Source organism: Enterobacter sp. WP_7_1 (assembly GCF_003688535.1).
Lineage (GTDB): Bacteria > Pseudomonadota > Gammaproteobacteria > Enterobacterales > Enterobacteriaceae > Enterobacter > Enterobacter asburiae.
The window spans coordinates 1-115,343 of sequence record NZ_REFK01000005.1 but is presented as its reverse complement, the minus strand read 5'-3'; the positions used below and the strand labels follow the sequence as shown (position 1 = coordinate 115,343).

Genomic DNA, 115,343 nt, shown 5'->3' with positions numbered 1-115,343 from the left:
AGAAAGAGAAAGAATAAAGTGTATTGACCCGCTGTTTAACCAGTTTAAGTTGCAGGTCACTCAGATGCTGCCGATGGTTTCTGTAGATATCAAACCAGTGACAATTAACAAGATGTTTAAAAGAATGAGGGAATGTTTTTTCCATTTGCAATGTGCAATCAACCAGCGTAGCGATTTTACTGGCGTCGAGTCGGCTCGACAAACTATCGTTACGTTTGATGTAATAATAGTGTCCCTGACGCTGATAGACTATTTTACTCGCCTGCATCAGCATGCCGGGAAATACGGCGAAATCTTCATAGCAAACCATCGAAGGAATCGGGTTATTTACATACAATTTCCGATGAATAAATTGCCCGATGAGATGTGCCTGAAAATCTTTGTGCTGCAGGAATCGCTTTATTGCCTCATATTGCGACAAAGCAACCGGAGAGAATCCCTGCCAGTCGGCTGTAATTTTTTTAGTGTCGCGAATTTCCAGCAGGCGCGTCAGTAACATATCAGGGCGCTCTGTTTTGAGAAACGCCACAGCGTCCCTTATGCTGCCCGGTTTCATCCGATCATCGCTATCCAGCATGGTAATGTATTCACCTGAGGCCAGCGAGAGGGCACTGTTTCGAACATGACCTACGTTACGGTACTCAACGTATCGGGATTGCGCATTCGGAAGTGTTGGTAGCCACGCCTCAATAATATCCTGTGTTGAGTCATTGGAACTGTCGTTAAAGATAATGATCTCTATATCATCGCCCGCACCTTCAATCGCGTTTTGCAGGCTTTCTAACGTAGTGTGAAGCGTATCTTTGGCGTTATGCGCGGCAATAATGATGCTAAGAAAAGCCATAATAATCAGTTTTCCTGAGCATCAAAGGAGTATGCAGTTGCGTTAATTGTTGGTAACTCGCAAATAAAATTTTTGAGGTCACGTAGCGCTTCGTCTGTTACAGCGAAGAGTTCTTCCCGGCTCTGTGAGAAGTAATATCGTGTTTCAAAAACATATGAGCAAATGTTGTCATCATTACCAATCAGCAATACGTTGCCCAGGGGACGTTGTTCATAATGACAACAAGGCCCAAACAGCAATACCACTGGTACATCAACAGCATCAGCAATATAGACATTCCCCGAGTCAGACGCGATGTAGCAATCCATTTTGGAAATGGCCCACGGCAGCTCTTCAAGCGAGATTTTGCCAATCAGATTAATAAAGTTGGGCAGTTCACCATAAGCGCGGGTGATATCATCCATCCACGATTGTTCATTCGGGGCGCCAAACACATAAAATTCGCAGGGCAGGTCGGCGAGACGATCGGCAATTTGCTTCCAGATAACTGGCGGAACGGTTTTTGCTTTATTCCCGGCGGCAACGCTAATGCCAATGCGGATCACGCCGGGTTTATCGAGGATTGCCGGATAGGTCGCGGGTTTGAAAAGCGGCTTTGTGGCGTGCTTTGGCGAGTCTTGCCAGCTCAGAGCGCGATCGGCCAGTTTGAGATAGTTCGTGATAGACAGCGTCTTTCGGCCGTGTTCAACAGTGCCGTCTGCCGTTGCATAGAAAATACCGTGATACCATCTGCGCGTGTATGTGCTTAAAAAATGTTTGTTTTTAGCGTTACATACGGAGGCGAAAAAGAGGTTCACGCTGTTGGGTTGCAGGAGATAGACATTGTCATAGCGGTTCATTATCCGGCAGGCAAAGACCAGCTTTCGCCACAGGTTACGCTTATGCTGCTCGATAAAAAAAATATTATCGATCGTCTCATCATGCTTTGCCAGCGCACTCACGCTACGACTGATCAGCACGTCGCTTTTTTGCAGGTATGCCAGGAGGGGAGTGGCATTAATAAAATCGCCGATTTTTGCTGTCTGAATGACCAGGTTTTTACCTGTCTCTTTGCGGAACAGCTTCCGGATAAGCTTCACCGGAAAGAGTAAAATCAGCAGAAATACGTAACTCATGCGTTAGATATCCCTGTTGGAAAGCCAACGGCTGCCCTGTAAAAATGAAAAAATAGCATCTGCGCTGATATCCTTCGTTTGCTGGGTCGGGCTGACCATCTGATGCTGGTTTTTGCCGTAACCCCCGATCAATCCAGGATCGGTCGGACCAAAAATCGTAATATTCGGACGATCCAGCGCCGCGGTTAAATGGCTTAAACCTGTATCAACGGAAACAACAGCATTCGCTCCCGCCAGCTGCGCTGCAACCTGCGCCAGCGTGAGTTTCGGCAATACCTCGACGTGTGAAAAGCCTGCTGCCAGACGCTCTGCACGCTGCCGCTCATGTTCAGCGCCCCAGGGCAGTTTAATATGGATGCCGGTGGGTTGCATTAGTTCAATCAGGCTTCTCCAGTGCGATTCCGGCCAGTGTTTATCGTCGCGCGTTGTGGCATGCAGGAAGACAAGATAAGGCTGAGCACAGGGATCTGTATTGCGCAAAAAGTGCTGCGCAATGGCGTAGTCGCCCTGGGTTTCCGGTTTCGCGTAGCCGAGGCTTTTTGCAAACAGCTCGCGGGTACGTTCGACGGCATGCTGCTGCTTTGCGATGTGGTGGCGGCGGTTATAGAACAGGCTCGCCAGCGGTTCGCGGGCGGTATGCCAGTCCATGCCGTGCTTTACGCCGTGTGCCAGACGCGTGACCAGCGCGGCGCTTTTCACCAGCCCCTGGGCGTCGATGATAGCGTCGTAACGCTGCGCCTGCACCGCCTCACGGAAGGCTTTGCGTTCGGCTTTAATCGGCGCGGAGAACCACGCTTTGCGCCAGCGGCGAATCGCCACCGGGATCACGCGGTCAACCGCTTCATGCCAGGTGGGGATCTGCGCGAAGCCTTCCTCCACCACCCAGTCAAAACGAATGCCGGGAACGGCCCGCATCGCGTCCGTCAGCGACGGCAGCGTATGCAGAACATCGCCCATCGAAGAAGTTTTAACGATCAGTACCCGCATTCGTTATCCTTCTTCGCTCAACAGCAGTTCGTTAAGCTCTTCGAGAACGCGCTCTGGCGTAATGTCGATCAGGCTCTGATGGTAGCCTTCTGCGGCATCGCCCTTGCGAACTTTATGGTAGCCGGTGATCAGGCGGATGACGCGCGCTTTATGAGAAAGCGGGGGCGTGAAGTCCGGGCTGCTTGGGCCATACAGCGCCACCAGCGGGCGGTTGAGCGCGGCAGCGACGTGCATCAGGCCCGAATCGTTACTGACCACGGCCTTACAGGCGGCAATCAGAATAACCGCCTGTTCAAGCTGCGTTTCTCCCGCCAGGTTGCGGCACCAGGCCTGCTGTTCATTACTGAGCGTCGCGAGAATTTCGTTGCCTGCCTCGTGGTCCTTTGCCGAACCGAACAGGACAATCTGGTAGCCTTCGTCAATCAGCTGTTTCGCCAGCTCCGCATAGTGGTAGTGCGGCCAGCGTTTTGCCGGGCCGAACTCGGCGCCGGGGCAGAAGCCAATCATCGGGCGTTCAGACGAAAGACCAAACGCGCTGCAGGTCTGGGATTTTTCACCGTCGTTAACCTGAAGCTGTGGCCAGAGCAGGGGCTGCGGCAGGTCTTGCGCACTGCGCATCACGCCTTTGTCGTAGGCCAGCGCCACATAGCGCTCCACCATCAGCGGCCAGGCCTCTTTATCCAGCACCCGCGCATCGTTCAGCAGGCCGTAGCGCATTTCACCGCGCCAGCCGGTGCGATGTGGAATGCCCGCAAAAAAGGGCACCAGGGCGGATTTAAAGGAGTTTGGCAGGACATACGCCCGATCGTAGCGCTTCTCGCGCAGGCTATGGCCGAGTTTACGGCGTTCGCCAATTTCCAGCGCCCCGTGTCCAAGCGGCATCGGGATCGCCTCGTTCACTTCCGGCATACGCGACAACAGCGGACGGCACCACGCGGGTGCCATCACGTCGATTATCGCCTGGGGATAACGCGCCTTGAGCGTGCGATAGAGACTTTGCGACATCATCATGTCGCCCACCCATGACGGGCCGATCACCAGAATCTTCATACTTATGCGTCGCGGTTCAGCCAGGCCATATATTCCGTTACGCCTTCGGCAACGGTCTTGAACGGCTTGTCGTAGCCTGCGGCGCGCAGGTTGGTCAGATCGGCCTGGGTGAACGCCTGATAACGGCCTTTCAGCTTATCAGGGAACGGAATGTACTCGATGCTGCCTTTTTTGTGATACGCCAGCGTTGCGTCAGCCACCGCCTGGAAGGACTCCGCGCGGCCGGTACCCAGGTTGAAGATGCCGGATACGCCGTTTTCCCAGAACCACAGGTTCACTGCGGCAACGTCGCCCACGTAAACGAAGTCGCGCTTAAAGCCGTCGCTGCCTTCGAACAGTTTCGGGCTTTCGCCGTTATTCAGCTGGGTGTTCAGGTGGAACGCCACGCTCGCCATGCTGCCTTTGTGGCCTTCGCGCGGTCCGTAGACGTTGAAGTAACGGAAGCCGACAATCTGCGAGTTCGCTTCTGGCAGCACCTGACGCACGTACTCGTCGAACAGGAATTTGGAGTAACCGTAGACGTTCAGCGGCTGCTCGTACTCGCGGGACTCGATGAAGTCAGAGGTGCGACCGCCGTAGGTTGCCGCGGAAGAGGCATACAGGAACGGAATTTCACGCTCCAGGCAGTAGTGCAGGATCTCTTTGGAGTACTGATAGTTGTTGTCCATCATGTACTTACCGTCCCACTCGGTGGTGGAAGAGCACGCACCTTCGTGGAAGATGGCTTCGATCTCGCCGAACTCTTCGCCTGCCATAATCTGGATAAGGAAGTCTTCTTTATCCATGTAGTCAGCGATGTTCAGATCCACCAGGTTGACGAACTTGGTGCCGTCTTTCAGGTTGTCAACCACCAGGATGTCGGTGATGCCTTTGTCATTGAGAGCCTTAACAATATTGCTGCCGATAAAGCCCGCGCCGCCGGTAACGATGATCATAACTGTAACCTTTGAAGTGTGGAGCCCGGGGACAATCCCGGACGCTAATGTCTCTATCATATCATTAGTATGGCTGCCCTTCAGCCATTCACCTTCACAGCGCAGGGGTACGCGTGATTTATGCTGCAAAAACGACAAGAGATGACGTGTCATCTCGTCATGAACTATAGGTTTGGGTAATATGTCCCGAAATTTGCCGAGTCTGGAGAATTGCAATGCGTGGTGATTTTTACAAACAGTTAAACAGCGACCTCGACACCGCACGTGCGGAAGGGTTGTTCAAGGAAGAGCGTATTATCACGTCTGCCCAGCAGGCGGACATCACCGTTGCCGACGGCAGCCATGTGATCAACTTTTGTGCGAACAACTATTTAGGTCTTGCGAATCACCCTGAGCTGATTGCCGCTGCAAAAAACGGCATGGACACCCACGGTTTCGGCATGGCCTCCGTACGCTTTATCTGCGGTACGCAGGACAGCCACAAGCAGCTTGAGCAAAAGCTGGCGAGCTTCCTCGGAATGGAAGACGCGATTCTGTACTCCTCCTGCTTTGACGCCAACGGCGGTCTGTTTGAGACCCTGCTTGGCGCAGAAGATGCGATTATCTCCGATGCCCTGAACCACGCCTCCATCATCGACGGCGTACGCCTGTGTAAAGCGAAGCGTTTCCGCTACGCCAACAACGACATGGTCGAGCTGGAAGCGCGCCTGAAAGAGGCGCGTGAAGCGGGGGCTCGCCACGTGCTGATCGCCACCGACGGCGTGTTCTCCATGGACGGCGTGATCGCCAACCTGAAGGGCGTTTGCGACCTGGCGGATAAATACGACGCGCTGGTGATGGTCGATGACTCTCACGCGGTTGGTTTTGTCGGCGAAAACGGCCGCGGTTCCCACGAATACTGTGACGTGATGGGTCGCGTGGACATCATCACCGGTACGCTGGGCAAAGCGCTCGGCGGCGCGTCCGGCGGCTATACCGCCGCGCGTAAAGAGGTGGTCGAGTGGCTGCGTCAGCGCTCCCGCCCGTATCTGTTCTCCAACTCCCTGGCACCGGCGATTGTTGCCGCCTCCATCAAGGTACTGGAGATGGTGGAGTCCGGCGCTGAGCTTCGCGACCGCCTGTGGTCCAACGCCCGTCTGTTCCGTGAAAAAATGAGCGCCGCAGGGTTTACCCTGGCCGGTGCTGACCACGCGATCATTCCGGTGATGCTGGGCGATGCGGTCGTCGCGCAGCAATTTGCCCGCGAGCTGCAGAAAGAAGGGATTTACGTCACCGGGTTCTTCTTCCCGGTGGTGCCAAAAGGTCAGGCGCGTATCCGCACCCAGATGTCTGCGGCGCATTCGCCTGAACAAATTGAGCGTGCGGTGGAAGCCTTTACCCGCATCGGCAAACAGCTGGGCGTAATTGCCTGAGGACGTGTGATGAAAGCGTTATCCAAACTGAAAGCGGAAGAAGGGATTTGGATGACCGACGTGCCGGAGCCGGAAGTCGGTCATAACGATCTGCTGATCAAAATTCGTAAAACCGCCATCTGCGGTACTGACGTTCACATCTACAACTGGGACCAGTGGTCGCAGAAAACCATTCCGGTACCGATGGTTGTCGGTCACGAATATGTCGGTGAAGTGGTGGGTATCGGCCAGGAAGTGAAAGGCTTCCAAATTGGCGACCGCGTCTCCGGTGAAGGCCATATCACCTGCGGCCACTGCCGTAACTGCCGCGGCGGACGTACGCACCTGTGCCGTAATACCATTGGCGTGGGCGTAAACCGTCCGGGCTGCTTCGCGGAATACCTGGTGATCCCGGCGTTTAACGCGTTCAAAATCCCGGACAATATCTCTGACGATCTGGCCTCCATCTTCGACCCGTTCGGCAACGCGGTGCACACGGCGCTCTCCTTCGACCTGGTCGGTGAAGACGTGCTGGTCTCCGGTGCGGGCCCAATCGGCATTATGGCGGCAGCCGTAGCGAAGCACGTGGGCGCGCGCAACGTTGTGATCACCGACGTGAACGAATACCGTCTGTCGCTGGCGCGCAAAATGGGCGTCACCCGCGCGGTAGATGTTTCGAAAGAGAGCCTGACCGACGTGATGGAAGAGCTGGGCATGACCGAAGGCTTTGACGTTGGCCTGGAGATGTCCGGTGCGCCGCCGGCATTTCGCACCATGCTCGACACCATGAACCACGGTGGCCGTATCGCGATGCTGGGTATTCCGCCGTCAGATATGTCTATCGACTGGAACAAAGTCATCTTCAAGGGGCTGTTCATCAAGGGCATCTATGGCCGCGAGATGTTCGAGACCTGGTACAAGATGGCGGCGCTGATCCAGTCCGGTCTGGATCTGTCCCCGATTATTACTCACCGTTTCTCCATCGATGAGTTCCAGCAGGGCTTCGACGCGATGCGTTCCGGCCAGTCAGGGAAAGTGATCCTGAGCTGGGATAAGTAATCAAAAAGGGGCCTGAGGCCCCTTTTTTCACTGATTCTTTTTCTCTTCGTCCGTCAGGTAACGCACCTTGCGGGTGTAGTCCTGACCTTTGAACAGCAGTTTGTTATCCGGCGATTCAAGATACTTCTGCCATTCGGAGAGAGGGAAACCGCCGTGCGCGCCAATCACCTCTTTCGGTACAACGGCTTCCTGACCGCCGATTTTCTTGGAGACTGGCCAGTTCATCCAGTCGCCCAGGTTAACCGTTTTTAAATCCAGCATGTCCAGCAGCGCGGCGAGCGGCAGCTGATCGGTCGGCGGCTGCGTGTCGTCCATCAGCTCCCAGGTATCCTGGAACAGCGTCAGCCACAGCGGGCAGATACGGCGCCAGGTTTTTTTAGTTGCCGCAAGAAACGCGCCGTTAACGTGATCGACCAGATATGGGCGCACCGTCTCCTTGTAATACGCCGGCACTTTCTCCGCTGGCGCACCGTCCAGCTTGGCAATCATTTTGCCCTGACGGAAGCTGGAGTAGATGTGCATGTCGGCCATGTTGATCTCGGGCATTTTCAGCAGGTTGAGATCGGAATCGATCATCAATACGCCTTCACCGCGCGCCTGCAGCGGGGCGTTAAGCTTCACCAGACGGCTGAGGTAGATCTGCTTATAGCGGTAACCTTCCTCACGTACGGGAAGGTTAAGGGTCACTACGCGTGTTTTCGGTGGCAGTACCCCAAAGGCGGATTCAGGCTGATCGCTGACGATGACGATTTCGCTCACCCCGGTGGCGTAGCGTTCCGCGAAGGTGGCAGAGAGTAATGCTTCTTCGACGAAATCTGCGCCGGTACACGGAATCACAATAGAATCCACCGCAGCAAGCGCGCCCGTCACGGGCAGAGAGCTGTAAGGAATGTTGTGTCGCCCGGTGATATGACGATAGCGAGCATTAAGAAATTTAAACATAGTTATCTCGTTTGGTTAGTGCGCGCCAAGCACGGCTTCGACACCGCTGACATAGTTTTCGATGGCATAGGTATGACAGACGTTCTGGTATGCAGCCGCAGCCAGTCGAGCCCGCAGCTCCGCGTCTGCCCAGATATTGTCCAGATGCTGTGCAAGCTGTGAAACATCGCTCCAGGGGAAGAGCAGCCCTGTCGAATCATGATCAATCAATTCCGCCGTGCCGGTCACCTGAGAGCCAATCACAGGGATATTGAGAAGCATCGCTTCCAGCACCACGCGCGGCAGCCCTTCACTTTTTGAGGCGAGAATAAAGGCGTCAAACGTAGCGAGGTAATCAAAGGGGGTATTCTGAAAACCGGTGAAGATGACGCGGGATTCAATTCCCAGCGCTCGGGCCTGTTCTGTTAAAGCGCGGCGTTCGGCACCTTCTCCGACCAGCACCATTTTCCATTTCGCCTGGGGATGCTTCTGGCTGAACTGTGCCAGCGCCTCCAGCGTGTGGTGGTTGGCTTTGCGAGGGATTAACGACCCGATACTGCCGAACACAAACGTGTCGTCATCAATGTTCAGGCGCTGGCGCATCGCGCGTCGGTCAGGTAAGGGCTGGTGGATGTCGATGGCATTATTGACCGTCGTACACAGTTCGGGCCGGACGCCATGCTCAAGCAACACGCGTTCAACGCCGTGCGAGACCGCGATGATTTTTGTGGCATGGGCATTAACCAGCTTTACCAGCGGCGGGGTTAAAACAGGCTCAATGCGGCAGTGCTGGATCACCCGCGCCTTCAGGTTCGCCGCCGCCAGATAGCCTTCCTCATTTGAGCCCGGCTGGTTATTCATATAGAGCGTATCGAAACCGCCCTGCGTGAAAAGGGTTTCGATTTTGCTGACGTTAGGCCTGATGCGCCACATGATATCCACATGACGCGTAAATGCCTTGCGGGCGCCGCGTGAGAAAAACAGCAGGCTACGTCCCGCTTCCTTCAGCAATTTGGCCCAGACCGGCTGCGGACGTTGAGGGATCACGATGAGCGGGATGCCGATGCCGTTGAGCACCTGGCCAATTGTCTCACCTTCAGCACGACTATAATCACTGTAAAAACAACAGGTAATATCGAATTTATCGCGATTAATTCGCTTCAGGAGCTCAAGCATACTGTTGGTGCCTCCCCCCCATTCTTTACCCGTATCCAGGAGGAGAATTTTACTTTTGTGCGGCATGTCTGAATCCGTGTGCTACCCTTCATCTGACTGCATTATAAAGAATCTGTTGAAATAAAATAGATTTTTCTATTTTATTGCGCTTCAGGATTAGACAACATTTCAAGCGTGCTTATTTGAAAAGTGTGATTCAGGACTTTAATCGTCTCTACTCATTTATATAGTATTAATAATATTAATTTAGGCTGCTATTGAGAGTGGGTAAATGTTTAAAATAACGGTCTGCTTATTAACGTTTAATTCTGAAAGATTATTGCACGATGTTATCCCGCCTCTTTTGAAAATAGCGGATGAAGTTGTCGTGGTCGATTCTGGCAGTACGGACAAAACACGATATATTTGTGAAAGCTTTGGACTGCAACCCGTCTATAAAAAATTTGGCTGGCATGGCGAGCAGATGAACTATGCCATATCCTTAGCCAGCAATGACTGGGTCCTGTGCATCGACAGCGACGAAATTCTTGACCAGGAAACGGTTAATGCCGTTTTAACGTTAAAAGCAGGCGATGAGCCAGACCCGGGAATGGCATGGCAAATATGCCGCTACTGGTTTGTTCTGGGTGAGGAAGTCCGGACGATTTATCCTGTTTCATCCCCTGATTATCCTGTGCGTCTTTTTAACCGTAACCAGTCTCGGTTTAATAACCGACCGGTAGACGATCAGGTCGAAGGCTTTCTCCGTTGTGAACGTATTCCGGGTTATGTAAAACATGATACGTTTCCCACGCTGCATGAGCTTTTTAACAAATTAAATTGTTATACAACCCGCCTGGTTCAATACCAAAAAATACGGCCCTCAATTGGGCGCGGCGTAATCAGCGCCATCGGGGCTTTTTTCAAATGGTATCTGTTTAGCGGCGCCTGGCGTAAGGGCAAAGTGGGGGTGGCGACGGGACTGTACGCCACAGCCTATAGCTTTTTGAAGTATTTCAAATCCTGGTATCAGTATCAGGAAAAAAAAGAGCCCGTTGCTAACGAGCAGACGGACTCTCAGATTGCGAAATAAGCGTCAGGCTTTCTTACCCCATCCCTGCCACTGCTGCTGGACGTAATTCACCAGCGTACTGTTACTGATGCTGTCTCCGATGACGGAGAAGAAGCGGGTTGCATAGACCGGTTCAAGCGGTTGCTTAGGTACACAGCGTTTCACGCCGCGGAACGGATTACGCGGCGCTGTCGGGGCAGGCTGCGCAGAATTTGGTGTAGAGGTATCCACCTGCGGCTCGTTCAGCAGATCGCTCGGACGCACCAGCGTGATATCGGCAGGCAAGGTCGGCAGCATCTGCTGCAGAACGCGAACGGTAGACGGGTGCGGATGACCGATGGCGATGGCTGAGCCATTGCGGCGTGCCAGCTGTACCGCGCGATTAAACTGCATGCGGATATCGGCGTCGTTCTGGGTATCATCCAGGAACACCTTACGCTTAATCACCTTTACGCCCGTTCCCTGAGCGGCACGCATTGCCTGGCTGTTGCCGATGGTCATGCTGTCGAGGAAGTAGAGGTTGTAGCGTTCCAGCGCCTGCATCACTTTGAGCATCCCGTACAGGCTTGATGTCATCGCGCTGCCCATATGGTTGTTCAGCCCTACGGCATGCGGCACTTTGTTGTAGGCGTCGCGGATGATGCGCTCGATCTCCTCGCTGCTCATGTCCGGGCGCAGAGTGTCTTTTTCCAGCGGCTGCTTGCTGAGCGGGGCCATGGGCAGATGGATCAGCACCTGATGACCGCTGTTATGGGCTTTGGTCGCCATCTCACGCGCGTGGGGCGCATTTGGAAGAACGGCGACAGAAATGGCCGACGGCATCGCCAGCACCTGATTTTCATAGTGTGGACGATAACCGAAGTCATCAATCACGATAGCGAGTTTACCTGCATATACCGGTGCAGCCAGCGCCAGCGCGCTGACGACGGAGAAAACCATTCGACGAAATTGAAGCAAAACTTATCTTCCCAACCACGGCTGTGGATTGACCGCCTGACCCTGGCGACGAATTTCGAAATAGAGTGACGGGCGGCCCTGACCGCCACTGCTGCCCACAAGGGCGATGGGTTGGCCTGCGCGCACCTGCGTGCCGACGCTGACCAGCGCGCTCTGGTTGTAGCCGTAAAGGCTCATGTCACCTTTACCGTGTTCGACCACCACCACCAGTCCGTAACCCTGCAGCCAGTCGGCCAGAATTACGCGGCCATCGGCGATGGCTTTCACTTCGCTACCTTCAGACGCACCGATAACGATCCCTTTCCAACGTAGCTCACCCTGCAGCTGTTCGCCATAGCGATGCAGAATTGAACCGCGAACGGGCCAGAAAGCCTGACCGCGAGGAGAGCCCAAACCGCCGGTACGCGACATCAGGGAACGTTCGCTCTCGCTTGGCTTGTAGGTCGTGCCTTTACGGGACGCTTCCTGCTGTTTGTCGCGAACGGCCTGCGCCTCGCGAGCCTCTTTTTCGGCGCGCGCTTTCGCCGCCGCTTCCGCACGGGCGATGCTGTTACGCAGTTTTGATTCGTTGGCGCGCATTTCGCTGAGCTGGCTCTGACCTTCCTGAATGGAGGATTCAAGGCCGGAAAGGGTTTTCTTACGCTCGTTGCGAGCCTGCTCAAGCTTCGCCTGCTGGGCTTGCTGATCGTAGAGCAATGTCTGCTGCTGGCTCTGCTTCTCTTCCAGCTCGGCTTTTTGCGTGGAGACCTCTTCGCGCGTCTGCTTCAGCTGCGCGATCGTCTCCTGACGCGCCTGGTTGAGATAGCCAAAGTAGGCCTGCAGGCGCTGACCGCGCTGGCTCTCTTCGCCGCTGAGGATCAGCTGGAGTCCGGTATGTTCACCCTGACGGAATGCGGCATCAAGCTGTGCGGCAAGATTGCGCTCCTGCGCGTCACGCTGGCGCTCGAGTTTGGCAATCGACGCGTTCATCTCGTCGATCTGTTTATTCAACTGGGCGAGGGTGTTTTGCGTTTCACGGAGTTTACGCGTGGCGGCGGAGATCGCCTCTTCCTGCTGCTTAAGCTGGGCGAGCAGGGCGGAGCGTTGCTGCTGCTGCTGGCGTACCGCACGCTCTTTGGCGGCGATATCGGCCTGAATGGATTTCAGCTGGTCGCGGTCATCCGCGTGGGCGGATGCGGCGCACAGCAATACGCCAGCGCTGAGTGCGCTGGCGTAAAACAGAGGTCTGACTGATAACCTAAGCGGCTTCACGACCCATGTGATTGAAAAAATCGCCTTTCCCCTCATGGGGAGCGATTATTCCACGATGAACAGCGGCTTACCAGTCATCTCTTCAGGGATCGGCATACCCATCAGCGACAGCATGGTTGGCGCGATGTCAGAAAGCTTGCCGCCTTCCACTGCTTTCAGTGATTTATCACCCACATAAATCAGCGGAACAGGCAGGTTGGTATGGGCCGTGTGCGCCTGGCCGGTCGCCGGGTCGCGCATCTGTTCAGCGTTACCGTGGTCAGCGGTGATCAGCAGCTGGCCGCCAACGGATTCAACCGCTTTCGCTACCTGCTCAACGCAGTGGTCCAGCGCTTCAACCGCTTTCACTGCCGCTTCCATCACCCCGGTATGCCCAACCATGTCGCCGTTCGGGTAGTTACAGATGATGGTGTCGTACTTACCGCTCTTGATGGCCGCAACCAGTTTTTCAGTCAATTCTGCAGAGCTCATTTCTGGCTGCAGATCGTAGGTAGCGACTTTCGGGGAGTTGATCAGAATGCGGTCTTCGCCTTTGAACGGCTCTTCAACGCCGCCGTTAAAGAAGAAGGTGACGTGCGCGTATTTTTCAGTTTCGGAAATACGCAGCTGCGTTTTGTCGTTCTTCGCCATCCACTCGCCAAAGGTGTTTGCCAGAGATGCTGGCGGATACGCGCAAGGCGCTTTGATGTCTGCGGCGTATTCGGTCAGCTGGATGAAATCGAGGTTTACCACTTTTTTGCGGGCAAAACCGTCGAAGTCGCTGTTAACGAACGCACGGGTGATTTCACGCGCGCGGTCAGCGCGGAAGTTCATGAAGATCAGTGCGTCACCATCTTCCATGGCGGCGTCGGCCTGGCCTTCAGCGCGGATCACTGACGCTTTCACGAATTCGTCGTTTTCATCACGTGCATAGGCCGCTTCCAGCGCTTCAACGGCGGTCGCGAACTGGAATTCACCTTTGGCCAGAGTCATCAGGTCATAGGCCTGTTCAACGCGATCCCAGCGGTTGTCGCGGTCCATAGCGTAGTAACGGCCAATGATGGACGCTACGCGGCCTTTGCCCAGCGCGGCGAATTTCTCTTCGAAGGCTTGCAGAGAGCCTTTTGCACTGCGTGGTGGCGTATCGCGACCGTCCAGGAAGGCGTGCAGATAGATTTTTTCCGCACCGCGCTCGGCGGCCAGTTCAACCATCGCCATGATGTGATCTTCGTGGCTGTGCACGCCGCCCGCAGAGAGCAGGCCCATGATGTGTACGGCCTTGCCAGCGGCAACGGCTTTATCGACCGCGCCAGACAGCGTTGGGTTGGAGAAGAAGGTGCGTTCTTTGATTTCAACGTCCAGACGCGTCAGATCCTGATACACAATACGCCCGGCGCCCAGGTTTACGTGACCGACTTCGGAGTTGCCCATCTGGCGGTCCGGCAGGCCCACTTCCAGGCCAGACGCGTCAATCAGCGTATGCGGACGTTTCGCCCACAGGGCATCCATGACCGGGGTTTTGGCGTTGAAAATAGCGTTATCCTGGCTATCTTCACGGTAGCCATAGCCATCCAGAATCACCAGTACCATAGGTTTTTTAGAAACCGACATTGCGACAACCTCATGCTCAAGAGTCAAAATTTGCGTAATTTTACTACAGCTGAATCGATCAAATAGCCGCAGAAGATCAAAGAAAGCGCAGGGGCAAGATGTTCACCAGACCATTTTGAGGCATTTTTTTAGGTGGCATGCCGCAGAAAATGGATTAGGTTATGGTCGCTGGCTGTATTTGCCAGAACGCACAGGTATACTCCTGTCCTGGTTTTTTTTATCACTTAGTCGGGAGTAGTTACCCTCCATGCAAGAAATTATGCAATTCGTTAGCCGCCATCCGGTTCTGAGCATCGCGTGGATTGGCCTGCTGGCTGCTGTGCTGTTCACCACATTTAAGAGCCTGACGTCTAAAATTAAGGTTATCACCCGTGGTGAAGCGACGCGTCTGATCAACAAAGAAGATGCCGTCGTGGTCGATCTGCGTCAGCGTGACGATTTCCGTAAAGGTCACATTGCGGGCGCAATCAACCTGCTGCCAGCTGAAATCAAAGCGAACAACGTCGGTGAGCTTGAGAAACACAAAGCCCAGCCGATTATCGTTGTCGATGCGACCGGCATGCAGGCACAGGAATCTGCCAGCGCGCTTCATAAAGCAGGCTTCGAAAACGTAACGGTACTGAAAGAAGGTATTTCCGGCTGGAGCGGGGAAAATCTTCCTTTGGTTCGCGGTAAATAAGGAGTTCAGTCATGGCCAATATTGAGATCTATACCAAAGCGACGTGCCCGTTCTGTCATCGTGCGAAAGCGCTGCTGAACAGCAAAGGCGTCACGTTCCAGGAACTGCCGATCGACGGTGACGCGATTAAACGCGAAGAGATGATCAAACGTAGTGGTCGCACGACGGTTCCGCAGATTTTTATTGATGCGCAGCACATTGGCGGCTGTGATGACTTGTATGCGCTCGACGCCCGTGGTGGACTCGATCCGCTGCTGAGCTAAGAGACTTTAGGACAATTAAAAAGGGTATTTCCATGTCAGAACAAAACAACACCGAAATGACTTTCCAGATCCAGCGTATCTACACCAAGGACGTCTCTTTCGAAGCGCCAAATGCGCCACATGTTTTCCAGAAAGATTGGCAGCCAGAGGTTAAACTTGATCTGGATACCGCATCTACCCAACTGGCAGATGACGTGTATGAAGTCGTGCTGCGTGTTACCGTTACCGCGTCTCTGGGCGAAGAAACTGCATTCCTGTGTGAAGTACAGCAGGGCGGCATCTTCTCTATCGGCGGTATCGAAGGCAACCAGATGGCGCATTGCCTGGGTGCGTACTGCCCGAACATTCTGTTCCCGTATGCGCGTGAATGCATCACCAGCCTGGTTTCCCGCGGTACATTCCCGCAACTGAACCTTGCGCCAGTTAACTTTGATGCGCTGTTCATGAACTATCTGCAGCAGCAAGCTGGCGAAGGTGCTGAACAACATCAGGATGCCTGATGAGCACTGTTAATGCGTCAATGACTGTGATCGGTGCCGGCTCATACGGCACCGCTCTTGCCATCACGCTGGCAAGAAATGGTCACGAAGTGGTTCTCTGGGGCCACGACCCAAAACATATCGCCACGCTGCAGCGCGACCGTTGCAACGTCGCGTTTCTTCCGGACGTTCCGTTCCCCGACTCCCTGCATCTTGAAAGCGACCTTGCGACCGCGCTGGCGGCCAGCCGCAACATTCTGATTGTGGTTCCGAGCCATGTATTTGGCGACGTGCTCCGTCAGATTAAGCCGCTGATGCGCCCGGATGCGCGCATTGTCTGGGCGACAAAAGGACTGGAAGCCGAAACCGGACGCCTGCTGCAGGACGTTGCCCGCGAAGCGCTGGGTGATGAGATCCCGCTGGCGGTCATCTCCGGCCCGACCTTTGCCAAAGAGCTGGCCGCTGGCCTGCCGACGGCGATTTCGCTGGCCTCCACCGATCAGGCTTTCTCCGACGATCTTCAACAGCTGCTGCACTGCGGCAAGAGCTTCCGCGTCTACAGCAACCCCGATTTTATCGGCGTGCAGCTGGGCGGTGCGGTGAAGAACGTGATTGCGATTGGTGCCGGGATGTCAGACGGCATTGGCTTTGGTGCCAATGCGCGTACGGCGCTGATCACCCGAGGGCTGACCGAAATGTCCCGCCTGGGCGAAGCGCTGGGTGCCGATCCGGCCACCTTTATGGGGATGGCTGGCCTGGGCGACCTGGTGCTGACTTGTACCGACAACCAGTCTCGTAACCGCCGCTTTGGCATGATGCTCGGACAGGGCAGCGATGTTAAAGGCGCGCAGGAGAAGATTGGTCAGGTGGTTGAAGGCTACCGCAATACCAAAGAAGTCCGCGAGTTGGCGCACCGTTTCGGTGTCGAAATGCCAATAACCGAGGAAATTTATCAGGTATTGTATTGCGGAAAAAATGCGCGCGAGGCAGCATTGACCTTATTAGGTCGTGCGCGCAAGGACGAGCGCAGCAGTAACTAGTCGGAACCGTTGTCACCTGAATGACCCAGCCAGCGCAGAACTGGCTGGTCATTAACTATCGTCTGGAGTAAGCAATGCCGTGTGAAGAACTGGATATCGTCTGGAACAATATTAAAGCCGAAGCCCGGGCGCTGGCCGACTGCGAGCCTATGCTGGCCAGTTTCTACCACGCGACGCTACTCAAGCACGAAAATCTCGGCAGCGCGCTGAGCTATATGCTCGCTAACAAGCTGGCTTCCTCGATCATGCCAGCTATCGCCATTCGTGAAGTGGTGGAAGAGGCTTACGCTGCAGACCCGGAAATGATCGCCTCTGCCGCCTGCGATATTCAGGCCGTGCGCACGCGTGACCCGGCGGTCGATAAATATTCTACGCCGCTGCTGTACCTGAAAGGCTTCCACGCCCTGCAGGCTTACCGCATCGGCCACTGGCTATGGAATGAAGGCCGCCGCGCGCTGGCGATCTTCCTGCAAAACCAGGTTTCCGTGACGTTTCAGGTCGATATTCACCCGGCGGCAAAGATTGGCCGCGGGATCATGCTCGACCACGCCACCGGGATTGTCGTCGGGGAAACGGCGGTGATTGAAGATGACGTCTCGATCCTGCAGTCGGTTACCCTGGGCGGTACCGGTAAAACCAGCGGCGATCGCCATCCGAAAATCCGTGAAGGGGTGATGATTGGCGCGGGTGCCAAAATCCTCGGCAATATTGAAGTCGGGCGCGGCGCGAAGATCGGCGCAGGCTCCGTAGTGCTCCAGCCCGTGCCACCGCATACCACCGCCGCTGGCGTACCGGCGCGCATCGTCGGTAAACCAGACAGCGATAAGCCGTCCATGGACATGGATCAGCACTTCAACGGCATTCACCATACCTTCGAGTATGGTGACGGCATTTAACTTCTGAGAATGGCGCCCGGGTAACCCAGCTGGCGCCAGGCCTCATACACCACCACCGACACCGCGTTCGACAGGTTCATGCTGCGGCTGTCCGGCATCATTGGAATACGGATTTTCTGCTCGGCGGGCAGGGCATCCAGGATCGTGGCCGGCAGGCCGCGGGTTTCCGGGCCAAACATCAGATAGTCACCTGCCTGATAGCTCACGGCGCTATGCGCTGGCGTGCCTTTGGTTGTCAGGGCGAACATGCGCTGCGGCTTCTCTGCTTCCAGAAACGCGGCGTAATCGTGATGGCGAACGACGGCGGTAAATTCATGATAATCCAGCCCTGCACGACGCAGACGTTTGTCGTCCCACGTAAAGCCCATCGGCTCAATGATATGCAGACGAAAACCGGTGTTCGCACACAGGCGGATGATATTGCCGGTATTCGGCGGAATTTCTGGTTCGAATAAAACGATGTTAAGCATGCTGCCCCCTTAATTGCGGGGGGCAGAATAGCAGAAAAGAGAGGAACTACGCGACGCCGGGTTCCTGCGAGCGGCTGTACAGCATTTTGTAGACGATTGCCGCAGCGGCCACCAGAGCGGGCACGCTGAGGATCATTAAAATACTGTCTGCCTGCCACTGCATAGAGAGAAGCTGGGCGCTGGTCATGGTTCCCGCCACGCCGCCAAAGCGGCCGATCCCCTGCATCCAGGCGATGCCCGTCGCGCGGCACTCGGTAGGGTAAAAGGTGGCGGCCAGGGTTTGCATCCCCGACTGCGCGCCGTTCATCGCGATCCCCATCAGGAAAATCAACCCGCCAAACAGGGCGATATGGTTATGCTCAATGCCAAGCAAAAGAATAAGGCCCATTGTCAGCACGAAACCACACGCAACCACCCGGTGCGCTTCCCAGCGGTCCATCATCCAGCCCGCGAGCAGAATGCCTGCGGTGCCGCCGAAGGTGAACAGCGAGGTGAGCCAGGCGGATTCCGCCAGAGCATAGCCCATCCCCTGCATCAGCGTTGGCATCCAGCTTAGCAGAACGTAGTAAATGACCAGCCCCATAAAGTAGGTCACCCACAGCATCAGGGTGCCGGGCAGCCAGGGCATGGAAAACAGCTGCGACACGCTCCCTTTTTTAGAGGCGACTTTCTCCTCCGCCAGGAAAAAGCCCGTGACGCTATCCAGCGTGCTGCGGGCAAACCGGCTGGCGATGCGGCGGACCTGCATGACGTCTTTCCCGCGCTGCACCAGAAACTTCACGGACTCCGGTAAAAACAGTGCCAGCAGCAGCGTTAAAATCAGCGGCGCAATCGCGCCGGTCAGCAGCACGCTTCGCCAGCCGCGGTGGGGGATAAGCCAGGAAGAGATCGCGCCGCCGCCCGCCGCACCCAAAGGGAAGCCGCAGTACATGGTATTAATCGCCATGGCGCGACAGCGCTGGGGGGCAAACTCGGAGATCAGCGTGATGGCGTTAGGCATTGCGGCGCCCAGCCCCAGGCCCGTCAGAAAGCGCCACAGCGTCAGGGTATTCAGACTTTGCGCCCAGGCCGTCCCCAGGCTCGCAAGGCCGAAGAACAGACACGAAAAGACCAGCACGCGCTTGCGGCCCATCCGGTCCGAGACCGGACCGGCAATCAGCGCGCCCAGCGACAGCCCCAGCAGCGCTGCGCTCAGCACCGGCCCCAGATCCTGTTTGTGTATCCCCCATTCTGCCGACAGCGTAGGCGCGATGTAACCCATCGCTGCCGTATCAAAACCATCGATCGCCAGAACCAGAAAGCCCAGCACAATGAGCAGCCAGTGAAACCCTGAAAAGGGACTCTCATCGATCACCTGCTGAATATCCACCTTACCTGAATACGCCATACGCTCCACTCCGATCTGATGTTGTTTTTGTGTTCTTGTATTTGCTTGTCTATACAATTGCGGACGGCGGGTGGATGTCAAATTTTCTTATCTAATATGTTATCTGGATGTTATTTTTGGCATAAAAAAGCGCCCGAGGGGGAAATCGGGCGCGTGAGAAAGGGGGATTAACCGGAGAAGGTCAGGCCGCGTTTCCCTGAGCAAGGGGAGCCAGCGCCGCCGGTAATTTGCTTAACTCCTGCACCAGAGAATCCTTACTGATTTCGCTAATCGTTCTTGCACCTGTCAGCGTCATCGCCACCTTCATCTCTTTTTCGATCAGGTTGAGCAGATTCGCCACGCCCGCCTGGCCCGCCGTCGCCAGCGCATACAGATACGCGCGCCCCAGCAGCACGCTGTCGGCGCCCAGCGCAATCATGCGCACCACGTCAAGCCCGTTGCGGATGCCGCTGTCGGCCAGGATGGCAATATCGCCTTTCACCGCATCGGCGATGGCCGGCAGGGCGCGTGCGGAGGAGAGCACCCCGTCGAGCTGGCGTCCGCCGTGGTTAGAGACCACAATCCCGTCTGCGCCAAAGCGTACCGCATCGCGGGCATCCTCCGGATCGAGGATCCCTTTGATCACCATCGGGCCGTCCCAGAACTCGCGGATCCACTCCAGGTCCTTCCACGAGATCGACGGATCGAAGTTGTTCGCCAGCCAGCCGATGTAATCCTCCAGCCCGGTCGGTTTACCGAGGTAAGCCGAAATATTGCCCAGGTCGTGCGGACGACCGTTCAGGCCGACATCCCACGCCCACTGCGGGTGAGTAACCGCCTGCCAGTAGCGGCGTAACGCAGCATTCGGGCCGCTCATGCCGGAGTGGGCATCACGATAGCGCGCCCCGGGGGTCGGCATATCGACGGTAAAGACCAGCGTCGAGCAGCCCGCCGCTTTGGCGCGCTCCAGCGCGTTGCGCATAAAACCGCGATCGCGCAGGACGTACAGCTGGAACCACATCGGGCGCTTGATGGTCGGGGCGACCTCTTCGATCGGGCAGACGGACACGGTGGAAAGCGTAAACGGAATGCCTTTGGCATCCGCCGCCGCGGCGGCCTGCACTTCGCCACGGCGGGCATACATGCCGCATAAGCCTACAGGCGCGAGCGCCACGGGCATGGAGAGCGTTTCGTCGAACAGCTTTGTCTCCAGGCTCAGGTCAGACATATTCTTCAGCACGCGCTGGCGCAGAGCCACTTCCGACAGATCTTCCACGTTGCGGCGCAGGGTGTATTCGGCATACGCCCCGCCGTCGATGTAGTGGAACAGGAACGGGGGCAAAATGCGCTGCGCCGCGGCGCGATAGTCACTGGCTGCTGAAATAATCATGCTTTGTTCTCCCTGGAAATATCACTGTCGCCAGGCAGACGGGTAATACGCGCCTGTCGGGCCTGGTCTTCATCGAATCGTTTAATGGTGGTGTGCACGAAGCCGAGATGCGCCATCATCGCTTTGCGTGCGGCCTCGGCATCACCGGCCAGAATGGCGTTGAGCACCGCCTCGTGCTGTTCGGTAAGCTGGGCAAACACCGGCGGAACCAGATACATGCGCTGGCGGCTCTGTTTAACGGAGGATTGCAGCAGGTCGAAGAACCCGCGCATGGTCTGGAGCAGCACCACGTTGTGCGACGCCTCGGCAATCGCCAGGTGAAAACGGACGTCCGCCTGGGAGGCGATATCCGGGTCGCTGCTTTGCGTGGCCTCAAAGCAGGCGATGAGTTTCTCTTTGTCGGCGTCGGTCGCCCGCATGGCCGCGTGCCAGGCGGTACTGGTTTCGATGGCGTGACGCGCTTCAAGGATGTCGAAGCTGTAGTCCGGGTCGTTCTCCATCAGCGTCTTCAGCGGCTGCACGATGTTTTGCTCGGACCAGTCGTCATGCTGCCAGCGCACAAAGGTGCCGCCGCCGCGACGGCTCACCAGCACCCCTTCGCTGACCAGCGTCGCCAGCGCCTCGCGCAGTGAGTTGCGCGACACGCCAAGCTGGGCGGCAAGCTGGCGTTCGGCGGGCAGCTTCATGCCCGCTTCCAGCTGTTGTTCTTCAATCAGCGCCCGCACGCGAGAGGCAATCTCGTCGGACAGGCGTCTGGGCATCACTATCATGGGATCATCCAGGTTAAGACATAGGCCTGCAGGGTGGTGATCACCCCGACCATGCAGGTGAATATCAGGCTGTGTTTCACGGTAAAGCGGAACAGATCCGACTCTTTACCGACCAGTCCCACCGCCGCACAGGCAATGGCGATGGATTGTGGAGAGATCATTTTCCCGGTCACGCCGCCGGTGGTATTCGCGGCCACCAGCAGGACGTCCGACACGCCAATCTGCTGGGCTGCCGTTGCCTGCAGCGCGGCAAACAGGGCGTTAGACGAGGTATCGGAACCGGTCAGGAACACCCCCAGCCAGCCGAGGAACGGCGAGAAGAAGGTGAAGGCATGGCTGGTATGTGCCAGGGCCAGTGCCAGCGTTGATGACAGGCCGGAGTAGTTCGAGATAAACGCGAACGCCAGCACCATGCCGATGGAGTAAATCGGCAGCATCAGCTCTTTAATGGTCGCCGCAAAGGTCTGCACCGCGGCCGCAGGCTTCATGCGCAGCCACACCACGGAAAGGAGTGCGGCAAACAGGATGGCGGTACCGGTGGCGGAGAACCAGTCGAATTTATAGACCGCGGCATACGGCGTGGCGGCGTGCACCACCGGCGGCATACGGGCGACCATTTTGTCGAGGAACGGTACGGAAATATTAATCACCATGTCGTACAGCGCCCCGCCCGGCGCGAACAGGGCTTTAAACGGCGGAATGCTCCACAGGGTCACCGTTGCGGTCAGGAACAGGAACGGCGACCAGGCGCGGATCACCTGTCCTGCCGTATAGCCCGTGCGGGCCAGGGTTTGATCAACCTGCGAGGCGCCCATGTCGGCGAAGCGGAAAATACGTACCGGCTGCCAGCGTTTCAGGAACAGCGTCAGACAGACCAGCGATACCAGCGAAGAGATGATGTCCGGCAGCTCCGGGCCGAGGAAGTTCGAGCTGAGGTACTGGGCAATCGCGAACGAACCACCCGCCACCATCACCGCAGGCCAGGTCTCCTTCACGCCGCGCCAGCCGTCCATAATCGCCATGATCCAGAACAGGACGATAATGGTCAGGAAGGGCAGCTGGCGGCCAACCATCTGGCCGATCTCGAAGCTGTCCAGCCCGGTGACCTGTCCGGCCACCAGAATCGGAATACCCATCGCGCCAAACGCAACCGGCGCGGTGTTCACAATCAGGCACAGGCCCGCGGCATAGAGCGGGTTAAAGCCCAGACCGACCAGCAGCGCGGCGGTGATCGCCACCGGTGCGCCAAAGCCTGCCGCACCTTCCAGAAACGCCCCGAAGGAGAAGCCGACAATCAGCATCTGCAGGCGCTGGTCCGGCGTGATGGAGAGAATCGACGAGCGGATAATGTCGAACTGCCCGGTTTTCACCGAGATTTTATAGACAAACACCGCCGCGATGATGATCCACGCAATCGGCCACAGGCCGTAGAAGAAACCGTAGACGACGGAGGCCAGCGCGCGATCGACCGGCATTTTATAGAAGAACAGCGCCACCATCAGGGCGATAGCAACGGTATACGTCGCGGCGAGGTAGCCCTTCAGCTTGAGCTTAATCAGCGCAAAGAAGAAGAACAGGATCGGAAGCGATGCGATCAGGCTCGACAGCCAGATATTACCGGCCGGGTCGTAGTTTTGTTGCCAGAGGCTCATGCAGGTCTCCTGGGGACCAGACAGCCTGCGCTGCGGGTGAGTCTCCGCTCAACTCTGCGTCACAGGTTGTGTAAAAGTGGTCCTGCCAATGTTGTGTTGTAGGGTTAATGACAATGAATGGTTAACCAAATGTTATGGTCAGGCAATGAGTTTGTGAGCAGAATTAATGGAATTGTGAACCGGGGAAGAAAGAAAACGGGGATTGGTTGGGCCAATTTGAAGCGGGATGGGGCCTGAAGCCCTCACCCCAGCCTTCTCCCACGGGGAGTGGGAGAAAAACGCACCGTACAGTTCCCTCGCCCCTTTGGGGAGAGGGTTAGGGTGAGGGGGATAAGTATCAGAACGCGGTCTTACAAAAGCCCGTCATCTCTTTCAGGCCCATTTCGCGGCCAAGCTCGGTCATCGGGTGCACCACCACCAGACCACGGACGCTTTTCTTCAGCTTGCCCATGTCGGCCTGCTCTTTTTTGGTGATCGCGCGACGGTGCGGCATGTCCATCAGCTTCTGCGCTTCTTTGCTCAACTTCTGGCCTTTAACTTCGCGCAGGCGCTCGATTTCTGTTTCCAGCGTGGCGGCTTCTTTTTCCAGCTCGGCGTACTTCTCGGCGGACTCGACCAGTGACAGGCCAGCCATCTGGTGGCGGATCAGATCCAGGCGGTCGCTCAGGCGTTTAATTTCGTTCTTTTCGACTTCTTTCATGACAAATAACTCTGAAAACGGGGAATTTACAGGGAAGGATACACCAATGTGAGCAGGCTTACTTCTGAAACGCTTTTTTTAAGCTGATTCGGGAAATCAGCTCAGTCAGGGAGAGAACCATCGTGGAACGGACAACCTGTTGATAACGCAGCTTTTGCATCGCGTAGAGCTCAGGGTCGCTGTTATCAAAATGGGGAGCAGGGGGCAGCGCGGTGACGCAGTGCAGCTCGCCGAAGGGCCCCAGGATCTCATCATCGGTAAAGGTGTACTCATTACCGTCATGATTGAGTTCTTCGCGCAGCGCCATTAACAGCTCCGCATCTTCATATTCTTGCCGGTTCAGCACGCCAAGACCATAAATCAGCTTCAGACGCACGGATAAATCGCCCAGCGGTCCGTCTCCGTCCAGTAACGGTTCTACAGCATATTTTACCGCGTAGTCGTCTTTGCGAAACACCTGAAGCACCAGGATATTCACCGCCTCGGTTAACAGCTCGACGGCGGCAATCAGGAAGCTTCGTACGGTTTTGCCAGCATTCAGACGCTCAAGCACACGATTTTCAAAGGCCTGGGTTTGTTCCATTATTGCCTGCATATCTGACAATCTATTATCTGGGCGCAGGTTAACCTGCGCCGCACTGTGCATCATTTGGTTGCGTTGTATGCGTTAACCGCCTCCACAACCACGTCGCTGTTGGCGTCCAGACCGGAAATCTGCGCCAGCGCAGCCTGCGCGCCTTTGTCATCAATCAGCTGAGCCAGTTCCTGCGCCTGTGGGTCCTGCTCGCTGCGGTAGTGCATCGCGGCGGCAATCCCTTTCACCAGGTTGGCGTGCGGCAGGCCGTATTCCAGCGTGCCCAGCAGCGGCTTAATCAGGCGGTCGCCCGCGCTCAGTTTACGCAGAGGCTGACGGCCCACGCGCTCAACGTCATCTTTCAGATACGGGTTTTCAAAGCGACCGAGGATTTTCTGGATGTATGCTGCATGTTTATCAGCATCAAAACCGTAGCGTTTGATCAGCACCGCGCCGCTCTCTTCCATTGCCCCTTTTACCACCGCGCGGATCTTCTCATCAAGGATCGCGTCACGAATGGTCTGATGACCGGCCAATTTTCCGAGGTACGCGGTTATAGCATGCCCGGTGTTCAGCGTGAAGAGTTTGCGTTCGACAAATGCCATCAGGTTATCGGTTAATTCCATTCCCGGAATGGTCGGCAGGGCGCCTTTAAACTGGGTTTTATCAACGATCCACTCGCTGAAGGTTTCCACGGTCACTTCCAGCGGGTCGTTGGTGGCGGATTCAGACGGCGGAACGATGCGGTCCACGGCGGAATCCACAAACCCGACGTGCGCTTCAACCCAGGCTTTGTCTTCGTCGGCTACAGCGTTGAGCACGTGGCCTTTCAGCTGCGTCGTGCCGCGCACCATGTTTTCACAGGCGATGATGTTCAGCGGGGCGTCGATGCCCTGCGCTTTACGTTTTGCCAGGCCTTTCGCAACCGCAGGAGCGATGCGCTCAAGGACAACCGGACCGACGGCCGTCGTGACCAGATCAACGCTGGCGATCAGGTCGATAACGTCTTCACCGATGCTGCTGACCGCGTTAACGCCGGATACCGTCTCAACCTGCTCGTTTTCACCGACCACATGGACCTGATAGCTATGACGCGCATTCAGGGCATCCAGGACCACCTGATTCACATCGGCGAATGTCAGCGTAATGCCCGCGTCTGCCAGCAGTTTACCGATAAAACCACGACCGATATTACCTGCGCCAAAATGTAATGCTTTCATAGTGTTAACCTTCATCAATGTTTTTACCCGAGAGGGCTGGGGTGAGGAACGTTTCCCCTCACCCTAGCCCTCTCCCCATGGGGGAGAGGGAGGAGTACCGTTATTTGTTGAGCAGTGCCAGGACTTCTTCCACGCTGGTGGTGCTCGCCAGACGCGCAATGACAGACTCATCGTCCAGCGCGTTGGTCAGGCTGGTAATCACCTGAATGTGCTCGTTGTTGCGAGCGGCGATACCAATCACCAGACGGGCGATGTCGTCTTCTTCTTCACCGAAGCGCACGCCCTGCGGATACTGACAGAATACGACGCCGGTTTTCAGGACGCGATCTTTCGCTTCAACCGTACCGTGCGGCACCGCGATGGATTCGCCCAGGTAGGTTGGCGTCAGTTTTTCGCGTTCCAGCATCGCGTCAACATATTCAGGCTGAACGTAGCCGCCTTTCACCAGCTGCTCGCCGGCAAAGCGAATCGCTTCTTCTTTAGTAGCCGCTGTGCGACCGAGGAAGATGTTTTCCGCACCCAGTTTGAACAGGTGGGCGTTGCTCTCGTCAAAGCTGTCCTGCAGGCTTGAGCGCACTTTCACTTCATTGTCTTCGTGACGCTGCGCCGCAACCAGACGTTCGGTAAGGCTGGTGTAAAGGCCGCTGTCGAGGAAGTTAGTCAGCGAGATGTGCTGTGCCTGCGGCACCTGACGCATGGCGCGTTCGGTCAGGTCGCGGTGCGTGATGACCAGGTCAACGTCCGGCGGCAGGCTGTTAATAGCGCTGTTGGTGACGGAGATGTTGGTCAGGCCCGCATCCTGCACTTTCTTACGCAGCACGCCTGCACCCATTGCGCTGGAACCCATACCGGCGTCACAGGCAACGATGATTTTACGCACGTGGCTAAGGTCGTTAGACACATCGCCAGCCGCCAGCGGGGTTGCGCCTTTGGATTCGGCTTTCATGTCGTGCATACGACGGGTCGCCGCTTCAATATCGTCGTCTTCTTTCACTTTGCTGGTTTTCAGCAGGATAGAAGAGACCACAAAGGAGACGGCCATGGCCGCACAGATGGCCGCGATGTTGGCGAAGTACGCCCCTTTTGGCGTCATCGCCAGAACCGCCAGGATAGAGCCCGGAGAGGCCGGAGACACCAGACCGCCGCCCAGCACGCTCAGGGTGAACACGCCGGTCATACCGCCAAGGATAACGGCCAGGATCAGACGTGGGTTCATCAGCACGTACGGGAAGTAAATTTCGTGAATACCGCCCAGGAAGTGAATGATTGCTGCACCGCCAGCAGACTGCTTAGCGCTGCCGCGACCAAAGAACATGTACGCCAGCAGAACGCCCATACCCGGACCCGGGTTGGCTTCAATCAGGAAGAAGATAGACTTGCCGAGATCGTGAGACTGCTGAATACCCAGCGGCGAGAAGATGCCGTGGTTGATGGCGTTGTTCAGGAACAGGATTTTCGCCGGTTCTACGAAGATAGACGCCAGCGGCAGCATATCGTGCGCAACCATAAAGTTAACGCCTGCCGCCAGAATTTTGGACAGCACTTCAACCGCAGGGCCAATGCCGAGGAACGCCAGAATCGCGAGGATCATCCCGATGATGCCGGCAGAGAAGTTGTTCACCAGCATTTCGAAGCCGGATTTGATCTTACCATCAACCCAGACGTCGAATTTCTTAATCGCCCAGCCGCCCAGAGGACCGGCAATCATTGCACCGAGGAACATCGGCATATCCGCACCGACGATAACACCCATGGTCGTGATGGCACCCACTACGCCACCACGGTCACCGCCCACCAGACGACCACCGGTGAAACCGATGAGCAGCGGCAGGAGATAGGTAATCATTGGGCCAACAAGTTTCGCCAGCGTTTCGTTAGGCAACCACCCTGTCGGAATGAACAATGCAGTGATGATACCCCACGCGATAAACGCGCCGATATTTGGCATCACCATGTTGCTGAGGAAACGACCAAAGCTTTGAACTTTGATCTTGAAATCGGATGACATAAAACACCCCTTCTTCTGTTTACGCTTAGGCTTGCGGCCCGAGGTTTATTGTTAATGAGGCGGCAGAGGTAGCCGGACCCTGTTCTGATGCTGTGAAATCTGGCACTGAATCGTTCAACTGTCCAGACAACGAAAATTTGTGTGACGTATGTCACGTAAAGGTAGGGGGTGTGGATGTCAATGAGGTGATCCTGGTCACAAAAAAGGTGGGCAAAAAAAATACGATGGCGAGAAATGCGGCAAAAATCACCCTTTTCTGTGACGGTTGTCACGATTTGATTTTGTGTGTTTGTTTCTGGATTGTGACTGATTTCACAAAATATTTTTATGCAGATTTCTCCGGCTGTGATCGGCGGCAAACTCTGCTTAGCGATTCGGCGTCAGGATGGCATAGCGCGACACGTTAAGCTAAAAAACCACTTTTGATGTGTGGTATGGCGAAAAGTTAAAACGTGGATTACGCTCATATTGTAAGGTTAAGTATATTATTATTCAGGATATATTTTGACACGCTTATAAACTTGCATGGAGATATTATAAAAACCGATACTCCCCGGCTCTGAAATAACAAGCATACCTTTTGTATTTTAAAATAAATTAATTAGGTTGCGTACTGTTTTATTAATTTAATGAGTTGACGTTGTTTAAGTGAGGAGAATATGTTTCTCAACTATTTTGCGCTGGGCGTATTGATTTTTGTATTTCTGGTTCTCTTTTATGGAATCATCGCCATCCATGACATTCCTTATAATATGGCCAAAAAGCGTAACCATCCCCATGCCGATGCGATTCATACGGCAGGCTGGATTAGCCTTTTTACGCTCCATGCCATCTGGCCGTTCCTGTGGATTTGGGCCACGCTGTACCGTGAAGATCGCGGCTGGGGTATGCAGAACCACATCACAAAGCCTGATGAGGTCCCGGGCATGGATGCGCTCGCCAAACGCGTGGCGGAACTCGAACAAAAGCTGGCCGCGGTAAAGCCTGCTGCTGATAAGAACACGCTGGAGCGCTAATCATGGATCTGTTAATTATTTTGACCTATGTGGCATTCGCCTGGGTGATTTTTAAAATATTCCGTATTCCGGTAAACCAGTGGACGCTCGCTACCGCGACATTAGGCGGGGTGTTTATTGTTGCCGGACTTATTCTGTTAATGAACTATAACCATCCGTACACCTTTACGGCGCAAAAGGCGGTTATTTCTATTCCGATTACGCCGCAGGTTACCGGGGTGGTTAGTGAAGTGACCGATAAAAATAACCAGCTTATTAAAAAAGGCGAAGTGTTATTTAAACTGGATCCGGGCCGCTATCAGGCGCGCGTCGACAGACTCCAGGCCGACCTGGTGACCGCGACGCACAATATCGACAATCTGAAAGCGCAGCTGGTGGAGGCCGTCGCCAATACGACGCGCGTCTCCGCAGAGCGTGACCGCCTGTATAAAGATTATCAGCGCTACCTGAAAGGCAGCCAGGCGAAGGTAAATCCGTTCTCTGAAAGCGATATCGACAACGCGCGGCAGAACTATCTCGCGCAGGATGCGCTGGTAAAAGGCTCCGTTGCTGAACAGACGCAAATTCAAAGCCAGTTGGACAGTATGGTGAACGGCGAACAGTCGCAGATTGCCTCCTTACGCGCGCAGCTAGCTGAAGCGAAATACAATCTGGATCAGACCGTGGTCCGTGCGCCAAGCGATGGCTACATCACCCAGGTGCTGATTCGTCCCGGGACGTACGCCGCCGCGCTGCCACTGCGTCCGGTGATGGTCTTTATTCCTGAACAGAAGCGTCAGATCGTCGCCCAGTTCCGTCAGAACTCGCTGCTGCGTCTGAAGCCGGGCGATGAAGCGGAAGTGGTGTTTAACGCGCTGCCGGGCCAGGTGTTCTCCGGGAAGCTCACCGCGATTCTGCCGGTGGTGCCGGGAGGCTCCTATCAGGCGCAGGGTGCACTGCAGTCGCTGACGGTGGTGCCGGGAACGGACGGCGTGTTGGGCACTATCGAACTGGATCCGAATGCGGAAGTCGATGCGCTGCCAGACGGTATCTATGCCCAGGTGGCGGTCTACTCGGACCATTTCGCCCACGTCTCGGTGATGCGTAAAGTATTGCTGCGCATGACCAGCTGGATGCACTACCTCTATCTCGATCACTAATCCTTCCAGGGCAGGAATGCGACACGCATACCTGCCCTTTTTTCATCGCTTGATCCATACTGACTTTTTTCCGGCATCAAGGATCAGGCAATGAAACTCATCGGTAGCTACACCAGTCCCTTCGTGCGAAAGATCTCGATTCTCCTGCTGGAGAAAGGGATTGAATTTGAATTCATCAATGAACAGCCCTACAACGCTGAAAACGGCGTCGCGCAGTACAACCCGCTGGGGAAAGTCCCGGCGCTGGTGACGGACGAGGGCGAATACTGGTTCGATTCCCCGATTATTGCGGAGTATATCGAGCTGCTGGGCGTTGCCCCGGCAATGCTGCCGGCTGACCCAAAAGCGGCACTGGCAGTGAAGCAAATTGAAGCCCTGGCCGATGGCATTATGGATGCGGCGTTAACCTCCGTGCGTGAACAGGCAAGGCCCGCCGCCCAGCAGTCGGAAACGGAACTGTTACGCCAGCGGGAAAAAATCAGCCGTAGCCTGGACAGGTGCGAACAGCTTATCCGGGAGGGAAAGATTCAAACCGACAGCCTGAACCTGGCAACCATTGCCATCGCCTGCGCCATCGGCTATCTCAACTTCCGCCGCGTTTCCCCCGGCTGGTGCGTCGACCGTCCGCTGCTGGTGAAACTGGCCGACACCCTTTTTAGCCGCGAGAGCTTTGCCCGCACAGAACCGCCAAAGGCTTGACGGGGGTTATAACACTTCGGCGTCGGAGGCGGTACAATCCCTCCACATGTTAACTCCCTCTCCCGTCGGGAGGGGGGAAGATATTTACTCGCCAGGCGCTTTCATGACTACTCATCATTCGCTGTACAGCCAGATCCCTGCTACCGACCGTCTCCTTCGCGAGCCCCGCATTCATGCTGCCGTTGAGCGTTTTGGCCATACCGCGACGGTGGAGATGTTACGCCTGCTTCAGGACGAAGCCCGATGCGCTATTCAGGCAGAAAACGCCTTGCCCGACTGGTGCGCGGCGTGGGAGCAGGAAGTTGAGCACCGGCTGGATGAGAAAGCGCAAAGCGCGTTACGCCCGGTGATTAACCTGACCGGTACCGTACTGCATACCAACCTGGGACGCGCGCAGCAGGCGGAAGAGGCGGTTGCTGCGGTCGCGCAGGCCATGCGAACGCCCGTGACGCTGGAGTACGATCTGGACGGCGCCGGACGCGGGCATCGTGACCGGGCGCTGGCGGACCTGCTGTGCCAGCTGACCGGCGCGGAAGATGCCTGCATTGTGAATAACAACGCCGCAGCGGTGCTGCTGATGCTGGCGGCCACCGCCAGCGGCAAAGAGGTGGTGGTTTCCCGCGGCGAGCTGGTGGAGATTGGCGGGGCGTTTCGCATTCCGGACGTGATGCGCCAGGCGGGCTGTACGCTGCACGAAGTGGGCACTACCAACCGTACCCATGCGAAAGATTATCGCGCGGCGGTGAATGAAAATACCGCCCTGCTGATGAAGGTTCACACCAGCAATTATCATATTGAAGGCTTCACCAAAACGGTTGAAGAGAGCGAGCTGGCAGCGATTGGCCGCGAACTGAATATATCGGTGATTGCCGATCTCGGCAGCGGCTCGCTGGTGGATCTGAGCCTTTACGGGCTGCCGAAAGAGCCGATGCCGCAAGAGATGATTGCGGCGGGCGTCAGCCTGGTCAGCTTTTCCGGCGACAAGCTGCTGGGCGGGCCGCAGGCCGGGATTATCGTCGGCAAGCGCGAGCTGATTGCGAAGCTGCAGCAGCATCCGCTCAAGCGCGCCCTGCGAGCCGATAAAATGACGCTTGCCGCGCTGGAGGCAACGCTGCGGCTCTATCTCCATCCGGAGAAACTGGCCGAACGCCTTCCTACGCTGCGTCTGTTAACCCGCGATGCCGCCTCGATTCGCGCCCAGGCCGAATTACTGCTGCCGCGCATTGCCCCGCACTACCCCGATTTTGACGTTCGCATTGAGCCCTGCCAGTCGCAGATTGGCAGCGGTTCGCTGCCGGTGGACAGGCTGCCGAGTGAAGCGCTCACGTTCACCCCGCGTGACGGGCGCGGCAGCCACCTTGAAGCCCTGTCGGCGCGCTGGCGTGGCCTGCCTGCGCCGGTTATCGGGCGGATTTACGATGGCCGAATGTGGCTGGATCTGCGCTGCCTTGAAGATGAAGAGCGATTTCTGGAGATGTTGTTGAAATGATTATTGCCACCGCCGGTCACGTCGACCACGGAAAAACCACGTTGCTGCAGGCGATTACCGGCATAAACGCCGACCGCCTGCCGGAAGAGAAAAAGCGCGGCATGACCATCGATCTGGGCTATGCCTACTGGCCCCAGCCTGACGGTCGCATACTGGGTTTTATTGATGTTCCGGGGCATGAAAAGTTTCTGTCCAACATGCTGGCGGGCGTGGGGGGTATCGATCATGCCCTGCTGGTGGTGGCCTGCGATGATGGCGTCATGGCGCAAACTCGTGAGCATCTGGCGATCCTGCAGCTGACCGGCAACCCGCAGCTGACCGTGGCGCTGACCAAAGCCGATCGCGTGGATGACGCACGCGTCAGCGAAGTGCGCGAAACGGTACAGGCGACCTTGCAAGAGTATGGTTTTGCCGATGCACCGCTTTTTGTTACTGTGGCGACAGAAGGGCGCGGTATCGATGAACTTCGCCACCACTTACAGCAGCTTTCGTCGCGTGACCACGCCAGCCACCACCGCTTCCGTCTGGCGATTGACCGGGCGTTTACCGTCAAAGGCGCGGGGCTGGTGGTGACCGGTACGGCGCTGAGCGGTGAAGTGAACGTAGGTGATACGCTCTGGCTGACGGGCGTTAACAAGCCGATGCGCGTGCGTGGCTTACATGCGCAAAACCAGCCCGCGGAGCATGCACATGCCGGGCAGCGGATCGCGCTGAACATTGCCGGGGATGCGGAAAAAGAGCAGCTTAATCGCGGCGACTGGCTGCTGGCCGATGCCCCATCTGAACCGTCTGAACGCGTCATTGTTTCCCTGCAGACAAACGTGCCCCTGACCCAATGGCAGCCGCTGCATATTCACCACGCGGCCAGCCATATCACCGGGCGCGTGTCGCTGCTGGAAAACGACCTTGCCGAACTGGTATTCGATTCTCCGCTCCGGCTTGCAGACAACGATCGTCTGGTTCTGCGTGATATTTCCGCGCGGGAAACGCTGGCCGGGGCACGGGTGGTCGCGCTGAATCCACCGCGACGCGGCAAGCGTAAACCTGAATATCTCCAGTGGCTGGCTGCTCTGGCGCAGGCCAGCGATGATAACGCCGCGCTGCGGGTGCATCTTGAGCGCGGTGCGGTGAGCCTGCGTGATTTTGCATGGGCACGCCAGCTGAGCGAGGAAGGGTTACGCCTGCTGGCCCAGCAGCCGGGCTTTATTCAGGCTGGAAACAGTCTGCTAAACGCCCCGGTAGCTGCACACTGGCAGCGTAAGATACTGAGCACGCTCGCAACGTATCATGAACAGCATCAGGATGAGCCTGGCCCGGGCCGTGAGCGTCTGCGGCGCATGGCGCTGCCGATGGAAGACGATGCGCTGGTGCTGCTGCTGATTGAAAACATGCGCGAAAGCGGGGCGATCAAAAGCCACCACGGCTGGCTGCATCTGCCGGATCACAAGGCCGGGTTCACCGCAGAGCAAGAAGCGGTATGGCAAAAAGTGGCCTCGCTGTTTGGCGATGAGCCGTGGTGGGTTCGCGATCTGGCCCGCGAAACGAATACCGACGAGCAGGTGATGCGTCAGGTATTGCGCCATGCGGCGCAGCAGGGGCTGATAGTCGCGATCGTGAAAGATCGTTATTACCGTAACGATCGTATTGTGGCGTTTGCGAACATGATCCGCGAGCTGGATCAGGAGCGGGGTTCTACCTGCGCAGCCGATTTCCGCGACCGGCTGAACGTGGGCCGCAAGCTGGCGATTCAGATCCTGGAGTATTTCAACCGCATCGGCTTTACCCGCCGTCGCGGTAACGATCATTTATTGCGAGATTCGTTATTATTTCCTGAAACTCCGTGACCCCCGTCGTAAAGCCGTTACCGGTTGGCGAGAAAATCGCCAGCCGGAACTACCCTTGATGTACACCAACAGCAAGGAGACGGTCATGACAAACAATCCTCCCTCATCGCGTATCCAGCCCGGCGAGTATGGTTTTCCCCTCAAGCTGAAGCCTCGTTATGACAACTTTATTGGCGGCGACTGGGTAGCTCCCGTCGACGGCGAATACTATTCCAACCTGACCCCCGTAACCGGCCAGCCGCTGTGCGAAATAGCCAGCTCCGGCAGGCGCGATATCGATCTGGCGCTGGATGCGGCGCACAAAGCGAAAGATAAATGGGGCCATACCTCGGTTCAGGACCGCGCGGCTATTTTGTTCAAAATCGCTGACCGGATGGAGCAGAATCTGGAGCTGCTGGCGACGGCGGAAACCTGGGATAACGGCAAGCCGATCCGGGAAACGATGGCGGCAGACGTGCCGCTGGCCATCGACCACTTCCGCTATTTTGCCTCCTGCATTCGCGCTCAGGAGGGCGGAATAAGCGAGGTAGACAGCGACACCGTGGCGTATCACTTCCACGAACCGCTGGGCGTCGTCGGGCAAATCATTCCGTGGAACTTCCCGCTGCTGATGGCGAGCTGGAAAATGGCGCCCGCGCTGGCGGCTGGCAACTGCATTGTTCTTAAACCGGCGCGTCTGACTCCGCTCTCGGTGCTGCTGCTGATGGAAATCGTTGGCGATCTTCTGCCGCCGGGCGTGATTAACGTGGTCAACGGTGCGGGCGGTGAGATAGGGGAATATCTGGCTACCTCGAAACGGATTGCTAAAGTGGCGTTTACCGGGTCGACGGAAGTGGGCCAGCAGATCATGCAGTACGCCACGCAGAACATCATTCCGGTGACCCTGGAGCTGGGCGGGAAATCCCCGAACATCTTCTTCGCGGACGTCATGGAGGAAGAGGATGCCTTCTTCGATAAAGCCCTGGAAGGGTTTGCGCTGTTTGCGTTTAACCAGGGCGAAGTCTGCACCTGCCCAAGCCGCGCGCTGGTGCAGGAGTCCATCTATGAGCGCTTTATGGAGCGGGCCATTCGCCGCGTCGAGTCTATCCGCAGCGGTAACCCGCTCGATAACGTCACGCAGATGGGGGCGCAGGTCTCGCACGGACAGCTGGAAACCATCCTCAACTACATCGATATCGGCAAGAAAGAGGGGGCGGATATTCTGACCGGCGGTCGCCGTAAGGTGCTGGGAGGGGATCTGCAGGAAGGGTATTACCTTGAGCCAACGATCCTGTTTGGTCAGAACAACATGCGCGTCTTCCAGGAGGAAATCTTCGGGCCGGTACTGGCCGTAACCACCTTCAAAACGATGGAGGAGGCGCTGGAGATTGCCAACGACACCCCGTATGGCCTGGGAGCCGGCGTCTGGAGCCGCAACGGTAATCTGGCCTATAAAATGGGCAGAGGCATTCAGGCCGGGCGCGTCTGGACCAACTGCTACCACGCCTATCCTGCGCACGCGGCATTTGGCGGTTATAAGCAATCGGGTATCGGGCGTGAAACCCATAAGATGATGCTGGAGCATTATCAGCAGACGAAATGTTTGCTGGTCAGCTACTCCGATAAACCGCTGGGGCTGTTCTAATCGCCCAGCTCAGGCCGTCCATGGGCGGCCTGAGCTATTTGCTGGCGCAGGCAGTTCAGAACGCCATCCAGAACGTACTGCACGCGCCAGGGCTGGTATTCGCGTTTGCGGAAGATGGCCGTCAGATCGAGCCACCACTCTTCCTGATGCGGGAAGCAGGGAACCAGCATCCCTTGCATTAATTCTTTTTTCAGACTCTCTTTTGGCGCAAAAACAATCCCAAGATTATTTCTTGCCAGCTCCAGGGCCGTCTGCGTATTGTCGCAAATATAATTACCGGTCACCCGGTAGTCATGCACGCTATCACTGCCGTGCACGCGAAAACGCCAGATATTTGCATCATCGACCAGCATGGAGTCAATGAGAATACAGGAATGATTAATTAAATCTTCAGGTCCCTTTAAGGGATGCTTATTTAAATACTCAACGGTTGCGAATGCCGTAACGGAATATTTTGTTAACACGCTGGCAACCAGACTTTCGTCTTTCGGTTGCGCATAGGTAATTAAAATGTCGCAGTCATCCGGAAAGGAAACGCCTTCTGAAAATTCATTCCGGTCAAGGTTGTAGGTTTTCAGGGAGATGCGGATGTCACCGATATCTTCTATCTGATGGATCACGTGGCGCGCGAGATAGGTTACGATACCTGTAGGGGCATATATCGTGACCTTTCCGCGCTTCTCATGCTTATAATCAGCAATAAAATTAACGAGTTGACTGTTCCTGTCCAGCGTGGCATTAACGTAAGGGAGTAACGCTTCACCAAACTGGGTCAGGGCCAGCTGGCGCGTGGTGCGCTCAAAAACCTTGAGTCCAACCCGCGTTTCAAAATCAGACAGATATTTACTGACGTTGGCCTGCGCCATGCCCAGCAGGGCGGCGGCATCGCCGATGCTGTGGGTTGCTGCGATGACGGATATAATTTTTAATTCGCGTGGTTTTAGCTGTAATTTATTCATCATGCGCACCCATCTATATGATTTTATATATAATATTATATAAACCGCAGCGTTGCATTGGCAAATTTGTAACCATTATTATGCGCCTCGCTTGTTTGGCATTTTAATGGATTACATGTAATGACTATTAAATACAATTTACTCATCGCTGCCACGTTATTTGCAACATCCTCAGCAATGGCCGGTGACTTTTCACTAGGAGCGGGGGCTGTATTTAATGAGTCTCCTTACAAAGGCTATAACGAAAATACTACTGCAGTACCGTTAATTAGCTACGAAGGCGATCGTTTTTATGTTCGCCAGACCACGGGCGGATGGATCCTGTGGAAAGACGCAAAAAATGAACTCAGCCTGACCGCATCGTGGATGCCGCTGCATTTCGATCCAGATGACAACGACGACCATCAGATGAAACAGCTTGATGAGCGTAAAGCCTCTGCCTTCCTCGGCGGCGCGTACTACCACCACGAAAGCTGGGGTTCTCTGAAAGTGGCGGTCTCTGGTGATGCCACGGATGAAAGCGGCGGTATGATCGGCGAGGTTTCTTACTTCCGTCCAATCAGGATGGAACGCCTGACCCTGACGCCCTCTGTCGGTATTTTCTATAGCGACGAAAGCTATAACGACTACTACTACGGCGTATCCGGCAGCGAGTCTCGCCGCTCAGGTCTGGATGAATACACCGCCGGTGACAGCTGGACGCCATACGTTGGCCTGGCGGCCAAATATCAGTTAACCCAGAAGCTGTATCTCAACGCCAGCGCGGTCTACACCGTATTGCCTGACGACGTGAAGAACAGCCCGATGATCGACCGCGACGACAGCTTTGCGCTGATGACCGGCCTGACCTGGCGTTTCTGATGCGGTAAAGCCGGGTGGCGGCTTCGCCTTACCCGGCCTACATGGACTGTCATCGCAGTTTTACGTAGGCCCGAGCAAGCGAAGCGCCGCCGGGCATATTTGAGAGTACCAGTCTCCCGTTTCCCTTCCCGTCATGACTTCCTCATTAATATTCCTGATACGCTAATGCGATCTGCGCCATCAATAAAGATGTGCATCATGTGTATCATTCTTAAAGAAAATCAAACCGGGCACTCTCGCCCGTATTTGGCGACGGGCGGGAATTAAGCACGGATATCAGGAGTCGTTATGTTTTATCCGGCTTACATTCATTCTGATTCCAACGGTAGCGCCAGCGGCTTTTTTCCTGACGTTCCAGGCTGAGGCAGCACGTCGCGTGCTGCCTGGGTAAAAAATTAATTATATAGAGCTGCTGTCGCTTTCAGGATATCAGCAAAGGAATAGATATCATCGACTGTCGTTATAGGATGACGTGTTTCGTTTTTTTCTATGTCGAAAAGTCCGATGTATTTTTGCGTACGATTAAAATGCAATCGGCAAAGGGGTTTGCGGTTGTTGTCATCTACAAGAATACCAAAGTAACTTTTGGTATCTCTGTGAGTTATACGGGGTGCCTCCAGTACTGCTCTGGTGATTGCTTTAACAATATGATATCCCTCGAGCTCCTCTAGCGTTGTAACCACGTCGCTTTCATCTTTATGTTCGTCTTCCTCAATATGTGATGACTCATTTGGAGTATCGATGATCGCTGGGGTTATGCCCGTAATAGCTGACTTAAGTCGCTCATTAACCTGATCATTTATGTACTGGCTTGCAGCTTTTTTGGTCAAGTTTAAAAAAGACTCTCTGACTTTTTGAGTCAGAATCCCATCATAAACTCGGGATGCAAAAAATTTCACAAAGTCATCTTCAGGATTATTTAGCTGAGAATGCAGGATTTTTTTGATTTGGCTGACATATTTTAATTCACCGGCAGCATTGATAATTGATTCTAAATCAAACGAAGACTTAGTTAATTTTTTTAGTTCAGGTATTATATTTTCGTCAATATCAAGAAGATCTACTTCCAAAAATGGTTTTTCATCCATTTTATTGGGAGCATCCAGATCTGTAAAAAATTTATAATTTTGTCCATTGGTGAGGATTGAAATTCTGGCGTTTGTTACATGAAAATACCTGAATAACTGCGAAGCATGATTTATATTTAATGGTTCGCCAATTTTCTTACATTCAATAAGTATCTGAACGTCATTATTTTTCATTATAGCATAATCGATTTTCTCGCCTTTTTTTGTACCAACATCACAGACAAACTCAGGTGTTACCTCTGAAGGATCAAAAACATCATAACCCAGAACGTTATGAATGAATGGCATTACAAATGCAGTTTTTGTTGCTTCTTCAGTATTAATTACATCAAGTTGTTGTTTTATTTTATTTGATAAGGCATTTAATCTTTCTGTGAATTCCATGGGATGTCCTTATTTTTAGCTGTGTGTCTTTATGGAATAACACTAAAATGCATGTCAGACAATGGTATGTCTGAGCTGAACTGCTGCAAAAAAACAATACCGAGGGTTAGATCACATTGTCTTTCAATCCATGATAATCAGTTAGCTCGGTATCACCGAGCTCGATAAAAATATTATATATTCATAAAGGTGGCATTATTCTTGTTTATGTTTCATCCACCCAAATCCGCATTTCCCCTTCTCCCCGGTTTGCCCAGCTAAACCAGGGAATAAAGGTTAGCGTGCAGTACTGGCGCTGGAGATGATTTTACAGCAGGTGTCGCTCTCTTCAGGGCATGAAGACAGCGCGTAGCAGGCCGGAGCGGCGATGGCGTCGAAGGTGAAGCAGCTTATTCGGACGCAGTTTCATTTACCGCTTTCTACGTCGCAGCTGGCAAAAGCATTGCACTGCAATGCCAATTACCTGGGGCGCGTATTTCGCCGGGCTTTCCAATTAACCCTGACGGAGGCGATACATCGCCAGCGCGTCAGGGCAGCGGAAAAGCTGTTGCTGGATGGCTCTGCCTCACTCACCGAAGTGTCAACCCGCTGCGGTTTTAATGGCGTGGGCTTATTTTCGGCAGATCTTTTCGAAGCATACCGAGCTAACACCCACCGTCTGGAAACGACGGTACTTTAAAGAGCATATTAATTCTGGCTGAGCGCATCCTATTTGACCCATAACACCTTTGCTGAATCGGGCGGTATGTAAGATGTGTGCAGTACCGGCTTTTAATGCACGCGAGGCGTAACAGATGAACCGATTTATCGTGGCGGATGCGGAAAAATGCATTGGGTGCCGCACCTGCGAAGTGGCCTGCGCGGTGTCGCATCAGGACGCCGTCTCCGCTCATGCCTTTACGCCCCGCCTTCGGGTGGTTAAGGGGGACGACTACACAACGGCAGTGGGTTGCCATCAGTGCGAGGATGCGCCCTGTGCTAACGTCTGTCCAACCCATGCCATCAGCCGTACGGCGGGAGCCTGGCTCGTTGAGCAGACGCGCTGCATTGGGTGCAAAAGCTGTATGGTGGCGTGTCCGTTTGGGGCGATACAGGTGCGCCTGGAGGGAAATAAGCCGCAGGCGCTGAAATGTGATTTATGCCTGCATCGCGAAGGCGGACCGGCCTGCGTGGAGGCCTGTCCAACCCACGCGTTGCGCTGCGTTGAGCCTGCCAGACTACGCGCCGAACGGCTGCATAATCTGGCGTAAGAACTTACTGACCGTCTTCGCGCCAGGCTTTTTCAATTTCTTCGGCGAGAATTTTAACACCCGCTTCGATTTTTTCCGGATCGGGCACATAGTTCATGCGCATGCACTGGTGAGTATGCGGCCACGGCTTATCAAGGCCCGGGAAGAAATAATCGCCTGGTACCATCAGCACGCCGCGCTTTTTCAGGCGCTGGTAGAGCAGTTCGGTGGTGATAGGCAAATCCTTAAACCACAGCCACAGGAAAATCGCCCCTTCAGGTTTATGGATCAGGCAGCGTTCTTCCGGCAAGTAGCGGCGAAGTATCGCAATCGTCTCCTGTACGCGCTGGTAATAGAATGGCTTGATCACGTCATTCGACAGACGCAGCAGGTCGTTGCGCTTAATCATTTCGCACATCATCGCCGGGCCAATGCCGCCCGGTGAAAGGCTGATAATGCCGTTCATATTGGTAATGGCGGTGATGATTTTCTCGTTAGCGATGATGATGCCGCAGCGGCTGCCCGGCAGACCCAGCTTAGAGAGGCTCATGCACAGGACAATGTTCGGGTTCCACAGCGGACGTGCTTCGCTGAAGATAATGCCCGGGAACGGCACGCCGTAGGCGTTATCGATCACCAGCGGAATGCCGTGCTGATTCGCCAGCGCATCCAGCTTCATCAGTTCGTCGTCGGTGATCACGTTGCCCGTTGGGTTAGTCGGGCGCGATACGCAGATCATGCCCGTCTCTTCACCAATATGCAGGTGTTCAAAATCGACGTGATATTTGAACTGGCCTTCCGGCAGCAGCTCAATGTTCGGGCGCGCGGAGACGAACAGATCCTCTTCCAGGCCGGAATCGGCGTAGCCGATATACTCCGGCGCCAGCGGGAACAGCACTTTTTTGGTGGTGCCGTCGGCGCGACGCCCTGCGAACAGGTTAAACAAGTAGAAAAACGCGCTCTGGCTGCCGTTTGTCAGTGCAATATTCTGTGGTTCGATATCCCAACCCAGCTCGTCACGCAGCATTTCGGCGAGGAGTGCCAGCAGTTCGGTTTTACCCTGCGGGCCGTCGTAATTGCAAAGCGCATCGGTTGCTTTGCCGCTTTCCAGCATCTGAGCGAGCAGCGTCTGGAAATAGGTATTCATCTCCGGGATTTGAGCCGGGTTTCCGCCGCCGAGCATGATTGCGCCCGGTGTGCGCAGCCCGTCGTTGAGGTCCTCCATCAGGCGAGTAATGCCTGAATGGCGGGTAAATTTGTCGCCGAAAAGTGAAAACGTCATAGCAGGTGATCTGTCGAGCTTATTTTGAAAGTGGGTAACCATAACGCTAGCACCGTGCTGGTGCAAATCGGGTGATGTGGTCGGATTTGTTGTTTTGTATGGCGGAGTTGGATTTATACAGTGAATAGTTCTGGTGGATTTCCCCTCACCCCGACCCTCTCCCAAAAGGGAGAGGGGGAAAAGACGGCGCCGTGCGGTTCCCTCTCCCCTGCGGGGAGAGGGTTAGGGTGAGGGGGGGGAATTATTGATTACCTGCCCATACCACCATCACCTTATCGCCCTTATGCTCGCGCACGAAGCCGTACCCCTCTTTCAGCGACAATGTGGTTTGCTTGCCTTCACCGATCGCCGGATGGCGGGCGCGGAACTGGCCCAGCGTTTGCCAGTGGGCGACGGTTAGGGCCTGCTTGCCCGTGACGTCCTGCCAGTTCATATCTGACCGGGTGCCTTGCAGCGGGTCAGAACCTGTCGGCCCGAACGGACGCTCGGATTCATCCCCGTAATAGATTTGTACGCTGCCCGGAGCTAACAGAAGCAGCTCCGCAGCTCGCTGGCCCCCTTCGCGGAACAGACGCGTATCGTGTGATGAGAGATAGCTCAGCACGTTGAAGCTTTGCAGCTTTTCCGCCATCTGCTGCCAGGTGAGATCCATATCGGCCAGGCAATCCACCGCTTTTGCCGCCTGTTCCTGATAATCAAAGTTGATCATCGCATCAAAACCGTGGCGGTAATAATCGCTTTGCATCACCCCGTGGCCCCAGGATTCCCCGGTCATCCAGAACGGTGCGTTGTCGAGCTTTTTATCCGGATTTGCCCCTTTCCAGGCGGCCAGCGCCTGGCTTGCCTGGTCTTTCAGCTGTTGCCAGGCCGCAAGCTCAACGTGCTTCGCCGTATCCACCCGGAAACCGTCGATGCCGTAGTCACGTACCCACTGGCTCAGCCAGTGGGTCAGATAATCGCGCGGGGTATATCCCGGGATGGCCTTCGCGTCGGTGTCGGGCTTGTGTTGGTAAAAGTTAGGCAATCCGGAAGGCGTCGTAGATTCCGTTTTCAGATCCGGCAAAAATGCCAGCGACATGGTCAAATCGTCGAAGCCAGGGTTGTCGTAATCGCCGATGTCCGTGCGGATCCACTTTTTGCCCCACCATTTCTCCCATGCGACTTTGTCGCTAAAGTTGATGTAGTCGTTAAAGCTGTGCCAGCTTTGGCCCGCGCCCGGCTTCCAGTCCGTCCAGCGTTCTCCCAGCGTCTTTTTCAGCTCATCACCCTGAAGGTACAGGGCACCAAACTGAAATTCCTGCATGTCTGCCAGCGTGGCATAGCCAACGTGGTTCATAACGATATCAAACAGAACGCGGATCCCGCGCTTGTGCGCTTCGTCGACAAGATGGCGTAAATCATCTTCGGTGCCCATGTTGGCGTCGAGCTTGGTCCAGTCCTGGGTGTAGTAGCCGTGATAGGCGTAGTGAGGGAAATCTCCTTTGGTGCCACCGCCTACCCAGCCGTGGATCTGCTCAAGCGGGGAGCTTATCCAGAGCGCGTTCACTCCCAACTGCTGTAAATAATCGAGCTTGCCGGCAAGTCCTTTGAGATCCCCGCCGTGGAAGGTGCCAATCTCCTGCATACCGTCTTTATGGCGACCGTAGCTGTTGTCGTTGCCATGGTCACCATTCACATAACGGTCGGTCAGCACAAAATAGACGGTGGCGTTTTGCCAGCTAAACGGCGCAGGCTTGTCGGTTTCGGCGCGCTCAAGCAGCAGCAGGCCGTTACTGTTGGCGGCTGGCTGCAGGGTGATTTTTCCATTCTGCACCGTCGCCGTCTGTTTACTGTAGTAGTCGCGCACCACGGAGCCTTCCGGGAAGGTACTGCTGACGTCCAGCGTCAGCGGTTTGCCGTCCCACTTCGGACACTGGCGAATGACGTTTGCAACCGGCTGTTCTGCGGCACTCTGAATCGTCAGCAGCAGGGTGGGCGTGCCGGAGCGGGTATCAATCCGCATCTGGTAGTCACCGTCGCGGAAAAGGCGCCACTGCGGCGGCGTGCCGTCACAGGGCTTGAGCGACAGCATCTCATTAAGTTTTATCGCATCCGCAGGCTGCCAGCACGTCTTGTCAAAACTCAGCGTCAGAGGACGCGTACCCTTCGCAAGCTTTGCCTGGCTGGTGAAGACCCCGGTGCCTTCGGCGCTAAATGCGTTAAACCCCGGCGATGACCAGTCGGCATGCGCCAGTGCGGGTAACATCAGAAAGGCTAATGCGGTACGTTTCATTCCTTTTTCCTGTCGCGGCATTTTTGACCAGTGTGCCATCAGGCGAGGTGCTGAAACTCATCCCCTGTCGCTTTCTGCCAGGAGGATGCGTGAGGATGAGTGATCTCGCGCAAAATTAGGCAGTTATCTGCGATAGCGCACACAGTTTTTGTGGAATGATGTTTTTATGAGCAAGTTTCAGGTGACATAGTTTCGGAATTGGACTATTTCTATACGTGCTCTTGAAGTCTATTTTTGATATGATTTGAGATTCCGCTCTCAAATTTGTGAAAAAAATAAGGTGTTGGGATGATTACATCCGACCAGGAGACCTAATGATATCGACTCCCATTCGACGATATGGGGCTGCGATACTCATGTTACTCACCACGGCATTTTCGGGTGAGGTGCTTGCGAAGACGCACACGGATACAACGAGTAAGAAAGCCCACGTAATACAGACGACAAGTAGTAAGGTTAGCAGTAAACAAGAGTATTCTCGCAATAGTGCAAAGAGTAGTTCACTTCCTGATTTGCGAAAATACCCTTCCGGAACACCAAGGAAAAAAGCGTTTCTCCGGACGGTAATGCCTTACATCACGAGTCAAAATGCCGCGATTACTGCGGATCGTAACTGGCTGATTTCCAAACAGTACGATAGCCGCTGGTCGCCGTCAGAGCGCGCGCGTCTGAAAGATATCACGAAGCGCTACAAGTTGAGCTGGAACGGTAACACGCGTCGTGTGCCGTGGAATGCTCTCCTTGAGCGTGTAGATATCATCCCGGGCAGCATGGTTGCTACCATGGCTGCTGCCGAAAGTGGCTGGGGTACTTCTAAGCTTGCGCGCAGCAACAACAACCTTTTTGGCATGAAATGTGTGAAAGGTCGTTGTAATAATGCCCCTGGCAAGGTGAAAGGCTATTCGCAGTTTGAATCTGTGAAAGATTCCGTCAGCGCTTACGTAGTGAATCTGAACACGCATCCGGCCTACTCATCGTTCCGTAAATCACGCGCTCAGCTGCGTAAAGCGGACCAGGAAGTGACGGCCAGTACGATGATCCACAAGCTGAAAGGTTATTCGACAAAGGGACAGAGCTATAACAACTATCTGTTCGCCATGTACCAGGATAACCAGCGTTTAATCGCCGCCCATATGTAATCTCAAAAAAAACGCCTTCCACTGGAAGGCGTTTTCTTTTCTATATCAGCACCTCGCTGTGGCGATCCCGATACTCCTTCGGCGTGGTGTCATACTCTTTGCGGAACACCGAATAGAAGTATTGCAGAGACGGGTAACCGCACATCTGTGAGATTTCGTTGATCGATAGCGACGTGGAAACGAGCAGGCTGCGTGCTTTCTCCAGCTTTTCTGCATGGATGACGGCATGAATGGTTTCGCCCACCTCTTCTTTAAAACGCTTCTCCAGATTCGAACGCGAAATGCCCACCGAATCCAGCACCTGATCGACCTTAATCCCTTTGCAGGCGTGGTTGCGAATATAGTGCATGGCCTGAATGACGGCCGGGTCGCTTAAGGAGCGATAATCGGTTGAGCGACGTTCCACCACGCGGACAGGAGGCACGAGCAAACGCTGAAGCGGCAGAGATTCTTTATCGAGCAGACGATGCAGCAGCTTCGCCGCCTGATAACCCATCTGACGCGTGCCCTGAGCAACGGAGGAGAGCGCCACGCGAGACAGATAGCGGGTCAGTTCTTCATTATCAATGCCAATCACGCACAGCTTTTCGGGCACCGGAATGTGTAAATGTTCGCAGACCTGCAGCACGTGCCGCGCGCGCGCGTCCGTCACGGCGATAATACCGGTTTGCGGCGGCAGCGTTTGCAGCCAGTCCGCCAGGCGGTTTTGCGCGTGCTGCCAGTTTTCCGGCGCGGTTTCCAGCCCCTGATAGACCACGCCGCGATACTTCTCCTGCGCGACCAGCTGGCAAAACGCGTGTTCTCGCTCAACGGCCCAGCGCTTGCCGCTGGTGGCTGGTAACCCATAAAACGCGAAGCGATGGACGCCTTTCTCTTTTAAATGGAGAAAGGCGGCCTCGACCAGGGCATGGTTATCGGTGGCAATGTAGTGGACCGGCGGATAGTGTTCGGGCGAATGGTAGGAACCGCCGACGCCCACAATCGGGACGTCGACGTCGGTCAGCAGCTGTTCGATGACGGGATCGTCATAGTCGGCGATGACGCCATCGCCCAGCCACTCTTTGATGTTCTCCAGACGGGTGCGAAAATCTTCTTCAATAAAAATATCCCATTCGGATTGCGACGCCTGCAAATATTCACCAACACCTTCCACCACCTGACGGTCGTAGGCTTTATTGGCATTGAATAACAACGTAATGCGGTGACGCTTTTCAAACATGGCTCACTTCCCAATTAAGTCACAATACGGTTATCAGGCCCGTCGCTTGGTGGCCGAGTCCATCCAGACTGCCAGTAAAAGAATGGCCCCCTTGACGATATACTGCCAAAACGTCGGGACGTCCATCATACTCATCCCGTTATCCAACGACGCCATGATAAATGCCCCCATGACCGCGCCCGCCACGCTACCGATACCCCCTGCGAGGCTGGTGCCGCCAATGACGCAGGCGGCGATAGCATCCAGCTCGGCGATGTTACCGGCGGAGGGAGAACCGGCGCCCAGACGCGAGCTGAGGATCAGCCCGGCGATAGCGACCATCAGGCCGTTAATGGCGAAGACCGCAAGCTTGGTGCGCTCGACATTGATACCTGAGAGGCGAGCAGCTTCAAGGTTGCCGCCAATGGCATAAATACGGCGGCCAAACGCGGTGCGCGTCGCCATAAACATACCGGCCAGCAGTAAAAGCGCCAGCAGCAGGACGGGTGTCGGGACACCGCGATAGTCGTTTAAAAGCCAGATGGCGCCCAGCACAATGACCGCCGTGAGCGCCTGACGCCCCACCACCGAGGTTGACGCTGGAGAAGCCAGCCCCAGCGCCTGACGACGCATGCGTCCACGCCACTGCCACGCGACAAACCCCAGCAACCCCACCACACCGATGGTAAAGCCCACGCTATCTGAGAGGTAACTCTGACCAATCTGCGACATGGCTGCACTGGTCGGGGAGACGGTGGTGCCATTAGTGATGCCAATTAAGATCCCGCGAAAGGCCAGCATCCCTGCCAGGGTGACGATGAACGATGGCACCTTACGGTAGGCAACCCACCAGCCGTTCCAGGCTCCCAGTACCAGACCCAGCACCAGCGTGACCGCCACGGTCAGCGGCAGCGGCCAGCCGAGCCAGACGTCAAAAATCGCCGCCACGCCGCCGAGGAGCCCCATCATCGAGCCGACCGACAGGTCGATTTCCGCGGAGATAATCACGAACACCATGCCCACGGCCAGAATGCCGGTGATGGCGGTCTGGCGGAGCAGGTTGGAGACGTTACGCGCGCTTAAGTACGAGCCATCGGTCATCCAGGTAAAGAACAGCATGATGACGATAATGGCCGCGATCATCACGAAAACCTGCAGGTTAAGCGCTTTTAGCCCCGCGAACGCACCGGGCGTCGGAACAGCGACTTTGATATCAGACGGATTGCTTTTCGACATGACGTTCGCTCCTTAAAGCGGCTTCCATCACCTGCTCCTGCGTCAGGTTCTGGTTAATCAGGTTGGCTTTCAGTTTTCCCTCGTGCATGACCAGCACGCGGTCGCTCAGGCCGAGCACTTCGGGTAACTCAGACGAAATGACAATGACGGCAATCCCTTGCTGTACAAGCTGATTAATCAGTTTGTAGATTTCATATTTGGCACCGATATCAATCCCGCGCGTGGGCTCATCAAGGATTAATATGCGTGGATTGAGAAGCAGGCAGCGCGCCAGAATCGCCTTCTGCTGGTTTCCTCCGCTCAGACGGCCAATCGCCAGTTCCGGCGAGGAGGTTTTGACCTTCAGCCGGGCAAGCGACTGGAGGATGCACTGCTGCTCGGCGGCGTCGTCCAGGCTGCTCAGCGCGCCGGAGAATCGATCGAGTGCCGCAAGCGTAATGTTTTTACCCACTGCCATCACCGGTACGATGCCGTCTTTCTTACGATCTTCCGGCACCATGGCAATGCCGCGGGCAATCGCCTGCTGGCAGTTATCGATTTTCACCGGCTGACCGTCGATGTAAACCGTGCCCTCCCAGCGCCCAGGCCACACGCCAAACAGACACTGTACGGCTTCGGTGCGCCCGGCACCGACGAGGCCAGCAATTCCAAGAATTTCACCGCTGTGAAGGGAAAACGAGACGTTATTGACGCGCTTGATGTGGCGGTTAACGGGGTGCCACGCGGTCAGGTTTTCCACGCGCAGCACTTCATCGCCCGTTGCGTGGGGCTCATTCGGGTAGAGCGCCGTCAGCTCGCGGCCCACCATCATGGTGATGATGTCATCTTCACTCATGCCCGCGGCTTCACGCGTGCCGATGTGCTGCCCGTCGCGGATCACGCAGATGGTGTCCGAAATGGCTTTGACCTCGTTCAGCTTGTGCGAGATGTAGATACAGGCGATGCCGTGGTTTTGCAGATCGCGGATGATGTTGAGCAGAACCGCAGTTTCCTGTTCGGTGAGCGAGGCCGTTGGCTCATCGAGGATCAGCAGCCTGACCTGTTTATTTAGCGCTTTCGCTATTTCGACCAGCTGCTGTTGCCCGAGGCCCAGATCCCCCACGCGGGTGTCCGGTGAAATGTTGAGGCTCACCTGCGCCAGCAGCTTTTCGCAGCGGAGCGTCATGGTGTCGTAATCCAGCACGCCGCGGTGGGAAATTTCGGCCCCGAGGAAAATGTTCTCCAGCACGGTGAGATGCTTCACCAGCGCCAGCTCCTGGTGAATGATGGCGATGCCTTTGCGCTCGGTATCGCGGATGTGTGTTGCCTGAATCACTTCGCCGGCAAAGACGATTTCACCTTCGTAGCTGCCGTGTGGGTAGATCCCGCACAGCACTTTCATCAGCGTCGACTTGCCCGAACCGTTCTCACCGCACAGCGAAACCACTTCGCCGGGATTCAACCGGAGGCTGACGTTGTCGACGGCTTTCACCATGCCGAAGCGTTTGGTGATGCTTTTCATTTCAAGTAAATAAGGCATAACCGCTCCACATAGCCCGAGGGAAGAACAGTACAACGTGATGCGCCCCCGCAGAGCAGGGGCCGCGCCGGATTACAGTTCGCTCTTCTTGTGGAAACCGTCTTTAACCACGGTGGCGTCAATGTTCTCTTTGTTGACTTCAATCGGCGTGAGCAGGCGCGCCGGAACGTCTTTCAACCCGTTATTCAGGGTCGCGTCTGCTTTAGGTTGTTTGCCATTGCCCAGCTCCACGGCGATTTCCGCCGCCGTATTGGCCAGCTGGGTAATCGGTTTGTAGACCGTCATGGTTTGGGTGCCTGCGATAATGCGTTTTACGCCAGCCAGATCGGCATCCTGTCCTGAAATAGCGACTTTACCGGCCAGCCCCTGGGCGCTCAGGGCCTGGATAGCGCCGCCTGCGGTGGCATCGTTGGAGGCCACAACCGCGTCAATTTTGTTGTTGTTGGCCGTCAGCGCGTTTTCCATAATCTTCAGCGCGTTTTCTGGCAGCCAGCCGTCGGCCCACTGATCGCCAACCACTTTAATTTTCCCGTTGTCGATGTACGGCTTAAGGACTTTCATTTGCCCTTCGCGGAACAGTTTGGCGTTGTTATCTACCGGAGAGCCGCCCATCAGGAAATAATTGCCCTGAGGCACTTTGTCGATCAGGCTTTGCGCCTGTAATTCCCCGACTTTTTCATTGTCGAATGAAATATAATAATCAATATCCGCATTATTAATCATGCGGTCATAGGCCAGGACTTTTATGCCTTCCTGTTTGGCTTCTTTCACCACGTTACTTAATACCTGGCCGTTATAGGGGATAATGACCAGAACATCGACGCCACGGTTGATCATATTCTCGATCTGCGACATTTGTGTTTCTTCATTGCCGTTAGCCGACTGAACAAACACGCTGGCGCCGAGGGATTCTGCTTTCTTCACAAAAATATCGCGATCTTTTTGCCAGCGCTCCAGGCGCAGGTCGTCAATCGCCATGCCAATTTTGACCTCTTTGGCATGTCCTGCAAAGCTTGCAAGGAGAAGCGTAGTGCAGAGCGTTAGAGTCAGGTTCTTTATCTTCATAATTATTAGGCCTTTTTGTAGGGGTATGTGTTGCTGAGATAAAAGAAACATTCACTGCTGAGACGCAGCAAATTTTTAACGCGGAAAGGCGGGCTGGCAATTACAGATTTTTATCTTCTCATTATGATATTTGGTTTATTTCTGAATTTATGACCGCGATCGGATTTTAAAATACGTAACGTCTTAATTACATTTGATTCTGGAATACGCGCCGAAAAATAGTTTGTCTGCGCATTATTTTGCGAGCCAGCGCACAGTTGTGCATTCTCTCAATAGCAGTGTGAAATAACGTAATTGAGCAACCCAAAATGTCTATTCACTATTACTCCTGTATCAACGACTCGCCGCATACCCTGATTATGGAGCTCAATATGCAAGCTTATTTCGACCAACTCGATCGTGTTCGTTACGAAGGCCCAAAAACGACCAATCCTTTAGCATTTCGTCACTACAACCCGGATGAGCTGGTGCTGGGTAAGCGCATGGAAGATCATCTGCGCTTTGCCGCCTGTTACTGGCATACCTTCTGCTGGAACGGCGCCGATATGTTCGGCGTGGGTTCCTTTGACCGCCCGTGGCAGCAGCCGGGTGAGGCCATCGAGCAGGCAAAGCGCAAAGCCGATGTGGCGTTTGAGTTCTTCCACAAGCTAAACGTGCCGTACTACTGCTTCCATGACGTGGACGTGTCGCCGGAAGGCGCGTCGCTGAAAGAGTATCTGAACAATTTTGCGCAGATGGTGGATGTACTGGCGGCGAAACAGCAGCAAAGCGGCGTGAAGCTGCTCTGGGGTACGGCAAACTGCTTCACCAACCCACGCTACGGCGCGGGCGCGGCAACCAATCCGGATCCGGAAGTGTTTAGCTGGGCAGCCACGCAGGTGGTGACGGCAATGAACGCTACGCATCAGCTGGGTGGCGAGAACTATGTCCTGTGGGGTGGCCGTGAAGGTTATGAAACGCTGCTGAACACCGACCTGCGTCAGGAGCGCGAGCAGATTGGCCGCTTTATGCAGATGGTTGTCGACCATAAGCACAAAATCGGCTTCCGCGGCACGCTGCTGATTGAGCCGAAACCGCAGGAACCGACCAAGCACCAGTATGACTACGACGTGGCGACGGTGTATGGCTTCCTGAAGCAGTTCGGTCTGGAAAAAGAGATTAAAGTGAACATTGAAGCCAACCACGCCACGCTGGCGGGCCACTCTTTCCATCACGAGATCGCGTCTGCCATTGCGCTGGGCATTTTCGGCTCTGTCGATGCGAACCGTGGCGATGCACAGCTGGGCTGGGACACCGATCAGTTCCCGAACAGCGTGGAAGAGAATGCCCTGGTGATGTACGAGATCGTCAAAGCGGGCGGTTTCACCACAGGCGGCCTGAACTTTGACGCCAAGGTACGTCGTCAGAGCACCGACAAATACGATCTGTTCTACGGCCACATTGGCGCGATGGACACCATGGCGCTGGCGCTGAAAGTGGCGGCGCGCATGATTGAAGACGGCGAGCTGGATAAACGCGTAGCGAAGCGTTACAGCGGCTGGAACAGTGAGCTGGGCCAGCAAATCTTGAAAGGTCAGTTATCGCTGGCGGAAATTGCGAAGTACGCTGAACAGCAGCAGCTGGCGCCGCAGCACCAGAGCGGGCACCAGGAACTGCTGGAAAATCTCGTAAACCACTATCTGTTTGATAAGTGATTGAGCTGAAGATGCACGTAGGCCCGGTAAGCGTTAGCGCCACCGGGCATTTCTGTAAAAGGAGTCACCGTAATGTATATCGGGATCGATCTTGGCACATCGGGTGTGAAAGCCATCCTGTTGAGCGAGCAGGGCGACGTATTAGCCACGCAGACGGAAACGCTGCAGGTTTCACGTCCGCATCCGCTGTGGTCGGAACAGGATCCGGAGCAGTGGTGGCAGGCGACGGACCGCGCAATCAAAGCCTTAGGTGAGCAGCACAGCCTTCGTGACGTGAAAGCGCTGGGAATTGCCGGACAAATGCACGGCGCTACGCTGCTCGATAGCCAGCATCGCGTGCTGCGTCCTGCGATCCTCTGGAACGATGGCCGCTGTGCGGAAGAGTGCGCGCTTCTTGAGGCGCGCGTGCCTGCCTCCCGCGAGATTACCGGCAACCTGATGATGCCCGGCTTTACTGCGCCCAAATTACTGTGGGTGCAGCGCCACGAACCGGAGGTTTTCCGTCAGGTGGCGAAAGTCCTGCTGCCGAAAGACTATCTGCGTTTTCGCATGACGGGCGATTTCGCCAGCGACATGTCCGATGCCGCGGGCACCATGTGGCTCGACGTGGCGAAGCGCGACTGGAGCGAGGCGATGTTGGATGCCTGCCATCTGACCCGGGAACATATGCCCGCGCTGTACGAAGGCTGTGAGGTAACAGGCGAACTGCTGCCAGCCGTTGCTGAGCGCTGGAATATGCCTGCCGTACCCGTGGTGGCCGGAGGCGGCGATAACGCGGCGGGCGCTGTCGGTGTCGGCATGGTTGAGGCGGGTCAGGCGATGCTGTCGCTGGGAACGTCCGGCGTCTATTTTGCCGTCAGCGACGGGTATCGCAGTAATCCAGAAAGCGCTGTGCACAGTTTCTGTCATGCCCTTCCCGGGAAATGGCATTTGATGTCGGTAATGCTCAGCGCGGCGTCCTGCCTGGACTGGGCGGCAAAACTCACCGGCATGGCCGACGTTCCGGCGCTCATTTCCGCAGCCCAGCAGGCGGATGACGCTGCGGGCACCGTCTGGTTTTTACCGTATCTTTCCGGTGAGCGTACGCCGCACAACAACCCGGAAGCGAAAGGGGTGTTCTTTGGCTTAACCCATCAACATGGCCCGGCAGAGCTGGCGCGCGCGGTTCTGGAAGGCGTGGGGTATGCGCTGGCCGACGGGATGGACGTGGTGCACGACTGCGGTCTGAAGCCGACGAGCGTCACCCTGATTGGCGGCGGTGCGCGAAGCCCTTACTGGCGACAGATGCTGGCGGATATCAGCGGGTTGCAGCTGGATTTCCGCACCGGCGGGGACGTCGGGCCCGCGCTCGGCGCCGCGCGTCTGGCGCAGATAGCCATTCATCCGGAACAACCGCTTTCGCAACTGTTGCCGCAGCTTACGCTTGAACAGGCGCATGTACCTGACGCGGCGCGCCATGCGCGGTACGCGGAAAGGCGCGACGTGTTCCGCAAAATCTACCAGCAGCTGCTGCCGCTGATGTCGTAAATAGGCTTGTCCGGGAGAGGCGCGAGGATGTCCTTTTTTGGTCTGTGCGTGCCTTCCTTTCCTTGCCAGTATGGTGTCACACCCACTGGCGAGGAGATCCATCATGTCACGCACTGCATTAATCAACATCGATACTCAGCAGTCATTTCACCACCGCAATTACTGGCAGGAAGGCGAGATCCCTGCCTTTCAGCAGGCGATGCTGGGGCTGATTGAAGGCTGCCAGGCGCGCAATATTCCGGTCGCTGATATTTTTCATGTGGATGAAGACGAACCTTTCACCCTGGAAAGCGGCTATGTCAAACCGATGGCCTTTTTGCGTCATCAGCCGGATGTGGTTTTCCAGAAACACGTCCATAATGCGTTTACGGATACCGGGCTTGACCGCTGGCTGCGCGAGCGCGATATCAACAGTGTGATTATCTGCGGCATTCGCACTGAACAATGCTGCGAAACCACCGCCCGGGTGGCATCCGATCTGGGTTATGCTGTGACCTTTGTCAGTGAGGCAACGCTGACGTTTCCCATGACTTACAAGGGCATTACCCTTAGCGCAGCGGAAATTCGCCATCGTACCGAGACGGTACTGTCCGGGCGTTTTGCCGAGATTAAAACGGTAGCGGAGACGCTGGAGTCCCTGTAATGAGCATCGACGTCTGGTTCGTGATGTTGCCCGGAGTGCTGTCATTAGACATGACCGGCCCGGCAGAGACCTTTGTGCTGGCTGGCGATGCGTTTCGCCTGCATTACATTGGCCCGCAGCCGGAGGTTCCGACGTCGATAGGCCTGACGATGAGCGGTATCCAGCTGTTGCCGGATCGTCTCCCGGAAGGCAGCCTGCTGGTGCTGCCGGGGGTGAGCGACTCCCGCTTTCAGTTCTCAACGCCACAGGCGCAGCAGATCCAGCACTGGCTGATGCGCCTGCAGCCGCAGATCCAGAGCCAGGAAATCACCATGATGTGCGTCTGTTCAGGGGCCTTACTGGCGGCGAAATCGGGCCTGTTGAACAACCGACAGTGCACGACCCATCATGATGTTATTAGTCGTTTACGCACCGCTGCCCCCACGGCGACGATTAAAGAAAACCGCATCTTTGTGCAGGATGAGAATATCTGGACCAGCGCGGGGATCACGTCTGGCATCGATCTGGCGCTGCACATGATTAACCGCCTGTGCGGCCCCGAAAAGGCGCTGGCCGTGGCGCGCGAAATGGTGGTCTGGTTCCGCCGTTCCGGTGACGATCCCCAGCTATCCCCGTGGCTACGCTACCGCAATCATCTTCATCCGGCGATTCATCGGGCGCAGGATGCGCTCACCGCCGAGCCGCAAAAGACCTGGAGCTTGCCTGACATTGCCGCCCTGGCGCACGTCAGCCCGCGTCACCTCACCCGGCTTTTCCAGTCACATTTAGGTATTAGCGTTCGCGATTATCTTGAGCAGCTGCGTCTGGCGGTGGCGGAGCAGTGGCTATTGCAGGGGCGCGGCGTGGAGCAGGCTTCACTGGCGGCAGGGTTTTCCTCCCCGCGCCAGTATCATCGCGCCCGGCAGCGAAGCATTAGCTGACGAAGCGGCGAGCGTCTATTTTTTGCAGCAGCATCGACAGCAGCAGGCTGATCGCCAGCGTGGCGGCAAAAATCCAGACGATATCCAGCACCGGCCAGCTTTTTAGCTCAACGCCTCTCGTGCGCAGCGCGTGGATCACCAGCGCGTGAAAACCGTAAATCCCGAGAGAATGCCGCGAGATAAGACTCAGCACGGGCAGGGCGCGCTCGTTCAGAGTATTTTTGGCGAGCGTGAGCAGCGAAACGGCACAGATAAAGACCATCGGCCCGCAATAGAGATACCAGGTATCGGCAAAATTGCCGCGCCACTGCAGCTCGTGCAGCGTTCCGCGTGAAATCACCGCCACGCCAGCGATAAACAGCGCCCCGCAGAGCCAGTTCAGACCGCGTTTTTGTGTGTCCATCATCCCGATGGCGCGCCCCAGCATGCCGTAAAGCACGTAGTAAAAAGTATCGCCGTTGATATAGAGATTGATCGGCAACCACTCAAATCCGTCGATTTTCTGTGAGAGCGTATTCGGGTTGGCGATAATGCCGATAACCACCATCAGGGCCAGCAGCATTTTACCGCTGACGCTTTTTACCTGGATGAGCGGGGAGACCAGATAGATAACGATAATGGCGAAGAAGAACCACAGGTGGTAAAACACCGGTTTTTGCAGCACGTATTTCAGCGATAGCCCGGCGTTAATGGAGGTGAACAGCGTGATATAGAGCAGAGCAACGGCGCTGTAGAACCCCAGGCAGGCCGCGATGCGGATGAAGTGCCGCGGCTGCGCGCTACGTTCGCCAAAAAAGAGAAAGCCGGAAATCATAAAGAACAGCGGCACGCTGACGCGTGACGCAGAGTTGAGAATATTGGCGATATCCCAGTTAACGGGGCTGATGCTGTGGGCATTCGTGACGTACCAGGTCGTCGTGTGGATCATGACCACCATCAGACACGCTATTCCACGCAGGTTATCAATCCAGTTAATTTTTGACTGCATCAGTTCCTCGTATTCCCTGTAAATTGAGTGTGACTGCCATTGTCCAAAAGTCTTCGCTTGGAAAATTCTGAGTTTTATTCAGCAGGCTTGTAGGGAGGCCGCGAGATTCGCAGAATGCCGGACCGTAATCTATAAAAGCTTTGATACTAAAAATAACAGCCACTGACCAGGGCGGTAATAAAAATGATGATGAAGCGTGTGGCGTCACTCTTTCTGCTGGCGAGCCTGGCGGGATGCAGCGCGCCGCAAGAAGCACCTGTGCAAAAAGCGCAGCAGGGTAAAATGAGCCCGGAACGTTCACTGGATATGGAAGCGCTCTGTAAGGATCGGGCCGCTCGCCGCTATAACTCGGACGTGCAGAAAATTGATGTCACCGGGTTCGAGCGTTTTCAGGGAAGCTACGAGCTGCGGGGCCATACGTCGCGCAAAGAGGGCTTTGTCTGCTCGTTTGATGCGGACGGTCAGTTTTTACACCTCTCCATGCGCTAGCCTGCTCGCATAATCAGCAGCCAGACGCCGTCAGCGTTCTGGCAGCAAGGCTTATTTCCCAATTTTCCCTAAACAACCCCGTTTCGTACTGTATATCTTGCAGCCAGCGGGTATACTGGTCCCTTCCATTTAAAACCACACGTATCCAGCACGAAATACTATGCAAAAGTTTGATACCAAGACCTTCCAGGGCCTGATCCTGACCTTACAGGATTACTGGGCTCGTCAGGGCTGTACCATTGTTCAACCTTTGGACATGGAAGTCGGCGCCGGCACTTCACACCCGATGACCAGCCTGCGCGCGTTGGGGCCAGAGCCAATGGCGACCGCGTATGTGCAGCCTTCCCGTCGTCCGACCGATGGTCGTTACGGTGAGAACCCGAACCGACTGCAGCATTACTATCAGTTCCAGGTGGTGATTAAGCCATCACCAGACAACATTCAGGAACTGTACCTCGGGTCGCTGAAAGAGCTGGGTATGGATCCAACCATCCACGACATCCGTTTCGTGGAAGATAACTGGGAAAACCCAACGCTGGGTGCCTGGGGGCTGGGTTGGGAAGTGTGGCTGAACGGCATGGAAGTGACCCAGTTCACCTACTTCCAGCAGGTGGGTGGTCTGGAATGTAAGCCAATCACCGGTGAAATCACCTACGGTCTGGAACGTCTGGCGATGTACATTCAGGGCGTAGACAGCGTTTACGACCTGGTCTGGAGCGACGGCCCGCTGGGTAAAACCACCTACGGCGACGTGTTCCATCAGAACGAAGTAGAGCAATCCACCTATAACTTCGAATATGCGGACGTGGACTTCCTGTTCACCTGCTTCGAGCAGTATGAGAAAGAAGCGCAGCAGCTGCTGGCGCTGGAGACTCCGCTGCCGCTGCCTGCTTACGAGCGTATTCTGAAGGCCGCCCACAGCTTCAACCTGCTGGACGCCCGCAAAGCCATCTCCGTGACTGAACGTCAGCGCTACATTCTGCGTATTCGTACCCTGACCAAAGCCGTTGCAGAAGCTTACTACGCGTCCCGTGAAGCCCTTGGCTTCCCGATGTGCAACCGAAACAAATAAGAGGCGGCCATGTCTGAGAAAACTTTCCTGGTGGAAATCGGCACCGAAGAGCTGCCACCAAAAGCCCTGCGCAGCCTAGCTGAATCTTTCGCTGCGAACGTGACCGCCGAGCTGGATAACGCTGGCCTGGCACACGGTAAAATTGAGTGGTTTGCTGCACCGCGCCGTCTGGCGCTGAAAGTAGCAAATCTGGCGGCGTCTCAGCCGGATCGTGAAGTCGAAAAACGTGGACCGGCGATTGCCCAGGCGTTTGACGCGGAAGGCAAGCCGAGCAAAGCGGCTGAAGGCTGGGCGCGCGGCTGCGGCATCACCGTCGATCAGGCCGAGCGTCTGACCACGGATAAAGGCGAGTGGCTGCTGTACCGTGCGCACGTGAAAGGCGAAAGCGCGGAAGCGCTGCTGCCGGACATGATTGCCACGTCTCTGGCGAAGCTGCCGATTCCTAAGCTGATGCGCTGGGGCGCGTCCGACGTGCACTTCGTGCGTCCGGTTCACACCGTGACCCTGCTGCTGGGCGATACCGTTATCCCGGCGACCATTCTGGGCGTGGCGTCCGATCGCGTGATCCGCGGGCACCGCTTCATGGGCGAGCCTGAGTTCACCATCGACAATGCCGACCAGTACCCGCAGATCCTGCTGGAGCGCGGTAAAGTTATTGCCGACTACGAACAGCGTAAAGCCAAAATCAAAGCGGACGCTGAAGAAGCGGCGCGCCAGATTGGCGGTAACGCCGACCTGAGCGAAAGCCTGCTGGAAGAAGTGACCTCTCTGGTTGAATGGCCAGTTGTGCTGACCGCGAAGTTCGAAGAGAAATTCCTGGCCGTTCCGGCTGAAGCGCTGGTGTACACCATGAAAGGTGACCAGAAATACTTCCCGGTTTACGCCAACGACGGCAAGCTGCTGCCAAACTTCATCTTCGTAGCAAACATCGAATCGAAAGATCCGATCCAGATTATCTCCGGTAACGAGAAAGTTGTTCGTCCGCGTCTGGCGGATGCGGAGTTCTTCTTCAACACCGACCGTAAAAAGCGTCTGGAAGATAACCTGCCGCGCCTGCAGACCGTGCTGTTCCAGCAGCAGCTGGGCACGCTGCGCGACAAGACCGACCGCATTGCGGAGCTGTCCGGCTGGATCGCCCGTGAAATCGGTGCCGACGTCAACCACGCGACGCGTGCAGGCCTGCTGTCCAAGTGCGACCTGATGACCAACATGGTGTTCGAATTTACCGACACCCAGGGCGTGATGGGCATGCACTACGCGCGTCACGATGGCGAAGCGGAAGACGTGGCCGTGGCCCTGAACGAGCAGTATCAGCCGCGCTTCGCGGGTGACGACCTGCCGTCCAACCCGGTTGCGTGCGCCGTGGCGATTGCCGATAAGATGGACACCCTGGCGGGTATCTTCGGTATCGGCCAGCATCCGAAAGGCGATAAAGACCCGTTTGCGCTGCGTCGTGCTGCGCTGGGCGTGCTGCGTATCATCGTTGAGAAGAACCTGAACCTCGATCTGCAGACCTTGACCGAAGAAGCGGTGCGTCTGTACGGCGACAAGCTGACCAACGCGAAGGTTGTGGATGACGTGATCGACTTTATGCTCGGTCGTTTCCGCGCGTGGTATCAGGACGAAGGTTACACCGTTGACACCATTCAGGCGGTGCTGGCGCGTCGTCCAACCCGTCCGGCTGATTTTGATGCGCGTATGAAGGCGGTTTCCCACTTCCGTACGCTGGAAGCGGCATCTGCCCTGGCTGCGGCTAACAAGCGTGTATCCAACATTCTGGCGAAATCCGACGAGACGCTGAACGAGCGCGTGAACGCCGCAACCCTGAAAGAGCCGGAAGAGATCGCGCTGGCGATGCAGGTTGTTGTGCTGCGCGACAAGCTCGAGCCGTACTTCGCGGAAGGTCGCTACCAGGAAGCGCTGGTGGAGCTGGCCGAGCTGCGTGACGTGATCGACGCCTTCTTCGAGAAAGTGATGGTGAACGTAGAAGATAAAGAGCTGCGTATTAACCGTCTCTCCATGCTCGAGAAACTGCGCGAGCTGTTCCTGCGCGTAGCGGATATTTCGCTGCTGCAGTAACGTGCCCGTTGCCCGGCGGCGCTTCGCTTACACGGGCCTGCAGGTGAGAAAAACCCGCTTCGGCGGGTTTTTTTATGGCGCATCGATGAAAATTTAACCTTGAAACCGTCAACACATTACCGCTATTCTTATCCGCGTTAACTTTCTCGCGCCGGAGCGCCCCCCAAAAATGAACAAACACGACTGATGAATTTCGATCCTTGCTAAACGCCACCGCGTGGGCAGGGGATGTTTTGATTTCATTCAGGAGTGCTTATGGCTCATTTTGCGCAGTCCCCTTCTTTTATTTTGCATCAGGTCACGTGTCAGTTTCCGACGGGTGATACCCTTTTTGGTCCGCTGAATCTCACGCTGGACCCCTCCCTGTGCGCGCTGGTTGGCCGTAACGGCAGCGGGAAAACGCGTCTGCTGCGTCTGCTGGCGGGGCTGGACGAACCGGCTACCGGTCATATTGAACGCTTTGGCTCGCATGCCTGGGTGGCGCAGCAGCACGTCATTTCTCCGCAGACGACGCTAGCTGAACTGCTCGGATATGACGCGATTTTTACGGCGCGTAAGCGCATCGACAGCGGCGATTACCAGCCTGACGATCTGGAGCTGCTTGACGGCCACTGGGATGTTGCCGAGCGCCTGAGCGAGGCGTTTATCAATGCGGAGCTACCACCGTTTGACCCGGATAAACCCGCCGGCGAACTCAGCGGCGGCGAGCGCATCCGCGCCCTGCTGTGCGGGGCGTTTACGGCTGAAGCCGATTTCATGCTGCTGGACGAGCCCACTAACCATCTGGACCGACAGAGCCGGGCGTGGTTCTACGACCAGCTCAGCCGTTTTCAGGGCGGCGTGCTGGTGGCCTCCCATGACCGCGAACTTCTGGAGCAGGTACCGCGTATCCTTGAGCTGAGCGCCTCGGGCCTGCGCAGCTACGGCGGGAATTATTCGGATTATCAAACCCAGCGCGATGCCGAACAGCAGGCGGCCCGCGCGGCGCTGGAACATGCGGCAACCGAGCGCAAACGCACTCGGGTACGCATGCAAAAAGAGCATGATGACAGCCAGCGGCGTTCGGCAAAGACATTGCGCACCGTCGATACACTGAATATCGCGTCGTTCGAGCGGGTCAAATATAAAGGCGCGGCGAAGGAGCGGATCGGTTCCTGGAAAAAACAGCACAGCGAGCAAAATGAAGCCCTCAACGCCGCGGTAAATAAGGCGCGTGAACGCGTTGAGGAAGATAACCCGGTGATGTTCACCCTGCCGGGGAGTCAGATCCCGGAGGGGAAGCAGGTGCTGGTGCTGGAGGATCTGGTGCTGCCGCATGTGCCTGTTCCTCCGCTCAACTTGCGGATGGACGGACCGATGCGCGTGGCGTTAAAGGGACCGAACGGCTGCGGCAAATCGACGCTGTTAAAAACCCTCCTCGGCGAGATTGCCCCCCGTTCGGGTACCTGTAAGGTTTCAGTCAGCTGCGCTTATCTCGACCAGCATCTGTCCCAACTCGATCTTTCGCAGTCGGTCATGACGCATCTCAACCTGGGTCATACGCCTCTGGAACAGGGGGTATTGCGAACCCGTCTGGCGCAGCTTCAACTGGGTGCAGACAAAGTCACGCTCCCGCTGGCGGAGCTCAGCGGCGGCGAGCGTCTTAAGGCCGCCCTGGCCTGCGTGCTGTGGCGCGCGGAGGCCACGCAGCTTCTGCTGCTGGATGAACCGACCAACCATCTGGATTTGGCCTCGGTCCAGGCCATTGAAGCGGCGCTGGTAGGTTTCCCCGGAGCTCTGCTGGTGGTATCACACGACGAGGCTTTTTTAAGAGGCTTAACGTTAACGCATGAGTGGGTATTGGAAGAGGCGGGCTGGCGTTGCGAGAGCCTTTAAAACACAAGCCCCCGCAAAGGCGGGGGCATTCAATCTTCACTACGCTATCTGTTTGCTGAGTGCAGGGTTGGCCTGAATCAGGCGCATCAGCCTTAACTCGGTTGGGGTGGGTTTCTCACGTTTTGACTCCCACTCCTGCACCATAGCCACGCTGACACCCATCGCTCTGGCGAATTCTTCGGTTTTCAGTCCTGTCCCTTTGCGCAATTGCTCATATTCTGTAAAGGGATTGGATTTTTGTTGCAGGCTAATTGTCTGCGGTACATCTTTAAAAATGATCTGTTCCAGGCTGCTCAGCAGCTCAAACTCAGGATCTTTATATTCCATTGAGGACTCCTCTTAAATCTCACATCGTGATCAAGAACATCAGAGAGCCAGTTAAGAATAGTCCCTAATACGAACCCAGGATCGTCACGGGTGTGATTAATCGTGCGATAACGATCGCTTTACCCGATTCAGCGATATGGATAGTTATGCTAATTACCTGATTACTCATATGTCGGCTTCGGCAGGTATTTTTTTGTAAATGGTAAGAAATAAATCGGCAATAGCCGTTTTGCATGAAAAGAGTATCTTGCAAGGCTGACCTGGACTATCCTTGTCAGCGTCGGGCACGCGTGTGCCGGTGTGCGCTTTTTTGGGTGAAAGGAGTAATAAAATGGCGACAGGAAAGTCCTGCTCTCGCTGGTTTGCGCCTATTGCGGCGTTGTTGATGGTTGTTAGCCTGAGTGGGTGTTTTGATAAAGAAGGCGATCAGCGCAAAGCGTTTATCGATTTTCTGCAGAATACAGTGATGCGCAGCGGCGAGCGGTTGCCGACGCTGACTGCGGATCAGAAAAAACAGTTTGGCCCCTTCGTGTCCGATTACGCCATTCTTTATGGTTACTCACAGCAGGTGAGCCAGGCGATGGATTCCGGAATTCGTCCCGTGGTGGATAGCGTGAACGCCATCCGCGTTCCGCAGGATTATATGACGCAGCGCGAACCGCTTCGCCAGTCCAACGGTGCGCTTGGCGTGCTGAGCCAGCAGTTGCAGAATGCGAAAATGCAGGCTGACGCGTCACGTTCTGCGCTGAAGCAGGGCGACGATCTCAAACCGGTCTTCGACAAAGTGTATGAGAAAGTGGTGACGAAACCGTCTGAAGCGCTGCAACCGCTGATTCCGGCCGCGCAAATCTTCACGCAACAGCTGGTTCAGGTGGGCGACTTTATTGCCCAGCAGGATACTCAGGTAAGCTTTGTTGCCAACGGCATTCAGTTCCCGACCTCGCAGCAGGCAAGCCAGTACAATACGCTGATTGGGCCGCTGGCCTCCCAGCATCAGGCCTTTAGCCAGGCCTGGAGTGCCGCAGTCACGGCTACAGAATAAACCGAAAAAACCCCGTCTCTGGCGGGGTTTTTTTATGCTTATCGAAAATAACGCTTGTCATTCTTCTACCACATCGGTATAACTATCCCCGTCGGTTTGTTACACAGACCTAAAGCAGTTTAGTAAAGCAGTCCAGATTGTTATCCATAGATACCCTTCGTTGTGACCCTTCCTTCATCGCTTAAAAATCTGTAACGCAATCCATCAAGCCGGAAGGCTCAATATATTTGTTAATAAGGTAATTTCTATGTCTGCTAAAATGACTGGTCTGGTAAAATGGTTCAACGCTGATAAAGGTTTCGGCTTCATCACTCCTGACGATGGCTCAAAAGACGTGTTCGTACACTTCTCTGCTATCCAGAACGATGGCTACAAATCTCTGGATGAAGGTCAGAAAGTTTCCTTCACCATCGAAAGCGGCGCTAAAGGCCCAGCAGCTGGTAACGTTGTAAGCCTGTAAGCTTCCAACCCAGTAGCACAAAATTCAAAAACCCGCCTTCTGGCGGGTTTTTTCGTTTCTATCGTTGCACCTGCGGGTTCACGCAGTTTATCTCCACCTTTCCGCTAAGGGCGGCGATGAGATTATCGACCGCAGTGGCCGCCATGCTGTAGCGCGTCTCATGGGTGGCTGAGCCGATGTGCGGCAGCGCAACCACGTTAGGCAGCGAAAGCAGCGGGGAATCCACCGGCAGCGGCTCCTGCTCAAAGACGTCCAGACCTGCTGCATGGATCTCACCGTTCTGCAGAGCTTCAATCAGCGCCTGCTCATCCACCACCGGGCCGCGACCCGCGTTGATGAAAATGGCGGATTTCTTCATTTTTTCAAATGCGGATTTGCCAATCAGATGACGCGTTTCGTCCGTCAGCGGCAGAACCAGGCAGACAAAATCAGCTTCCTGCAGCAGGGTATCCAGCTCGCAGTAGCGGGCGTTGAAGCGTTCCTCGGCTTCACCGTGATGGCGACGCGCGTTATACAGAATCGGCATGTTAAAACCAAAATGCGCGCGCTGCGCCAGCGCCAGCCCGATACGCCCCATACCAACAATGCCCAGCGTTTTGCCGTGAACGTCCACGCCGAACCAGTCCGGACCTATGCTTTTTGTCCACTCGCCCGCTTTCACGCGCCCGGCGACTTCCACCACGCGACGTGCCGTGGTGAGTACCAGCGCCATCAGCGTATCGGCCACGGTTTCCGTCAGGGCATGTGGCGTATGCATCAGCAGGATCTTGCGGGCATTAAGGGCATCCACATCAAAGTTGTCGTAACCCACGGAAACGGTAGAGGTAGCACGAAGCTTCGGCATTTTCTCCAGCAGGGCGACATCCACTTTCTCGCTTGAACCCAGCAGGCCTTCGGCGCTGGCGAACGCTTCGGCGTGCTGCGCCACGGTTTCCGGGCTCAGATTCTTCACCTGCGTGACGGTGAAGTGTTCTTCAAGACGTTTCTGCAGATCTTCCGGCAATGCTTTATACAAAATGACGGACGGCTTCATGCTAATCTCCGTTGATTTTTAAGGATTCAGGCGTGGCGAGCGCCGACAGGGTGTTGTTGATTATTAGCAGGCTTAACAATCAGAGTAAGCCACACGGAGGCGAAAAGCGCCACCCCCATAAAGATGTACGATGCGGACGGGCTGCCGGTGGCACCGTTCAGGTAACCGACGAACCAGGAGCCGCAGAACGACCCCAGCGCACCCATACTGTTAATCAGCGCCATCGCGCCACCCGCCACGTTACGCGGCAGCATTTCCGGGATGATGGCAAAGAACGGACCGTACGGGGCATACATGGCGGCACCGGCGACCACCAGCAGGGTATAAGAGGCCCAGAAGTGATTTGCACCCACGGCCCACGAGCCGATAAAGGCAAAAGCAGCGATCAGCAGCAGCGGCCAGACAAACAATTTTCGGTTCTGCAGCTTGTCCGACGCCCAGGAGACGACGATCATGGCGATGGTCGCGGCCAGATACGGTACGGAAGAGAGCCAGCCCACTTCTACCATGCCGAGGTTCTCACCGCCGCTGCGGATAATCGACGGCAGCCACAGCACAAAGCCGTACACGCCAATGCTCCAGGTAAAGTACTGCGCGCAGAGCAGGATCACGTTGCGCGAGCGGAAGGCTTCACCGTAGTTGCGTACCGCCTTCAGACCTTGCTGTTCTTTATCCAGCTGCGCCTGCAGCGCTGCTTTTTCGTCTTCGGAAAGCCATTTCGCCTGGGCAGGTTTATCCTTCACCAGCACCCACCAGCAGAATGCCCAGATCACTGCCGGGACCCCTTCGATGATAAACATTTCGCGCCAGCCGAAGGACTGGATCAGGTAGCCAGACACCACCGACATCCACAGCACCGTCACCGGGTTACCGAGGATCAGGAAGGTATTCGCGCGCGAGCGTTCAGATTTGGTAAACCAGTTGCTGATGTAGATCAGCATCGCCGGCATGACCGCCGCCTCAACGACGCCGAGGATAAAGCGAATGGCGGCCAGGGCAGGAATATTGTTCACCACGCCGGTCAGTGACGCGCAGGCACCCCACAGGATCAGGCAGACGAAGATCAGCTTACGCACGCTGCGGCGTTCCGCATAAATCGCGCCGGGGATCTGGAAGAAGAAGTAGCCCAGGAAGAAAAGGGCACCCAGCAGGGAGGAGATACCTTTGGTGATGCCGAGGTCCTCTGTGATCCCCGCCGCGGACGCGAAGCTGAAGTTGGCACGGTCAAGGTACGCCAGGCTGTACGTGATAAACACGATTGGCATGATGTACCACCAGCGTTTTACTGCATTGGTCGAACTGTTCATAGGCTTGCCTCTGTTGTTGAGGTTGTTACCGCCGTTGTCTGTAGGGTACACGGTGGCTTGTTTTGTTGAGTGCGATTTATGCTCCTCACCCCGGCCCTCTGGGGAGAGGGTTAGGGTGAGGGGGATGTTTATTCGTTAAGCTCTGCTCGTGTGGGTAATCCTTCGCTGTCGCCCTGCACCTGAATGGCCAGCGAGCCAATTTTGTTGCCCCGCGCCACGGCCTGCGGCAGCGTTTTGCCTTCCAGCAGAGCGCTAATCACGCCCACGGCAAAACCGTCGCCCGCGCCGACGGTGTCGACAACGTTCTCAACCTTCACCGCCGCGACAGCGCCCTGTTGGCCGTCGGCCGTCTTAAACCATGCGCCATCGGCGCCGGTCTTCAGCACCACCGCTTTTACCCCTTTATTCAGGTAGAAATCGGCAATGCCTTCCGGCGTGCTTTCGCCGGTCAGGATCATCCCTTCTTTCAGGCCCGGCAGAACCCAGTCCGCTCTGAACGCCAGACGGTTGAGCTTCTCGACCATTTCCGCTTCGCTTTTCCACAGCACCGGGCGCAGGTTCGGATCGAAGGAGATCGTTTTTCCCTGGGCTTTGAGAGTGGCTGCCGCGTGATCCAGCAGTTCATACGAGCTGGCGGACAGCGCTGCCGCCACGCCGCTCAGGTGAAGGTGGCGCGCGGAGGCGAAATAGTCGGTGTGGAAATCCGCTACAGAGAGGTGGCTGGCGGCCGATCCCTTACGGAAATACTCCACGATGGGATCGGTTCCATTTTCGACCTTAGATTTAAGCTGAAAGCCGGTAGGGAAGCGTCCATCAAGGGTGACGCCTGCGGCATCAATACCCTCTTTTTTCAGCGAGTCGAGGACGAAATGGCCAAAACTGTCGTCCCCCACGCGGCTGACCCAGCCGACGTTCAGGCCGAGACGCGCCAGGCCGGTCGCGACGTTCAGCTCTGCGCCCGCCACGCGTTTGATAAAGTGCTCCACCGCGCTCAGTTCGCCCGTTTCAGTGGCGACAAACATCGCCATGGCTTCGCCGATCGTGATGACATCCAGCTTCTTGTGCATGGTTTACTCCTCGCGCAGCAGGTTGACGTAATGGCGGGTAACGGCGGTTAAATCCGTCCCTTCCAGCGGGAACTCGATACCGCGCGGGGCATCGGCAGGCAGCTGGCCGAGCAGATCCAGCCAGCGCGCATCGGCGTGGTCCGGCGCCACGGCGCGGAAGTTATCTTTATGCGGCACGGCGGCTTTAACGTGGATATAGCTCACCGCAGGGGCGAGGTGACGCGCGGCCTCTTCGGGCGAATCGCCAACCCACAGCCAGTTACCCATGTCGAAGGTCAGCGTGACGGGGAGCGCCATTTCCCGACAGGCGGCCTGGAAGCGCTGCATGGGCGCGAGCTGACCGCAGTCGGTCTGATCGTTCTCCACGACCAGCGCCATGCCGCTTGCGTTCAGCAGGCTACGCAGGGCGTCGAGAGGCTGCGCGTCGCGGAAATGGCCCAGGGAAACCTTCAGCCACAGGGCGTTCAGGGTGCTGGCCTCAGAGAGGTAGCGGGTCAGGTCCGGGTTGAGGGTGCCGTCGGGCATAAACAGGGCGGCGGGGGCGGAGTAGCACGCCAGCAGGCCGAGCAGCTCGATGGATTCTCCCAGCGCAGGCAGCGCCAGCAGCTCTTCACTGCTGAACAGTTCCCGGCGGATCTCTACGCCGTCTGCCCCCGCGCCTGCAATCACGGGCAGCATTGCCCGCTGACCGCCTGCCTGTCGCACCTGTTCCGCACCGTACGCGGCGGTGACCACCATAATTTTCCTGCCCATCTTCGGACTCCATCGCAACATATCAATACTATTACGCTAGATGGAACCGGTTCCAAAGAAAAGGTCAGGATGTCGAATTTATGATCGGTATCACAAGGGAAAATTAACGCGCCGTGGAGCCGCGAACGATCAGCTCGCCGGAGAAGACCTGCTCGCGAACGGCATCGCTGGTGCCTTCAATGCGACGAACCACTTGTTCAACAGCAGCATAGCCAATCTGCCAGGTGGGCTGTTTGAGTGTCGTAATGCCGACGCCCGCCAGCTCCGCCCACTCCAGTTCATCAAACCCCAGCAGACCGATATCGCTGCCCCAGTGCAGGCCAATGCGCTTGAGCGAGCGGGCGACCTGAAGCGTCAGCGCCCCGTTGGCGGAGATAACGGCTTTGCGCATCCCGCGATGGCGCGTGTGGAACTGGCGCAGGGTGTTGTCGAGCTGGTCAGCTTCGTGAAGCGGCGTTTCGGCATTTTCGGCGATTACGCCAGGATATCGCTCCAGCGTGGTGCGAAATGCGCTCAGGCGTTCGCGACGGGTGTTGACCATCCCTAAGGGTTCACTCAGAAACAGAATGGCCTCGAAGCCCTGTTCGATCAGATGTTCGGTGGCGGTAGTAGCGGCCTGGGTGTTATCCAGGCCGACCACATCGCAGGCAAATTCCGGGATTTTACGGTCGATAAGGACCATAGGCAGAGATGACTGCTGCAGGCGGTTTAAACCCTCTTCCCGCATGCCCACCGCGTTCACCACAATCCCTTCGACCTGATAGCTGCGCAGCAGATCGAGGTAATGCAGCTCCTGGTCGACTTCGTTGTTGGTATTACAGACCAGCGGCGTGAAACCCTTCTCGCGACAGGCGGCTTCAATACCGCTGAGCACGTTAACGGAATAGGGGTTGGTGATATCGGCGATGATTAGCCCGATAAGGCGGGTGCGGCCGCGTTTGAGCCCGCGCGCCATGAGGCTGGGACGGTAGTCGAGATCGGCAATGGCCTGTTCAATACGCGCCAGCAATGCGTCGGACAGCAGGTGTTTCTCGCCGTTGAGGTAGCGCGAAATGCTGGTTTTACCGGTTTTGGCGGCTTTCGCCACGTCGCTGATGGTGGCCCGGGCTGGTTTGCTCATCGCTGATTTCCCTGAATTTAGTGAGAATACCTTAGCGGGAAAATCTGGCGAATCAAGTAATTTGCCCGGTGGCGCTGCGCTTACCTGGGGTGCGGTCTGGTGCCCTCACCCCAACCCTCTCCCACGGGAGAGGGTGCAACCACTAAAAACGGCAACGAGCGTTGCCGTTTTGCTTTTACCTACTGAATTGGGCTTAACGTAATCTCAACGCGGCGGTTCTGCGCTTTGCCTTCCGCCGTGCTGTTGCTGGCAATAGGGTTGGCAGGGCCCATGCCGCTGGTGCGAATGCGGCTGGCTTCAACGCCCTGGGTAATCAGCGCGCTGGCCACGGCGTCGGCGCGCTGCTGGGACAGACGCATGTTCAGATCCTGGCTGCCGGTGCTGTCGGTATAGCCCATCACGTTAACGGCGGTCTTGTTGTACTCTTTCAGCACCATTGCCACGCCGGTCAGCGTGTTCGCACCTGCGGGTTTCAGCGTTGCGCTGCTGCTGTCGAAGGTCACGTTGTTCGGCATATTCAGGATGATGTTATCGCCGCTGCGCGTCACGCTCACGCCGGTTCCCTTCATTTTGTCGCGCAGCTTCGCTTCCTGCACGTCCATGTAATAGCCAACGCCGCCACCCAGCGCCGCGCCCGCCGCTGCGCCAATCAGCGCGCCTTTGCCGCGGTCTTTCTTGGAGGAGGAGAGCGCTCCAACGCCTGCGCCGACCAGCGAGCCGATACCCGCGCCGATGCCGGATTTACCCGCTTCACGCTCACCGGTGTAAGGGTTAGTTGTGCAGCCAGAAACAGCCAGTGCACCGCTCACCAGAGCGGCAATAACGAGTACGCGTTTTTTCATCTTCTTTCCTTAATCCTTTTTATTCTTTGCCACGGCGAGCGTGGCAGTTGATTATGACGTCCAGATACGGAGAAAATTCCGGGTATAACTCTGAAATTTGTGACAAACCATAAACTGCCTCAGAAAGAAGGCCGTAAACCTGCACGCAACCAGGAGCGCACGCTTGAGCACCTCAACGAAAACCATTCTGACCGCCGCCCACTGGGGGCCGATGCTGGTCGAAACCGATGGCGAAAATGTTCTGTCGTCCCGCGGGGCACTGCCAACCCAACATCCCAACTCGTTACAGACCGTCGTTCGCGATCAGGTGCATAGCAAAACGCGCGTGCGCTGGCCGATGGTGCGTAAAGGTTTTCTGGCCTCGCCGGACAAGCCTCAGGGTATTCGCGGTCAGGATGATTTTGTTCGCGTGAGCTGGGATGACGCGCTGGCGCTGATCCACGCCCAGCATAAGCGCATTCGCGACAGCTACGGTCCGTCGTCCATTTTCGCCGGGTCGTACGGCTGGCGTTCTAACGGCGTGCTGCACAAGGCCTCGACGCTGCTGCAGCGTTACATGAGCCTGGCGGGAGGCTATACCGGCCATCTCGGGGATTATTCCACCGGCGCGGCGCAGGCGATCATGCCGTACGTCGTGGGCGGGAACGAAGTGTACCAGCAGCAGACCAGCTGGCCGCTGGTGCTGGCGCATACCGACGTGGTGGTGCTCTGGAGCGCCAACCCGCTGAATACGCTGAAAATTGCCTGGAATGCCAGCGACGAGCAGGGCATCGGGTATTTCGACGCGCTGCGCAAAAGCGGCAAGCGCATCATCTGCATTGACCCGATGCGCTCTGAAACCATGGATTTCTTCGGCGACAGCGCCGAGTGGATTGCTCCGCATATGGGCACCGACGTGGCGATGATGCTGGGGATTGCCCATACGCTGGTAGAAAACGGCTGGCACGATGTTGAATTCCTGACGCGCTGTACCACCGGCTTCGATAAATTCGCCGACTACCTGACGGGCCAATCCGATGGGGTTGCGAAAACGGCTGAGTGGGCGGCAGATATTTGCGGCGTACCTGCAGATAAAATCCGCGAACTGGCGACGTTGTTCCATAAAAATACCACTATGCTAATGTCCGGCTGGGGAATGCAGCGTCAGCAGTTTGGCGAGCAAAAACACTGGATGCTGGTAACGCTTGCCGCAATGCTTGGGCAGATCGGCACGCCGGGCGGGGGTTTTGGTCTCTCCTATCACTTTGCGAACGGCGGGAACCCGACGCGTAAAGCGGCGGTGCTGGCGTCTCTGCAAGGCTCGGTGCAGGGTGGCGTCGATGCCGTGGATAAAATCCCGGTGGCGCGGATCGTTGAAGCTCTGGAAAACCCCGGCGGTTTTTATCAGCACAACGGTCTGGACCGCCACTTCCCGGACATTAAATTTGTCTGGTGGGCGGGCGGATCGAACTTCACGCACCATCAGGATACCAATCGCCTGATCCGCGCCTGGCAAAAGCCGGAGCTGGTGGTGATCTCAGAGTGCTTCTGGACCGGCTCGGCTAAGCATGCAGATATCGTGCTGCCAGCGACCACCTCGTTTGAGCGTAACGATCTCACCATGACCGGCGACTACAGCAACCAGCATATGGTCCCGATGAAGCGCGTTGTCGCCCCGCGCGATGAGGCGCGTGATGATTTTGACATCTTTGCTGAACTAAGCGAGCTGTGGGAAGCGGGCGGTCGCGAGCGTTTTACCGAGGGGAAAAGCGATCTGCAATGGCTGGAGACCTTCTACCAGATTGCCGGACAGCGCGGCGCGGCGCAGGGCGTGACGCTTCCGCCCTTTGCTGAGTTCTGGGAGGCGAACCAGATTGTCGAGATGCCGGAGAGCGAACAAAACGCGAAGTTTGTCCGTTTTGCCGATTTCCGCCGCGACCCGGAGAGCAACCCGCTGAAAACCGAGAGCGGAAAGATCGTGATCTATAGCGAGCGTATCGCCAGCTTTGGCTATGCCGACTGCCCGCCACACCCTATGTGGCTCGAGCCGGACGAGTGGCACGGCAACGCCCAGCCGGAACAGCTGCAGGTGTTGTCAGCGCATCCCGCGCACCGTCTGCACAGCCAGCTTAACTATACCTCCCTTCGCGAGCAGTATGCGGTCGCCGGGCGAGAGCCGATCACGCTGAATACCCTTGATGCGAAAGCCCGCGGGATCGCGGACGGCGACGTGGTGCGCGTCTGGAACTCGCGCGGGCAGGTGCTGGCAGGGGCGGTGGTGAGCGACGGGATTAAACCGGGCGTAATCTGCATTCATCAGGGCGCATGGCCTGACTTTGAGCCCGCCGAGGGAGGGATCTGTAAAAACGGGGCGGTTAACGTGCTGACTAAAGATCTCCCCAGCTCGAAGCTGGGGAATGGCTGCGCAGGGAACACGGCGCTGGCCTGGGTAGAGAAATATCAAGGCCCCGAGCTTACCTTAACGGCGTTTGATCCGCCTGCCAGCTCATGATCCACGTCGGGTGCTGGGTATCATCCTGCCAGGCGCTGTCTTCAATGCGAAAGCCCTGAGCATGGTAGAAATTCACCGCCCGGACATTTTTCTGGTACACCTCCAGGGTTAAATGCGGGAAGCGCTGTTGAACATGGTTCAGCAGCGCGCGCCCGATGCCTTTCCCGATGCATGATGGTGCGACAAACAGCGCGCCGACAAACTGAGACTGCATCACGCTGATAAATCCGTATGGCTCGCCATCCTGTTCCCAGACCCAGGTTTCCGCCGACGGCAGGTAAACGTCCCGCACCATGGCCTCGTTCTCTTTCCAGTAACCCGGCTCGATAAACGGATGCGCTTCCGTGGTGCTTTCAAGCCACAGGCTCAGAAGCGGCGCGGTATTCTCACTTTGCCATTTGCGGATCATGATGGCCTCCCGGATGACAGAAGCAGCCGGTAACGTGGTCGTTGACCAGGCCACAGGCCTGCATAAAGGCGTAGCAGATGGTGGAGCCGACAAACTTAAAGCCGCGTTTTTTCAGGGCCTTCGAGAGGGCATCCGAGGCCGGGGTAGAGGCCGGGATTTCCGCGAGCGTGGCGGCCTGGGTGACCTGCGGATCGTTGTTCACAAACGTCCAGACAAAATCTGAGAACGATTCGCCGTTTTGTTCCATCGCCAGGTAAGCGCGTGCGTTACCGATGATGGCCTGGATCTTACCGCGATGGCGGATGATGCCGGCGTCCTGCACCAGGCGTTCCACGTCTTCATCGGTCATCGCGGCGACGGCGACAGGATCGAACTGGTGGAAGGCGTTGCGGTAGTTTTCGCGTTTCTTCAGTACCGTAATCCATGACAACCCCGCCTGCTGGCCCTCCAGGCAGATCATCTCAAAGAGTTTTTTGCCATCCGTTTCCGGCACGCCCCATTCCCGATCGTGATAGTCGATATAAAGCTGATCCTGGCTCACCCAACCGCAACGTTCCATCCGTCATCTCCCTTATTGATACTGATTTCGCAAAAATTTCGTTCTGACTGGCTTGACGTGTTTACTATAAAGACAATAGTTAATACAAGGGCTATAAGCTCTTCCTGAATAACGACAAATATCGCCGAATTCGGCTCTCTCTGGGGTCGCGTTGATGATGATAAATAAAATCAGTGGTCGCCATGCTGCTTCTGGCCTGGTGGGAATTTCAGCCTGCCTGTTTTTTTGTAATACAGCGTCTGCCTGGCAACAGGAATATATCGTTTCAGACGCCCAAAATAATACGGCGGAACGCTATACATGGGACGCGGATCACCAACCGCGTTATGAGGATATTCTTGCTGAGCGTATTCAGTCTTCGCAAAACACGCCGGGTCTGGCCCTGAATATACCGTCTGGCAGCACGACGGAGGGGGCGATGAGCGTGGGCTGGAATTTTCCTGTTTCAGCGCGTATCACCACCGGTCCGGTAGTGGCGTGGCGGTACGACGGCACGGCTCCCATGATGATCAACGAGTTTGGTGATAGCGCGTCGACGCAGGCACTCACCGACCCGCTCTGGCATGCCAGCGTCAGCACGCTGGGGTGGCGCGTGAATACCCAGTACGGCGATCTCCGTCCGTGGGCGCAGATTAGCTATAACCAGCAGTTTGGCATGCCGCAAACGCCAGCCCCTGCCCAAAACGGTAGCTGGATGGACGTCACCGTGGGAACGGATATTCCTTTTAATACGCACGTGGCGGCCTATGCGTCGCTGGCTCAGGGGGAGCACACCACCACCGGTGAGGAGTTTTTATACACCCTCGGCGTTAGCGCAAATTTCTAGAGTTGTTACTTTTTTAAACGTTACGATAACATCTCGAATACAACAACCACGGGCTTTACAGCGATAGCGGGTACTAACACGCTGTCGCTTTATTCCCGGGCCAGGCCATTCATTCCCGATTCCAGGCATTTCATTCCGTTCCGCCTGCATTTCATGCCGTTTTACCCCAGGCGTATTAAGGTTTTGTTTATCGTTGTCCTCAGCGAACTTCCTTAATTTCTCTTGCAGGACAACTGCCATGAACACATCAACTTATAACCGCACGCGCTGGCTCACGCTCTTTGGCACCATCGTCACCCAGTTTGCGCTGGGGTCGGTCTATACCTGGAGCCTGTTTAACAGTGCGCTTTCCGACAAACTCGGCGCACCGGTCAGCCAGGTTGCGTTCTCCTTTGGTCTGCTGAGCCTGGGTCTGGCGATTTCGTCTTCCGTCGCGGGCAAGCTGCAGGAGCGTTTTGGCGTGAAGCGTGTGACCATGGCGTCCGGCATTCTGCTGGGGTTGGGCTTTTTCCTGACGGCGCATTCCAGCAACCTGATGATGCTGTGGCTGAGCGCCGGCGTGCTGGTGGGGCTGGCGGATGGCGCAGGTTACCTGCTGACCCTGTCAAACTGCGTGAAGTGGTTCCCGGAGCGTAAAGGCTTAATCTCCGCGTTCGCCATCGGCTCTTATGGCCTGGGCAGCCTCGGGTTCAAATTTATCGACTCCCATCTGCTGGCGTCTGTTGGCCTCGAAAACACCTTTATGATCTGGGGCGCAATCGTGCTGGTGATGATTCTGTTCGGCGCCACGCTGATGACCGATGCGCCGCAGCAGGAAATCAAATCCGTTAACGGCGTGGTGGAGAACGACTTCACTCTCGCGCAGTCCATGCGTAAGCCACAGTACTGGATGCTGGCGGTGATGTTCCTGACGGCCTGCATGAGCGGTCTGTATGTCATCGGTGTGGCGAAGGATATCGCGCAGGGGATGGTGAAGCTGGATGCGGCAACGGCGGCGAATGCGGTGACCGTGATCTCCATTGCTAACCTCTCCGGTCGTCTGGTGCTCGGTATTCTGTCTGACAAAATCGCCCGCATCCGTGTGATTACGATTGGGCAGGTGGTTTCGCTGGTCGGCATGGCGGCGCTGCTGTTCGCTCCGCTGAATGAAGCTACCTTCTTCGCGGCGATTGCCTGCGTGGCCTTTAACTTCGGCGGCACCATTACCGTCTTCCCGTCGCTGGTGAGCGAGTTCTTTGGCCTGAACAATCTGGCGAAAAACTACGGCGTTATCTATCTGGGCTTCGGCATCGGCAGTATCTGCGGCTCGCTGATTGCCTCCCTGTTCGGCGGGTTCTACGTGACCTTCTGCGTCATATTTGCCCTGCTGATTATCTCGCTGGCGCTCTCGACCACGATTCGCCAGCCGCAGCGCGAAGTATTCAAAGAAGCGCACGCGTAAGCTGTATGAAAGAGGCCTCTGTGGCCTCTTTTTTCTTTATGCGAGACGCTTTCCGTCTCGATAATTTGTAAAAATTTACACCGATCACACTCTCTGCTGCCACTTTTCTCTCCCGCTGTGGTCTACTTATCGCGCTTGTAGACGTTTCTAATAACGCTTCCTTACGCATTTACTTACTCTGTCCGCTTTCTCTTTGAGATTCGTCGGGTTTTTATACCCCTTCCCCCAGGGTTGTTTGCATGAAATACATTAGGTCTCTTACCCAGCAAAGATTGTGTCTGATGCTGGCTGTCTATATCGGATTATTTCTGAATGGCGCGGTACTGTTCAGAAGAGTGGAAGGTTATTTTGAAAACCTTACCGTAAGTAATAGTATTTTTGCCGCCATTGAAGTATTCGGCTCCGTCCTCGCCACCTTCTTCCTCTTACGCCTGCTGTCCCTTTTTGGCCGACGTACCTGGCAAATTTTGGCCTCGCTGGTGGTGATTATTTCCGCCGCCGCAAGTTATTACATGACCTTTATGAACGTGGTCATTGGGTACGGTATCGTTGCCTCGGTGATGACCACGGATATCGATCTCTCGAAAGAGGTGGTAGGGAAAGGCTTTATCGTCTGGACGGTTTTAACCTGTCTGATACCGCTGTTCTTTATCTGGAACAATACGTGCCGCTATACGCTGCTACGCCAGCTGCGCACGCGTGGACAGCGGATCCGCAATATCGTGGTTGTCCTGCTGGCAGGCTTGCTGGTATGGGCGCCTATCCGCCTGATGGAAACGCAGCAAAAACGTGTTGAGAAAGCGACGGGCGTGGATATGCCAAGCTACGGCGGCGTGGTGGCAAACTCCTATTTGCCGTCCAACTGGCTGTCAGCGTTAGGTCTGTATGCCTGGGCGCAGGCGGATGAATCCAGTGATGTGAAGTCTCTGATCAATCCACTGAAAAAATTCACCTACCAGCCGCCAGCCGAAGGGATTGATGATACGTACGTCGTCTTTGTCATCGGTGAAACGACGCGCTGGGATCATATGGGCATTCTCGGCTATAACCGGGACACCACGCCAAAGCTGGCGCAGGAAAAGAACCTGGTGGCCTACCGTGGCTACTCCTGCGATACCGCAACCAAGCTCTCGCTGCGCTGCATGTTTGTGCGTGAAGGCGGTGCAAGCGATAACCCGCAACGCACGCTGAAAGAGCAGAACGTGTTTGCCGTGCTGAAGCAGCTTGGGTTTAGCTCAGACCTGTTCGCGATGCAAAGTGAGATGTGGTTCTACACCAACACGCTGGCAGATAACATTGCGTACCGTGAGCAGATTGGCGCCGAACCGCGTAACCGCGGTAAAAACGTCGACGACATGCTGCTGCTGGAAGAGATGTCGCAGTCCCTCAAGAACCATCCGCAGGGCAAGCATCTGGTTATTCTGCATACCAAAGGGTCGCATTACAGCTATTACCAGCGCTACACGCGTGATTTCGCGAAGTGGCAGCCTGAGTGCGTGGGCATTAATAAAGACTGCAGCAAGCAGGAGCTGATCAACGCCTACGACAACTCGGTGCTGTACGTGGATACCTTCCTGAGCCGGGTCATTGACCAGCTGCGCGATAAAAAAGCGATTGTAATTTACGCGGCAGATCACGGTGAATCCATCAACGAGAAAGAGCACCTGCACGGTACGCCGCGCAAGCTGGCACCGCCAGAGCAGTTCCGCGTGCCGATGATCATGTGGATGTCGGATAAGTACCTGGAAAACCCGGAGAAGGCGAAGATGTTTGCTCAGCTGAAGAAAGAGGCGGATATGAAGGTGCCGCGTCGTCACGTTGAGCTGTACGACACCATTATGGGTTGTCTCGGCTATACCTCACCGAATGGCGGGATTAACGAAAACAACAACTGGTGTAAACTCCCTGATAACAGCGTAAAAGCCGCGCAGTAGCTGCTCTGGCGAGAATATCGCCAGTTGAATGGCTTTTTGAAAATAAGGGATTGACGGGGGCGCACCTCAGCAGTAAGATGCGCTCCGCATTCGGCGAGTAGCGCAGCTTGGTAGCGCAACTGGTTTGGGACCAGTGGGTCGGAGGTTCGAATCCTCTCTCGCCGACCACATTCTGAAAAGGGCTAACCGCAAGGTTAGCCCTTTTTGCATTATGACCTTATCCCGTCAGAGTATCCAAAACGCCCCTTAGACCTGCTTCTCCCTGCCTGTTAACGATTTTGTGACATAATCCATTGTATTTTTTTATATATAGATTGATCTTTTTTCGCGTTGCTTATGGATAACCTCAGCATTTTTCGCTGTGCGTTTTAACGTTCGCGGTATTTAGTGCTCAGATAATCACCATTCTGCAAGAAAATTTACCCATTCTGAATAAAAGTTAATCACTGATTGTTGCGAAATATGAAGAGACTTGTGCTGCAAGATAGCGAGTAGCATAAATTTCCCTGCTGAAAACTGGCATGCATAGTTTTTTTAATCTTTGTTTGCGGTTTCTCACACTCAGCGTAAATCCCCGTCACCTGTATTGACGTTTTCACATTCTGTTGACAGATTGTAGGGCATGAGGGGCATTTCAGGGACGATCTGCGCTGCAACTCAAACGCTCTTCTGAAAGGATTCTCCATCCCTTTAAAGCCTTCGGGCATCACCGACCGGACCGGGTAAAAAATAAATAAAGGTCTGGCGGCGTAACACAACAAAGCAAAACATCACATTGGAGCAGAATAATGAGTATTTCCTTGAAGAAGTCAGGGATGCTGAAGCTTGGTCTGAGCCTGGTGGCTATGACCGTGGCAGCAAGCGTACAGGCAAAAACCCTGGTTTACTGTTCTGAAGGCTCGCCGGAAGGCTTTAACCCACAGCTCTTTACCTCTGGTACGACTTACGACGCAAGCTCTGTACCGATCTATAACCGTCTGGTTGAATTCAAAACCGGTACCACGGAAGTGATTCCGGGTCTGGCCGAGAAGTGGGACGTCAGCGAAGACGGCAAAACCTATACCTTCCACCTGCGCCAGGGCGTGAAGTGGCAGGACAGCAAAGAATTCAAACCAACGCGCGACTTCAACGCCGACGACGTTGTGTTCTCCTTCGACCGTCAGAAAAACGCGCAGAACCCGTACCACAAAGTGTCTGGCGGCAGCTATGAATACTTCGAAGGGATGGGCCTGCCTGACCTGATTGCTGAAGTGAAAAAAGTGGACGATAAAACGGTTCAGTTCGTGCTGACGCGTCCGGAAGCGCCATTCCTGGCTGACCTGGCCATGGACTTCGCCTCAATTCTGTCCAAAGAGTATGCGGACAACATGCTGAAAGCCGGTACGCCGGAAAAAGTTGACCTGAACCCAATCGGTACCGGTCCATTCCAGCTGCTGCAGTACCAGAAAGACTCCCGCATTCTGTATAAAGCGTTCGAAGGCTATTGGGGCACCAAGCCGCAGATCGACCGTCTGGTCTTCTCCATCACGCCTGATGCGTCAGTGCGTTATGCAAAACTGCAGAAAAACGAATGCCAGGTAATGCCGTACCCGAACCCGGCTGATATCGCCCGCATGAAGCAGGACAAGAATATTAACCTGCTGGAGCAGGCTGGCCTGAACGTGGGCTATCTCTCCTTCAACACCGAGAAGAAACCGTTTGATGACGTGAAAGTGCGTCAGGCGTTGACCTACGCGGTGAACAAAGAAGCGATCATCAAGGCGGTTTACCAGGGCGCAGGCGTTGCTGCCAAAAACCTGATCCCACCAACCATGTGGGGCTATAACGACGACGTTAAAGACTACACCTACGATCCTGAGAAAGCGAAAGCGCTGCTGAAAGAAGCGGGCCAGGATAAAGGCTTTACCGTTGAGCTGTGGGCGATGCCGGTACAGCGTCCTTACAACCCGAACGCACGCCGTATGGCGGAAATGGTTCAGGCTGACTGGGCTAAGGTTGGCGTTCAGGCCAAGATTGTGACCTACGAGTGGGGCGAGTACCTGAAGCGCGCCAAAGCGGGTGAGCACCAGGCGGTAATGATGGGCTGGACCGGTGACAACGGGGATCCGGACAACTTCTTCGCCACCCTGTTCAGCTGCGCGGCGGCGAAAGACGGTTCTAACTACTCTCGCTGGTGCTACAAGCCGTTTGAAGACCTGATCCAGCCGGCGCGTGCGACCGACGATCACAACAAACGTATTGAACTGTACAAGCAGGCTCAGGTTGTTATGCACGATCAGGCTCCGGCGCTGATTGTTGCTCACTCCACCGTGTACGAGCCAGTGCGTAAAGAAGTGAAAGGCTACGTGGTTGATCCACTGGGCAAACACCACTTCGAAAACGTATCTGTTGAATAATAAGTAGGGTGTTCTCCCTCTCCCTCCGGGAGAGGGCAGGGGTGAGGGGCGTGCATGCATCCCCTCACCCTAACCTTCTCCCGCTGGGAGAGGGAATTTACATTTGTGAGCAATACAGACGTCACGCCACTGGTCGTGCGTCATCAGAGAGAATCCGGGTTATGTTGCAGTTCATCCTCCGACGTCTGGGACTTGTTATCCCCACGTTTATCGGTATCACCCTTCTCACTTTTGCCTTCGTCCATATGATCCCCGGCGACCCGGTAATGATTATGGCGGGCGAGCGTGGTATTTCCCCTGAGCGCCATGCACAGCTGCTGGCGGAACTCGGTCTCGATAAGCCGATGTGGCAGCAGTACCTCCACTATATCTGGGGCGTGTTGCACGGTGATTTAGGGATTTCGCTGAAAAGCCGTCTTCCGGTGTGGGACGAGTTCGTGCCGCGTTTTAAAGCGACGCTGGAGCTTGGCGTCTGCGCCATGATTTTCGCCACTGCGGTGGGTATTCCCGTCGGGGTACTGGCTGCCGTCAAGCGTGGCTCTATTTTTGACCACACCGCCGTGGGCCTGGCGCTGACCGGCTACTCCATGCCTATCTTCTGGTGGGGCATGATGCTGATCATGCTGGTATCGGTGCAGCTTAACCTGACACCAGTCTCCGGGCGCGTCAGTGATATGGTCTTCCTGGATGACTCCAACCCGCTCACCGGCTTTATGCTGATTGATACGGCTATCTGGGGCGAAGAGGGCAACTTCATTGATGCCGTGGCGCACATGATCCTGCCTGCCATGGTGCTGGGCACCATTCCTCTGGCGGTGATCGTGCGAATGACCCGTTCATCAATGCTGGAAGTGCTGGGTGAGGATTATATCCGCACCGCGCGCGCCAAGGGCCTGACGCGTATGCGCGTCATCATCGTCCATGCGCTGCGTAATGCCATGCTGCCGGTGGTGACCGTTATCGGCCTCCAGGTGGGGACGTTGCTGGCGGGGGCGATCCTGACCGAAACCATCTTCTCCTGGCCGGGCCTTGGACGCTGGCTGATTGACGCGCTGCAACGCCGTGACTATCCGGTTGTGCAGGGCGGTGTACTGCTGGTCGCGACGATGATTATCCTCGTCAACCTGCTGGTCGATTTGCTGTACGGCGTGGTGAACCCGCGTATTCGTCATAAGAAGTAAGGGACCATCATGTCACAAGTCACTCAAAATAAAGTGGTCGCTGCACCGGTTCCTATGACGCCGCTGCAGGAATTCTGGCACTACTTCAAGCGCAATAAAGGCGCGGTGGTAGGGCTGGTGTATGTCGTAATCATGATCCTGATTGCGGTGTTTGCGAACTTCCTCGCACCGTATAACCCGGCGGACCAGTTCCGCGATGCGCTGCTCGCGCCGCCTGCGTGGCAGGACGGCGGTAGCCTGACGCACCTGCTGGGTACTGATGACGTGGGTCGCGACGTGCTGTCGCGTCTGATGTACGGCGCGCGCCTGTCGCTGCTGGTCGGCTGTCTCGTTGTTGTGCTGTCGCTGATCATGGGCGTTGTACTCGGTCTGGTTGCCGGTTACTTCGGCGGCATCGTTGATAACATCATCATGCGTATCGTCGACATCATGCTGGCGCTGCCAAGCCTGCTGCTGGCGCTGGTGCTGGTGGCGATCTTCGGCCCGTCGATAGGCAATGCCGCGCTGGCATTGACCTTCGTGGCGCTTCCTCACTACGTGCGTTTAACCCGTGCGGCGGTGCTGGTGGAAGTGAACCGCGATTACGTCACCGCGTCTCGCGTGGCGGGTGCCGGTGCGATGCGCCAGATGTTCGTCAATATCTTCCCTAACTGCCTTGCGCCGCTGATTGTTCAGGCGTCGCTCGGTTTCTCTAACGCCATTCTTGATATGGCCGCTCTTGGCTTCCTGGGCATGGGTGCGCAGCCGCCAACACCGGAGTGGGGCACCATGCTCTCCGACGTGTTGCAGTTCGCACAAAGCGCCTGGTGGGTTGTCACCTTCCCGGGTCTGGCAATCCTGCTGACGGTGCTGGCATTTAACCTGATGGGTGATGGCCTGCGTGATGCGCTTGATCCCAAACTGAAGCAGTAAGAGGCACGAGATGGCGTTATTAAATGTAGATAAATTATCGGTGCACTTCGGCGACGAAGGCACCCCGTTTCGCGCCGTGGACCGCATCAGCTACAGCGTAAATCAGGGCGAAGTGGTTGGCATTGTCGGGGAGTCCGGTTCCGGTAAGTCAGTGAGCTCGCTGGCGATCATGGGGCTGATTGATTACCCGGGCCGCGTGATGGCGGAAAACCTGCAGTTTAACGGTCAGGACCTGAAGCGCATTTCTGAAAAACAGCGCCGCCAGCTGGTGGGCGCCGAAGTGGCGATGATTTTCCAGGATCCCATGACTAGCCTGAACCCCTGCTACACCGTTGGTTTCCAGATTATGGAAGCGATTAAGGTGCATCAGGGCGGGAATAAGAAAACCCGTCGTCAGCGCGCGATCGATCTGCTGAACCAGGTGGGTATTCCGGACCCGGCATCGCGTCTGGACGTTTACCCGCATCAGCTCTCAGGTGGGATGAGCCAGCGCGTGATGATCGCGATGGCGATTGCCTGTCGACCAAAACTGCTGATTGCGGATGAACCGACGACGGCGCTGGATGTGACCATTCAGGCGCAAATCATCGAGCTGCTGCTGGAGCTGCAGCAGAAAGAGAATATGGCGCTGGTGCTGATTACGCACGATCTGGCGCTGGTGGCCGAAGCCGCGCACAAAATCATCGTGATGTATGCCGGTCAGGTGGTCGAAACCGGAAATTCACACGATATATTCCGCGCGCCGCGTCACCCGTATACCCAGGCGCTTTTACGCGCGCTGCCGGAGTTTGCCCAAGACAAAGCGCGTCTGGCGTCGCTGCCGGGTGTGGTACCGGGTAAATATGACCGTCCGCAGGGCTGTCTGCTCAATCCGCGCTGTCCGTATGCGACGGACAAATGCCGGGCAGAAGAGCCAGAGCTTAACCAGCTTGCTGACGGTCGTCAGTCGAAATGCCACTACCCACTCGATGATGCCGGGAGGCCAACACTATGAGTACGCAACAGGCCACCACGCAACAGCCGCTGTTGCAGGCCATCGATCTGAAAAAATACTACCCGGTGAAGAAGGGGCTGTTTGCCCCTGAACGCCTGGTGAAAGCGCTGGACGGCGTCTCTTTTAACCTCGAACGCGGTAAAACGCTGGCGGTGGTGGGGGAGTCTGGCTGCGGCAAATCCACGCTGGGCCGTCTGCTGACGATGATTGAAGTGCCGACCGGCGGGGAGCTCTACTATCAGGGGCAGGACCTGCTCAAGCACGATCCGCAGGCGCAGAAGCTGCGTCGCCAGAAAATCCAGATTGTGTTCCAGAACCCCTATGGTTCTTTGAACCCGCGTAAAAAAGTCGGGCAGATTCTGGAAGAGCCGCTGCTGATCAACAGTAATCTGAGCAAAGAGCAGCGCCGTGAAAAAGCGCTGGCGATGATGGCGAAGGTCGGCCTCAAAACCGAGCATTACGATCGCTATCCGCACATGTTCTCCGGCGGCCAGCGTCAGCGTATTGCGATCGCCCGCGGGCTGATGCTCGATCCGGACGTGGTGATTGCCGATGAGCCGGTCTCCGCGCTCGACGTATCCGTACGTGCGCAGGTGCTGAACCTGATGATGGATCTCCAGCAGGAGCTGGGGCTCTCTTACGTGTTCATCTCCCACGACCTGTCGGTGGTGGAGCATATTGCCGATGAAGTAATGGTGATGTACCTGGGGCGCTGCGTGGAGAAGGGGACTAAAGACCAGATCTTTAATAACCCTCGTCACCCGTATACCCAGGCGCTGCTGTCTGCGACGCCGCGTCTGAACCCGGACGATCGTCGTGAGCGTATTAAGCTGACGGGGGAACTGCCAAGCCCGCTGAATCCGCCTCCGGGATGCGCATTCAACGCCCGCTGCAGTCGCCGCTTTGGCCCGTGCACCCAGCTCCAGCCGCAGCTGAAGGATTATGGCGGCCAGCTGGTTGCCTGCTTCGCGGTCGATCAGGATGAAAATGGCGAGAAGCCACAGGCATAACGAAAAAAACCGGCGCTAAGCCGGTTTTTTTATGTCTGCTTGATTATTTCCGCAGGCGAATCTGGTCGACGGCGTGCTTCTCGCTCTTGGTGAGGATCAGGCTCGCGCGCTCGCGCGTCGGCAGGATGTTCTCTTTGAGGTTGACGTAGTTGATTTCATTCCACAGTCCCGTGGCCACGTTGATCGCTTCTTCTTCAGAAAGCTGAGCATAGTGGTGGAAATAGGAATCCGGGTCAGTGAACGCCCCTTCGCGGAACTTCAGGAAGCGGTTGATGTACCAGTTTTGCAGCAGGTCTTCCGGCGCATCGACATAAATAGAGAAATCGACGAAATCCGAGACGAATACGTGATGCGGGTCGTGAGGATAGTCCATCCCGCTTTGCAGCACGTTCAGACCTTCCAGAATCAGGATGTCCGGCTGGACCACGGTTTTATCCCCGCCCGGGATGCGATCGTAGATCAGGTGTGAATAGACTGGCGCAGTCACGTGCGGCACGCCGGATTTCAGGTCAGAGACAAATTTCACCAGACGGTGCATATCATAAGAAAGCGGGAAGCCTTTCTTCTTCATCAGTCCGCGTTCTTTTAACACCTCGTTCGGGTGCAGGAAGCCGTCGGTGGTGATCAGCTCCACGCTGCGGTGTTCCGGCCAGCGGCTCAACAGCGCCTGCAGGACGCGCGCGGTGGTACTTTTACCCACGGCCACGCTGCCTGCGATACTAATGATATAAGGAATACGTTGACCGTTCGTCCCGAGAAACTGCTCCAGCACGGCCTGACGGCGCAGGTTCGAGCTGATATAGAAGTTAAGCAAGCGAGAGAGGGGGAGATAAATTTCTGCCACCTCTTCCAGGGACAGATCTTCGTTTATCCCTTTTAACCGTGCGATTTCACCTTCCGTCAGCGTCATAGGGACGGAATCACGCAGGGCAGCCCACTGGCTGCGGTTAAAGTGAAGATAAGGCGTCATTAACGTTTGCTCTTTTTTGCTCATAAGCATGCTTCAGTGAGCCAGCATCACACTGCCGGATCATGGCTCATCACACAGTTAATTTTGGACAATGGGCAGGAGGTTAACACCAGATGACGGGAATAATAAGAAAAAAGATGGAAAGCGCTGCGTAACGCGGAAGCCGTCACGCTACGGTGAATACGGTGCAAATCACGCTGATATGTTGAATATTTGACCTCAAATGACTACTTTTACAGCGTCCGACACGCTCTTCGCATAAAATGTGAGCGAAAGAACGTTTTATGCAAATTTTTAGTTGCATGACCGCGCAGGTATCCATAGAATGCGCGCTACTTGATGCCGACTTAGCTCAGTAGGTAGAGCAACTGACTTGTAATCAGTAGGTCACCAGTTCGATTCCGGTAGTCGGCACCATCAAGTCCGGTGGGGTTCCCGAGCGGCCAAAGGGAGCAGACTGTAAATCTGCCGTCACAGACTTCGAAGGTTCGAATCCTTCCCCCACCACCACTTTCTGGCAGCGTAAATGCCGCCGGAGCTGGTTGGAAAAATTAGCCAGCTCAAACTGAAAAAGAGAGAAATCTCTTTTTTTGTTACAGAAAGAACTGGGTAGCCGAGTTTCAGGATGCGGGCATCGTATAATGGCTATTACCTCAGCCTTCCAAGCTGATGATGCGGGTTCGATTCCCGCTGCCCGCTCCAATACGTGCTGATATGGCTCAGTTGGTAGAGCGCACCCTTGGTAAGGGTGAGGTCCCCAGTTCGACTCTGGGTATCAGCACCACTTCACTTCTCCTTCCCGTTTCTCTCTGTTTCAATTTTACTGTATTCAACAATTCAGGCATTTCGCCTGGTTGATGTGGTGATATCACCGATTTATCCGTGTCTTAGAGGGACAATCGATGTCTAAAGAAAAGTTTGAACGTACAAAACCGCACGTTAACGTCGGTACTATCGGCCACGTTGACCATGGTAAAACAACGCTGACCGCTGCAATCACTACCGTTCTGGCAAAAACCTACGGTGGTTCTGCTCGTGCATTCGACCAGATCGATAACGCACCAGAAGAAAAAGCTCGTGGTATCACCATCAACACTTCCCACGTTGAGTACGACACCCCGACTCGCCACTACGCACACGTAGACTGCCCAGGCCACGCCGACTATGTTAAAAACATGATCACCGGTGCTGCGCAGATGGACGGCGCGATCCTGGTTGTTGCTGCGACTGACGGCCCAATGCCTCAGACTCGTGAGCACATCCTGCTGGGTCGCCAGGTAGGCGTTCCTTTCATCATCGTGTTCCTGAACAAATGCGACATGGTTGATGACGAAGAGCTGCTGGAACTGGTAGAGATGGAAGTTCGTGAACTGCTGTCTCAGTACGATTTCCCGGGCGACGATACTCCAATCGTTCGTGGTTCTGCTCTGAAAGCGCTGGAAGGCGACGCAGAGTGGGAAGCGAAAATCATCGAACTGGCTGGCTTCCTGGATTCTTACATCCCAGAACCAGAGCGTGCGATTGACAAGCCATTCCTGCTGCCAATCGAAGACGTATTCTCTATCTCCGGTCGTGGTACCGTTGTTACCGGTCGTGTAGAGCGCGGTATCATCAAAGTTGGCGAAGAAGTTGAAATCGTTGGTATCAAAGAGACTGCTAAGTCTACCTGTACTGGCGTTGAAATGTTCCGCAAACTGCTGGACGAAGGCCGTGCTGGTGAGAACGTTGGTGTTCTGCTGCGTGGTATCAAGCGTGAAGAAATCGAACGTGGTCAGGTTCTGGCGAAGCCAGGCTCAATCAAGCCACACACCAAGTTCGAATCTGAAGTGTACATCCTGTCCAAAGACGAAGGCGGCCGTCATACTCCGTTCTTCAAAGGCTACCGTCCACAGTTCTACTTCCGTACAACTGACGTGACCGGTACCATCGAACTGCCAGAAGGCGTTGAGATGGTAATGCCAGGCGACAACATCAAGATGGTTGTGACTCTGATCCACCCAATCGCGATGGACGACGGTCTGCGTTTCGCAATCCGTGAAGGTGGCCGTACCGTTGGCGCGGGCGTGGTTGCTAAAGTTCTCGGCTAATCGCTGATAACATTTGACGCAATGCGCATGAAAAGGGCATCATTTGATGCCCTTTTTGCACGCTTTCACATCAGAACCTGGCTCATCAGTGATTATTTTTGTCATAATCATTGCTGAGACAGGCTCTGCAGAGAGCGTATAATCCATAAAGGGATTAGCGTTTCGATTTGGCTCGCCTCGCAATCGCGGGGTGAAATTATTTGTAGAATTCTTCTGACAGGTTGGTTTATGAGTGCGAATACCGAAGCTCAAGGGAGCGGGCGCGGCCTGGAAGCGATGAAGTGGGTCGCTGTTGCCGTGCTGCTGATTGTGGCAATCGTTGGCAACTATCTTTATCGTGACATGATGCTGCCGCTCCGCGCGCTGGCAGTGGTGATTCTGATTGCTGCAGCGGGCGGTGTCGCGCTGTTGACGACTAAGGGTAAAGCAACCGTTGCTTTCGCTCGCGAAGCACGTACCGAAGTCCGCAAGGTCATTTGGCCGACTCGCCAGGAAACATTGCACACCACGCTGATCGTGGCTGCAGTGACTGCGGTAATGTCACTGATCCTGTGGGGACTGGATGGTATTCTGGTTCGCCTGGTTTCCTTTATTACTGGCCTGAGGTTCTAAGATGTCTGAAGCCCCTAAAAAGCGTTGGTACGTCGTTCAGGCGTTTTCCGGTTTTGAAGGCCGCGTAGCAACGTCGCTGCGTGAGCATATCAAATTACACAACATGGAAGAGTTATTTGGCGAAGTTATGGTTCCGACCGAAGAAGTGGTTGAGATCCGTGGCGGCCAACGTCGCAAAAGCGAGCGTAAATTCTTCCCGGGTTACGTGCTGGTTCAGATGGTGATGAACGACGCGAGCTGGCACCTGGTGCGCAGCGTACCGCGCGTGATGGGCTTTATCGGCGGCACGTCTGACCGTCCGGCGCCAATCAGCGACAAAGAAGTTGATGCGATTATGAACCGCCTGCAGCAGGTGGGTGATAAGCCGCGTCCGAAAACGCTGTTTGAACCGGGTGAAATGGTTCGTGTTAGCGACGGTCCGTTTGCTGACTTTAACGGTGTGGTTGAAGAAGTGGACTACGAGAAGTCCCGCCTGAAAGTTTCCGTTTCTATCTTCGGTCGTGCGACCCCGGTAGAACTGGACTTTGCGCAGGTCGAAAAAGCCTAAGCAGCGATCAAAAAAGCGGCGATTTAATCGTTGCACAGGGCGCGAGATTGGAATACAATTTCGCGCCTTTTGTTTTTATGGGCCCCGGCCCGTAAAACGAATTTTATTCACGGGGAGCCTTCCTGAGGCGCTATTACCCAATCAGAGGATTTTAGAATGGCTAAGAAAGTACAAGCCTACGTCAAGCTGCAGGTTGCAGCTGGTATGGCGAACCCAAGTCCACCAGTTGGTCCAGCTCTGGGTCAGCAGGGTGTGAACATCATGGAATTCTGTAAAGCGTTCAACGCCAAAACCGAATCCCTGGAAAAAGGTCTGCCAATCCCAGTCGTAATCACTGTTTACGCTGACCGTTCTTTCACTTTCGTTACCAAAACCCCTCCAGCAGCAGTTCTGCTGAAGAAAGCGGCTGGTATCAAGTCTGGTTCCGGTAAACCGAACAAAGACAAAGTGGGTAAAATTTCCCGCGCTCAGCTGCAGGAAATCGCGCAGACCAAAGCTGCCGACATGACTGGTGCCGACATTGAAGCGATGACTCGCTCAATCGAAGGTACTGCACGTTCCATGGGCCTGGTAGTGGAGGACTAAGAAATGGCTAAACTGACCAAGCGCATGTCCGTGATCCGTGACAAAGTTGATGCGACCAAACAGTACGACATCAACGAAGCTATCGCTCTGCTGAAAGAACTGGCAACTGCTAAGTTCGTTGAAAGCGTTGACGTTGCCGTTAACCTCGGCATTGACGCTCGTAAATCCGATCAGAACGTTCGTGGCGCAACTGTACTGCCACACGGTACTGGCCGTTCCGTTCGCGTAGCTGTATTTGCTCAGGGTGCAAACGCTGAAGCTGCTAAAGCTGCCGGCGCTGAACTGGTAGGTATGGAAGATCTGGCTGATCAGATCAAGAAAGGCGAAATGAACTTTGACGTTGTTATTGCTTCTCCAGATGCAATGCGCGTTGTTGGCCAGCTGGGCCAGGTTCTGGGTCCACGCGGCCTGATGCCAAACCCGAAAGTTGGTACTGTAACTCCTAACGTTGCTGAAGCGGTTAAGAACGCTAAAGCAGGTCAGGTTCGTTATCGTAACGACAAAAACGGCATTATCCACACCACCATCGGTAAAGTGGACTTTGACGCTGACAAACTGAAAGAAAACCTGGAAGCTCTGCTGGTTGCGCTGAAAAAAGCAAAACCAACTCAGGCGAAAGGCGTGTACATCAAGAAAGTTAGCATCTCCACCACCATGGGTGCAGGTGTTGCAGTTGACCAGGCTGGCCTGAGCGCTGCTGCAAACTAATGCCTTTACGTGGGCGGTGATTTTGTCTACAATCTTACCCCCACGTTTGCTAACGAAAGTTAGCGGCTAAAAGATTTGTTCGTTGGAGCCTGGCCTAATCCAGGCCTCCGTCGAAGACCGCAGGTGTTTCGCAAGAGACTTAATCCCCTGCGTAGACGGTGACAGAACGCTAAGATTATTTTTGGATACTCTGGCTTGTTTCTGCTCACCGTATTAAGACGCTCTTTCCGTTTGGGAGAGTGAAGTGAGTTCCGGAACATGAGTTCCGGCAAACATCCAGGAGCAAAGCTAATGGCTTTAAATCTTCAAGACAAACAAGCGATTGTTGCTGAAGTCAGCGAAGTAGCCAAAGGCGCGCTGTCTGCAGTAGTTGCGGATTCCCGTGGCGTTACTGTAGACAAAATGACTGAACTGCGTAAAGCAGGTCGTGAAGCTGGCGTATACATGCGTGTTGTTCGTAACACCCTGCTGCGTCGCGTAGTTGAAGGTACTCAGTTCGAGTGCCTGAAAGACACGTTTGTTGGTCCGACCCTGATTGCATACTCTATGGAACACCCGGGCGCTGCTGCTCGTCTGTTCAAAGAGTTCGCGAAAGCGAATGCAAAATTTGAGGTCAAAGCTGCAGCCTTTGAAGGTGAGTTGATCCCGGCATCGCAAATCGATCGCCTGGCAACCCTGCCGACCTACGAAGAAGCAATTGCACGCCTGATGGCAACCATGAAAGAAGCTTCGGCTGGCAAACTGGTTCGCACTCTGGCTGCTGTTCGCGATGCGAAAGAAGCTGCTTAATCGCAGTTATCTTTATAAAGCATTTGCTTACGTATAAACTTATTCTGATTTTCAGGAACAATTTAAATGTCTATCACTAAAGATCAAATCATTGAAGCAGTTGCAGCTATGTCCGTAATGGACGTTGTAGAACTGATTTCTGCAATGGAAGAAAAATTCGGTGTTTCTGCTGCTGCTGCTGTAGCTGTAGCTGCGGGCCCGGCTGAAGCTGCTGAAGAAAAAACTGAATTCGACGTAATTCTGAAAGCTGCTGGCGCTAACAAAGTTGCTGTTATCAAAGCAGTACGTGGCGCAACTGGCCTGGGTCTGAAAGAAGCTAAAGACCTGGTAGAATCTGCTCCAGCTGCGCTGAAAGAAGGCGTGAGCAAAGACGACGCAGAAGCACTGAAAAAATCTCTGGAAGAAGCTGGCGCTGAAGTTGAAGTTAAATAAGCCAACTTTTCTGGTTGCAGCCTAAGTAATTAGGCTGATGGCTGGTGACTTTTTAGTCACCAGCCTTTTTGCGCTGTAAGGCATCAGTAGCATTTCACACTGTTTGACTGCTGATTGTCCTGACAATGCATGTTTCTATCGACGACTTAATATATTGCGACAGGGTGCTCGCTCTGTGTAAATCGCGACGAAATGATTTAAGCGTGATAGCAACAGGTATTGCGGAAAGTATTCAATTTTCCGGTCCACAAAATGGTGTTGCACAAACTGTCCCTTCGTCGGACAGATGGGTCGACTTGTCAGCGAGCTGAGGAACCCTATGGTTTACTCCTATACCGAGAAAAAACGTATTCGTAAGGATTTTGGTAAACGTCCACAAGTTCTGGACATTCCATATCTCCTTTCTATCCAGCTTGACTCGTTCCAGAAGTTTATCGAGCAAGATCCTGAAGGGCAGTACGGTCTGGAAGCAGCCTTCCGCTCCGTGTTCCCGATTCAGAGCTACAGCGGTAACTCCGAGCTGCAGTACGTCAGCTACCGCCTTGGCGAACCGGTGTTTGACGTTCAGGAATGTCAGATCCGTGGCGTGACCTATTCCGCACCGCTGCGCGTAAAACTGCGTCTGGTGATCTACGAGCGCGAAGCGCCGGAAGGCACCGTAAAAGACATTAAAGAACAAGAAGTCTACATGGGTGAAATTCCACTCATGACAGACAACGGTACTTTCGTTATCAACGGTACTGAGCGTGTTATCGTTTCCCAGCTGCATCGTAGCCCGGGCGTCTTCTTCGACAGCGATAAAGGTAAAACACACTCTTCCGGTAAAGTACTGTATAACGCACGCATCATTCCTTACCGTGGTTCATGGCTGGACTTCGAGTTCGATCCGAAAGACAACCTGTTTGTCCGTATCGACCGTCGTCGTAAGCTGCCTGCAACCATCATTCTGCGTGCGCTGCAATACACCACTGAACAGATCCTGGACCTGTTCTTTGAGAAAGTGATCTTTGAAATCCGCGACAACAAGCTGCAGATGGAGCTGGTGCCGGAACGTCTGCGTGGTGAGACCGCATCGTTCGACATCGAAGCCGACGGCAAAGTGTATGTGGAAAAAGGTCGCCGTATCACCGCGCGCCACATCCGCCAGCTGGAAAAAGATGATATCAAACTCATCGAAGTTCCGGTTGAGTACATTGCAGGAAAAGTAGCCGCGAAAGATTACGTTGATGAATCAACGGGTGAGCTGATCTGCCCAGCGAACATGGAGCTGAGCCTGGATCTGCTGGCTAAGCTGAGCCAGTCTGGCCACAAACGTATCGAAACGCTGTTCACCAACGATCTGGACCACGGTGCGTATATCTCTGAGACTATTCGCGTCGACCCAACCACCGATCGTCTGAGCGCGCTGGTAGAAATCTACCGCATGATGCGTCCTGGTGAGCCACCAACTCGCGAAGCGGCGGAAAGCCTGTTCGAGAACCTGTTCTTCTCCGAAGACCGCTACGATCTGTCCGCGGTTGGTCGTATGAAGTTCAACCGTTCTCTGCTGCGCGACGAAATCGAAGGTTCCGGTATCCTGAGCAAAGACGACATCATCGAAGTGATGAAGAAGCTCATCGATATCCGTAACGGTAAAGGCGAAGTGGACGATATCGACCACCTCGGCAACCGTCGTATCCGTTCCGTAGGCGAAATGGCGGAAAACCAATTCCGCGTTGGCCTGGTACGTGTAGAGCGTGCGGTGAAAGAGCGTCTGTCTCTGGGCGATCTGGATACCCTGATGCCTCAGGATATGATCAACGCCAAGCCGATTTCTGCAGCAGTGAAAGAGTTCTTCGGTTCAAGCCAGCTGTCTCAGTTCATGGACCAGAACAACCCGCTGTCTGAGATTACGCACAAACGTCGTATCTCTGCACTCGGCCCAGGCGGTCTGACCCGTGAACGCGCAGGCTTTGAAGTTCGAGACGTACACCCGACACACTACGGTCGCGTATGTCCAATCGAAACGCCTGAAGGTCCAAACATCGGTCTGATCAACTCCCTGTCCGTGTACGCACAGACTAACGAATACGGTTTCCTCGAGACCCCGTACCGTAAAGTGACCGACGGTGTTGTAACCGACGAAATTCACTACCTGTCTGCTATCGAAGAAGGCAACTACGTTATCGCTCAGGCGAACTCCAACCTGGATGACGAAGGCCACTTTGTAGAAGATCTGGTTACCTGCCGTAGCAAAGGCGAATCCAGCTTGTTCAGCCGCGACCAGGTTGACTACATGGACGTATCCACCCAGCAGGTGGTATCCGTCGGTGCGTCCCTGATCCCGTTCCTGGAACACGATGACGCCAACCGTGCATTGATGGGTGCGAACATGCAACGTCAGGCCGTTCCAACTCTGCGCGCTGATAAGCCGCTGGTTGGTACCGGTATGGAACGTGCTGTTGCCGTTGACTCCGGTGTTACTGCGGTTGCTAAACGTGGCGGTACTGTTCAGTACGTCGATGCATCCCGTATCGTTATCAAAGTTAACGAAGACGAGATGTATCCGGGCGAAGCAGGTATCGACATTTATAACCTGACCAAATACACCCGTTCTAACCAGAACACCTGTATCAACCAGATGCCTTGCGTATCTCTGGGTGAGCCAGTTGAGCGCGGCGACGTGCTGGCAGACGGTCCGTCCACCGACCTCGGTGAACTGGCGCTCGGTCAGAACATGCGCGTAGCGTTCATGCCTTGGAACGGTTACAACTTCGAAGACTCCATTCTCGTCTCCGAGCGTGTGGTTCAGGAAGATCGTTTCACCACCATCCACATTCAGGAACTGGCATGTGTGTCCCGTGACACCAAGCTGGGGCCAGAAGAGATCACCGCTGACATCCCTAACGTGGGTGAAGCTGCGCTCTCCAAACTGGATGAATCCGGTATCGTTTACATCGGTGCGGAAGTGACCGGCGGCGACATTCTGGTTGGTAAGGTTACACCTAAAGGTGAAACCCAGCTGACGCCAGAAGAGAAACTGCTGCGTGCAATCTTCGGTGAGAAAGCGTCTGACGTTAAAGACTCTTCTCTGCGCGTACCAAACGGTGTTTCCGGTACGGTTATCGATGTTCAGGTCTTCACCCGTGACGGCGTTGAGAAAGATAAGCGTGCGCTGGAAATCGAAGAGATGCAGCTCAAACAGGCTAAGAAAGACCTGTCTGAAGAACTGCAGATCCTCGAAGCGGGTCTGTTCAGCCGTATCTATGCGGTGCTGGTTGCCGGTGGCGTTGAAGCTGAGAAGCTCGACAAACTGCCACGCGATCGCTGGCTGGAACTGGGCCTGACCGACGAAGAGAAACAAAATCAGCTGGAACAGCTGGCTGAGCAGTATGACGAACTGAAACACGAGTTCGAGAAAAAACTCGAAGCGAAACGCCGCAAAATCACTCAGGGCGACGATCTGGCACCAGGCGTGCTGAAGATTGTTAAGGTGTATCTGGCCGTTAAACGTCAGATCCAGCCTGGTGATAAGATGGCAGGTCGTCACGGTAACAAGGGTGTTATCTCTAAGATCAACCCGATCGAAGATATGCCGCACGATGCTAACGGTACGCCGGTAGATATCGTACTGAACCCGCTGGGCGTACCGTCTCGTATGAACATCGGTCAGATCCTGGAAACTCACCTGGGTATGGCTGCGAAAGGTATCGGCGACAAGATTAACGCCATGCTGAAGCAGCAGGAAGAAGTCGCGAAACTGCGCGAATTCATCCAGCGTGCCTACGATCTGGGTACCGACGTTCGTCAGAAAGTCGACCTGAATACCTTCAGTGATGAAGAAGTGCTGCGCCTGGCTGAGAACCTGAAAAAAGGTATGCCAATCGCAACGCCAGTCTTCGATGGTGCGAAAGAAGCTGAAATTAAAGAGCTGCTGCAACTGGGTGGTCTGCCAACGTCTGGTCAGATTACGCTGTTTGACGGCCGTACCGGTGAACAGTTCGAGCGTCCGGTAACCGTAGGTTACATGTACATGCTGAAACTGAACCACCTGGTCGACGACAAGATGCACGCTCGTTCTACCGGTTCTTACAGCCTGGTTACTCAGCAGCCGCTGGGTGGTAAGGCACAGTTCGGTGGTCAGCGCTTCGGGGAGATGGAAGTGTGGGCGCTGGAAGCATACGGCGCGGCATACACCCTGCAGGAAATGCTCACCGTTAAGTCTGATGACGTGAACGGTCGTACCAAGATGTATAAAAACATCGTGGACGGCAACCATCAGATGGAGCCGGGCATGCCAGAATCCTTCAACGTACTGTTGAAAGAGATTCGTTCGCTGGGTATCAACATCGAACTGGAAGACGAGTAATTCTCGCTCAAACAGGTCACTGGTGCCGGGTTAATCCCCGGCACCAGATTGTGCTAACTCCGACGGGAGCAAATCCGTGAAAGATTTATTAAAGTTTCTGAAAGCGCAGACTAAAACCGAAGAGTTTGATGCGATCAAAATTGCTCTGGCTTCGCCAGACATGATCCGTTCATGGTCATTCGGTGAAGTTAAAAAGCCGGAAACCATCAACTACCGTACGTTCAAACCTGAGCGTGACGGCCTTTTCTGTGCGCGTATTTTCGGGCCAGTAAAAGATTACGAGTGCCTGTGCGGTAAGTACAAGCGCCTGAAACACCGTGGTGTGATCTGTGAGAAGTGCGGCGTTGAAGTGACCCAGACCAAAGTGCGCCGTGAGCGCATGGGCCACATCGAGCTGGCGTCTCCGACCGCTCACATCTGGTTCCTGAAATCTCTGCCGTCCCGTATCGGTCTGCTGCTGGATATGCCGCTGCGCGATATCGAACGCGTTCTGTACTTCGAATCTTATGTGGTTATCGAAGGCGGGATGACGAACCTGGAACGTCATCAGATCCTGACTGAAGAGCAGTATCTGGACGCGCTGGAAGAGTTCGGTGACGAATTCGACGCGAAGATGGGTGCGGAAGCTATTCAGGCCCTGCTGAAGAGCATGGATCTGGAGCAAGAGTGCGAGCAGCTGCGTGAAGAGCTGAACGAAACCAACTCCGAAACCAAACGTAAAAAGCTGACCAAGCGTATCAAACTGCTGGAAGCGTTCGTTCAGTCTGGTAACAAACCAGAGTGGATGATCCTGACCGTTCTGCCGGTTCTGCCGCCAGATCTGCGTCCACTGGTTCCGCTGGATGGTGGTCGTTTCGCAACGTCCGATCTGAACGATCTGTATCGTCGCGTTATCAACCGTAACAACCGTCTGAAACGTCTGCTGGATCTGGCTGCGCCGGACATCATCGTACGTAACGAAAAGCGTATGCTGCAGGAAGCGGTAGATGCCCTGCTGGATAACGGTCGTCGCGGTCGTGCGATCACCGGTTCTAACAAACGTCCTCTGAAATCTTTGGCCGACATGATCAAAGGTAAACAGGGTCGTTTCCGTCAGAACCTGCTCGGTAAGCGTGTTGACTACTCCGGTCGTTCTGTAATCACCGTAGGTCCATACCTGCGTCTGCATCAGTGCGGTCTGCCGAAGAAAATGGCACTGGAGCTGTTCAAACCGTTCATCTACGGCAAGCTGGAACTGCGTGGCCTGGCCACCACCATCAAAGCCGCTAAGAAAATGGTTGAGCGTGAAGAAGCTGTCGTTTGGGATATCCTGGACGAAGTTATCCGCGAACACCCGGTACTGCTGAACCGTGCACCAACCCTGCACCGTTTGGGTATCCAGGCATTTGAGCCAGTCCTGATCGAAGGTAAAGCTATCCAGCTGCACCCGCTGGTTTGTGCGGCATATAACGCCGACTTCGATGGTGACCAGATGGCTGTTCACGTACCGCTGACGCTGGAAGCCCAGCTCGAAGCGCGTGCGCTGATGATGTCTACCAACAACATCCTGTCCCCAGCGAACGGTGAACCTATCATCGTTCCTTCCCAGGACGTTGTATTGGGTCTGTACTACATGACCCGTGACTGTGTTAACGCCAAAGGCGAAGGCATGGTGCTGACTGGCCCGAAAGAAGCTGAGCGTATTTATCGCGCTGGCCTGGCCTCTCTGCATGCGCGCGTTAAAGTGCGTATCACCGAATACGAAAAAGATGAAAACGGCGAATTCGTTGCGAAAACCAGCCTGAAAGACACGACCGTTGGCCGTGCCATTCTGTGGATGATCGTACCGAAAGGTCTGCCTTTCTCCATCGTCAACCAGGCGCTGGGCAAGAAAGCGATCTCCAAAATGCTGAACACCTGTTACCGCATTCTGGGTCTGAAGCCGACCGTTATCTTCGCTGACCAGACAATGTATACCGGCTTTGCTTATGCAGCGCGTTCAGGTGCATCTGTTGGTATCGATGACATGGTCATCCCAGAGAAGAAACACGAGATCATCTCTGAAGCGGAAGCCGAAGTTGCTGAGATCCAGGAGCAGTTCCAGTCTGGTCTGGTTACCGCGGGCGAACGCTATAACAAAGTTATCGATATCTGGGCAGCGGCGAACGATCGTGTATCCAAAGCGATGATGGATAACCTGCAGACCGAAACCGTGATTAACCGTGACGGCGTAGAAGAGCAGCAGGTTTCCTTCAACAGCATCTACATGATGGCCGACTCCGGTGCGCGTGGTTCCGCAGCACAGATTCGTCAGCTGGCAGGTATGCGTGGTCTGATGGCGAAGCCAGATGGCTCCATCATCGAAACGCCAATCACCGCGAACTTCCGTGAAGGTCTGAACGTACTCCAGTACTTCATCTCCACGCACGGTGCTCGTAAAGGTCTGGCGGATACCGCACTGAAAACTGCGAACTCCGGTTATCTGACGCGTCGTCTGGTTGACGTTGCGCAGGATCTGGTTGTGACCGAAGACGATTGTGGCACCCTCGAAGGTATCACCATGACCCCGGTTATCGAGGGTGGTGATGTTAAAGAGCCACTGCGCGATCGCGTTCTGGGTCGTGTAACCGCGGAAGACATTCTGAAGCCGGGTACTGCAGACATTCTGGTTCCACGCAACACGCTGCTGCACGAGCACTGGTGTGACCTGCTGGAAGCGAACTCTGTTGACTCCGTGAAAGTACGTTCCGTTGTATCCTGTGACACCGACTTTGGTGTATGTGCGCACTGCTACGGTCGTGACCTGGCGCGTGGCCACATCATCAACAAAGGTGAAGCAATCGGCGTTATCGCGGCACAGTCCATCGGTGAGCCGGGTACACAGCTGACGATGCGTACGTTCCACATCGGTGGTGCGGCATCTCGTGCGGCTGCTGAATCAAGCATCCAGGTGAAAAACAAAGGTAGCATCAAGCTCAGCAACGCGAAGTCTGTTGTTAACTCCGCTGGCAAGCTGGTTGTGACCTCTCGTAACACCGAGCTGAAGCTGATCGACGAATTCGGTCGTACCAAAGAGAGCTATAAAGTGCCTTACGGTGCGGTTATGGCGAAAGGTGATGGCGAGCAGGTTGCCGGCGGTGAAACCGTTGCAAACTGGGATCCACACACCATGCCGGTTATCACCGAAGTAAGTGGTTTCATCCGCTTCACTGACATGATCGACGGCCAGACCATTACTCGTCAGACTGACGAGCTGACCGGTCTGTCTTCTCTGGTGGTTCTGGATTCTGCTGAACGTACTACCGGTGGTAAAGATCTGCGTCCTGCACTGAAAATCGTTGATGCTCAGGGTAACGACGTTCTGATCCCGGGTACCGACATGCCTGCGCAGTACTTCCTGCCGGGTAAAGCGATCGTTCAGCTGGAAGATGGTATTCAGATCGGTGCGGGTGATGCTCTGGCGCGTATTCCACAGGAATCCAGCGGTACCAAGGACATCACCGGTGGTCTGCCACGCGTTGCGGACCTGTTCGAAGCACGTCGTCCGAAAGAGCCTGCAATCCTGGCTGAAATCAGCGGTATCATCTCCTTCGGTAAAGAGACCAAAGGGAAACGCCGTCTGGTTATCACTCCAGTAGATGGCAGCGAACCGTACGAAGAGATGATTCCGAAATGGCGTCAGCTCAACGTGTTCGAAGGTGAACGTGTAGAACGTGGTGACGTGGTTTCCGATGGTCCAGAAGCGCCGCACGACATTCTGCGTCTTCGTGGCGTACACGCGGTAACGCGTTACATCACCAACGAAGTGCAGGACGTTTACCGTCTGCAGGGCGTTAAGATTAACGATAAGCACATCGAAGTTATCGTTCGTCAGATGCTGCGTAAAGCAACCATCGAAAACGCAGGCAGCTCCGAGTTCCTGGAAGGCGAGCAGGTTGAATACTCACGCGTCAAGATTGCTAACCGCGATCTGGAAGCGAACGGCAAAATCGGTGCGACCTTCTCGCGCGATCTGCTGGGTATCACCAAAGCGTCTCTGGCAACCGAGTCCTTCATCTCTGCAGCATCGTTCCAGGAAACGACTCGTGTCCTGACCGAAGCCGCCGTTGCTGGTAAGCGTGATGAACTGCGCGGTCTGAAAGAGAACGTCATCGTGGGTCGTCTGATCCCAGCGGGTACCGGTTATGCGTACCATCAGGATCGTATGCGTCGTCGTGCTGCGGGCGAACTGCCAGCTGCACCGCAGGTGACTGCTGAAGATGCATCCGCGAGCCTGGCAGAACTGCTGAACGCAGGTCTGGGCGGTTCCGACAACGAGTAATCGTTGATGCCCGGTGATGAATATTACCGGGCATGTGCCTCGTAGGTCGGGTAAGCTCAGGCCACCCGACAATAAAAAACCCGCCTCGGCGGGTTTTTTTACATCTGTAGGTTATCAGTTTACCAACGGGATCCGACGATAAAGCTCAATCATATCGCCCGCCAGATCCTGAATGACCATCGCGTTCATCAGGTGATCCTGAGAGTGGACGGTGATCAGGTTAACCGGAAGCTTCCCGGTCCCTTCGTCAAAACCGATAAGCTGAGTCTGGATCGTGTGCGCATGCTTCACATATTCGCGCGACTCTTCCATCGCTTTTTCTGCTTCGTCAAACTCACCTTTACGCGCCATCTGTAACGCCGTCAGGGCCGCACTGCGCGCCGCGCCTGCGTTGACCAGCAGCTCCATGATCGTGGTTTCTAAGTCTTCCATTATGACTCCAGAAGTTTGAGCGCTTTTTCCAGTACGGCATCGCCTTTCATCATGCCGTAATCCATCATGTCGATCACCGCGACCTTTTTACCCAGCGGCTCGGCCTGCGCCTGAAGTTTCGCCTGCTCGTATTTAACCTGTGGCCCCAGCAATACGATGTCGGCCGTCGCGATGTTGTCTTTAAACTCCGCAACCGGAACGGCTTTAATGGTGACTTCAACCCCTTTTTTCTGCGCGGCGTCTTTCATACGTTGAACCAGCATGCTGGTTGACATCCCCGCTGCACAGCATAAAACGATGTTCTTCATAATCAGCCTCGATCTACATGTGTTTATTGATAATTATCCCGTGCAGAGCGCTTCAACAACCGGTTTACCGCGATTGTGTGTCAGGCATCACAAAGAAACCGGTGATTTTCTGAAACCGGTTACAATTTTACATTGTCGGATACCCGGCCCGTGGAAACGGGCAGGGTGAAAGAGGGAGGATTAGCTGATGGACGTTCGGTTAATGCGGTTTTTGCCCTGCTGTTTGGCGCTGTAGAGGGCGTTATCAACGCTTCCGACAAATTGCTCCAGCGGTTCAAAATGCCACTCCCCAAGACCGCCGCTGAACGTAACCCGCAGGTTTTCTTCTCGCCAGACGCGTTTTTCAACTGCGGTACGCCAGGCTTCCAGCAATGAGAGCGCAGACGTCATCTGCTCAGCCTGGAAAATTACCGCAAACTCTTCTCCACCGTACCGGTAAAGCGAGACGTGATGTGGCTGCATGATCTGGATCCCTTCGCGGGCCACGTTGCGCAGAACGATATCACCGGTCAGGTGGCCCAGCGTGTCGTTAATCGACTTGAAGTTATCAATGTCCACCAGCGCCATCGCGAACGGCTGCTGGGCATTCAGCAGCTCCGCGATATCACTATCGAACGCGCGGCGGTTTTTACAGCCCGTCAGCGCATCGTGAGTGGCCTGGCGCACATAGGCCATCTCACGCTCTTTGTTGGACTGGATAGTGTGGCTCAGCATCGCTTCCAGCCGCGGCGCCTCGCTGACGTTGCCGGTTTTGATGGCATTGATAATGTGCATCAGCACGCTACGCGAGGCGTGGCGGAGGTATAAGCCGAAGAGGATGATGATGATGGCCGCCAGCGCAAACCCCCAGCCAACAATCGTCGTTTCGTGGCGGGTGATATCGGTGAGCGTCTCGTCAGAGACCCGGTAGATGACAAACCAGTCTGGATTGGTAAACGAGTAGTAGTAATACCAGGCGTTGCTTTTCTTGTCGTAAAGGTGGCCTTCGCCGCTGGTCATTTTGTCCATCAGCGCTTCGCTCACGTACTGTTTGAAGAGCGCGCCGGTATCCGGGTGAAGCACAACGGCGCCGTCGCGTTCGACGACGAAGAATTCCCCCTGAACGGGCGCCACCATCTGACGCAGTGTAAAGCCCATTGACGTCAAGTCGAGATGAAACGCGATCGTTCCCTTCAGTCTGCCTTCGGGTGAAATTAAGGGTTTATAAAGTGTGACCGTCGGATGGCCGGTGAAGTAGTCCATGTACGGGCGAGTATAGTGGCTGAAGATACTGGCTTCGGCCTGAGCGACAAACCACGGCCGCTTCCGGGGATCGAAGGTTTTACTCTTCTCCGTGGGGAGCACTTCCGGCGCGCGGAGATAATGCCCCTGCGTGTCCGCCAGCGAGATGGAGGATACGGTCGGCATCAGGTTTTGCAAATGCATCATCATCTGCAGCCCCTGCGTCGGGTTAACGTTGAGCGTCTCGTTTAGCCTGTCGTCACGGGCAAAGTACATCGCGGAACGGCCCAGGATATAGTCGTTTTCACGCAGGATAGATTCGGTGTAGTTCACCGCCAGGTTGTGCGTGAAATTGCTGTTGATCTGGTGATAATCCTCAAGAAAATCTTTTCGTTGCGAAAGCGTCACCGCGATCGCGATCACCGCAAAACTGCAGAGGATCCCCGCGAAGCTAAGCATGATTGGCCGGGTAAAAGAGAGCTTTTTGCTGTGAAGTGCCATGAGCTGTACATCGTTCCTGATGGTGAATACTTTTCGTCTGCCGATATCCTCTCAGCATAGTCGCTGTCCTGCGGTTAGCGGTGAATTATACGGCACACGATTTCTGGCGGGATGATTTATCTTAAGAACCATTAAGAAAATACTTATTCAACTTGCCAGGAGCCGTTTGTGCAATGAACCAGAGGCAGGGCGAAACGAGGAAGAAGCTTTTCGCCCTGGTCAGCATCCGTTGCTGACCGTGTGACAATAAAAAACCGGACGATCGATGACAATCATCCGGTTTTGCCTTTTCGTAGCGCCTCGACAATTTTTTATGAAGTTGCAGCGCTTTTCAACGTCATTGCGAGGTTCTTCCCAGCCAGCTGTCCCAGTCTTTCCAAACGGGCTGAAGACCCTGCGCCGTCAGGGCGGCGGCGACCACTTCCGGACGTCGTCCGTCATGGGGCACAAACTGCTCCAGCTCCGGACGATCGTCGGCGTAGCCGCCAGGCTGCGTTTTGGAAAACGCGCTGACGTTGTTAATAGCCAGCGGGATAACGCGATCGCGAAACGCCGGGGACTCACGCGTTGAGAGCGATAATTCCACTTCCGGGGCGAGCAGGCGAAACGCGCAGATGGTCTGCACCAGCTGGCGTTCATCCATCAGCGAAGCCGGTTCAATCCCGCCCGCGCAAGGTCTAAGGCGCGGGAAGGAGATGGAATAACGGCTCTGCCAGTAGTGCTGCTGGAGCCACAGCAAATGTTCCGCCACCATATAACAATCCACCCGCCAGCTGTCAGAGAGCCCGATCAGCGCGCCCAGACCGATTTTGTCGATGCCCGCGCGACCCAGCCTGTCCGGCGTTTCCAGGCGAAAAAAGAAATCCTGTTTCTTGCCCTTCAGGTGGTGCCGGGCGTACGTCGCCTCGTGGTAGGTTTCCTGATAGACCATGACCCCGTCCAGCCCGAGGGTTTTGAGCTCCGCGTACTCCTCCTGCGCCAGGGGCTGCACTTCCATCTGCAGCGACGCAAACTGACGACGAATGGCGGGAAGGTGCTGACGGAAATAGTCCATTCCCACCTTTCCCTGATGTTCGCCCGTGACCAGCAGAAGATGTTCAAAGCCCATTTCACGAATAGCCGCGCACTCGCGGGCAATCTCACCTTCATCGAGCGTTTTACGCTTGATGCGGTTGCTCATGGAAAAACCGCAGTAGGTGCAGTCATTGGCGCACAGGTTTGAGAGATAAAGCGGCACGTAGAAGCTCACCGTGTTGCCAAAACGCTGGCGGGTGAGCCGCTGTGCTCGCTGGGCCATCGGTTCGAGGTATGCGCTGGCCGCCGGGGAGAGCAGAGCCATCAGATCCTCGCGGGTCAGATGGCGGGCATTCAGCGCGCGCTCCACGTCAGCCGCCGTTTTGCTGTTGATGCGCAGGGCAATGTCGTCCCAGCTAAGCTGCCGCCAGCGCTCGGTAAACGTGCTCATGAGATCGCCTCCAGAAAACCGGTCAGCGGGCTGGTGGCCTGGGCCTGGAAACTGCGCGATCCGGGGCCGGACTCCCTTGCCAGCAGGCCAGCCTCTACGGCCATGCGGAACGCACGCGCCATCATGACCGGATCGTCGGCAACCGCGATGGCCGTATTGACCAGCACCGCGTCGGCACCCATTTCCAGCGCCTGCGCGGCATGGCTGGGCACGCCGATGCCCGCATCAACCACCACCGGCACGGTAGCCTGCTCAATAATGATTTCCAGCATCGCGCGGGTTTCCAGCCCCTGGTTGGAGCCAATGGGGGCGCCCAGAGGCATGACGGCGGCGCAGCCGACCTCTTCCAGCCGTTTGCACAGGACAGGGTCGGCGCCGCAGTAAGGCAGGACGGTAAACCCTTGCTGCACCAGCTTTTCAGCCGCTTTCAGCGTTTCGATGGGGTCGGGGAGCAGCCAGCGGGCGTCAGGATGAATTTCCAGCTTCAGCCAGCGGGTGCCGAGCGCCTCGCGGGCCAGCTGCGCGGCGAAAATCGCCTCTTCGGCCGTTTTGGCACCGGAGGTGTTGGGCAGCAGCGTGACGCCAGCCTCCAGTAAAGGCGCCAGAATAGCATCGCTGTGATGACGTAGATCCACGCGCTTGAGCGCCAGCGTCACCAGCTGGCTGCCGCTTTCGCGAATGGCATCCACCATCAGCTGCGGCGAGGCGAATTTTCCGGTTCCGGTAAACAGATGTGAATCAAAGACTTTATCGGCAATACGTAACATCTCAGCCCCCTGCGATAACCTGAAACAGCAGGATCTGGTCGCCGTCATTGACCTGCTGATGTTCCCACTGCTCGCGCGGCAGGATCTGTTGATTGAGCGCCAGCGCCGTTCCCGGCTTCAGCTGACGCAGCTTGTCGAGCAGTACCGCAACGGTGAGCCCGTCGTCGCATCTCATCAGCTCATCGTTAAACAGAATGCGCATCGCGGCCTCCGCATACCGGGCAGCGGCTGGCGCGGTGTAGGGCCAAATGGCGCCAGCCGCTGGAGCGGGCATCAAACAGCCGCAGCGTATTGCGTTCCGTCTCCATGCCGCTGAGCAGCTTGATGGCTTCCAGCGCCTGCATTGTGCCCATTACGCCGACCACCGGACCAAGAATGCCCGCCGTACGGCAGTTGCGCGCCGGCTCTGCATCATCCGGCCACAGGCAGCGATAGCAGCCCTGCGACCACGGCGGGGTCAGGACCATCATCTGTCCGCCGAACCCCACCGCGCTGGCGGTGATAAGCGGCGTATTACTTGCCACGCAGGCGGCGTTAATCGCCTGGCGCGTCGCCATGTTGTCCGTGCAGTCCAGCACCACGTCGGCAAGGGCGACCTCACGGCGCAGGCTTTCACCGCTGAGCCGATCCTGCAGGGCAATCAGCGCGATATCCGGGTTGAGCTGGTTCAGGCGCTGCCGGGTGACTTGCGCTTTCGGCTGGTTGATATCCTCGGTGGTAAAGAGGATTTGTCGCTGCAGGTTGCTGAGGTGAACCTCGTCGTCGTCGGCCAGCACCAGCGTACCGATACCTGCACCTGCCAGATAAAGCGCGGCGGGCGCGCCTAATCCGCCCAGACCGACAATCAGCACCCGGCTGGCGAGCAGTTTTTGCTGCCCGTCGATGGCGATATCTTCCAGCAGGGTCTGACGGCTGTAGCGCATAAAATCACGATCGTTCATCACCCGCTCCTGCCAGCTGTAACAGCTGTTCGGTGGCGAGACGCCAGTCTGCGGCCTGGGTGATGGCGCTGACGACGGCGATACTGCCGACGCCGGTCTCCAGCACCGCCGGGGCGCGTTCAAGGCTGATTCCGCCAATGGCGACGGTAGGGTAATCGGCAAGGCGTTTCACGTGACTCGCCAGCTGCGTCAGACCCTGCGGTGCGGAGGGCATCTGCTTGGTTTGCGTCGGGAAGACGTGACCCAGCGCGATGTAAGAGGGACGGGCCGCCAGCGCCACGTCGATCTCCATGTCATCGTGCGTTGAAACGCCAAGACGCAACCCGGCTTCGCGGATAGCGCTCAGATCCGTTGTTTCCAGATCCTCCTGACCCAGGTGCACGCCGTACGCCTGGTGCTTAACGGCCAGCCGCCAGTAATCGTTGATAAACAGACGGGCATCGTAGCGACGCCCAAGCGCGATGGCGGCAGCCACATCGGCTTCCACCTCGTCATCGCGTTTATCCTTGATGCGCAGCTGGATCGTTCGAACGCCCGCCTTCAGCAGGCGCTCTATCCACTCCACGCTGTCCACCACCGGATAGAGCCCTAAACGGTAGGGGACGGGCGGGAAATCGGGCTTATACATTACGCCTCCTCTTTTTTGAGGTAGATGTCGCCGCCTCTGGCGCGGAAGGTTTCAGACATGTCCGCCATCCCCACTTCAATGGTCTGCGCGGCGGCGTAGTCGCGCACCTCCTGGCTGATTTTCATCGAGCAGAACTTCGGCCCGCACATAGAGCAGAAGTGCGCGACTTTGCCTGATTCCTGCGGGAGGGTCTCGTCGTGATAGGCGCGCGCGGTGAACGGGTCCAGCGCCAGGTTGAACTGGTCTTCCCAGCGGAATTCAAAGCGCGCCTTCGACATGGCGTTATCGCGGATTTGCGCGCCCGGGTGGCCTTTGGCCAGATCCGCCGCGTGGGCGGCAATTTTGTAGGTGATCAGCCCCTGCTTCACATCCTCTTTGTTTGGCAGGCCGAGGTGCTCTTTCGGCGTCACGTAGCAGAGCATGGCGCAGCCGAACCAGCCGATCATCGCCGCCCCAATGCCTGACGTGAAGTGGTCATAGCCCGGCGCAATATCGGTGGTCAACGGCCCCAGGGTATAGAACGGCGCTTCGTGGCAGTGCTCCAGCTCCTCGGTCATGTTGCGGCGGATCATCTGCATCGGCACGTGGCCCGGGCCTTCAATCATCACCTGCACGTCATACTCCCAGGCGATTTTGGTCAGTTCGCCCAGCGTGTGCAGCTCGGCAAACTGCGCTTCGTCGTTGGCGTCGCGGATCGAGCCCGGGCGCAGGCCGTCGCCCAGCGACAGAGAGACATCGTACGCGGCGCAGATTTCGCAAATTTCGCGGAAGTGCTCGTAGAGGAAGTTTTCCTGATGATGTGACAGGCACCACTTCGCCATGATGGAACCGCCGCGCGAGACGATGCCGGTCAGACGCTTCGCGGTCATCGGCACGTAGCGCAGCAGCACGCCCGCGTGAATGGTGAAGTAGTCCACGCCCTGCTCGGCCTGCTCCAGCAGCGTGTCGCGGAACGCTTCCCAGGTGAGGTCTTCGGCAATGCCGTTGACCTTTTCCAGCGCCTGGTAAATCGGGACGGTGCCAATCGGTACCGGGCTGTTACGCAGGATCCACTCGCGGGTTTCGTGAATATAGCGGCCGGTGGAGAGGTCCATTACCGTGTCCGCACCCCAGCGCGTGGACCAGACCAGCTTTTCCACCTCTTCTTCGATGGAGGAGGTGACGGCCGAGTTACCGATGTTCGCGTTGACCTTCACCAGGAAGTTGCGGCCGATAATCATCGGCTCGGATTCCGGGTGGTTGATGTTGGCAGGGATAATCGCGCGGCCTGCGGCCACTTCGTCACGCACAAACTCCGGCGTGATGTTCTCCGGCAGGCGAGCGCCAAAGCCTTCACCCGGATGCTGATAGCGCAGCACTTCGCTACGGATGCGCTCGCGACCCATGTTTTCGCGGATGGCGATGAACTCCATTTCCGGCGTGACGATGCCCTGGCGCGCGTAGTGCAGCTGGGTCACGCATTTGCCCGCCTTAGCGCGTTTTGGCGTCAGCAGGCCGGTAAAGCGCAGCTCGTCCAGGCCGTCGTCGGCCAGGCGCTCTTTGGTGTAGGCAGAGCTGAGTACGCTCAGTTCTTCGCAGTCGTTGCGCGCATCAATCCACGGCTGGCGAAGCTTAGCCAGACCCTGCTGGACGTTGATGGCAACATCAGGGTCACCGTACGGGCCGGAGGTGTCGTACACCGGCACGGCTTCGTTGTCTTCATACTGGGGGTTATCTTTGCTGCCGCCGATAAGCGTCGGGCTGAGCTGAATTTCGCGCATTGGGACGCGGATATCGGCCTGCGAGCCGGAAATGTAGATGCGTTTCGAGTTCGGGAAAGCGGTGCCTTCCAGCGTGTCGATGAAGTGTTGGGCCTGTGCGCGCTGTTCGCGGCGGGTCAGTTTTGCAGTAGACATAGCTCATTCCAAAAGTGAAGGACATGGCTTGTCAGACGACGGATGAAGCAAGAGAGGATCGCCCTCAGGCGATACAACAGCAGTGTGACTCTTGTTCCCTTCGCAGGTATTAGCCTGATCAGGTTCCGCGGATCCCGAATTAACGGTCTCAGCCCGCGCTTTCAGGCGCTGGGCACTCCGACAAGAAAAATCCCCCTCGTGAGAGGGGCGAATGGTTGTAAATTACTCGTTAACGATGAAGAACTCAAGCAGGGCGCGCGACGTTCTCTTCGCTACTGATGTTCAAATCATTGTCCAGAACGAGGGCGATCAGCTTATCTTCCAGCGTGAATCGCTCTTCCAGCGCTTCACCGAGGTCGGATAGCGCCCGCTGGAACTCAAGATAGTTATCGTGGTCGATAGCGTTCTCGAGCGCGGAATCATAGTAATCCATGATCTGCTGGGTGTTGGCTTCCAGCAGCGGATAGAGCTTGCTGGCCGCTAAATACGGTGTTGTCCCTTCCATTTCGCGGATAATGCGTTCATAAATATTGAAATGGCCGTCGGACAGATAGTCGACCAGGCCCTGACAAAAATCATCCAGCGCTTTTTCATTCAGTCGCATAAACGATTCTTTGCCAGGCTTAATACCGACCAGATTGTAATAAGCCACGAGTAGATGCTTGCGTACATGTAGCCAGCGATCCACCAGTTTGTTACTTCCTCTAACGCGCTCAGTCAGGCTTTCCAGCTGGTTTAACATGGTCGACTCCGCAAAATGTAGGATTGAATCTGCTTATCCAGAATGTAACCACAATGCTAACAACATGTCAGTGAAGCGAAGGTAGTGCAATAGATATGGATCGTATTATTGAAAAATCAGATCTTGGTTGGTGGATCGTCAGTCACGAACAAAAATTATGGCTTCCTGCCGGGGAAATTCCCTATGGCGCAGCTGAGGCGTTCGATCTCGTTGGCCAGCCAGCGCTACAGATCGGCGAGTGGCAGGGTGAACCCGTGTGGTTGATCCAACAGTCCCGCCGCCAGGATATGGGATCCGTGCGCCAGGTGCTGGATCTGGACGTAGGGCTGTTCCAGCTGGCGGGGCGCGGCGTGCAGCTGGCAGAGTTTTACCGCTCGCATAAATACTGCGGCTACTGCGGTCATACCATGCGCCCGAGCAAAACCGAGTGGGCGATGCTCTGCAGCCACTGCCGCGAGCGCTACTATCCGCAGATTGCGCCGTGCATCATCGTCGCTATCCGCCGGGAGGATTCCATCCTGCTGGCGCAGCATACCCGCCATCGCAATGGTATTCACACCGTGCTGGCCGGCTTCGTCGAGGTGGGCGAAACGCTGGAGCAGGCTGTGGCGCGCGAGGTAATGGAGGAGAGCGGAATCAAAGTGAAGAACCTGCGCTACGTCACCTCCCAGCCGTGGCCGTTCCCGCAGTCGCTGATGACGGCATTTATGGCCGAATACGACAGCGGCGAGATCGTTATCGACCAGAAAGAGCTGCTGGACGCGAGCTGGTATCGCTACGACGATTTACCGCTGTTGCCTCCGCCGGGCACTGTGGCGCGTCGGCTGATAGAAGATACCGTGGCGATGTGTCGGGCCGAGTATGAGTAGTGTTACACTGAGGCCATGACGCTTAAGGAACTGCAAAAATGACCGAACTGAAGAACGATCGTTATCTGCGTGCGCTGCTGCGCCAGCCCGTTGATGTCACCCCGGTGTGGATGATGCGCCAGGCGGGACGCTATCTCCCGGAGTACAAAGCCACGCGCGCGCAGGCGGGCGATTTTATGTCGCTGTGCAAAAACGCCGAGCTGGCCTGCGAAGTGACGCTCCAGCCGCTGCGCCGCTTCCCGCTGGATGCTGCGATCCTCTTCTCGGATATTTTGACCATTCCGGATGCAATGGGCCTTGGCCTGTACTTCGAAACCGGTGAAGGCCCGCGTTTCACCTCCCCAATCAAAAGTAAAGCCGACGTGGATAAGCTGCCGATCCCCGATCCGGAAGGCGAGCTGGGCTACGTGATGAACGCCGTACGCACCATTCGCCGCGAGCTGAAAGGTGAAGTGCCGCTGATTGGCTTCTCCGGCAGCCCGTGGACGCTGGCGACCTATATGGTTGAAGGGGGCAGCAGCAAAGCCTTTACCATGATTAAAAAGATGATGTACGCCGAGCCGCTGGCCCTGCATGCGCTGCTCGACAAGCTGGCGAAGAGCGTCACCCTCTATCTGAACGCGCAGATTAAAGCCGGTGCGCAGTCGGTGATGATTTTCGATACCTGGGGCGGCGTGCTGACCGGGCGCGATTATCAGCAGTTCTCCCTGTATTACATGCACAAAATCGTCGACGGCCTGCTGCGTGAAAACGAAGGCCGCCGCGTGCCGGTGACGCTGTTCACCAAAGGTGGCGGTCAGTGGCTGGAAGCGATGGCGGCAACCGGCTGCGACGCGCTGGGCCTCGACTGGACCACTGATATTGCCGATGCCCGCCGCCGCGTGGGCGACAAAGTGGCGCTGCAGGGCAATATGGACCCGTCCATGCTCTATGCGCCGCCAGCCCGCATTGAAGAAGAAGTGTCGACTATACTGTCTGGTTTCGGCCAGGGTGAAGGCCACGTCTTTAACCTCGGCCACGGTATTCATCAGGATGTGCCGCCAGAACACGCAGGCGTATTTGTGGAGGCGGTGCGTCGGCTTTCTGCCCAGTATCACAAATAAGGAGTGATTATGGATCTCGCGTCGCTACGCGCTCAACAAATCGAACTGGCCTCATCGGTGATCCGCGAGGATCGTCTGGATAAAGATCCTCCGCAGTATATTGGCGGAGCAGACGTCGGATTCGAGCAGGGTGGGGAAGTGACGCGAGCGGCGATGGTGGTACTGAAATACCCTTCGCTTGAGCTGGTGGAGTACAAGGTAGCGCGTATCGCGACCACCATGCCGTACATTCCGGGCTTTCTCTCCTTCCGCGAATATCCCGCGCTGCTGGCAGCGTGGGAGCAACTCTCGCAAAAACCTGACCTGCTGTTTGTCGATGGACACGGTATCTCACACCCGCGCCGTTTAGGCGTTGCCAGCCATTTTGGGCTGCTGGTGGATGTGCCGACCATTGGCGTCGCCAAGAAACGCCTGTGCGGCGCGTTTGAACCTCTTTCTGCCGAGCCGGGCGCGCTGGCGCCGCTTATCCATAAAGGTGAGCAGCTAGCGTGGGTCTGGCGCAGCAAGGCTCGGTGTAACCCGCTCTTTATCGCCACCGGGCACCGGGTGAGCATGGACAGCGCCCTGGCGTGGGTGCAGCGTTGCATGAAGGGCTACCGCTTGCCGGAGCCGACGCGCTGGGCAGATGCCGTGGCCTCTTCGCGTCCGGCTTTTGTTCGTTGGCAGGAAATTCAGCGATGATTCAGGTAAACTGCGCCTAATTTTCGATTCGAGAGATCATCATGCTACAAAACCCGATTCACCTGCGCCTTGAGAAAGTTGAAAGCTGGCAGCACGTGACGTTTATGGCTTGCCTGTGCGAGCGCATGTATCCCAACTATGCCGCGTTCTGTAAGGAGACGGGCTTTGGTGATGGCCATATCTACCGCCGCATTCTGGATCTGATCTGGGAAACGCTGACGGTGAAAGACGCGAAGGTGAACTTCGACTCCCAGCTGGAAAAGCTGGAAGAGGCGATTCCGGCTGCGGATGATTTTGACCTGTACGGTGTCTACCCGGCGATTGATGCCTGCGTGGCGTTAAGCGAACTGCTCCACTCCCGTCTGAGCGGTGAAACGCTGGAGCACGCTATTGAAGTCAGTAAGGCATCCATTACGACCGTCGCGATGCTGGAAATGACCCAGGAAGGTCGCGAGATGACCGACGAAGAGTTGCGTGCGAACCCGGCGGTTGAGCAAGAATGGGACATTCAGTGGGAAATTTTCCGCCTGCTGGCAGAGTGCGAAGAACGCGATATTGAGCTGATAAAAGGGCTGCGCGCGGACTTACGAGAGGCTGCTGAGAGCAATATTGGTATAATTTTTAACCAATGAGACAAGAAAACTTGAGATAACGCCCGTTTTGTCGCTCCTCGACTCTTCCCTTTCGCCCCTTGTCTGGTCTACATTTGGGGGGCGAAAAAAAGTGGCTATCGGTGCGTGTATGCAGGAGAGTGCTTTTTTGGCATTTTCGTCGCACTCGATGCTTAGCAAGCGATAAACACATTGAAAGGATAACTTATGAACAAGACTCAACTGATTGATGTAATTGCGGACAAGGCTGATCTGTCTAAAGTGCAGGCTAAAGCTGCTCTGGAATCTATCCTGGCTGCTATTACTGAGTCTCTGAAAGAAGGCGATGCTGTGCAACTGGTTGGTTTCGGTACCTTCAAAGTGAACCACCGCGCTGAGCGTACTGGCCGCAACCCGCAGACCGGTAAAGAAATCAAAATCGCCGCAGCTAACGTGCCGGCATTTGTTTCTGGTAAAGCACTGAAAGACGCTGTTAAGTAAGACGCGTGGCAGTGAACAGTTTTAGCGAAGGGGCGGTAACGCCCCTTTTGTCTTTCTGGCGTGGAACGCTCGCGCTGGCAGGCATGCTGCTGCTGTCAGCCTGCAGCCACGACACCTCCCTGCCACCGTTTACCGCCAGCGGCTACGCGGACAACCAGGGGGCGGTCAGGATCTGGCGCAAAGATTCCGGCGGCGAAGTGCATCTGCTTTCTGCCTTCAGCCCGTGGCATAACGGCAATACGTCGACGGCGGAATATCGCTGGCAGGGAGATGACCTGTCGCTGATTGAACTGAACGTCTACAGCAAGACCCCCGAACACGTGAAAGTGCGTTTTGACGACCATGGCGAGCTGAGCTTTATGCAGCGCGAAGTCAGCGGTCAAAAACAGCAGCTTTCCAGCGATCAAATCGCCCTCTACCGATATCGTGCCGAACAAATCCGCCAGACCAGCGATGCGCTTCGTCTGGGACGCGTTGTGCTGCGCCAGGGGCGCTGGCATGCCGATGGGACGGTGACAACCTGCGAAGGACAGACGGTCAAGCCCGAGCTCGAATCCTGGGCAACAGAACACATACAACGCCGTCAGCGTCATTCATCAATGGAGGTGAGTGTGGCGTGGCTGGAAGCGCCGGAAGGCTCTCAGCTGCTGCTGGTGGCGAACGAAGACTTCTGCACCTGGCAGCCGACAGAGAAGAGTTTTTGATTTAAGTACCCTCTCCCTTGAGGGAGAGGGTTAGAGTGAGGGTGTGAAATTACTCGCCCTGCTCACGCGCAATCGCACGATAACCGATATCCTGACGGCTAAAGCTGCCGTTCCAGTGAATATCCGCCATCAGCGCATAGGCGCGTTTCTGCGCTTCCGCCACGGTATGGCCCAGCGCGGTTGCACACAGCACGCGTCCGCCGTTGGTGAGGACGCGATCGTCGTCAGCCAGCTTCGTACCCGCATGGAACACCTTCGCACCTTCAATCTCTTCCAGCGGCAGGCCGTGGATTTCATCCCCGGTGTTGTAGTTGCCCGGATAACCACCTGCAGCAATCACCACGCCCAGAGACGCACGCTCGTCCCACTCTGAGGTTTTCTCGTCGAGCTTGCCTTCGCAGGCTGCCAGACACAGTTCCACCAGATCGGATTTCATGCGCAGCATGATGGGCTGCGTTTCCGGATCGCCAAAGCGGCAGTTGAATTCGATGACCTTAGGGTTACCCTGCTTGTCGATCATCAGACCCGCATAGAGGAAACCGGTGTAGGTGTTGCCTTCCGCCGCCATCCCTTTCACGGTTGGCCAAATGACGCGATCCATGGTGCGCTGGTGTACTTCATCAGTCACTACCGGAGCAGGGGAGTAAGCGCCCATTCCGCCGGTATTCGGGCCGGTATCGCCATTGCCCACACGTTTGTGGTCCTGGCTGGTGGCCATCGGCAGAACGTGCTCGCCGTCGACCATCACGATAAAACTCGCTTCTTCACCGTCGAGGAACTCTTCGATCACGATGCGGTGGCCCGCATCGCCAAAGGCGTTGCCCGCCAGCATATCCTGAACCGCGGCTTCGGCTTCTTCGAGGGTCATCGCGACGATAACGCCTTTACCAGCGGCCAGACCGTCGGCCTTGATAACAATCGGCGCGCCTTTTTCACGTAAATAGGCCAGGGCTGGCTCCACTTCGGTGAAGTTCTGATATTCCGCCGTCGGGATGTTGTGACGCGCGAGGAAATCTTTGGTGAAGGCTTTGGAGCCTTCCAGCTGCGCGGCGCCTTCCGTTGGCCCGAAGATGGTCAGACCTGCCGCGCGGAACGCATCCACCACGCCAATCACCAGCGGCGCTTCCGGGCCGACTATGGTCAGATCGATTTTCTCGCTCTGGGCAAAGCTCAGCAGCGCCGGGATATCGGTCACGCCGATAGCCACGTTTTGCAGCGCGGGTTCCAGCGCGGTACCGGCGTTGCCCGGTGCTACGAATACTGTTTTCACCAGCGGAGACTGCGCCGCTTTCCACGCCAGAGCGTGCTCGCGTCCGCCGTTACCAATCACTAATACTTTCATTTTCTGCTCCGGGAATTAATGGCGGAAGTGGCGCATGTCGGTGAAGATCATCGCAATGCCGTGTTCGTCGGCAGCGGCAATCACTTCGTCGTCGCGAATTGAGCCGCCAGGCTGGATCACACAGGTAATGCCCACTGCAGCCGCCGCGTCGATACCGTCACGGAACGGGAAGAAGGCGTCAGAAGCCATGGCGGAGCCTTTTACTTCCAGACCTTCATCGCCTGCTTTAATGCCCGCGATTTTCGCGGAGTAAACGCGGCTCATCTGGCCTGCGCCTATCCCGATGGTCATGTTCTCTTTCGCGTAGACGATGGCGTTGGATTTGACGAACTTCGCGACCTTCCAGCAGAACAGCGCGTCACGCAGTTCCTGTTCGGTCGGTTGACGTTTGGTTACCACGCGCAGGTCAGCTTCTGTCACCATACCCAGATCGCGGTCCTGAACCAGCAGGCCGCCGTTCACACGCTTGAAGTCCAGGGCCGGCACGCGTTCTGCCCACTGGCCGCAAACCAGCACGCGTACGTTCTGTTTTGCCGCGGTGATTTTCAGCGCCTCTTCGGATGCGGATGGCGCGATGATCACTTCAACGAACTGGCGGGAGATGATGGCCTGTGCGGTTTCAGCATCCAGCTCGCGGTTGAAGGCGATAATGCCGCCGAACGCGGAGGTCGGGTCGGTTTTATAGGCGCGATCGTAGGCGTCCAGAATAGAGGTGCTCACGGCAACGCCGCATGGGTTCGCGTGCTTAACGATAACGCAGGCCGGCTCGCTGAACTCTTTCACGCATTCCAGCGCGGCGTCGGTGTCAGCAATGTTGTTATAGGAGAGCGCTTTGCCCTGAACCTGCTGGGCTGTCGCAACAGAGGCTTCTTTTACTTCTTCTTCTATATAGAAGGCTGCCTGCTGGTGGCTGTTCTCGCCGTAACGCATATCCTGCTTCTTAATGAAGTTCAGGTTCAGGGTGCGCGGGAAGCGGCCAGAAGGATCTTTGCTTTCACCGTGGTAGGCAGGCACCAGGCTACCGAAGTAGTTGGCGATCATGCTGTCGTACGCCGCGGTGTGCTCGAAGGCTTTGATGGCGAGGTCGAAACGCGTTTCCAGAGTCAGTGACCCTTCGTTGGCATCCATCTCATTAATAATGGTTTCGTAATCGCTGCTCTTTACGACGATGGCCACATCTTTATGGTTCTTGGCCGCGGAGCGCACCATGGTTGGGCCGCCGATATCAATATTCTCTACGGCATCTTCCAGAGAACAGCCTTCGCGGGCTACGGTCTGGGCAAACGGGTAGAGGTTAACGACAACCATGTCGATTGGGGCGATGTCATGCTGTTCCATAATGGCGTCGTCCTGACCGCGACGGCCAAGAATACCGCCGTGCACTTTCGGGTGCAGAGTTTTGACGCGTCCATCCATCATTTCCGGGAAACCGGTGTAATCGGACACTTCGGTTACCGGCAGACCTTTATCTGCTAACAGGCGAGCGGTACCGCCTGTAGAAAGCAGCTCCACACCGCGTGCGGAAAGTGCCTGAGCGAATTCGACGATACCGGCTTTATCAGAAACACTGAGCAGAGCGCGGCGGACTGGACGACGTTGTTGCATGGTAAATCCCCTGGATTTCACGATTACAGAGAGCGTTAGATGAATTTTCCTGCGAAAAACTCATCTAACACACCTGACGGGGCATCCTTATTAAGCGCGAGCATTTTAACGAAAACGTTTGCGCAACGCTCGCACATTTTCACTTTTTCGTATCATTGTGGATAAGTCTGTGTGTAAACAGGTATAAGGCGGGGTTTTGCTGTGGAATGCAGCAGTCAGTCATTTTTCTGTCATTTAGCGGTTGCGGCCTGCTGATAACTCCCTATAATGCGCCTCCATCGACACGGCGGATGTGAATCACTTCACAAACAAGCGGTTCGGTTGAAGAGAAAAAATCCTGAAATAACGGGTTGACTCTGAAAGAGGAAAGCGTAATATACGCCACCTCGCAACGGTGAGCGA

101 protein-coding genes, 5 tRNA genes, 3 pseudogenes and 1 riboswitch (1 of these 110 running past the window's edge) are annotated in these 115,343 nt (G+C 55.6%); of the genes and pseudogenes, 58 read left to right on the top strand and 51 right to left on the bottom strand.

All coding sequences use genetic code 11. The features are described from left to right. The 5 genes in view from BJ885_RS19160 to rfaD are tightly spaced (at most 5 nt apart) and all read right to left on the bottom strand, a layout consistent with a single transcriptional unit that may run on beyond the window. Positions 1 to 844: the 5' portion of a glycosyltransferase family 2 protein gene (locus BJ885_RS19160; protein ID WP_121932602.1), read on the bottom strand. It extends 65 nt beyond the left edge of the window; the window shows 844 of its 909 coding nt (coding positions 1–844); it begins with the start codon at positions 842 to 844; the stop codon falls past the left edge of the window. Positions 845 to 849: 5 nt separating this feature from the next. Further along, positions 850 to 1,959, bottom strand: a complete 1,110-nt coding sequence (locus BJ885_RS19155; RefSeq protein ID WP_121932603.1) for a glycosyltransferase family 9 protein — start codon at positions 1,957 to 1,959, stop codon at positions 850 to 852. Positions 1,960 to 1,962: 3 nt separating this feature from the next. Next, on the bottom strand, positions 1,963 to 2,946 hold the full coding sequence (rfaC, locus tag BJ885_RS19150; RefSeq protein WP_047646707.1) for a lipopolysaccharide heptosyltransferase RfaC: 984 nt from the start codon (positions 2,944 to 2,946) through the stop codon (positions 1,963 to 1,965). A 3-nt stretch (positions 2,947 to 2,949) separates the two neighbouring features. Beyond that, positions 2,950 to 3,996 (bottom strand): ADP-heptose--LPS heptosyltransferase RfaF, encoded by a 1,047-nt coding sequence (gene rfaF, locus BJ885_RS19145; protein WP_029740812.1) that lies wholly within the window; start codon positions 3,994 to 3,996, stop codon positions 2,950 to 2,952. Between the two features lie 2 nt (positions 3,997 to 3,998). After that, positions 3,999 to 4,931: an ADP-glyceromanno-heptose 6-epimerase gene (rfaD, locus tag BJ885_RS19140; RefSeq protein ID WP_008502707.1), complete on the bottom strand. Its 933-nt coding sequence runs from the start codon at positions 4,929 to 4,931 to the stop codon at positions 3,999 to 4,001. A 215-nt stretch (positions 4,932 to 5,146) separates the two neighbouring features. Here rfaD and kbl point away from each other — a divergent pair, with 215 nt between their 5' ends. Both kbl and tdh read left to right on the top strand, forming a co-directional pair. Next, positions 5,147 to 6,343, top strand: coding sequence for a glycine C-acetyltransferase (kbl, locus tag BJ885_RS19135; protein WP_048996487.1), 1,197 nt, complete (start codon positions 5,147 to 5,149; stop codon positions 6,341 to 6,343). 9 nt (positions 6,344 to 6,352) lie between these two features. Beyond that, positions 6,353 to 7,381 carry an L-threonine 3-dehydrogenase gene (tdh, locus tag BJ885_RS19130; RefSeq protein WP_023309906.1) on the top strand — a complete coding sequence of 343 codons (1,029 nt, stop codon included), beginning with the start codon at positions 6,353 to 6,355 and terminating at the stop codon, positions 7,379 to 7,381. Between the two features lie 27 nt (positions 7,382 to 7,408). Here tdh and BJ885_RS19125 read toward each other — a convergent pair whose 3' ends face one another. Together BJ885_RS19125 and BJ885_RS19120 are read right to left on the bottom strand one after the other, a co-directional pair. Then, entirely contained in the window at positions 7,409 to 8,323 is a 915-nt protein-coding gene (locus BJ885_RS19125) for a hypothetical protein (RefSeq protein WP_032661890.1), read from the bottom strand. A 15-nt stretch (positions 8,324 to 8,338) separates the two neighbouring features. Then, positions 8,339 to 9,544 carry a glycosyltransferase gene (locus tag BJ885_RS19120; protein WP_121932604.1) on the bottom strand — a complete coding sequence of 402 codons (1,206 nt, stop codon included), beginning with the start codon at positions 9,542 to 9,544 and terminating at the stop codon, positions 8,339 to 8,341. Between the two features lie 205 nt (positions 9,545 to 9,749). Here BJ885_RS19120 and BJ885_RS19115 point away from each other — a divergent pair, with 205 nt between their 5' ends. Next, complete coding sequence (locus BJ885_RS19115; protein WP_121932605.1) at positions 9,750 to 10,550, top strand: glycosyltransferase family 2 protein; 801 nt, start codon at positions 9,750 to 9,752, stop codon at positions 10,548 to 10,550. Positions 10,551 to 10,553: 3 nt separating this feature from the next. On the opposite strand, the gene BJ885_RS19110 is transcribed toward BJ885_RS19115, so the two are convergent. From BJ885_RS19110 to gpmM, 3 genes are read right to left on the bottom strand one after another with little or no spacing between them, the layout of a single operon-like run. Further along, positions 10,554 to 11,486 carry a divergent polysaccharide deacetylase family protein gene (locus tag BJ885_RS19110; RefSeq protein ID WP_121932606.1) on the bottom strand — a complete coding sequence of 311 codons (933 nt, stop codon included), beginning with the start codon at positions 11,484 to 11,486 and terminating at the stop codon, positions 10,554 to 10,556. Positions 11,487 to 11,489: 3 nt separating this feature from the next. After that, positions 11,490 to 12,749 (bottom strand): murein hydrolase activator EnvC, encoded by a 1,260-nt coding sequence (envC, locus tag BJ885_RS19105; protein ID WP_229231479.1) that lies wholly within the window; start codon positions 12,747 to 12,749, stop codon positions 11,490 to 11,492. Positions 12,750 to 12,782: 33 nt separating this feature from the next. Continuing rightward, the gene (gene gpmM, locus BJ885_RS19100; protein WP_048975591.1) at positions 12,783 to 14,327 is read right to left on the bottom strand and encodes a 2,3-bisphosphoglycerate-independent phosphoglycerate mutase; all 1,545 of its coding nucleotides are present in this window, start codon (positions 14,325 to 14,327) and stop codon (positions 12,783 to 12,785) included. Positions 14,328 to 14,574: 247 nt separating this feature from the next. On the opposite strand from gpmM, the gene BJ885_RS19095 reads away from it, so the two are divergent. The 5 genes from BJ885_RS19095 to cysE all read left to right on the top strand — a co-directional run bounded on the left by BJ885_RS19095 (position 14,575) and on the right by cysE (position 17,684). After that, entirely contained in the window at positions 14,575 to 15,006 is a 432-nt protein-coding gene (locus BJ885_RS19095) for a rhodanese-like domain-containing protein (RefSeq protein WP_023309913.1), read from the top strand. 11 nt (positions 15,007 to 15,017) lie between these two features. Further along, positions 15,018 to 15,269: a glutaredoxin 3 gene (gene grxC, locus BJ885_RS19090; protein WP_023309914.1), complete on the top strand. Its 252-nt coding sequence runs from the start codon at positions 15,018 to 15,020 to the stop codon at positions 15,267 to 15,269. Between the two features lie 32 nt (positions 15,270 to 15,301). Continuing rightward, the gene (secB, locus tag BJ885_RS19085) at positions 15,302 to 15,769 is read left to right on the top strand and encodes a protein-export chaperone SecB (RefSeq protein ID WP_003860835.1); all 468 of its coding nucleotides are present in this window, start codon (positions 15,302 to 15,304) and stop codon (positions 15,767 to 15,769) included. Continuing rightward, on the top strand, positions 15,769 to 16,788 hold the full coding sequence (gene gpsA, locus BJ885_RS19080; RefSeq protein ID WP_023309915.1) for an NAD(P)H-dependent glycerol-3-phosphate dehydrogenase: 1,020 nt from the start codon (positions 15,769 to 15,771) through the stop codon (positions 16,786 to 16,788). The genes secB and gpsA overlap by 1 nt, the downstream gene beginning before the upstream one ends. A 74-nt stretch (positions 16,789 to 16,862) precedes the next feature. Beyond that, the gene (gene cysE, locus BJ885_RS19075) at positions 16,863 to 17,684 is read left to right on the top strand and encodes a serine O-acetyltransferase (RefSeq protein ID WP_008502718.1); all 822 of its coding nucleotides are present in this window, start codon (positions 16,863 to 16,865) and stop codon (positions 17,682 to 17,684) included. Here the strand turns inward: cysE and trmL are convergent. The 9 genes from trmL to BJ885_RS19030 all read right to left on the bottom strand — a co-directional run bounded on the left by trmL (position 17,681) and on the right by BJ885_RS19030 (position 27,834). Next, complete coding sequence (gene trmL, locus BJ885_RS19070) at positions 17,681 to 18,154, bottom strand: tRNA (uridine(34)/cytosine(34)/5-carboxymethylaminomethyluridine(34)-2'-O)-methyltransferase TrmL (RefSeq protein WP_033147028.1); 474 nt, start codon at positions 18,152 to 18,154, stop codon at positions 17,681 to 17,683. The two genes, cysE and trmL, sit on opposite strands and share 4 nt — an antisense overlap. Positions 18,155 to 18,200: 46 nt before the next feature. Beyond that, a complete protein-coding gene (locus BJ885_RS19065; RefSeq protein ID WP_121932607.1) occupies positions 18,201 to 19,541 on the bottom strand; it encodes an aromatic acid/H+ symport family MFS transporter in 1,341 nt (446 codons plus the stop codon). 181 nt (positions 19,542 to 19,722) lie between these two features. Further along, positions 19,723 to 20,910, bottom strand: coding sequence for an FMN-dependent L-lactate dehydrogenase LldD (gene lldD / locus BJ885_RS19060; RefSeq protein ID WP_121932608.1), 1,188 nt, complete (start codon positions 20,908 to 20,910; stop codon positions 19,723 to 19,725). Next, positions 20,907 to 21,680, bottom strand: a complete 774-nt coding sequence (lldR, locus tag BJ885_RS19055) for a transcriptional regulator LldR (protein WP_023294814.1) — start codon at positions 21,678 to 21,680, stop codon at positions 20,907 to 20,909. The genes lldD and lldR overlap by 4 nt, the downstream gene beginning before the upstream one ends. After that, complete coding sequence (gene lldP / locus BJ885_RS19050) at positions 21,677 to 23,332, bottom strand: L-lactate permease (protein ID WP_038417734.1); 1,656 nt, start codon at positions 23,330 to 23,332, stop codon at positions 21,677 to 21,679. Before lldP ends, lldR begins: the two co-directional genes overlap by 4 nt. A gap of 337 nt (positions 23,333 to 23,669) precedes the next feature. Then, the gene (locus BJ885_RS19045) at positions 23,670 to 24,032 is read right to left on the bottom strand and encodes a YibL family ribosome-associated protein (protein ID WP_029742228.1); all 363 of its coding nucleotides are present in this window, start codon (positions 24,030 to 24,032) and stop codon (positions 23,670 to 23,672) included. A 58-nt stretch (positions 24,033 to 24,090) separates the two neighbouring features. Beyond that, a complete protein-coding gene (gene mtlR / locus BJ885_RS19040; RefSeq protein ID WP_032661869.1) occupies positions 24,091 to 24,681 on the bottom strand; it encodes a mannitol operon repressor MtlR in 591 nt (196 codons plus the stop codon). Then, entirely contained in the window at positions 24,678 to 25,826 is a 1,149-nt protein-coding gene (mtlD, locus tag BJ885_RS19035) for a mannitol-1-phosphate 5-dehydrogenase (RefSeq protein ID WP_032665121.1), read from the bottom strand. The genes mtlR and mtlD overlap by 4 nt, the downstream gene beginning before the upstream one ends. Before the next feature lie 100 nt (positions 25,827 to 25,926). Then, positions 25,927 to 27,834, bottom strand: coding sequence for a PTS mannitol transporter subunit IICBA (locus BJ885_RS19030; protein ID WP_023309922.1), 1,908 nt, complete (start codon positions 27,832 to 27,834; stop codon positions 25,927 to 25,929). Positions 27,835 to 28,493: 659 nt separating this feature from the next. Between BJ885_RS19030 and BJ885_RS19025 the strand changes: the two genes are divergently transcribed. From BJ885_RS19025 to aldB, 6 genes are all read left to right on the top strand, one after another. Then, positions 28,494 to 28,850, top strand: coding sequence for a DUF3302 domain-containing protein (locus tag BJ885_RS19025; RefSeq protein ID WP_024906600.1), 357 nt, complete (start codon positions 28,494 to 28,496; stop codon positions 28,848 to 28,850). A gap of 2 nt (positions 28,851 to 28,852) precedes the next feature. Then, entirely contained in the window at positions 28,853 to 29,989 is a 1,137-nt protein-coding gene (locus tag BJ885_RS19020; protein WP_029740996.1) for an HlyD family secretion protein, read from the top strand. A 90-nt stretch (positions 29,990 to 30,079) separates the two neighbouring features. Further along, complete coding sequence (locus BJ885_RS19015) at positions 30,080 to 30,688, top strand: glutathione S-transferase (protein ID WP_033147022.1); 609 nt, start codon at positions 30,080 to 30,082, stop codon at positions 30,686 to 30,688. Between the two features lie 103 nt (positions 30,689 to 30,791). Next, positions 30,792 to 32,177, top strand: coding sequence for an L-seryl-tRNA(Sec) selenium transferase (gene selA, locus BJ885_RS19010; RefSeq protein WP_121932609.1), 1,386 nt, complete (start codon positions 30,792 to 30,794; stop codon positions 32,175 to 32,177). Next, complete coding sequence (gene selB / locus BJ885_RS19005; protein ID WP_121932610.1) at positions 32,174 to 34,021, top strand: selenocysteine-specific translation elongation factor; 1,848 nt, start codon at positions 32,174 to 32,176, stop codon at positions 34,019 to 34,021. The genes selA and selB overlap by 4 nt, the downstream gene beginning before the upstream one ends. A gap of 85 nt (positions 34,022 to 34,106) precedes the next feature. After that, the gene (gene aldB, locus BJ885_RS19000; protein WP_029740992.1) at positions 34,107 to 35,645 is read left to right on the top strand and encodes an aldehyde dehydrogenase AldB; all 1,539 of its coding nucleotides are present in this window, start codon (positions 34,107 to 34,109) and stop codon (positions 35,643 to 35,645) included. Here aldB and BJ885_RS18995 read toward each other — a convergent pair. Beyond that, the gene (locus BJ885_RS18995) at positions 35,642 to 36,607 is read right to left on the bottom strand and encodes a LysR family transcriptional regulator (protein WP_121932611.1); all 966 of its coding nucleotides are present in this window, start codon (positions 36,605 to 36,607) and stop codon (positions 35,642 to 35,644) included. The genes aldB and BJ885_RS18995 overlap by 4 nt on opposite strands. A 117-nt stretch (positions 36,608 to 36,724) precedes the next feature. Between BJ885_RS18995 and BJ885_RS18990 the strand changes: the two genes are divergently transcribed. Next, the gene (locus BJ885_RS18990) at positions 36,725 to 37,465 is read left to right on the top strand and encodes a MipA/OmpV family protein (protein WP_121932612.1); all 741 of its coding nucleotides are present in this window, start codon (positions 36,725 to 36,727) and stop codon (positions 37,463 to 37,465) included. Between the two features lie 288 nt (positions 37,466 to 37,753). Then, positions 37,754 to 37,825 (top strand): annotated as a pseudogene (locus BJ885_RS23505) (type II toxin-antitoxin system HicB family antitoxin); the annotation flags it as partial. A gap of 35 nt (positions 37,826 to 37,860) precedes the next feature. Here BJ885_RS23505 and BJ885_RS18980 read toward each other — a convergent pair. Both BJ885_RS18980 and BJ885_RS23595 read right to left on the bottom strand, forming a co-directional pair. Next, positions 37,861 to 38,937, bottom strand: a complete 1,077-nt coding sequence (locus BJ885_RS18980) for a type I restriction endonuclease (protein ID WP_121932613.1) — start codon at positions 38,935 to 38,937, stop codon at positions 37,861 to 37,863. Between the two features lie 205 nt (positions 38,938 to 39,142). Further along, positions 39,143 to 39,235 (bottom strand): annotated as a pseudogene (locus tag BJ885_RS23595) (hypothetical protein); the annotation flags it as partial. Positions 39,236 to 39,313: 78 nt separating this feature from the next. Here BJ885_RS23595 and BJ885_RS18975 point away from each other — a divergent pair. Next, a pseudogene (locus BJ885_RS18975) lies at positions 39,314 to 39,638 on the top strand (helix-turn-helix domain-containing protein); the annotation flags it as partial. Between the two features lie 93 nt (positions 39,639 to 39,731). Next, positions 39,732 to 40,187 (top strand): 4Fe-4S dicluster domain-containing protein, encoded by a 456-nt coding sequence (locus BJ885_RS18970; protein ID WP_121932614.1) that lies wholly within the window; start codon positions 39,732 to 39,734, stop codon positions 40,185 to 40,187. A 4-nt stretch (positions 40,188 to 40,191) separates the two neighbouring features. Here the strand turns inward: BJ885_RS18970 and avtA are convergent, their stop codons facing one another. Together avtA and BJ885_RS18960 are read right to left on the bottom strand one after the other, a co-directional pair. Beyond that, positions 40,192 to 41,448, bottom strand: a complete 1,257-nt coding sequence (gene avtA / locus BJ885_RS18965) for a valine--pyruvate transaminase (RefSeq protein WP_023309932.1) — start codon at positions 41,446 to 41,448, stop codon at positions 40,192 to 40,194. 241 nt (positions 41,449 to 41,689) lie between these two features. Beyond that, a complete protein-coding gene (locus BJ885_RS18960) occupies positions 41,690 to 43,720 on the bottom strand; it encodes an alpha-amylase (protein ID WP_121932615.1) in 2,031 nt (676 codons plus the stop codon). Positions 43,721 to 44,034: 314 nt separating this feature from the next. On the opposite strand from BJ885_RS18960, the gene BJ885_RS18955 reads away from it, so the two are divergent. Beyond that, positions 44,035 to 44,859 (top strand): protein bax, encoded by an 825-nt coding sequence (locus BJ885_RS18955; protein ID WP_059347330.1) that lies wholly within the window; start codon positions 44,035 to 44,037, stop codon positions 44,857 to 44,859. Positions 44,860 to 44,899: 40 nt separating this feature from the next. On the opposite strand, the gene xylR is transcribed toward BJ885_RS18955, so the two are convergent. From xylR to xylF, 4 genes are all read right to left on the bottom strand, one after another. Beyond that, positions 44,900 to 46,078 carry a D-xylose utilization transcriptional activator XylR gene (xylR, locus tag BJ885_RS18950; RefSeq protein WP_029740987.1) on the bottom strand — a complete coding sequence of 393 codons (1,179 nt, stop codon included), beginning with the start codon at positions 46,076 to 46,078 and terminating at the stop codon, positions 44,900 to 44,902. Between the two features lie 33 nt (positions 46,079 to 46,111). Then, positions 46,112 to 47,293, bottom strand: coding sequence for a xylose ABC transporter permease XylH (gene xylH, locus BJ885_RS18945; protein ID WP_121932616.1), 1,182 nt, complete (start codon positions 47,291 to 47,293; stop codon positions 46,112 to 46,114). Then, a complete protein-coding gene (locus BJ885_RS18940) occupies positions 47,271 to 48,812 on the bottom strand; it encodes a xylose ABC transporter ATP-binding protein (RefSeq protein WP_121932617.1) in 1,542 nt (513 codons plus the stop codon). The genes xylH and BJ885_RS18940 overlap by 23 nt, the downstream gene beginning before the upstream one ends. Positions 48,813 to 48,884: 72 nt before the next feature. After that, positions 48,885 to 49,877, bottom strand: a complete 993-nt coding sequence (xylF, locus tag BJ885_RS18935) for a D-xylose ABC transporter substrate-binding protein (protein ID WP_032650791.1) — start codon at positions 49,875 to 49,877, stop codon at positions 48,885 to 48,887. A gap of 371 nt (positions 49,878 to 50,248) precedes the next feature. On the opposite strand from xylF, the gene xylA reads away from it, so the two are divergent. The 4 genes from xylA to BJ885_RS18910 all read left to right on the top strand — a co-directional run bounded on the left by xylA (position 50,249) and on the right by BJ885_RS18910 (position 54,661). Beyond that, complete coding sequence (gene xylA / locus BJ885_RS18925; protein ID WP_121932637.1) at positions 50,249 to 51,571, top strand: xylose isomerase; 1,323 nt, start codon at positions 50,249 to 50,251, stop codon at positions 51,569 to 51,571. A 72-nt stretch (positions 51,572 to 51,643) separates the two neighbouring features. Beyond that, positions 51,644 to 53,098, top strand: coding sequence for a xylulokinase (gene xylB, locus BJ885_RS18920; RefSeq protein ID WP_059347327.1), 1,455 nt, complete (start codon positions 51,644 to 51,646; stop codon positions 53,096 to 53,098). A 103-nt stretch (positions 53,099 to 53,201) separates the two neighbouring features. After that, a complete protein-coding gene (locus BJ885_RS18915) occupies positions 53,202 to 53,741 on the top strand; it encodes an isochorismatase family protein (protein ID WP_029740981.1) in 540 nt (179 codons plus the stop codon). Further along, the gene (locus BJ885_RS18910) at positions 53,741 to 54,661 is read left to right on the top strand and encodes a GlxA family transcriptional regulator (RefSeq protein ID WP_121932618.1); all 921 of its coding nucleotides are present in this window, start codon (positions 53,741 to 53,743) and stop codon (positions 54,659 to 54,661) included. Before BJ885_RS18915 ends, BJ885_RS18910 begins: the two co-directional genes overlap by 1 nt. On the opposite strand, the gene BJ885_RS18905 is transcribed toward BJ885_RS18910, so the two are convergent. Next, entirely contained in the window at positions 54,654 to 55,649 is a 996-nt protein-coding gene (locus tag BJ885_RS18905) for an acyltransferase (protein WP_029740979.1), read from the bottom strand. The genes BJ885_RS18910 and BJ885_RS18905 overlap by 8 nt on opposite strands. A 183-nt stretch (positions 55,650 to 55,832) precedes the next feature. Here BJ885_RS18905 and BJ885_RS18900 point away from each other — a divergent pair, with 183 nt between their 5' ends. The 4 genes from BJ885_RS18900 to BJ885_RS18885 all read left to right on the top strand — a co-directional run bounded on the left by BJ885_RS18900 (position 55,833) and on the right by BJ885_RS18885 (position 61,164). After that, positions 55,833 to 56,138, top strand: a complete 306-nt coding sequence (locus tag BJ885_RS18900) for a YsaB family lipoprotein (protein ID WP_047646683.1) — start codon at positions 55,833 to 55,835, stop codon at positions 56,136 to 56,138. Positions 56,139 to 56,298: 160 nt separating this feature from the next. Beyond that, complete coding sequence (gene glyQ, locus BJ885_RS18895; protein WP_003860141.1) at positions 56,299 to 57,210, top strand: glycine--tRNA ligase subunit alpha; 912 nt, start codon at positions 56,299 to 56,301, stop codon at positions 57,208 to 57,210. Positions 57,211 to 57,219: 9 nt separating this feature from the next. Next, the gene (gene glyS, locus BJ885_RS18890; protein WP_029740977.1) at positions 57,220 to 59,289 is read left to right on the top strand and encodes a glycine--tRNA ligase subunit beta; all 2,070 of its coding nucleotides are present in this window, start codon (positions 57,220 to 57,222) and stop codon (positions 59,287 to 59,289) included. Positions 59,290 to 59,544: 255 nt separating this feature from the next. Further along, entirely contained in the window at positions 59,545 to 61,164 is a 1,620-nt protein-coding gene (locus BJ885_RS18885; protein ID WP_121932619.1) for an ABC-F family ATP-binding cassette domain-containing protein, read from the top strand. Between the two features lie 39 nt (positions 61,165 to 61,203). Here the strand turns inward: BJ885_RS18885 and BJ885_RS18880 are convergent, their stop codons facing one another. After that, a complete protein-coding gene (locus BJ885_RS18880; protein ID WP_023309948.1) occupies positions 61,204 to 61,491 on the bottom strand; it encodes an HTH-type transcriptional regulator in 288 nt (95 codons plus the stop codon). A 331-nt stretch (positions 61,492 to 61,822) separates the two neighbouring features. On the opposite strand from BJ885_RS18880, the gene BJ885_RS18875 reads away from it, so the two are divergent. After that, positions 61,823 to 62,533, top strand: a complete 711-nt coding sequence (locus BJ885_RS18875; RefSeq protein ID WP_023309949.1) for a DUF3053 domain-containing protein — start codon at positions 61,823 to 61,825, stop codon at positions 62,531 to 62,533. A 247-nt stretch (positions 62,534 to 62,780) separates the two neighbouring features. After that, positions 62,781 to 62,993 carry an RNA chaperone/antiterminator CspA gene (gene cspA / locus BJ885_RS18870; protein WP_003860775.1) on the top strand — a complete coding sequence of 71 codons (213 nt, stop codon included), beginning with the start codon at positions 62,781 to 62,783 and terminating at the stop codon, positions 62,991 to 62,993. 58 nt (positions 62,994 to 63,051) lie between these two features. Here the strand turns inward: cspA and ghrB are convergent, their stop codons facing one another. The 6 genes from ghrB to BJ885_RS18840 form a co-directional block, all read right to left on the bottom strand. Further along, entirely contained in the window at positions 63,052 to 64,026 is a 975-nt protein-coding gene (gene ghrB, locus BJ885_RS18865; protein ID WP_121932620.1) for a glyoxylate/hydroxypyruvate reductase GhrB, read from the bottom strand. Between the two features lie 26 nt (positions 64,027 to 64,052). Further along, positions 64,053 to 65,333 carry an MFS transporter gene (locus tag BJ885_RS18860; RefSeq protein WP_023309951.1) on the bottom strand — a complete coding sequence of 427 codons (1,281 nt, stop codon included), beginning with the start codon at positions 65,331 to 65,333 and terminating at the stop codon, positions 64,053 to 64,055. Between the two features lie 128 nt (positions 65,334 to 65,461). Continuing rightward, positions 65,462 to 66,400: a sugar kinase gene (locus BJ885_RS18855; RefSeq protein ID WP_121932621.1), complete on the bottom strand. Its 939-nt coding sequence runs from the start codon at positions 66,398 to 66,400 to the stop codon at positions 65,462 to 65,464. A gap of 3 nt (positions 66,401 to 66,403) precedes the next feature. Beyond that, a complete protein-coding gene (locus BJ885_RS18850; RefSeq protein ID WP_038417725.1) occupies positions 66,404 to 67,153 on the bottom strand; it encodes a sugar phosphate isomerase/epimerase in 750 nt (249 codons plus the stop codon). 103 nt (positions 67,154 to 67,256) lie between these two features. Beyond that, on the bottom strand, positions 67,257 to 68,273 hold the full coding sequence (locus BJ885_RS18845; RefSeq protein WP_023309954.1) for a LacI family DNA-binding transcriptional regulator: 1,017 nt from the start codon (positions 68,271 to 68,273) through the stop codon (positions 67,257 to 67,259). A 179-nt stretch (positions 68,274 to 68,452) separates the two neighbouring features. Next, the gene (locus BJ885_RS18840) at positions 68,453 to 69,115 is read right to left on the bottom strand and encodes an OmpA family lipoprotein (protein ID WP_121932622.1); all 663 of its coding nucleotides are present in this window, start codon (positions 69,113 to 69,115) and stop codon (positions 68,453 to 68,455) included. Between the two features lie 211 nt (positions 69,116 to 69,326). On the opposite strand from BJ885_RS18840, the gene BJ885_RS18835 reads away from it, so the two are divergent. Continuing rightward, a complete protein-coding gene (locus tag BJ885_RS18835; protein WP_259467232.1) occupies positions 69,327 to 71,606 on the top strand; it encodes a molybdopterin guanine dinucleotide-containing S/N-oxide reductase in 2,280 nt (759 codons plus the stop codon). Here the strand turns inward: BJ885_RS18835 and BJ885_RS18830 are convergent. Further along, complete coding sequence (locus tag BJ885_RS18830) at positions 71,569 to 72,015, bottom strand: N-acetyltransferase (protein ID WP_032661790.1); 447 nt, start codon at positions 72,013 to 72,015, stop codon at positions 71,569 to 71,571. The two genes, BJ885_RS18835 and BJ885_RS18830, sit on opposite strands and share 38 nt — an antisense overlap. Next, a complete protein-coding gene (tag, locus tag BJ885_RS18825; protein ID WP_024909083.1) occupies positions 71,993 to 72,574 on the bottom strand; it encodes a DNA-3-methyladenine glycosylase I in 582 nt (193 codons plus the stop codon). The genes BJ885_RS18830 and tag overlap by 23 nt, the downstream gene beginning before the upstream one ends. Positions 72,575 to 72,728: 154 nt before the next feature. On the opposite strand from tag, the gene BJ885_RS18820 reads away from it, so the two are divergent. From BJ885_RS18820 to dppF, 9 genes are all read left to right on the top strand, one after another. Continuing rightward, positions 72,729 to 73,400: an autotransporter domain-containing protein gene (locus BJ885_RS18820; protein ID WP_121932624.1), complete on the top strand. Its 672-nt coding sequence runs from the start codon at positions 72,729 to 72,731 to the stop codon at positions 73,398 to 73,400. A gap of 238 nt (positions 73,401 to 73,638) precedes the next feature. After that, positions 73,639 to 74,841: an MFS transporter gene (locus BJ885_RS18810; protein WP_121932625.1), complete on the top strand. Its 1,203-nt coding sequence runs from the start codon at positions 73,639 to 73,641 to the stop codon at positions 74,839 to 74,841. 239 nt (positions 74,842 to 75,080) lie between these two features. Next, positions 75,081 to 76,775 (top strand): kdo(2)-lipid A phosphoethanolamine 7''-transferase, encoded by a 1,695-nt coding sequence (gene eptB / locus BJ885_RS18805; protein WP_029742037.1) that lies wholly within the window; start codon positions 75,081 to 75,083, stop codon positions 76,773 to 76,775. Positions 76,776 to 76,866: 91 nt separating this feature from the next. After that, positions 76,867 to 76,943: transfer RNA gene (locus tag BJ885_RS18800), tRNA-Pro, on the top strand. A 620-nt stretch (positions 76,944 to 77,563) separates the two neighbouring features. Then, positions 77,564 to 79,171 (top strand): dipeptide ABC transporter periplasmic-binding protein DppA, encoded by a 1,608-nt coding sequence (gene dppA, locus BJ885_RS18790; RefSeq protein WP_033146993.1) that lies wholly within the window; start codon positions 77,564 to 77,566, stop codon positions 79,169 to 79,171. 161 nt (positions 79,172 to 79,332) lie between these two features. After that, positions 79,333 to 80,352, top strand: a complete 1,020-nt coding sequence (dppB, locus tag BJ885_RS18785) for a dipeptide ABC transporter permease DppB (protein ID WP_023334097.1) — start codon at positions 79,333 to 79,335, stop codon at positions 80,350 to 80,352. 9 nt (positions 80,353 to 80,361) lie between these two features. Then, positions 80,362 to 81,264 (top strand): dipeptide ABC transporter permease DppC, encoded by a 903-nt coding sequence (gene dppC, locus BJ885_RS18780; RefSeq protein WP_029742039.1) that lies wholly within the window; start codon positions 80,362 to 80,364, stop codon positions 81,262 to 81,264. Between the two features lie 10 nt (positions 81,265 to 81,274). Then, on the top strand, positions 81,275 to 82,258 hold the full coding sequence (gene dppD / locus BJ885_RS18775) for a dipeptide ABC transporter ATP-binding protein (RefSeq protein WP_008502772.1): 984 nt from the start codon (positions 81,275 to 81,277) through the stop codon (positions 82,256 to 82,258). Then, on the top strand, positions 82,255 to 83,268 hold the full coding sequence (gene dppF / locus BJ885_RS18770; protein ID WP_023309965.1) for a dipeptide ABC transporter ATP-binding subunit DppF: 1,014 nt from the start codon (positions 82,255 to 82,257) through the stop codon (positions 83,266 to 83,268). The genes dppD and dppF overlap by 4 nt, the downstream gene beginning before the upstream one ends. Before the next feature lie 43 nt (positions 83,269 to 83,311). On the opposite strand, the gene coaA is transcribed toward dppF, so the two are convergent. Next, positions 83,312 to 84,262, bottom strand: a complete 951-nt coding sequence (coaA, locus tag BJ885_RS18765; protein WP_021242480.1) for a type I pantothenate kinase — start codon at positions 84,260 to 84,262, stop codon at positions 83,312 to 83,314. A gap of 317 nt (positions 84,263 to 84,579) precedes the next feature. Here coaA and BJ885_RS18760 point away from each other — a divergent pair. From BJ885_RS18760 to rpoC, 13 genes are all read left to right on the top strand, one after another. Continuing rightward, positions 84,580 to 84,655 (top strand) — tRNA-Thr (locus BJ885_RS18760). Between the two features lie 8 nt (positions 84,656 to 84,663). Then, a tRNA-Tyr gene (locus BJ885_RS18755) sits at positions 84,664 to 84,748 on the top strand. A gap of 117 nt (positions 84,749 to 84,865) precedes the next feature. Then, a tRNA-Gly gene (locus tag BJ885_RS18750) sits at positions 84,866 to 84,940 on the top strand. A 6-nt stretch (positions 84,941 to 84,946) separates the two neighbouring features. Beyond that, positions 84,947 to 85,022, top strand: a tRNA-Thr gene (locus BJ885_RS18745). Between the two features lie 118 nt (positions 85,023 to 85,140). Further along, a complete protein-coding gene (tuf, locus tag BJ885_RS18740) occupies positions 85,141 to 86,325 on the top strand; it encodes an elongation factor Tu (protein ID WP_023309456.1) in 1,185 nt (394 codons plus the stop codon). Positions 86,326 to 86,553: 228 nt separating this feature from the next. Further along, positions 86,554 to 86,937 (top strand): preprotein translocase subunit SecE, encoded by a 384-nt coding sequence (secE, locus tag BJ885_RS18735; RefSeq protein ID WP_014068449.1) that lies wholly within the window; start codon positions 86,554 to 86,556, stop codon positions 86,935 to 86,937. A 1-nt stretch (position 86,938) separates the two neighbouring features. Continuing rightward, a complete protein-coding gene (gene nusG, locus BJ885_RS18730; protein ID WP_002438628.1) occupies positions 86,939 to 87,484 on the top strand; it encodes a transcription termination/antitermination protein NusG in 546 nt (181 codons plus the stop codon). 156 nt (positions 87,485 to 87,640) lie between these two features. Beyond that, the gene (gene rplK, locus BJ885_RS18725; RefSeq protein ID WP_008503452.1) at positions 87,641 to 88,069 is read left to right on the top strand and encodes a 50S ribosomal protein L11; all 429 of its coding nucleotides are present in this window, start codon (positions 87,641 to 87,643) and stop codon (positions 88,067 to 88,069) included. 3 nt (positions 88,070 to 88,072) lie between these two features. Continuing rightward, the gene (gene rplA, locus BJ885_RS18720; RefSeq protein WP_006810530.1) at positions 88,073 to 88,777 is read left to right on the top strand and encodes a 50S ribosomal protein L1; all 705 of its coding nucleotides are present in this window, start codon (positions 88,073 to 88,075) and stop codon (positions 88,775 to 88,777) included. 291 nt (positions 88,778 to 89,068) lie between these two features. Next, positions 89,069 to 89,566 (top strand): 50S ribosomal protein L10, encoded by a 498-nt coding sequence (gene rplJ, locus BJ885_RS18710; RefSeq protein ID WP_001207203.1) that lies wholly within the window; start codon positions 89,069 to 89,071, stop codon positions 89,564 to 89,566. 66 nt (positions 89,567 to 89,632) lie between these two features. Next, positions 89,633 to 89,998, top strand: coding sequence for a 50S ribosomal protein L7/L12 (gene rplL / locus BJ885_RS18705; protein ID WP_006176746.1), 366 nt, complete (start codon positions 89,633 to 89,635; stop codon positions 89,996 to 89,998). Between the two features lie 319 nt (positions 89,999 to 90,317). Continuing rightward, positions 90,318 to 94,346 (top strand): DNA-directed RNA polymerase subunit beta, encoded by a 4,029-nt coding sequence (rpoB, locus tag BJ885_RS18700; RefSeq protein WP_023334099.1) that lies wholly within the window; start codon positions 90,318 to 90,320, stop codon positions 94,344 to 94,346. 76 nt (positions 94,347 to 94,422) lie between these two features. After that, positions 94,423 to 98,646, top strand: coding sequence for a DNA-directed RNA polymerase subunit beta' (rpoC, locus tag BJ885_RS18695; protein WP_029741888.1), 4,224 nt, complete (start codon positions 94,423 to 94,425; stop codon positions 98,644 to 98,646). A 114-nt stretch (positions 98,647 to 98,760) separates the two neighbouring features. On the opposite strand, the gene BJ885_RS18690 is transcribed toward rpoC, so the two are convergent. The 10 genes from BJ885_RS18690 to BJ885_RS18645 all read right to left on the bottom strand — a co-directional run bounded on the left by BJ885_RS18690 (position 98,761) and on the right by BJ885_RS18645 (position 107,546). Further along, positions 98,761 to 99,078, bottom strand: coding sequence for a PTS lactose/cellobiose transporter subunit IIA (locus BJ885_RS18690; RefSeq protein ID WP_033146992.1), 318 nt, complete (start codon positions 99,076 to 99,078; stop codon positions 98,761 to 98,763). Then, positions 99,078 to 99,386 carry a PTS sugar transporter subunit IIB gene (locus BJ885_RS18685; protein ID WP_023334100.1) on the bottom strand — a complete coding sequence of 103 codons (309 nt, stop codon included), beginning with the start codon at positions 99,384 to 99,386 and terminating at the stop codon, positions 99,078 to 99,080. The genes BJ885_RS18690 and BJ885_RS18685 overlap by 1 nt, the downstream gene beginning before the upstream one ends. A 180-nt stretch (positions 99,387 to 99,566) precedes the next feature. Then, positions 99,567 to 101,108 (bottom strand): sensor domain-containing diguanylate cyclase, encoded by a 1,542-nt coding sequence (locus BJ885_RS18680; protein WP_121932626.1) that lies wholly within the window; start codon positions 101,106 to 101,108, stop codon positions 99,567 to 99,569. Between the two features lie 337 nt (positions 101,109 to 101,445). Next, positions 101,446 to 102,573 (bottom strand): 2-iminoacetate synthase ThiH, encoded by a 1,128-nt coding sequence (gene thiH / locus BJ885_RS18675; protein WP_121932627.1) that lies wholly within the window; start codon positions 102,571 to 102,573, stop codon positions 101,446 to 101,448. Next, a complete protein-coding gene (gene thiG, locus BJ885_RS18670) occupies positions 102,570 to 103,340 on the bottom strand; it encodes a thiazole synthase (RefSeq protein WP_023334103.1) in 771 nt (256 codons plus the stop codon). Before thiG ends, thiH begins: the two co-directional genes overlap by 4 nt. Position 103,341: 1 nt before the next feature. Further along, positions 103,342 to 103,542 carry a sulfur carrier protein ThiS gene (gene thiS / locus BJ885_RS18665; protein WP_121932628.1) on the bottom strand — a complete coding sequence of 67 codons (201 nt, stop codon included), beginning with the start codon at positions 103,540 to 103,542 and terminating at the stop codon, positions 103,342 to 103,344. After that, positions 103,526 to 104,281: a HesA/MoeB/ThiF family protein gene (locus BJ885_RS18660; protein WP_121932629.1), complete on the bottom strand. Its 756-nt coding sequence runs from the start codon at positions 104,279 to 104,281 to the stop codon at positions 103,526 to 103,528. Before BJ885_RS18660 ends, thiS begins: the two co-directional genes overlap by 17 nt. After that, the gene (gene thiE, locus BJ885_RS18655; RefSeq protein WP_121932630.1) at positions 104,268 to 104,909 is read right to left on the bottom strand and encodes a thiamine phosphate synthase; all 642 of its coding nucleotides are present in this window, start codon (positions 104,907 to 104,909) and stop codon (positions 104,268 to 104,270) included. Before thiE ends, BJ885_RS18660 begins: the two co-directional genes overlap by 14 nt. Next, on the bottom strand, positions 104,909 to 106,804 hold the full coding sequence (thiC, locus tag BJ885_RS18650) for a phosphomethylpyrimidine synthase ThiC (protein WP_029742116.1): 1,896 nt from the start codon (positions 106,802 to 106,804) through the stop codon (positions 104,909 to 104,911). The genes thiE and thiC overlap by 1 nt, the downstream gene beginning before the upstream one ends. Positions 106,805 to 106,882: 78 nt before the next feature. Next, positions 106,883 to 106,994: riboswitch (TPP riboswitch) on the bottom strand. A 54-nt stretch (positions 106,995 to 107,048) separates the two neighbouring features. Further along, the gene (locus tag BJ885_RS18645) at positions 107,049 to 107,546 is read right to left on the bottom strand and encodes an Rsd/AlgQ family anti-sigma factor (protein ID WP_029742117.1); all 498 of its coding nucleotides are present in this window, start codon (positions 107,544 to 107,546) and stop codon (positions 107,049 to 107,051) included. Between the two features lie 95 nt (positions 107,547 to 107,641). Here BJ885_RS18645 and nudC point away from each other — a divergent pair, with 95 nt between their 5' ends. The 6 genes from nudC to BJ885_RS18615 all read left to right on the top strand — a co-directional run bounded on the left by nudC (position 107,642) and on the right by BJ885_RS18615 (position 111,994). Further along, complete coding sequence (gene nudC / locus BJ885_RS18640; protein ID WP_038417713.1) at positions 107,642 to 108,415, top strand: NAD(+) diphosphatase; 774 nt, start codon at positions 107,642 to 107,644, stop codon at positions 108,413 to 108,415. 38 nt (positions 108,416 to 108,453) lie between these two features. Further along, on the top strand, positions 108,454 to 109,518 hold the full coding sequence (gene hemE / locus BJ885_RS18635; protein WP_121932631.1) for a uroporphyrinogen decarboxylase: 1,065 nt from the start codon (positions 108,454 to 108,456) through the stop codon (positions 109,516 to 109,518). A 9-nt stretch (positions 109,519 to 109,527) separates the two neighbouring features. After that, positions 109,528 to 110,199, top strand: coding sequence for a deoxyribonuclease V (gene nfi / locus BJ885_RS18630; RefSeq protein ID WP_023309979.1), 672 nt, complete (start codon positions 109,528 to 109,530; stop codon positions 110,197 to 110,199). Positions 110,200 to 110,240: 41 nt separating this feature from the next. Next, positions 110,241 to 110,831, top strand: coding sequence for a YjaG family protein (locus BJ885_RS18625; protein WP_029742042.1), 591 nt, complete (start codon positions 110,241 to 110,243; stop codon positions 110,829 to 110,831). Between the two features lie 186 nt (positions 110,832 to 111,017). Next, on the top strand, positions 111,018 to 111,290 hold the full coding sequence (gene hupA, locus BJ885_RS18620) for a nucleoid-associated protein HU-alpha (protein ID WP_121932632.1): 273 nt from the start codon (positions 111,018 to 111,020) through the stop codon (positions 111,288 to 111,290). An 11-nt stretch (positions 111,291 to 111,301) separates the two neighbouring features. Further along, the gene (locus BJ885_RS18615; RefSeq protein ID WP_023309981.1) at positions 111,302 to 111,994 is read left to right on the top strand and encodes a DUF1481 domain-containing protein; all 693 of its coding nucleotides are present in this window, start codon (positions 111,302 to 111,304) and stop codon (positions 111,992 to 111,994) included. A gap of 49 nt (positions 111,995 to 112,043) precedes the next feature. Here the strand turns inward: BJ885_RS18615 and purD are convergent, their stop codons facing one another. Both purD and purH read right to left on the bottom strand, forming a co-directional pair. Next, positions 112,044 to 113,336: a phosphoribosylamine--glycine ligase gene (purD, locus tag BJ885_RS18610; protein ID WP_029742044.1), complete on the bottom strand. Its 1,293-nt coding sequence runs from the start codon at positions 113,334 to 113,336 to the stop codon at positions 112,044 to 112,046. Between the two features lie 15 nt (positions 113,337 to 113,351). After that, a complete protein-coding gene (gene purH, locus BJ885_RS18605) occupies positions 113,352 to 114,941 on the bottom strand; it encodes a bifunctional phosphoribosylaminoimidazolecarboxamide formyltransferase/IMP cyclohydrolase (protein WP_121932633.1) in 1,590 nt (529 codons plus the stop codon). Positions 114,942 to 115,343: the final 402 nt, after the last annotated feature.

Coding starts and splice junctions, on each gene's coding strand:
- BJ885_RS19155 (WP_121932603.1), bottom strand. CDS start 1,959: ATGAGTTACGTATTTCTGCTGATTTTACTCTTTCCGGTGAAGCTTATC.
- rfaC (WP_047646707.1), bottom strand. CDS start 2,946: ATGCGGGTACTGATCGTTAAAACTTCTTCGATGGGCGATGTTCTGCAT.
- rfaF (WP_029740812.1), bottom strand. CDS start 3,996: ATGAAGATTCTGGTGATCGGCCCGTCATGGGTGGGCGACATGATGATG.
- rfaD (WP_008502707.1), bottom strand. CDS start 4,931: ATGATCATCGTTACCGGCGGCGCGGGCTTTATCGGCAGCAATATTGTT.
- kbl (WP_048996487.1), top strand. CDS start 5,147: ATGCGTGGTGATTTTTACAAACAGTTAAACAGCGACCTCGACACCGCA.
- tdh (WP_023309906.1), top strand. CDS start 6,353: ATGAAAGCGTTATCCAAACTGAAAGCGGAAGAAGGGATTTGGATGACC.
- BJ885_RS19125 (WP_032661890.1), bottom strand. CDS start 8,323: ATGTTTAAATTTCTTAATGCTCGCTATCGTCATATCACCGGGCGACAC.
- BJ885_RS19120 (WP_121932604.1), bottom strand. CDS start 9,544: ATGCCGCACAAAAGTAAAATTCTCCTCCTGGATACGGGTAAAGAATGG.
- BJ885_RS19115 (WP_121932605.1), top strand. CDS start 9,750: ATGTTTAAAATAACGGTCTGCTTATTAACGTTTAATTCTGAAAGATTA.
- gpmM (WP_048975591.1), bottom strand. CDS start 14,327: ATGTCGGTTTCTAAAAAACCTATGGTACTGGTGATTCTGGATGGCTAT.
- BJ885_RS19095 (WP_023309913.1), top strand. CDS start 14,575: ATGCAAGAAATTATGCAATTCGTTAGCCGCCATCCGGTTCTGAGCATC.
- grxC (WP_023309914.1), top strand. CDS start 15,018: ATGGCCAATATTGAGATCTATACCAAAGCGACGTGCCCGTTCTGTCAT.
- secB (WP_003860835.1), top strand. CDS start 15,302: ATGTCAGAACAAAACAACACCGAAATGACTTTCCAGATCCAGCGTATC.
- gpsA (WP_023309915.1), top strand. CDS start 15,769: ATGAGCACTGTTAATGCGTCAATGACTGTGATCGGTGCCGGCTCATAC.
- cysE (WP_008502718.1), top strand. CDS start 16,863: ATGCCGTGTGAAGAACTGGATATCGTCTGGAACAATATTAAAGCCGAA.
- trmL (WP_033147028.1), bottom strand. CDS start 18,154: ATGCTTAACATCGTTTTATTCGAACCAGAAATTCCGCCGAATACCGGC.
- BJ885_RS19065 (WP_121932607.1), bottom strand. CDS start 19,541: ATGGCGTATTCAGGTAAGGTGGATATTCAGCAGGTGATCGATGAGAGT.
- lldD (WP_121932608.1), bottom strand. CDS start 20,910: ATGATTATTTCAGCAGCCAGTGACTATCGCGCCGCGGCGCAGCGCATT.
- lldR (WP_023294814.1), bottom strand. CDS start 21,680: ATGATAGTGATGCCCAGACGCCTGTCCGACGAGATTGCCTCTCGCGTG.
- lldP (WP_038417734.1), bottom strand. CDS start 23,332: ATGAGCCTCTGGCAACAAAACTACGACCCGGCCGGTAATATCTGGCTG.
- BJ885_RS19045 (WP_029742228.1), bottom strand. CDS start 24,032: ATGAAAGAAGTCGAAAAGAACGAAATTAAACGCCTGAGCGACCGCCTG.
- mtlR (WP_032661869.1), bottom strand. CDS start 24,681: ATGATGCACAGTGCGGCGCAGGTTAACCTGCGCCCAGATAATAGATTG.
- mtlD (WP_032665121.1), bottom strand. CDS start 25,826: ATGAAAGCATTACATTTTGGCGCAGGTAATATCGGTCGTGGTTTTATC.
- BJ885_RS19030 (WP_023309922.1), bottom strand. CDS start 27,834: ATGTCATCCGATTTCAAGATCAAAGTTCAAAGCTTTGGTCGTTTCCTC.
- BJ885_RS19025 (WP_024906600.1), top strand. CDS start 28,494: ATGTTTCTCAACTATTTTGCGCTGGGCGTATTGATTTTTGTATTTCTG.
- BJ885_RS19020 (WP_029740996.1), top strand. CDS start 28,853: ATGGATCTGTTAATTATTTTGACCTATGTGGCATTCGCCTGGGTGATT.
- BJ885_RS19015 (WP_033147022.1), top strand. CDS start 30,080: ATGAAACTCATCGGTAGCTACACCAGTCCCTTCGTGCGAAAGATCTCG.
- selA (WP_121932609.1), top strand. CDS start 30,792: ATGACTACTCATCATTCGCTGTACAGCCAGATCCCTGCTACCGACCGT.
- selB (WP_121932610.1), top strand. CDS start 32,174: ATGATTATTGCCACCGCCGGTCACGTCGACCACGGAAAAACCACGTTG.
- aldB (WP_029740992.1), top strand. CDS start 34,107: ATGACAAACAATCCTCCCTCATCGCGTATCCAGCCCGGCGAGTATGGT.
- BJ885_RS18995 (WP_121932611.1), bottom strand. CDS start 36,607: ATGATGAATAAATTACAGCTAAAACCACGCGAATTAAAAATTATATCC.
- BJ885_RS18990 (WP_121932612.1), top strand. CDS start 36,725: ATGACTATTAAATACAATTTACTCATCGCTGCCACGTTATTTGCAACA.
- BJ885_RS18980 (WP_121932613.1), bottom strand. CDS start 38,937: ATGGAATTCACAGAAAGATTAAATGCCTTATCAAATAAAATAAAACAA.
- BJ885_RS18970 (WP_121932614.1), top strand. CDS start 39,732: ATGAACCGATTTATCGTGGCGGATGCGGAAAAATGCATTGGGTGCCGC.
- avtA (WP_023309932.1), bottom strand. CDS start 41,448: ATGACGTTTTCACTTTTCGGCGACAAATTTACCCGCCATTCAGGCATT.
- BJ885_RS18960 (WP_121932615.1), bottom strand. CDS start 43,720: ATGAAACGTACCGCATTAGCCTTTCTGATGTTACCCGCACTGGCGCAT.
- BJ885_RS18955 (WP_059347330.1), top strand. CDS start 44,035: ATGATATCGACTCCCATTCGACGATATGGGGCTGCGATACTCATGTTA.
- xylR (WP_029740987.1), bottom strand. CDS start 46,078: ATGTTTGAAAAGCGTCACCGCATTACGTTGTTATTCAATGCCAATAAA.
- xylH (WP_121932616.1), bottom strand. CDS start 47,293: ATGTCGAAAAGCAATCCGTCTGATATCAAAGTCGCTGTTCCGACGCCC.
- BJ885_RS18940 (WP_121932617.1), bottom strand. CDS start 48,812: ATGCCTTATTTACTTGAAATGAAAAGCATCACCAAACGCTTCGGCATG.
- xylF (WP_032650791.1), bottom strand. CDS start 49,877: ATGAAGATAAAGAACCTGACTCTAACGCTCTGCACTACGCTTCTCCTT.
- xylA (WP_121932637.1), top strand. CDS start 50,249: ATGCAAGCTTATTTCGACCAACTCGATCGTGTTCGTTACGAAGGCCCA.
- xylB (WP_059347327.1), top strand. CDS start 51,644: ATGTATATCGGGATCGATCTTGGCACATCGGGTGTGAAAGCCATCCTG.
- BJ885_RS18915 (WP_029740981.1), top strand. CDS start 53,202: ATGTCACGCACTGCATTAATCAACATCGATACTCAGCAGTCATTTCAC.
- BJ885_RS18910 (WP_121932618.1), top strand. CDS start 53,741: ATGAGCATCGACGTCTGGTTCGTGATGTTGCCCGGAGTGCTGTCATTA.
- BJ885_RS18905 (WP_029740979.1), bottom strand. CDS start 55,649: ATGCAGTCAAAAATTAACTGGATTGATAACCTGCGTGGAATAGCGTGT.
- BJ885_RS18900 (WP_047646683.1), top strand. CDS start 55,833: ATGATGATGAAGCGTGTGGCGTCACTCTTTCTGCTGGCGAGCCTGGCG.
- glyQ (WP_003860141.1), top strand. CDS start 56,299: ATGCAAAAGTTTGATACCAAGACCTTCCAGGGCCTGATCCTGACCTTA.
- glyS (WP_029740977.1), top strand. CDS start 57,220: ATGTCTGAGAAAACTTTCCTGGTGGAAATCGGCACCGAAGAGCTGCCA.
- BJ885_RS18885 (WP_121932619.1), top strand. CDS start 59,545: ATGGCTCATTTTGCGCAGTCCCCTTCTTTTATTTTGCATCAGGTCACG.
- BJ885_RS18880 (WP_023309948.1), bottom strand. CDS start 61,491: ATGGAATATAAAGATCCTGAGTTTGAGCTGCTGAGCAGCCTGGAACAG.
- BJ885_RS18875 (WP_023309949.1), top strand. CDS start 61,823: ATGGCGACAGGAAAGTCCTGCTCTCGCTGGTTTGCGCCTATTGCGGCG.
- cspA (WP_003860775.1), top strand. CDS start 62,781: ATGTCTGCTAAAATGACTGGTCTGGTAAAATGGTTCAACGCTGATAAA.
- ghrB (WP_121932620.1), bottom strand. CDS start 64,026: ATGAAGCCGTCCGTCATTTTGTATAAAGCATTGCCGGAAGATCTGCAG.
- BJ885_RS18860 (WP_023309951.1), bottom strand. CDS start 65,333: ATGAACAGTTCGACCAATGCAGTAAAACGCTGGTGGTACATCATGCCA.
- BJ885_RS18855 (WP_121932621.1), bottom strand. CDS start 66,400: ATGCACAAGAAGCTGGATGTCATCACGATCGGCGAAGCCATGGCGATG.
- BJ885_RS18850 (WP_038417725.1), bottom strand. CDS start 67,153: ATGGGCAGGAAAATTATGGTGGTCACCGCCGCGTACGGTGCGGAACAG.
- BJ885_RS18845 (WP_023309954.1), bottom strand. CDS start 68,273: ATGAGCAAACCAGCCCGGGCCACCATCAGCGACGTGGCGAAAGCCGCC.
- BJ885_RS18840 (WP_121932622.1), bottom strand. CDS start 69,115: ATGAAAAAACGCGTACTCGTTATTGCCGCTCTGGTGAGCGGTGCACTG.
- BJ885_RS18835 (WP_259467232.1), top strand. CDS start 69,327: ATGCTGGTCGAAACCGATGGCGAAAATGTTCTGTCGTCCCGCGGGGCA.
- BJ885_RS18830 (WP_032661790.1), bottom strand. CDS start 72,015: ATGATCCGCAAATGGCAAAGTGAGAATACCGCGCCGCTTCTGAGCCTG.
- tag (WP_024909083.1), bottom strand. CDS start 72,574: ATGGAACGTTGCGGTTGGGTGAGCCAGGATCAGCTTTATATCGACTAT.
- BJ885_RS18820 (WP_121932624.1), top strand. CDS start 72,729: ATGATGATAAATAAAATCAGTGGTCGCCATGCTGCTTCTGGCCTGGTG.
- BJ885_RS18810 (WP_121932625.1), top strand. CDS start 73,639: ATGAACACATCAACTTATAACCGCACGCGCTGGCTCACGCTCTTTGGC.
- eptB (WP_029742037.1), top strand. CDS start 75,081: ATGAAATACATTAGGTCTCTTACCCAGCAAAGATTGTGTCTGATGCTG.
- dppA (WP_033146993.1), top strand. CDS start 77,564: ATGAGTATTTCCTTGAAGAAGTCAGGGATGCTGAAGCTTGGTCTGAGC.
- dppB (WP_023334097.1), top strand. CDS start 79,333: ATGTTGCAGTTCATCCTCCGACGTCTGGGACTTGTTATCCCCACGTTT.
- dppC (WP_029742039.1), top strand. CDS start 80,362: ATGTCACAAGTCACTCAAAATAAAGTGGTCGCTGCACCGGTTCCTATG.
- dppD (WP_008502772.1), top strand. CDS start 81,275: ATGGCGTTATTAAATGTAGATAAATTATCGGTGCACTTCGGCGACGAA.
- dppF (WP_023309965.1), top strand. CDS start 82,255: ATGAGTACGCAACAGGCCACCACGCAACAGCCGCTGTTGCAGGCCATC.
- coaA (WP_021242480.1), bottom strand. CDS start 84,262: ATGAGCAAAAAAGAGCAAACGTTAATGACGCCTTATCTTCACTTTAAC.
- tuf (WP_023309456.1), top strand. CDS start 85,141: ATGTCTAAAGAAAAGTTTGAACGTACAAAACCGCACGTTAACGTCGGT.
- secE (WP_014068449.1), top strand. CDS start 86,554: ATGAGTGCGAATACCGAAGCTCAAGGGAGCGGGCGCGGCCTGGAAGCG.
- nusG (WP_002438628.1), top strand. CDS start 86,939: ATGTCTGAAGCCCCTAAAAAGCGTTGGTACGTCGTTCAGGCGTTTTCC.
- rplK (WP_008503452.1), top strand. CDS start 87,641: ATGGCTAAGAAAGTACAAGCCTACGTCAAGCTGCAGGTTGCAGCTGGT.
- rplA (WP_006810530.1), top strand. CDS start 88,073: ATGGCTAAACTGACCAAGCGCATGTCCGTGATCCGTGACAAAGTTGAT.
- rplJ (WP_001207203.1), top strand. CDS start 89,069: ATGGCTTTAAATCTTCAAGACAAACAAGCGATTGTTGCTGAAGTCAGC.
- rplL (WP_006176746.1), top strand. CDS start 89,633: ATGTCTATCACTAAAGATCAAATCATTGAAGCAGTTGCAGCTATGTCC.
- rpoB (WP_023334099.1), top strand. CDS start 90,318: ATGGTTTACTCCTATACCGAGAAAAAACGTATTCGTAAGGATTTTGGT.
- BJ885_RS18690 (WP_033146992.1), bottom strand. CDS start 99,078: ATGGAAGACTTAGAAACCACGATCATGGAGCTGCTGGTCAACGCAGGC.
- BJ885_RS18685 (WP_023334100.1), bottom strand. CDS start 99,386: ATGAAGAACATCGTTTTATGCTGTGCAGCGGGGATGTCAACCAGCATG.
- BJ885_RS18680 (WP_121932626.1), bottom strand. CDS start 101,108: ATGGCACTTCACAGCAAAAAGCTCTCTTTTACCCGGCCAATCATGCTT.
- thiH (WP_121932627.1), bottom strand. CDS start 102,573: ATGAGCACGTTTACCGAGCGCTGGCGGCAGCTTAGCTGGGACGACATT.
- thiG (WP_023334103.1), bottom strand. CDS start 103,340: ATGTTACGTATTGCCGATAAAGTCTTTGATTCACATCTGTTTACCGGA.
- thiS (WP_121932628.1), bottom strand. CDS start 103,542: ATGCGCATTCTGTTTAACGATGAGCTGATGAGATGCGACGACGGGCTC.
- BJ885_RS18660 (WP_121932629.1), bottom strand. CDS start 104,281: ATGAACGATCGTGATTTTATGCGCTACAGCCGTCAGACCCTGCTGGAA.
- thiE (WP_121932630.1), bottom strand. CDS start 104,909: ATGTATAAGCCCGATTTCCCGCCCGTCCCCTACCGTTTAGGGCTCTAT.
- thiC (WP_029742116.1), bottom strand. CDS start 106,804: ATGTCTACTGCAAAACTGACCCGCCGCGAACAGCGCGCACAGGCCCAA.
- BJ885_RS18645 (WP_029742117.1), bottom strand. CDS start 107,546: ATGTTAAACCAGCTGGAAAGCCTGACTGAGCGCGTTAGAGGAAGTAAC.
- nudC (WP_038417713.1), top strand. CDS start 107,642: ATGGATCGTATTATTGAAAAATCAGATCTTGGTTGGTGGATCGTCAGT.
- hemE (WP_121932631.1), top strand. CDS start 108,454: ATGACCGAACTGAAGAACGATCGTTATCTGCGTGCGCTGCTGCGCCAG.
- nfi (WP_023309979.1), top strand. CDS start 109,528: ATGGATCTCGCGTCGCTACGCGCTCAACAAATCGAACTGGCCTCATCG.
- BJ885_RS18625 (WP_029742042.1), top strand. CDS start 110,241: ATGCTACAAAACCCGATTCACCTGCGCCTTGAGAAAGTTGAAAGCTGG.
- hupA (WP_121932632.1), top strand. CDS start 111,018: ATGAACAAGACTCAACTGATTGATGTAATTGCGGACAAGGCTGATCTG.
- purD (WP_029742044.1), bottom strand. CDS start 113,336: ATGAAAGTATTAGTGATTGGTAACGGCGGACGCGAGCACGCTCTGGCG.
- purH (WP_121932633.1), bottom strand. CDS start 114,941: ATGCAACAACGTCGTCCAGTCCGCCGCGCTCTGCTCAGTGTTTCTGAT.